Source organism: Bacillus sp. VA13 (genome assembly GCF_055710085.1).
In genome coordinates, this window is sequence record NZ_JBVQPP010000002.1 from 634,017 (window position 1) to 749,359 (window position 115,343).

Consider the following 115,343-nt stretch of genomic DNA (forward strand, 5'->3'; position numbering starts at 1 on the left):
CGCTTTACAAGTGGCTGACGCCAAATGGGAATTGGATTCATAAGAAAGGAATTGAGCCGACCATTGCAATTAAGCAGCCTGACTATTTTTCCGCCGGGCCCTTGCAGCTGAAAGAGCCGCTTAAAGTGGACATGAACAATGAAGACGTCAAGCATGCACAGGTATTATTAAAAGGCCTGAGCTTTGATCCCGGACGTGACGATGGCTATTTCAGCAAAGACATGAAAAAAGCGGTTATGGCCTTTCAGGATCAAAACAAGCTGGATAAAACGGGTGTAATCGACACTCGCACTGCAGAGGCATTAAATCAGCTGGTAGAAAAGAAAAAATCCGATGAAAAAAATGACTTGCAGCTTCAAACAGCGCTTAAATCATTATTTGTCAATTAAAGGAGATGGTGTCCCATCTCCTATTTCTTTATACTTAACGATAAAATGAACCATAAGTCACATAAAAATTGAGTTTTTGACAAGAAATTAAAAAAATTTTCACAAATAAACATTTATAAAGGACTGTGATTACCCGATATCAATATATGAGAGAGACTTTCTAACGAGATAATATGCATTTAAAATGAAACTTTTGCAAGTTGCCTAGTCTTTGTTTACTTCATACAATATAAGAAGGTTCTAAAAAGAACAGTAATCAGGTTTATGGCAGCTGAACGACAGGTATTAAAGAGTAACGTTAGCGAGAATGCTTGTTAGCACTCCAGTACTGCTGCTTATACTGGCCCGTGCTTATCTGTATAAAGAAAATGGGGGTTCACAATTGAAGAGGGCAAGTATTGTGCGTGAAAAAAAATATTATGAATTAGTTGAACAATTAAAAGACAGAACACAAGATGTAACATTTTCGGCTACAAAAGCACTAAGTCTTCTTATGCTATTCAGCAGGTATTTGGTCAATTACACCAATGTCGAATCAGTAAATGACATCAATGAAGAATGTGCCAAACATTATTTTAATTACTTAATGAAAAACCATAAGCGACTAGGAATCAATCTGACAGATATAAAAAGGTCGATGCATCTGATCAGCGGGTTATTGGATGTGGATGTAAACCATTATTTAAAGGATTTTTCACTATCGAATGTCACGCTGTGGATGACGCAAGAGAGATAAACCCTCCTGAGGATATCCAAGCCACTTAATATTTGATAGAATATGGGTAACATGTTTGGCTTGAGGCGGTGAAAGATAGTGTCTGTTCAATGGGGAATTGAACTGTTAAAAAGTGCGGGCCTGTTCTTCTTACACCCGCTTTTCTGGTTTTTTATCATCATAAGCCTGGCTTTCGGCTATGTTAGAATCAAACGGGAACGTAAAACCTTTCATACAAGAATAGCAGATATTTATGATGATCTGAAATTTACTTATACAAAGGGACTGATCCCTGGTCTCCTTTTGTCAGTTGTTTTAGGCGTACTCGGAATCTCGATTCCTCTCGGTTTACTTGCGATTATTGCCGTTATCACTGCAGTGGCAGCGCTCACTCTTCGCGCAAACTGGATGTCTGCTGCATATATCGTCAGTGTGAGTATGCTGATAGGTTTTGGACTGCAAATGTATCAGGCGGAGCCTTTTCTAGAGAGATTTCCGCAAGGATTTGCAGTCGTTTGGCCGGCTATGGGTGTGTTTTTAGGCTTGCTGATTATCATTGAAGGAGCGGTTGCTTATCGTTCTGCACATGTGAGAACATCACCGGCACTTGTCGTAAGCAGCCGCGGTTTGCCGATTGGACAGCAGCTGGCAAACCGGATATGGCTTTTGCCGCTGTTCCTTCTCGTACCCGGTAACGGATTAGAATCGCACCTCAGTTGGTGGCCTGTGTTTACTGTTCCCGGTGGGTCATTCCATTTTCTATGGATTCCTTACTTTGTCGGATTCGGGCAAAGGGTGCAGGGGTCGCTGCCTGAAACGAGCATAAGGATCACAGCGAAACGCGTTTGTATTCTCGGCCTTGCCGTCACAGTTCTCGGTGCAGCGAGCTTACTGTGGACGCCGCTTGCGGGTGCAGCCGTCTGTGTGGCTGTTTTAGGACGTATTTTTCTGTCCATTAAGCAAAGGGTGAATGATAACGCGGCTCCGTTTTATTTCTCGAAACGTGATCAGGGCTTGATGGTGCTTGGGATTATACCAAACACACCTGCTGAGGATCTGGAATTGAAAATCGGGGAAATCATTACGAAAGTTAATGGCATACCGGTTAAGAATGTTTCTGATTTTTATGAAGCGCTCCAGCATAACCGTGCATATGTGAAGCTTGAAATTATCGGTTTGAATGGAGAAATTCGTTTTGATCAGCGAGCTTCTTATGAGGGAGAACATCATGAATTGGGTATCCTTTTCGTAAAGGATGACCGTGAAGACGAAGCAGCCGCTTTGTCCGGATCATAAAAGACAGCCCGGCACCGCGAGAAGATGTGGTGCCGGGCTGTTTTGTGTTATGCTGAGTTTTTTTCCATCCGTGCCGTTTCATCAGATTTGATGCCTAATGAAACAAAAACGCCAATAATGGATACAGCAAAGAGAATCATAAATAAGGTGTGATATCCCGAAATCAGGCCGATTAAGGCTGATGAAATGATGCTTCCGAAATAACGGAAGGTCGAGAAAATACCAGACGCCACTCCTGACATGCCGGGGTCTACTGTGGCAAGGGAAGACACCTGCATGCTGGTCAGGCCGACTCCGGACGCGAGCCCGCCCAGGATAAGAGAGAGCATGAGGAACAAGACGGAATGTGAGCTGCTTAACAGCAAAAATAATAGATTCGCTCCAGCCATCATGGCAAATGAAAGAAAAATGATTTTTTTTGCTCCCCATTTGTGATGGAGCTGGGCGCCGACCCAGTTGCTGGCCGACATGAATATCGAAAATACAGAGAGCGCCATGCCGCTGTTAGACGTATTAAGCCCAAATTGGCTCGTCATGAATAACGGCATGATCAATAAGACGGCATACATCATCAGATTGCTTAATAAGACTGATAGATTGGCATTTGTAAAGGTTGAGCTTTTAAACAGAGTAAAATCAATAATTGGGTGCTGTGTGCGTTTTTCTCTTCTGAAAAAAAGCGGGACAAAAAGAAGTATCAATGCACTGTATACCGCATAGCCCCATGAAGCCTCGTTTTTCGTCAGCAGGATAATCGAAACGATGCTGCCTGCAAGCAAGACAGAGCCGATAATATCCAGTGGCGCGTCAGATTTATTTTCTTTATATTGAGGGAACATGGTTAATGCCGTAAATAAAGCAATGGCGAGAAATGGGATGTTGACCCAAAAAATCGAATGCCAGCTGAAGCTGTCAATCAGTATAGAGCCAATAAAAGGCCCGAGTGCTGCCCCAAGTCCTGCGCCAAGTCCAAAAAATCCAAACACCTTCGGAAGGCGTTTTTCAGAAACAACGTGACGGATAATGGCAATGCTGTTTGGCGTAAGCAGTGCACCGCCGACAGCCTGCAATGCCCGAAAGACAATCAACAGCAGCAGGCTCGGTGAGAGTGCGCAGCCTAAGGACGCGATTAGAAAAAGGCCGACGCCCCATAAGTACATGGTTTTATTGCCGTACATGTCACCAAGTTTTCCGGCAATCGGCTGTGTGACTGCCATCACGATTAAATAAACGGTAACCACCCAAGTGATGCTGGCGATGGACTCGTTATACGTATGGGATATAGATGAGAGCGCGACCGCGATCATCGTGGAGTTAATGGGAACCAGGATGGCCCCTAATAATAGCGAGACGATCAGCGCCCATTCTTTTCTTGAACTCATTGGGATCCTCCTTTTTGTTATGCCAAGGAGTTCATCACGAAATTCCTTTGACAAATAGAGCTGTGCTATGCTCCAGCATTTTTTCCTGGGGCATTGAAATCACCCGGTCTCCTAAATGGAGACGGTGAATAAAATAACCGAAAATAATCGACATAAACACGTCGGCATGCTCCGCTTCATTTCCTGTCTGAATAACCCCTTTTTCACCCATTGTTTTGAGATAATCAACCAATAGCTGTTTCATAGATTGGGGATATTCTGTTACGTGGTTGATGACATCTTGAAACATGGCCGGTTCACGAAAGCTGATTTTAATGATATCTTTTCTATGTTCCAGCTCCTCTAAGAGACAGGTTCCGATATGAAGCAGGTCTTTGTACAAATCGCCTTCAGTTTGTTCCAGAATGCTGCTTCTGTTTGGAGAATGCTGAGAAAGCAAAGCCTCGACTAGTCCCTGTTTGTTTTTAAAATTCCTGAAAATCGTCGCTTCACTTACATTTGCTTTTTCTGCAATTTCTTTTGTAGTCGTTGCGCGATATCCTTTTTTGACAAGCAGCTGCATGGCAGCGTCAAGGATTCTCTTGTTTGTCGGTCTCAATACGTTTCACCTCACGAATATACTGGCAGGACAAGTATACACCTGCCCCGCTTGTATAAGAAAGAGGGAGGACGCATCAGGCCCGGCTGACAACTGTGATTTTACCGTTGCTTCCATCAACAGTGATGATGTCTCCGTCCCGAAGTCTTTCCGTTGCTGTACGTGTGCCGAGAACGGCGGGAATGCCGTATTCGCGAGCAATGATTGCAGCGTGAGACAAAATGCCGCCTGTATCTGTAATAATTGCTTTTGCGTCTTGGAACAGGCTGGTCCATAGCGGTGTGGTCATTTTGCAAACGAGGACATCCCCAGGCTCGAATTGAGAAAATTCACTGGCGTCCCGAATGATTTTGACCGGACCTGTTGCAATGCCGCTTGATGCAGCAATGCCAAAAATATGATTCTCCGTGTTTTTTTCATCCTCTATCACAGCGCCGACAATTTCTTCTGCAGCTTTGAGCTGTTCTTTTGTCGGAGTGCCGAGATAGGCAGGGGCTTGAGCAAGCTCATACTCGTGAAAGGTCTGTCTGCGTTTTTCAGCCTCTTCTTGCAGGGATACAGGGTGAAGAAGCGCGTTTTCCACTTCATCATCATATAAGAACCAAAGGTCTTCACGATTTTGAATGACACCGTTTTCCGCCAGCAATTCACCTACCTTAAGCAAAAAGACTCTTGCCTTGGCATCCAGCATGGCGTCAATATAAAAGTGATGATCATCCTTTATATTTGCAGAGTTCAACGTCCACTGATAATAACGGTCAAATTCTTTCCGCAAATCGGGATCATTTATGTTTTCCAAGAATTCATTGTATAATTTCTCTCGTTTTTCTTTCGTTTTCTGAAATTCAATGTCAAAATGATAGCCATTGCGGACATAATTTTGAATATTGGCAAGGGCATAATACGGATTTTCTGCCCAGGTCTCTTGAATCAGATCATGGCTCTTTACAGATCGCCATCCGTATTCCTGTAAAAATTCATGGAGGTTCTTCAGGAAGTGTCTGCCCTCATCTGTTTGTTCCATTTTTTCCTGCAGCTGTTCCGGCTTGGTGTTTTCAAAAATGGACAGCAGATTCGGGTTTTCCTGAACCTCAACAGAAAATAGCCACAGGCGGCGGTCTGTTTCCAGTGATTTGTTCATTTTGCCTGTCAGCATCTCGTAAAAATGAGCGTTTTGGGATTCTCCTTGAATATGTTGGTACATCGCTTGCAATTTGTTTGTTAGAAGAACTTGCGGAAAAACGATATTGAAGTGCTCCTCATAAGCCGTGAGATAAAAAGCCTTTAATTTTTGAAAAGCATCTAGTGCACTTTCTGCAGTATGCTCAGTTTGTGCGAGCTGGTCAAGCGTTCTATAAAATGGGAGGTATGTGTGATTGATGATGTCATACATACGCTCCGATAATATTGGAAAAAGCTCTTTGCCGCAGTCTTTAGAAGGCTGCGGCTGTCCGCCCTGATTCTTGGAATAAATATGTCCGCGATAAAGTTTTACTTCATCAACAACTACACCAATCGGGTACTTTTGCATGCTCTTCTTCAAGCCATACTCCAATGCCGGTACGATCAAGGATGAAAATAACGGGCTCACCGGACCTTCAATATTTGACTCCATGTTGAGCCAGAAATCATTCATATCAGCGTCTGTAATCATGAAACTGCGTTCTTCTTCTGCTTCCTTTTTGTCCTGATCAATGGTTGTAATCGGGCGGGCCTGCAGAAGGTATACTTGATGATCAGCGATTCCGAATTCTATATCGACTGGATATCCGTACAGGTCTTCGGTTTTTTTCGTGATTTCAGTCAGTTCAATTACTTGTTCATCTGCAAGGCAAAAACGGCTGCGCATATCTTCGCTCGTTTCTTTTTCTGTGATTCCTTCTGCTGCAGACTCCATATAGATTTCCTTTGCACCTATTTCTTTCTGAATCTCAAACGAAGATTTATTGACTATAAATGTGTCTGGGGTGACACTTCCCGAAACGACAGCTTCCCCCAAACCATAGCTGGCGCTGATTAATAGCTCTCTATCATCATGGGTAACAGGATTACGGCTGAAAATAACACCTGATACCTCTGAATCGATCAGGCCCTGAACGACAACTCCCATTAACGGCTCTGCGATTTGGTTATTCATTTTTTTCTTATAGCTGCTGACTCGGCCAGAGAAAAATGAGGCCCAGCATTCTTTCACTTTAGTGAGAAACTCTTCCTCTGTTTTAATATTTAAGTAGGTTTCATATTGACCAGCGAATGAAGCGCCTTCTAAATCTTCTGAGGCAGATGAAGAACGCACGGCAACGGATTGGTATGATTCTCTCAGCTTGTAGAAGGAACTTGTCAGCTCATGTTTCAGTTCTTCAGAAAACGTTCCGGCGATGATCCCGCTTTCGATGTTTTCGCTAGTTTCACGAAGCTGGTTTTCCTCCATAAAACGGGCGAGCGCATTCGTCTGAATAATAAACCCGTCCGGAACAGGAAGACCGTGTTTGGTCAATTTAATCAAGTTCATGCCTTTTGCTCCAGCAAGCTGGCTGGACTCTTCTGCTTGGCGAAATATTACAGAATACATATTTGAAACCCCTCTTTCCTTCATTTTGTTTTTCTCTCTAGTCTTTTTATGACGGAGCCTGTGTTTAAAAAATGATAGTAAACACTATCATTCAATTGTAGGTTTTTAGGAAAATGCTGTCAAACGCAGAAAGCCCTAAATAAAATGAATAGTTAAGTTAGTTAGATTATCATGAAAAATGGGGCCAGGCTGGTGCTGTATGCCTATTTTTCTTATATTCTCGGAATCTGGCGGCGGGCATGCTTTAATAAAAAAAGTGCCGCTGATTGGAACAGCGGCACTCATGTAAATTCATATATGTTCTTACTTTATGGAATAAGTGAAATCATAGTTGCTTATTGTGCTGTAGTCGCCATCATGGGATTTCAGCCTCATATACACACGTTCTCCGGACTTCTTAATCGAGAGTAAGTTCCTCCTTGGCCATGATCTTCAGTTTGGATAACAATTGTCCAAAGGAACCATTCTTCATCGGCAGCCGTCTGGAGCTTCCATCTATAATGATTATCGGGAAGAACTTCGAGGGCTGAACTTTTATCATCAGCTAGATTTGTGATTGCAAAAGCGGGTTGTGATGCCATAAGGAGACCGGGGGAGTCAGCTGCTGTTGAAACATATGTAACGAACTTGAACTTCATATTTGTCCACTCCTGTCCATTTTTGTATTGAACTGCCCAGATCTACAACCATACTATATAACTCTGCTTGTTTATCTTGTGAATCATTCCATTCTATTATTTATCATTGTTTGATCTATTGATGTTTCTATTGACCGGGACCAAAGCGCAAATATAGTGATTGATTTTGGCTGAAAAAGGGTATGGTGTAGAAAGAGGGAACGATTGCACGATTGTCCGATTCTTCATTTTTTACTATAATCAGATCAGATGAAGAATCCCTGAGGAGGGTTTTTGTTGATTACAAAAGCCGTTTTTGCATTGTTTTTCCCTTTTATGCTCGTTGTTCTTTTTACAAGAGTCACCTTTAATCATTATGTGGCGATCGCTCTAACAGCTGCATTGCTGTTTGCCTCTTATTTAAAAGGCTATACAGAAACGTATTTTATTGTAGGATTGGATGTTGTGTCTCTTGTGGCTGGCGGACTGTATATGGCCAAAAAAGCTGCTGAGAAAAAAGAAGAATAAATCGGACATAATGAATATAAAGACTGAATTCCTGCTTTTACGTTTTAAAAGCAGGTTTTTTATACACGAAAACAGCTGGAAATAAAAAACCACCGAACTTTAGTTCGTATTTTTAGTGATTTTGCATTCCATTGTGTTACTATATCTATAGGAAGATTTCGTTAAAGAAACGGAGGCTTATTTTGTGAAAGATCGCTTTGAGTTAGTCTCGAAATATCAGCCCCAGGGAGATCAGCCGAAAGCCATTGAAAAACTTGTAAAAGGAATTCAGGAGGGCAAGAAGCATCAGACTCTGCTGGGGGCGACAGGAACGGGCAAAACATTTACGGTGTCCAATTTGATTAAAGAAGTCAATAAGCCGACGCTTGTCATTGCCCATAACAAAACCCTCGCCGGACAGCTTTACAGTGAGTTCAAGGAATTTTTTCCGAACAACGCTGTCGAGTATTTTGTCAGCTACTATGATTATTATCAGCCGGAGGCGTATGTGCCTCAAACGGATACGTTTATAGAGAAAGACGCAAGTATTAATGATGAAATAGATAAATTAAGACACTCCGCAACATCGTCTCTGTTTGAGCGGAGAGATGTCATTATTATTGCGAGTGTGTCTTGTATATATGGTCTCGGTTCGCCTGAAGAATACCGGGAAATGGTCGTGTCACTGCGGTCTGAAATGGAAATTGAGCGCAACGAGCTGCTCAGAAAGCTTGTAGACATCCAATATGCCCGCAACGATATCGACTTTCAGCGCGGTACATTTCGGGTGCGCGGAGATGTAGTGGAAATCTTCCCGGCATCCCGTGATGAACACTGTATCAGAGTCGAGTTTTTCGGAGATGAAATCGAGCGGATCCGAGAAGTGGATGCCCTGACAGGAGAAATTCTCGGCGACCGTGATCATGTCGCGATTTTCCCGGCATCCCACTTCGTAACGCGGGCCGAGAAAATGGAGAAAGCGATTCAAAATATCGAGAAAGAGCTTGAGGAGCAGCTGAAGGTCATGCATGAAAACGGCAAGCTGCTGGAAGCGCAGCGTTTAGAGCAGCGGACAAGATATGATCTTGAAATGATGCGGGAAATGGGTTTCTGCTCCGGCATTGAAAACTATTCAAGACATTTGACGCTTCGGCCTCCGGGTTCAACACCGTATACGCTTCTTGATTATTTTCCTGACGATTTTATGATCGTGGTGGATGAGTCGCATGTGACAATTCCTCAGGTGCGCGGCATGTTTAACGGAGACCAGGCGCGGAAACAGGTACTCGTGGATCACGGTTTCCGGCTTCCGTCAGCGCTTGATAACCGTCCGCTCCGTTTTGAAGAGTTTGAAAAGCATATGCACAATATCGTGTATGTATCAGCAACGCCAGGGCCGTATGAGATTGAGCACACGGATGAAATGGTCGAGCAGATCATCCGTCCGACAGGGCTTCTTGACCCGCTGATTGATGTGCGTCCGATTGAAGGCCAGATTGATGATTTGATCGGTGAAATTCAAGCAAGGATTGAGCGGAATGAACGGGTGCTCGTGACAACCCTGACGAAAAAAATGTCAGAAGACCTGACCGATTATTTAAAGGAAATCGGCATTAAAGTAAACTATCTGCATTCAGAGATTAAGACGCTTGAACGGATTGAAATTATCCGTGATCTGCGTCTCGGCAAGCATGATGTGCTTATCGGCATCAACCTGCTGAGGGAAGGGCTCGACATTCCTGAAGTATCTCTCGTTGCGATTTTGGATGCGGATAAGGAAGGCTTCCTTCGTTCTGAGCGTTCGCTGATCCAGACCATCGGACGGGCAGCAAGAAACTCAGAAGGCCGCGTCATTATGTACGCAGATAAAATGACGAAGTCTATGGAAATTGCGATTAATGAAACAAAACGCCGCCGCGAGCAGCAGGAGCGGTTTAACGAAGAGCACGGCATTACGCCGAAAACGATAAATAAAGAAATTCGCGATGTCATTCGTGCCACAGTAGCAGCTGAGGATAAAGCGGAATACAAAACAAAAGCCGCGCCGAAGCTGTCGAAAATGACGAAGAAAGAACGCCAGAAAGTCGTTGAACAGATGGAGCACGAAATGAAGGAAGCAGCCAAGGCGCTTGACTTTGAAAGAGCCGCGGAGCTTCGCGATTTACTTTTAGAGCTAAAAGCGGAAGGATGATGAACAAATGGCTATGGATCGGATAGAGGTGAAGGGAGCCCGGGCGCATAACCTGAAAAATATCGATGTAACGATTCCAAGAGATCAGCTTGTCGTTGTTACGGGTTTGTCCGGATCAGGGAAATCCTCCCTTGCCTTTGATACCATATATGCAGAAGGGCAGAGACGGTATGTCGAGTCATTGTCTGCCTATGCCCGCCAGTTTTTAGGACAGATGGATAAGCCGGATGTCGATGCGATTGAGGGGCTGTCTCCCGCCATCAGCATCGATCAGAAAACCACGAGCCGCAATCCGAGGTCTACTGTCGGTACGGTAACTGAAATTTATGATTATCTGCGTCTTTTGTATGCGAGAGTAGGGAAGCCTCATTGTCCGGAGCACGGAATTGAGATTACATCGCAGACCATCGAGCAAATGGTCGACAGAATTCTGGAATACCCGGAACGGACGAAGCTTCAGGTGCTGGCCCCGATCGTATCGGGCCGTAAAGGCGCCCATGTCAAAGTCCTTGACCAGATCAGAAAACAAGGTTATGTCAGAGTCAGAATTGACGGCGAAATGGCTGAGCTTTCTGATGATATTGAATTAGAAAAGAATAAAAAGCATTCGATTGAGGTTGTCATTGACCGGATTGTGGTGAAAGAAGGTGTGGCGGCCCGTCTGTCAGATTCATTGGAAACGGCGCTTCGTTTAGGTGAAGGGCGGGTCATGATTGATGTCATCGGTGAGGAAGAGCTGATGTTTAGTGAGCATCATGCCTGCCCGCACTGCGGTTTTTCAATCGGTGAGCTTGAGCCGCGGCTGTTTTCGTTCAATAGCCCGTTCGGAGCGTGTCCGACATGTGACGGTCTCGGAATGAAGCTTGAAGTGGATGCGGATCTCGTCATCCCCAATCAAGATTTGTCATTAAAGGAGAATGCGGTCGCCCCTTGGACACCGATCAGTTCACAGTATTATCCGCAGCTTCTTGAGGCGGTCTGCACCCATTATGGGATTGATATGGACGTGCCAGTAAAAGATCTGCCGCAGCATCAGCTGGATAAAGTGCTGTACGGCAGCGGAGACGACCTGATTTATTTCCGTTACGAAAATGATTTTGGGCAAATCCGTGAAGGCGAAATTCAATTTGAAGGCGTATTGCGCAATATTGAAAGACGGTATAAGGAGACAGGCTCTGATTTCATCCGTGAGCAAATGGAGCAGTATATGTCTCAGAAGTCTTGTCCGACATGCAAAGGCTATCGGTTAAAGAAAGAGGCGCTTGCCGTACTGATTGACGGCCGCCACATCGGAAAAATTACCGAGCAGTCTGTAGCCGACGCACTTGCTTTCTTCAAAGGCCTTACCCTTTCTGAGAAGGATATGCAGATTGCCAATTTGATCTTGCGTGAAATTGTGGAGCGTTTAAGCTTTCTGGACAAAGTCGGCCTTGATTACCTGACATTGAGCAGGGCAGCGGGAACATTGTCCGGGGGAGAGGCGCAGCGCATCAGGCTGGCAACGCAAATCGGCTCGCGCTTATCCGGTGTGCTTTATATTTTAGATGAACCGTCTATCGGCCTGCATCAGCGTGATAACGACCGCTTGATCAGCGCTCTGAAAAATATGAGAGACCTTGGGAACACGCTGATTGTTGTCGAACACGATGAGGACACGATGATGGCAGCCGATTATTTAATAGATATTGGACCTGGTGCCGGCATTCACGGCGGTCAGGTGATGGCTGCGGGTACGCCGGAAGAAGTGATGGAAGATCCAAATTCATTAACGGGCAGCTATTTATCAGGGAAAAAGTTCATCCCATTGCCTCCTGAAAGAAGAAAGCCGGACGGCCGTTACATTGAAATTAAAGGCGCTGCAGAAAACAACCTGAAAAAAGTGAATGCCAAGTTCCCGCTTGGAACGTTCACAGCGGTTACAGGGGTTTCCGGCTCAGGAAAGAGTACTCTCGTCAATGAAATTTTGCATAAGGCGCTGGCGCAAAAGCTTCATAAAGCGAAGGCGAAGCCCGGTAGCCATAAAGAGATTAAAGGTTTGGATCATTTAGACAAAGTCATTGATATTGATCAGGCGCCAATTGGAAGAACGCCGAGATCCAACCCTGCGACATACACCGGTGTGTTTGATGACATTCGAGATGTATTCGCGCAGACAAATGAAGCGAAGGTCCGCGGTTATAAAAAAGGCCGCTTCAGCTTTAACGTGAAGGGCGGGCGCTGTGAAGCCTGCCGCGGAGACGGGATTATTAAAATTGAAATGCACTTCCTTCCTGACGTGTATGTTCCGTGCGAGGTGTGCCACGGCAAACGCTATAACCGTGAAACGCTTGAAGTGACGTACAAAGGAAAAAGCATCTCTGATGTGCTTGATATGACGGTTGAAGATGCTCTTTCTTTCTTTGAAAATATCCCGAAAATCAAGCGTAAGCTCCAAACTCTTTTTGATGTTGGCTTAGGTTATATTACGCTCGGTCAGCCAGCTACAACCTTGTCGGGCGGAGAAGCGCAGCGTGTGAAGCTTGCATCAGAGCTGCACAAACGCTCAACTGGACGTACGCTCTACATTTTAGACGAGCCGACGACAGGTTTGCACGTCGACGACATCGCCAGACTCCTTGTCGTGCTTCAGCGTTTGGTTGACAATGGAGATACAGTACTCGTCATTGAGCACAATCTTGATATCATTAAGACGGCGGATTACATTGTCGATCTGGGGCCAGAAGGCGGAGCCGGAGGCGGAACCATTGTCGCGTCAGGAACGCCTGAGGAAATCACTGAAGTGGAAGAATCGTATACAGGCCGTTATTTGAAGCCTGTTATGGAGCGTGACAAAAAACGCATGACATCGCTCTTGGAAGCGAAAGAAACGGCAACATCTTAAAACCCTCTTTTCAGAGGGTTTTGTCTTTTCTTTGCAGTATATATTACAAAGTCTTCTTATACAGCTGCTTACTTACACTCATTAAATCTTGAACGATATGCGTGTTGCTGCTGTCAAGCAGTACTTTTATGTATTGAATATCGTGAGAGATCGGAAGAGGTCCGTGGATCTGTTCAAGCTCAGCGATCATTTCACGATTCATTCTTTTTTGTTCACGAATCAGCTTTAACACCGATTCCTGTGTTACTGTATAGTCACTGGGGTCTTTCTCCATTGCTTGTCCAGCCTCCTTGATTGCCGTAAGCTTTTTACATATTGTAATCGGTACAGCCGGAAGATTCTACTTCTAAAACTTTTTAAAATCCAATTTCCGTAAATCGGAGCATGTCTAAAGAATGAATTTGAAACCTGCTGACGTTTTAAACGTATATATAAGTAAAACGTCCCTGATCTTTTGTCATGGGTAAAATTCACAATAGGAGTGTGGAATGAATTGAACCGTAATCAAGCTATTATTGCATCACTTTGCTATTTCAGTGTGTTCATTGCGCCAATCATTGTGCCGATTGTCGCTTATTTTGTTGTAGATGAGAAAGAAACAAAACGCCATGCGATACGTTCTCTTATTTCTCACATTGTTCCTTTTGCCGGCTGGCTGGTCCTTTTTATCGCTTTTCTGGGCGGAGCCATTGCCATTGATGGAGACAGCCTGCTGCCTGTATTTGTGATCATTGGGGGAGCAGTTATTTATTTCTTAGTTGTTATTGGCATTATGATTTGGAATGTGATTCAGGGCATTAAGGTGCTGCGTGCAGCATAAGTAGACAATGGGGAGGAGATCGTCATGAAGCAAGAAAAGGAACGAATCCTTAAGCTTGTTGAGGAAGGAAAGCTTACAGCACAAGAGGCTTTGACACTGATTGAAAAACTTGACAGCGACTACAAGGAAAAAGAAGAAAAAATCACAGCGCTCTCAGTTCATGTACATGACGAGGAAGAGCCGTTTACAGCAGAAAAAAAAGAAAGCAGCAAGCCGTCTTTAGGAGCCAAGCTGTTTGATTGGATTGATTCCGCTGTGAAAAAGGTCAAGGAAGTTGACCTTGATTTGAACTTTGGCCATGCGTATGATGTTCAGCACATTTTTCAATTTAAAGATACTGACTTCTCCAGTGTTGAGCTTCAAATTGCCAACGGCAGCGTGAATATCGTCCCTTGGGAAGACGAGGATATCAGAGCGGAATGCCAGGCGAAGGTATATCGCGCTGACAGTCAGGATGCGGCGAGACATGCATTTCTTCAGCATATTGAATGTGAAATCAAAGGAAATAAGTTTTTTATCCGTACTGAGAAGAAAACAATGAAAACCAATGTGACTTTATATATTCCTCAGAAGGAGTATGATAAGATTCGGGTGAAGCTGTTTAATGGTCCGGTCAGAGGGGAACATTTACATGTAAAAGAGTTCTCGGCGAAAACGACAAACGGCGTGCTGTCGTTCTCGCATTTAACAGCCGAAAAAGCCACAGCCGAAACGGCCAACGGGCAAATTAAGCTTGCCAGCCACAGCTGTGGCACGATAGAAGCGGAAACCATTAACGGATTGATCGATCTCCGTGGGAGAAGCGAATCCATTGACGTTCAAAGCTTTAACGGAAATATTGCGATTCACGTAACAGACTCTGACTGCCGCTCCATTTATACCAAAACGACAACTGGAAATGTGGAGCTTTCGATTCCGGACGATCTTGCAGTGAAGGCAGAGCTAAAAAGCAATCTTGGTTCGTTGTCCCATGAATTAATGGATGTTGAGATGCTGAAAGAAAAAAATGATACCATTCAAAAAGAAATGTTGTTCACTTCAAATCAGGCACATGATCAAAACATCACCGTCTTCTCAGAATCATTAACAGGCGCCATCAAACTAAAGTACTCACAGAGGTGATCAAATGAATAGGCTTTATCGTTCAGAAAAAAACAAGAAAATGGCCGGTGTCATCGGAGGTCTCGCGGAATATTTCAATTGGGATGCATCACTCCTCAGAGTCATAACTGTCATCCTAGCTATTATGACAAGTGTTTTCCCTGTTTTGCTCATTTATATCTTGGATTTTTATCGTCCCGTCAGAAAGGGATATGAAATGACATGGTAAAATGGGCAGTCAGCATTTTGGTAAATGCATTGTTATTAATCGTCATTGATGGATACATTGACTCCATTCATGTTAGCAGCATTGGGGCAGCGATTATCGCCAGTCTCATTTTATCGATCTTAAACGTGCTGATTAAACCGCTTTTGATTATCTTTACACTGCCGGTCACGATGGTGACGCTTGGTCTCTTCTTGTTTGTGATTAACGCCATCACCCTGATGATGACCGCGTCCATTATGGGTGACAGTTTTCAAATTGACGGCTTCGGCACAGCGATATGGGCATCTGTTATCCTGTCGGTGTTCCACTTGCTGATTCAAAAAGGCATTTTAGAGCCGCTGCGAAAGAAATAAAAAAAGCTGCCATACAGAAGGCAGCTTTTTTTACATGTGGTGTTTTTTTTGTTTTACGCGCTTCTGCGGCGGATACATTTGCGGCAGAAGGCAAAAGCTCAATGCGGCAAATATAAGGCCTAAGAGTCCAAAGGACATGGCAGACGGCATCAGTGTGAGCAGATAGGCGGATATCATCGGACCTGCCGCCATGCCTGTATATCTGATAAAGTTAAAAACTCCGATTGCACTCCCTCTATTGTGTTCAAATTCATTGGTGATCATTGTGGAGTACAAGGGAGGGATGACCCCCATCGAGATGCCAAACAGTGCCAGTGTGAGAGCCATGAGAGTGAGAGAAACGGAATGTGTAACGGCGAACAACATGATACTGCAGGCTGCGATTACATTGCTGCCGATAAACAAGGTGCTCAGCGCGATTTTTGCCTGTATTTTTTTAAACAGAAACGTACCGGCAATCGTGCTTAGCGCCAGTGGCAAATATAACAATCCTGCTATGCTCACATCAATATGATAGTGCTCCGTCAGCAATATCGGGAGGTAGACGATCACCGCAAAATAAATGAAAAAGAGGACAAAACTTAAGGTCAAAATGACGTTTCCTGTTCGATTTGTAAATATTGATTTGTAATGAGCGAACACATTGCCTTGGGCTTGCTGCTTAGATCCAGCGGGAGAGTCCTTAGGAAAGATGATGCTGTTTGTCACCAGCATAACGACAGAGATGGCCGTAAGCATCCAAAAGATCCCTTCGTACCCGGCTGCTCCGCCTATGAATCCCCCGAGAACGGGTGCGATAGCCGGCGCGGCGGACAGGAGCATTTGATATGTTCCCATTGCACTCCCGCGGTCACTGCCTGTAAACAGCTGTCCGATCGTTGTGGCAGCAATAAGAGGCAGTGCTGCAGATCCCGCAGCCTGTATCATTCTGAATATCAGAAACAAAGTAAAGTCAGTGGTTACCGCACAGCCGATGCTGGCAGCTGCCGTTGCCATAATTCCGGCAATCAAGACAAACCGCGCGCCTTTAAAATCGATGATGGTCCCTAATATAATTTGCATAATCGCTGTCACAATCATAAAAACTGAGACTGACAGGTTTACCATTGCTGCGGAAACATGGAATGATTCTTTAATAATCGGGATAATAGGTGAATAAATGTTTTGGCTTAAAGATGCAAAAAATGCGCTGAAGCAAACAATGTATAAGATCAATACCGCCTTTGATTTTGTTTGAGTCATAAGTGTACACCGCCTTTTTGTTTACTTTACAGGTTTGTCCGGAGTCTCATCGTTTTGTTCTGCTTCAAGTGTAGATGTCAGCTGCTCTAGAAATTTCAATACAGCATTTTGTTCGTCTTGTGAAAATGAATCGAGGAATTGGTAAAAAGCCAGCTCCTTTTTTTTATGCAATTTCTCATGCAAGTCGAAAATCCGTCTGCCTTTACGAGTTAATTTGAAATACACTTCTTTTTTGTTATCTGTCAGCTGATAGCTGTTAATGAATTCTTCCTTGATCAGTTTTGTGCTGATTTTCGTTACATTCGCTTTCGATAAGTTCATTTTTCTGGCGATTCCCGCATTGTTAATGGGTTCATGCTGGCCGATACAGTCAATGACATGAATGCTTGTCATGTTTTTAGGGATATCGATCACATCCTCCTCTGCGGCCTCCTTAAAAAATTGCTGAAGTGAAGTATTCGCTTTTTGTTCATTAAGGTGCAGCAGTCTCACATATATGTCGTATATCATCTGCTTCGTCAAATCAGACATAGGCTACCTTCTTTCTTAGGAATAATAGTTTACGATGAAACAATAAACAATATTGTTTACCGGTGAACAATATTATTTTATCTTTTCTTGTTTTCGTTGTCAATTGCTGGTGTTTAAGCTTTATTTGGTGTTGTGTCATGCTGAATATGAGTGTAAAAAGTGTGTGAAAAATGTGACATTTACATTTATTTTCAAATATTTGGGTACAGATTATATTGACGGGTAGAGGAATAAGGGATAAAATGACTAATGTTTACTAGTAAACATTAATTATGATATGCACCTTGAAAAATGAACATAGAAGTTTGAATCTTAACATAATTCGCTTGGTAACTTTAAGTGCTGCCTGCCATTCGTCTTGTTCAGTTGTGCCAGTTGTTCCAACTCTTTATGAGGGTGATGACTTAAAGCGGGATAAGTTTTTTAGGGGTGAATGAGATGACCGAAATGGCGACGGAAAGAAAGCCTATAGATTTTACTGCTGAGCCACTGACACAAAATTGCAGAGAAATATTTGAACGGCGCCAGCATGTTTTGGTGGGGATCAGCCCATTTAACAGCAGGTTTTCTGAAGATTATATTTACAGATTGATTGGATGGGCGACAGCTGAATTTAAAAGCGTTTCCGTTTTGCTTGCGGGGCATGAGGCGGCTAACCTTCTTGAAGCGCTCGGAACTCCCAGAGGCAAGGCTGAACGAAAGGTAAGGAAAGAGGTATCGCGAAACAGGAGATTTGCAGAAAGGGCTCTTGCGGCTCATGGCGGGGACACGAAGGCGATTCATACATTTTCTGATTTCACGGAAAACAAAGCCTATCAGCTGATGAGACAAGAAGTTGAACATGCGTTTTTTGAGCAGCCACATTTTCGGCATGCTTGTTTGGACATGTCTCGTGAAGCGATTATCGGGCGTGCACGCGGAATCAGTTTGATGATGGAAGAAGTCAGTGAGGATATGCTGAATTTGGCTGTGGAATATGTCATTGCTGAGCTGCCGTTTTTTATCGGAGCTCCGGATATTCTTGAGGTGGAAGAGACGCTCCTTGCTTATCATCGTCCGTGGAAGCTGGGTGAGAAGATCAGTAACCATGAATTTTCTATTCGTATGCGGCCGAATCAAGGGTATCTCATTGTACAAGAAATGGCGCAGATGCTTTCTGAAACACGGATCACATCTGAAGGATGATAGGGGGAGTTAACATGAATCAATCCATTAAATTGTCTAGCGTGCTTTCTGATCAATTTCAAGAAAATCCATATGCTTATTTTTCACAGCTGCGGGAGGAAGATCCTGTTCATTATGAAGAGTCGATAGACAGCTATTTTATCAGCCGCTATCACGATGTCCGCTATATCCTTCAGCATCCTGATATTTTCACGACAAAATCACTTGTTCAGCGTGCTGAACCGGTCATGCGCGGCCCTGTGCTGGCCCAAATGCATGGGAAAGAACACTCCGCTAAAAGAAGAATTGTAGTGAGAAGCTTTGTAGGGGACGCATTGGATCATCTGTCTCCATTGATTAAACAAAATGCAGAAAACTTGTTAGCACCTTATCTTGAAAGAGGAAGAATCGATCTCGTCAATGATTTTGGAAAGACGTTTGCAGTGTGTGTCACGATGGACATGCTCGGGCTGGATAAAAGAGATCATGAAAAAATCGCTGAGTGGCACAGCGGGGTTGCCGATTTTATTACGAGTATCTCTCAGACTCCAGAAGCGCGGGCGCATTCTTTATGGTGCAGCGAACAGCTTTCTCAATACTTGATGCCGGTCATCGAAGAACGCCGCGTCAATCCGGAATCTGATTTAATTTCCATCCTATGTACTTCTGAATATGAAGGCATGGCGATGTCGGACAAGGATATACTGGCACTGATTCTCAATGTGCTGTTAGCCGCAACGGAACCGGCAGATAAGACGCTGGCACTGATGATTTATCATTTGCTCAACAATCCCGAGCAGATGAATGATGTTTTGGCTGACCGTTCGTTAGTGCCGAGAGCCATTGCGGAGACGTTGCGTTATAAACCGCCGGTTCAGCTGATTCCGCGGCAGCTGTCCCAAGATACGGTGGTCGGCGGTATGGAAATCAAAAAAGATACGATTGTTTTTTGTATGATCGGAGCGGCTAACCGGGACCCTGAAGCGTTTGAACGTCCTGACGTGTTTCATATTCATCGGGAAGATCTCGGCATCAAAAGCGCTTTTAGCGGCGCCGCCCGGCATCTCGCTTTCGGATCAGGCATCCATAACTGTGTAGGAGCAGCTTTTGCCAAAACCGAAATCGAGATTGTAGCCAATATTGTGCTGGATAAGATGCGGAATATTAGATTAGAGGAAGGTTTTCGTTATGCTGAGTCCGGTCTGTATACACGCGGACCTGTTTCACTTCACGTTGCGTTTGACAGGGCGTAATAAGATTTCAAAGGTCTCTCCCATGTGGGGGAGGCTTTTTTTACATATGTTTTACCCACAAGTTGAAAAACGCAGTCACTGTTTTTAAATCATCAATTGAAAATTCATTGAAGAGCTGTTTATATTGCTCCTTTGCTTTCTCATGAAGCTGTTCATGTAATGCCGCCAGTTCTCTGCCGCTTTCAGTTAGCGTATAAAAAATTTCTTTTTTGTTGCCGGGCTTTTTTGTCACTGTGATGATATTGTGTTTCAACAAAGCTTGAACTGCTTTTGAAACAGCGGCTTTTGAAATATGTAAGCGGGATGCTAAGAAGCTGTTGTTCACATTTTGACTGGTATGTATACAGGAAACAATGTGAAGCTGGGTCAATGTCCATTCTTTTCTGAGGTGTTCGAGATGTTCTGAGGACATGTCGCGGGATGGTATCTGTACCTTTTGCATGACACGTTTATCCCTTTTTAAAGCGAATTGTTGTATAGCTTGAATTAATTCATCATGAATACTGTTGTCCATCAATTTGCCTCTCTGATTTAATTGTTAACTGGTTAACTATCCTTAGTTTACTGGGTAATAGTGGAATCTTCAAGAGGCAGACGCTTTTTTGTTCTTTATGCACAAAAATGAACTCATAAGCTTCCCTGTTCAGACGCAAAATACATGAAAAGGGAGGTGTTTTGATGAGGAAATACACTGTTATTACTTCTTTATTCTTGTCTTTTCTTTCAGTTTTGTCTGGCGGCCATCATGAACCGAAAGCTTTTCCTGTTATAAATCAGGAACCATTCCAAACGCCTCATTACATACCCTTGCTTGAAAATCCTCCTCAAATCGATGTGAAAGCTGAAATGAAAAGCAATCTGATGATTGAGGCTCAAGTGCGTGACAATGAGTATCAAGCATTTTCTGCCTTTCTGTTTTATAAACAAAGTAATGAGCTGGGCTACAAAATGGTGCCGATGGATCCGACACCTGGAGCGGTCCGCAAGTTTTTCGCGCAAATTCCGAAACGATTGATTTGGAACAGCGAGCTTGATTATTACATTGTGGTTTCCAATGGGAAGCAGCGGGTCGAGTCGGAGATGAAGAAACTGAAGCTCGAAGGATATCAGGCTGATCTTGCCCATATTCCGGAGCTTCTGATCACAGAACTAGCGGTTGATACAAAGAACATTGGACGTGCAGACGGTTATGAATTTATTGAGATTTATAATACGACTGACAGAACGATTGATTTTAAAGACTATCACATCCGTTACCGCTATCCGAAAGAAGGGCCTGACTCCGATCTGATTTGGAGACCGGAAAAAAAGATCACGATTCCATCCGGTGAAACGTTTGTGTTTTGGCTGAAGCCTGCCGGACATCCAGAATTGACGGCGGAGGATTTCAATCGATATTATCAGACACAATTAACGGAAGGGAAAAATCTTGCGGTGATAGAAGAGACAGAGGGCATGGCCAATACCAGACCGCGTGCAGCCGTGATATCAACGAATACAGGAAAAGATATTTCGGTTGCACATTATCGGAAACATGCGCTGCGCCGGCTGTCGTCTGTGCTTTACAAGTATCCGATGGACGGTACCGCAGAACTTCTCAATATTTCAATCGGAGAAAAGAATCCGTCCCCCGGAACTGTATTACAGGCGCAGGTGCCTGAGCAGAAACGAAAAATCAAGCTTGATAAAGAAAAACCAGTCATTGAGGATTTGACTGACCGCAAGCCTGTCCGTCCTGCTGAAAGCATTGAGCTGCGTGCTGACATACGGGATCGCAGTCTTGTGAAAACGGCGGCTTTCTACTATCGGACAGATGAAAACAAACCGTTTAAGCGCATTTTCGCTGAAAAAGACCGCAACGACAATCTCTATCATTATATTGTGTATTCGCCTGAACTGATCGGGAAGGATCAGCTTGAGTATTACGTGACTGCAGGGGACGGGATCAATGAAGCAAGAACCCCGGTCAAAATGATTGATATTAAACAAACAAGCAAGTCGCACGGTTTGCGGATGAATATTGAAAACAGAGATACGCTATCGGGAACTCAGTTTCTAAAAGCGACGACAGACGGGCGCACTGACAGCATTAGGCTGTGGATTGACGGAAAAAAACAAGTGACAGAGCCCGCTATGGAAAAAGAAGTGTATTTTGCGTTCGATACGAGAAAAACGAATCTTTACTTTAAAAACGCGGTAACGATGGAAGGCAAAGTATTAAAGGTGTTCGATGATACGACAAATAAATACCGCACCTATTCTGTTCCATTGCCGGAGACGCTGCTTCGCAAAGGGAAGCAGCTGCAGCATATTACGATACGATCAGGTTCAAAGGTATCGCCGTTTGATACGGCTGAAAACCGTGATGATTTCTTAGTCAAAAACGCCCGACTGGTGTTATCGGATGGTACGGTGATCAGGGATCAGAGGGTTTCTCCTGAGAAGGAACTCTTTATTGGAGATAATCAGCGCTCGAATAAAAGCTGGCAATTTCAATTCAATCTGCCTGACGGACTGTTTACGTCACAGCTGCTGGAGTGGGATACATCAAAGCTTTCTGAAGGGGTTCACTATATTCAAGCGAGCGACGGCAAGGAAAATGTAAGCTTGGTTGTGCGGGTAGATAATTCAGGGCCTCACATTGAGCCGAATATCACCGAGGGACAAACGTACAAAGGAAACCTCATCCTGCAGGCGGATATGTATGATAAATGGAGCAAAATTGAGGAAGTGAAGGCGTCTTTAGATGGTGAAAGCATTACACTCCCATACCATACGTCATCTTCTGAACTTTTGCCGGGAAAACATTCGCTAAAAGTGACAGCAACGGATCTCGCGGGCAATAAAACAGTTATTGAGCGGACGTTTAAAACAGAACGAGAGCATCCAGATCAGCCGGAGGTCATAGACAGCGAAGCCGACACGCATAGGGCTAAGCTTTCTGTGCGGGTGAAGGATCCGACGAATGACGCCATGGATGTCGCTTTTTATAGAGGATTTCAATATACAGCGCGAAACAATGTGAAAATATTCAAGCATGCGTCACTGACTGAACCGCCGAAAAGCTTTGTGCCGGAAAGCGAGACCCCATTTACGAATAAAGAGTTGGAGAGAGTATCTGCTGCTGACGGAAAAACAGTATCGACAGAAAAGAAGGAACTTTTCCCTTATCATCGCTTTGAAGTGACGGTTGATCCGTCAGTTGATGAGAATGACTTGGCGGAAGCAGTCTGGAAGGGAAGTTCTTTGCCGGGAAGAAAGGTGACGATGTATGTTTGGAATTATCGGACAAACGAGTGGCAGCCGGTTGACAGCTTTGTTGCAAAGAATGACAAACCGTTTATGCTGAAGGCGTCTGTGATCGCCTCCGATTTTGTACGGAAGTCGAAGATGAATGTGATCGTACAGGATGAAATTCCTCCTGCGAAAGATATGTACACATTTGTCTGGACGTCCGATACACAGTATTACGCCGAAAGCTATCCGCATATTTTTGATAAACAAACTGCATGGATAAAAGATAATCAAAAGCAACTCAATATCAAATATGTGTTTCACACGGGTGATATTGTAGATGATTCAGCTGATATCAGACAGTGGAAAAACGCGAATCGGTCAATGTCCGTTCTGGATAAAAGCGGGATTCCTTACGGCGTGCTGGCCGGTAACCACGATGTCGGGCATAAGGACGGCTCCTACAGGGCGTTTGGCAAATACTTTGGCAGTGATCGTTTTGATAAAAAATTGCATTATGGCGGTTCCTATAAAAATAACCGAGGGCATTACGACCTGATTTCAAGCAACGGCAATGATTACATCATGCTATACATGGGGTGGGGCATTACCAATGAAGACATCGCGTGGATGAATCAGGTACTGAAGAAGCACCCTGACCGGATGGCTGTTTTAGCTTTTCATGAGTATTTGCTGGTCAGCGGAAACAGAAGCCCGATCGGAGAGAAAATATTTAAAAAAGTCGTGAAGCCGAATCCGAATGTCGTGATGGTGTTAAGCGGACATTATCATAGTGCGATGAGAAAAACTGATGAGCTTGATGATGATGGTGATGGAAAACCGGATCGCCTCGTGCATCAAATGCTGGCCGATTATCAGGGCGGGCCAGAAGGCGGGCAAGGGTATTTGCGTTTGCTGCAATTTGACCAGGCGAATGATATGGTGCATGTGTCGACGTACTCTCCGCATTTACAAGATAAAAACTACTATGATGCGGATACCCACGGTGACAAGGATGAGTTTTCTCTTTCGCTTGATTTGAAGCCGAGGATCAAAAAGGTGGAAACCGATTATTTTGAGTGTAATGTATATACCAATGAAGAGCTCGGAAAACGGGAGCAAGTGAAGAGCGGGGATACTGCTGAATTCCGCTGGGATCATCTCGAGCCGCATTCTGTTTATTATTGGTACATCATTGTAGAAGACAGTTTTAACGGCAAAACGAAATCACCGATCTGGAAGTTCAAGACGAAAAAAGAGACATATCGTCCGGCGCCAGACCAGTTAGATTTTCGCCATGTCTCCAATCCTTAAAAAGGATTGGAGATTTTTTTATGAAAGACGATCCATATAGTGGACAAATGTATAACGGTCGCCTCTGTATACAGATTTGGCATGTTCAAAAGCAATTCCGTTCTGTAAATATGTTGTTCGTTTGATTAACAGGACAGGCGCCCCCTTTTGAATGCCGAGTATGCTTGCTTCTTCAGATGTTGCAGCGCTTGGTTCAAGCTCCTGTTTTGCATTGGAAATCGGTATGCTGTTGTACCTTTCAATATGCTCGTAAATCGAAGACTGAAAATGCGATTCATTTAATTCACCCGCAAGCTCAAACGGAATATGCGAGGATTCGATCGCCATCGGAATATCATTTGCCAGTCGCACCCGAGTGATTTTATGGATAGGGGAGGGGTGCCCGCAACCTAATATAGCGGCAAGCCCCTCCGTTGAATCAATAAGCTGATAGTCAATGAGCCTGCTGCCCGGTGTCATCCCGCGGCTTTTCATATCCTCGGTAAAGCTTGTCAGCCCTTGGAGTGCTTGTTCCATTTTTGGCTTGCTGACAAAGGTTCCCCGCCCTTTAAGGCGATAGAGAAAGCCTTCATTGACTAAATTAGAAAGAGCCTGGCGAACCGTCATCCGGCTGATCCCAAATTGTTCGGCATATTCACGCTCAGAGGGAAGAGGCATATCCGGCAGCAGCTCTCCGCTCTTTATTTGCGCTTTTAATTGTTCCATAATCTGATAATAAATCGGAATAGGCGATTGTTTATCGATCTTCATAAGTCAGCATGTTCCTTTCAAGGTCTTAATGCCGCTGCTTCACGATCAATCAAAACCGTTACATCGGAATGCAGGTGCAAAGCAGATGCAGGGAAATCTTCACTTATGTCTCCTTCTAACAGCTTTTTCACTGCTTCTGCCTTGCTTTTGCCGGAAATAAGCAGCAGAATGCGCTTGCTTGTGAGAATCGTCTGGATTCCCATTGTGAGCGCTTTTTTTGGCACACTGTCTACTGAAGGAAAATATCTGGCATTCGCCTGGCGGGTTTGTTCATTTAAGGTCACAACGTGTGTCCGCGACTTGAAAGGCGTTCCCGGTTCGTTAAAGCCGATATGTCCGTTTCGGCCGATGCCGAGAAGCTGAATGTCAGTGCCGCCGAGGGATTCGACTACTTGTTCGTACCGTCTGCATTCGGCTTCCAGGTCGTCTGCATTTCCATTCGGGATAAAATGCCGGTTTGGAAGGCTATCGATATGCTGAAAAAAACGATGATTCATATAGAAGTGATAGCTGTTCGGGTCATCGCTTGAAAGTCCGGCGTATTCATCCAAATTAACCGTGGTGACGTTTTGAAATGAGAGATTCTCAGTTTGGTGCAGGCGGATCAGCTCGCGATACGTGCCTTCCGGTGTGCCGCCTGTCGCTAAACCGAGAACGGCGTCAGGTTTTTCCTTGATTGTGTCTGCCGCTATTTTGGCTGCTTTTTGGCTTAGCTCTTCATATGTTTGACATTCTATTACTTTCATATCTGGTCAGCCTCCTTGGATATAAATGCAATGTTTCCGCGGCAAATGGTGAGAATCACCTCGCAATCACTGCTGACAATGACAAGATCCGCATCTTTTCCCTCTGTCACACTGCCTTTTCGGTCAAAGATGCCCAGCTGTTTGGCCGCGTTTGCAGAAGTTATATTAGCTATATCCGTCCAAGAACAATTTGTAAACTCACGCATATGCCGTGCGCCTTCGTTCATTTTGAGGATCGAACCGGCAAGTGTTCCGTCTGAAAGAAGAGCTGTTTTTCCTCTTACCGTCACACTTTGGCCGCCGAACTCATATACGCCGTCTTTCAGGCCTTTTGCCCGCATTGAATCGGTAATTAAAATGAGCTTGGTGCTGCCTTTTGCCAAGAAAGCAAGCTTTGCCGCTAAAGGATGGGAGTGGATGCCGTCGGCAATAAGCTCTGCCATAAACCCATCATGGGCAAGTGCCGTTCCGATCACTCCGGGCTCTCGGTGATGAAACGGGCTCATCGCGTTGTAAAGATGGGTCATATGGCTCGCGCCTGCTTTCGCGGCCTCCGACAGTAATGCGGAGTCGGCATCTGTGTGCCCCATCGATGCGATAATCGATTCGTCTTTCAAATAGCGGATCAGTTCAAAATGCCGGTCCTCTTCCGGCGCGAGTGTGACAATTTTGATCAGACCGCCCGCCTCCTGCTGCCACTTTTTGAAAAGCGCAACATCCGAAGGCCTGATCCATTCCTTTGGCTGCGCTCCGGCTCTTTTAGGTGAAACAAAGGGGCCCTCTAAATGAATGCCGAGCAGTTCCGCACCTAATAAAGAGGATTCCTCAGCTGCTTTCCAATCTCTTGCATTTACCAAAGCTTGAGAAATGTGCCCATGTTCCTGAGTAATCGTTGTTGCCAAAAAGCTCGTCGTGCCTTCTTCGGGCAGCCTTGACGACATGGTGTCGAGGGCTGAAAAGCTTGAATCCATTGTATCTGCGCCATAGCCGCCGTGAATATGAATGTCAATCATCCCGGGAAGCAAAACGGAATCTGCCGGTGCTTGAATCTCTTTTGAATAAGACTCTTTAGGCCGTTCTGTTGAGATTGTGCTGATTTTTCCTTCATTGATTCCGACATAGCCATTTTTGATTACTTCGTTTTCTGTCACGATCTCGATGCCTTTGATAAGAAGACTTTCTGCCATAGGTGATCCGCCTTTCTGGAATATGAATACATTTATTTTACCCCTTTTCAGACTAGTGATCTAGACCAGCTAAGGCGTTTTCCTGTCTTTTATAAAATCTGTTTTAGGTTCAAGCCCGAAAGTGATAAAATGAAATTATTGTGAGCAAGCTCGGGGCAGCCCGGAACAGGAGGAACATATCGTGGCAAAGGTTCGCACAAAAGACGTAATGGAACAGTTCAATTTGGAATTAATCAGCGGAGAAGAAGGAGTTAACCGCCCGATTACAATGAGTGACTTATCAAGACCAGGCATTGAAATTGCCGGATATTTTACATATTACCCGAGAGAGCGCGTGCAGCTTCTCGGAAAAACGGAGCTTTCTTTCTTTGAACAGCTGCCGGAAGAGGATAAAAAGCAGCGAATGGATTCTCTGTGCACGGATGTAACACCAGCTATTATTCTTTCTAGAGATATGCCTATCCCGCAGGAGCTGATTGACGCTTCTGAGAAAAACGGCGTGCCTGTCCTCAGATCGCCGCTGAAAACGACAAGGCTGTCAAGCCGGTTGACCAACTTCCTTGAGAGCAGACTTGCGCCAACCACAGCCATTCACGGTGTGCTTGTGGATATATACGGTGTCGGCGTACTGATCACAGGAAAGAGCGGCGTCGGGAAAAGTGAAACCGCGCTGGAGCTTGTGAAAAGGGGGCACCGCCTTGTCGCCGATGATTGCGTTGAAATTCGGCAGGAGGATCAGGATACCCTTGTCGGAAACGCTCCTGAATTAATTGAGCATCTCCTTGAAATCAGAGGGCTTGGCATTATCAACGTGATGACGCTGTTTGGTGCCGGTGCGGTCAGAAGCAATAAACGGATTACGATTGTCATGAATCTTGAACTTTGGGAGCAGGGTAAGCAATACGACCGTCTCGGGCTTGAGGAAGAAACCATGAAAATCATTGATACAGAAATTACAAAACTGACGATTCCTGTCCGTCCGGGCCGAAATCTCGCAGTCATCATCGAAGTGGCAGCAATGAACTTCAGATTGAAGCGGATGGGGCTGAACGCCGCTGAGCAATTTACCAATAAGCTGGCGGATGTCATTGAAGACAGTGAACAAGACGAATAGGAGTTGGCGTTAAATGAATGAAGCGATAGAACCACTTAATCCGATAGCGTTTCAGCTAGGGCCGTTGGCCGTCCATTGGTACGGAATCATTATCGGTCTCGGCGCTTTGCTTGGGCTTTGGATTGCGATGAGGGAAAGTGAGAAACGGGGGCTGCAGAAAGATACGTTTATCGATCTGGTCCTGTTTGCCATTCCGATTGCGATTATTTGCGCACGAATTTATTACGTTGCATTTGAATGGGATTATTATGCGGCACATCCCGGAGAAATCATTAAGATTTGGAAAGGCGGCATTGCCATTCACGGCGGATTGATCGGCGCCATTTTAACAGGTTATGTGTTTTCGAGAGTGAAAAACCTTTCGTTCTGGAAGCTTGCGGATATTGCCGCGCCAAGCATTTTACTCGGCCAGGCGATCGGCCGCTGGGGAAACTTCATGAATCAGGAAGCGCACGGTGAGGCAGTCAGCAGAGCCTTTTTAGAAAGCCTGCACCTGCCTGAATTTATTATCAATCAAATGTACATTGATGGACAATATTATCACCCTACTTTTTTATATGAATCACTATGGAGCTTTGTCGGCGTCATCATTTTGCTGTTCTTGCGCAAAGCAAATTTGCGTAGAGGCGAGATGTTCTTGATCTATATCATTTGGTATTCAATCGGACGATACTTTATTGAAGGAATGCGGACTGACAGCTTAATGCTGACTGAGGCACTTCGCATCGCTCAGGTGATTTCAATCGTATTGATTGTTTTGGCTGTGGCAGCCATCATCTTCAGACGCGTCAAGGGATACTCGAAGGAGCGGTACGCAGAGTAGACGTCAACAAAGGGGGATGAGGGATGAAGAAGATCTTTCTGGCCGGTCTAACGGCGGGGCTTCAAACAACATGGACACTCGGTAAAGTCATTTTCCCGGTAACACTTTTGGTCACTTTGCTTCAGCATACACCTGTCATGGATTGGCTTGTACAGCTGATCACACCGGTTATGGGCCTGTTCGGGCTTTCGGGTGAAGCGGCCATTCCGCTTGTACTGGGAAATATGCTGAATCTGTATGCAGGAATTGCCGGAATTTTGACATTGGATTTATCTGTGAAGGAAGTCTTTATTTTAGCTGTAATGCTTTCATTCTGTCATAACTTGATTATCGAATCGACAGTTGCCGCAAAGGTCGGCATCAGAATTGGCGTTATTTTGGCGGTGCGTATCGGTTTGGCCGCTGTGTCAGCGATCGTCATCAACCTCATCTGGCATGGCGGACAGGAAACGGCGCAGTACGGTTTTATCACCGCGAAGAGTGCGGCCCCTGACGGCTGGCTGGCAATGCTGGCCGAAGCTTTAACGAAAGCTGGACTTGGTGTTTTGCAGCTGGCGGCAATAGTGATCCCGCTGATGATCATCATTCAGTTTTTAAGAGATTTAGGCTGGCTGCATCGGTTTTCGAGGTGGCTGTCTCCGTTTACGCAGCTGCTTGGCATGAATAAAAATACGTCCATGACAATGGTGGCGGGACTGACGATCGGTCTGGCCTACGGAGCGGGTGTTATGATCAAAGCTGTCGAGGACGACGGCGTGAGCAGAAGGGATATGACATTGGCATTTATTTTTCTCGTTGCCTGCCACGCGGTGGTGGAAGATACACTTGTCTTTATTCCGCTCGGCATACCGGTCTGGCCTCTTCTTCTGATTCGTGTCACCACCGCAGTGCTGCTGACAATGGCTATTGCGCACACATGGAAAAAATGGAAACCCTCAGCGGTTGGAAAGGAAGCAATATGAGTGACAAACGAGTAACGACGATTCTGTTTGATTTAGACGGAACTCTTATTAATACGAATGAATTAATTATCGCGTCCTTTTTGCATACACTGGAGCATTATTACCCGAGCAAGTATAAACGAGAAGACGTTCTCGCGTTTATCGGGCCGTCTCTTTTTGACACATTCTCCTCGATGGACGCTGATAAATGCGATGATATGATCGCCATGTACAGAGCGTACAATCATGACATGCATGATACACTCGTGACTGAATATGAAACGGTGTATGAAACCCTGGATGCATTAAAAAAAGCCGGCTTTAAATTAGGGATTGTGACAACGAAATTAAGAGATACTGTCAATATGGGCCTCAAGCTGACGGGAATCGGCGAATTCTTTGAAACGGTCGTTACCCTTAATGATGTGACGATGGCAAAGCCTGATCCCGAGCCTGTGCTTTTAGCGCTGAAACAGCTGGGAAGCGAGCCGGCGGAAGCCATTATGGTAGGAGATAATTACCATGATGTGCTGTCAGGGAAAAACGCCGGGACAAAAACGGCTGGAGTCGCATGGACGATTAAAGGGCCGGAAACACTGGCGAAGCATGAGCCTGATTATATGCTTGAGAAAATGAGTGATCTATTACAAATCGTTGGAGTGAAGTAATCTGTGAGAAAAACAGATCGTCATCCGGTCTCGGGGGCTAACTCACTATGGCATGTCTATCAAACGGTGCCTTTTGTAAAGGTTGTCAAAAATTTTATTGTCATTCAAATTGCGAGATATACACCGTTTATAGGGATGAAAAACTGGCTGTACCGTACATTTCTGCGGATGAAGGTTGGAAAGCAGACTTCCTTTGCCCTCATGGTGATGCCGGATATTATGTTTCCGGAAAAGATCTCAGTCGGAACAAATACAATCATCGGGTACAATACGACCATTTTGGCCCATGAGTATTTGATTCAAGAATACCGGATCGGCAAAGTCCTGATCGGAGACGAAGTGATGATCGGTGCCAACACGACTATTCTGCCCGGTGTGGAAATAGGGGATGGCGCAGTTGTGTCCGCCGGAACACTTGTCCATAAAGATGTGCCTGCCGGGGCTTTTGTCGGCGGAAATCCGATGAGGATCATCTATACGAAGGAAGAAATGCAAGCAAGATTGAAAAGTCCCGCTGAATAAACATCAGCGGGATTTTTTATTTTAAAATTGAGTATTGTTGTTTTCGTAAATATGCTGAACGCCAATCCATTTTTGGCCGACATTGGAGTAGCGTGTATTTGTCATTCTAACCGTGCTTGTTTTGCTGTCTGTCCGGAATATCGCTTCTTTCATGTTCGTGATGGTGCACTTGTCAATGATCACATCAACGTGGAAGATTGAACCGCCAAGCTGTCTAATGAACTTTCCGCCATTGTCTGCAGTGAAGTTTTTCACTGTGAATGTGCTGGCTTTATTGATTTGGAAAATCTTATCTGACGCTTTTTGGGCAGAGCCGCCGTCGATGGTCACTTTTCCTTCCTTCTTCACCGTTAACGCATCCTCGCCAACATCTTCCCACTTCACATTCTGAATGTTAACGTTTCCATAAGTGTGCACGCCATCAGCAGCAGGTGTGCCGAGCACCACATTTTTCAGAGTTGCTCCATCCTCCACACGAAAAACTGGTTCCTGGTTTTCGGCCTGGCTTCCGTCACCTAATTCTTTCCCTGCTACAAACCGCTGTCCTTTCCCGTCATATGTTGTGTTTTTTGGTACGATAATTGTTTCGTGCACCACTTTGTCAGCTGCAAAAGCAGTTGATGACTGAATCTGGCTGAAACCCATAACCAAACTGAACATAAATAGGATAGACACGATTTTTTTCAATGATAAAATCCTCCCCGGATCGCTTTAATTTTTGTAAGAGAAGCTTCAGCGTCTTGCGCCGGCTTCTCTCACATAGATCGGGGCAAGGCTGAATCTGCTTTAATCATAAAAACAGATAGCCGGAAAGTAAAGATAATGTTGGATGGTAACTGGAAAATGAATCGATATTACCGATTGAAATAAAAAGCGTGAATATTGTCGTATTTGCTCAGGATAGAGCATACTATTGTGAAAACGAACGGTTGTCAGCTGTTTACTTTTGAATCACAACGGCCTGGCTGCCCATCTGTTCCCACGCTTTTTCAAAGCTGGCTCTGTCGGTTTTTCTGTTTTTATAGCCATACGGATCATTGAGATAGACATATTTTTCATCATATCCCGTGACGGCGACGCTGTGTTCACTGTACGTAATGTCAATCGTTCCGTTTGGTGTTTTCCATGTCTGCATGTTGTCAACTGGCGTAAAGTTGGAGGTTGTGATGACCCAAACAGGATTGCCTTTCTCAAGCTGTTCGTAAACAGCAGAAATGCTTTTTCCAGTCAGGTCAGACACTTTGTCTCCGGCATAGGTTTTCGCCAACTGATAGATCGGTCCATGATAGACACCGAGACCCGGTCCATTCGCCATATCCCCGACAAATCCGTCATTCGGATCACCTTTTAATCCGCTGCTGTATGTCAAAGGCACTATGGCTATCTGGTTAGCCAGTGTGTTTTTTGTCACGTCGTATCCCGCGTAATTCAGCACCATCGCAAGGCTTGTTACTTCACAGCCGTTATAGAGCCGAGGCGCGTCCATTTGATTGTAAAGGATGACATCAAGCGGTTCGGCGCTTCCCTTCAGCTTCTTTTTGCTGTTCGCGGCTGTGCCCGTATTGCTATCAGAAACCACTTTTTTAAGGCTGTTCAAAAAAGGAATATCTATATCTTTTGCATCTATTTTAAGTCCGAAAAAAATAACGCCTGAAAGAATGATCAGTACACATAGAGTTCGCAGTGTTTTCATCTTTATCTCCTTGTTCTCTATTTGATATGTATTATAGCATGCCAAACATAAAGAATTTGAGATATTACGTACCTTTAATCATTTATTCATGATTTTTTCATAATTGGGAGGAGGATATCTGAACTAAAAATATCTTGACTGAAGTTAAGCATTGATTTTCATTCTTTCATCTGCTAACATATTATCATATTAGCGAACTAAAGGATTCGGAATTTTCCTTCAAACAATGCAACGGAGGTGCTCGGGTTGATGTTTATGTTTGAGAAACCGCACGGCATGAGAGATACACTGCCGGGTTTATACGAAACGAAAAAAAAGGTGAGACAATCGTTAACCGATTTAATAGATAAATGGGGATATCAATTTATGGAAACGCCGACACTGGAGTTTTACGATACCGTTGGCGTACAGTCAGCGATTGAAGAGCAGCAGCTGTTTAAGCTTCTTGATCAGGACGGCAAGACATTGGTGCTTCGCCCGGATATGACAGGACCGATTGCAAGGGTGGCGGCATCAAAGCTTCTGAAACACGATCATCCGCTCAGAGTCGGCTATGCGGCAAATGTATTCAGGGCTCAGGAACGCGAAGGCGGCCGTCCCGCCGAATTCGAGCAGGTCGGAGTGGAATTAATCGGTGACGGCACGACAAGCGCTGATGCGGAGGTCATTGCATTAGTAATCGGTGCGTTAAAAAGCGCCGGGCTTGCTTCCTTTAAAATTGCCATCGGCCACGCCGGTATTGCGGATGCCCTGTTTGTTGAGGTGCTCGGAAACGTTGAACGCGCTGATGTGCTGCGGAGGTTTTTATACGAGAAGAACTACGTCGGCTACAGAGAACATGTCAAGTCTCTCCCGCTTTCCTCCATTGATAAAAGCAGGCTGCTTGAGCTTCTTGAACTGCGGGGCGGTATAGAAGTTTGCGGACGTGCTGAGGAAATCGTCGATTCTGCACAAGGAAAAAGCGTGGTTGATGAGCTGAAGGCGCTGTGGGACATTCTTGAGGATTACGGATGTACGGAAAATGTCCGCCTTGATCTGAATATGGTTAGCCACATGAGCTATTACACAGGGATTTTATTTGAAGTGTACGCCGAAAATGTCGGCTTTGTCATTGGAAGCGGCGGCCGTTATAACAAGCTTCTGGGTCATTTTGATTCACCCGCGCCTGCAACTGGCTTCGGGCTTCGGATCGACCGGCTGATTGAAGCGCTTCATATGAAAGACGAACCTTGTGACATTGACGCTGTTATTTTCAGCAAAGAGCAGCGGGCGCAAGCCATCGCTTATGCGAATGAAGAACGTATGAAAGGGAACAAAGTGGTTCTTCAAGATTTATCGGGAATTGAAAATATCGATCAGATGACAAAATCTTTTGCAAACGTCACCTATTTTATCGGTGCCAGAAAGGAAGAGCAAAATGGGTAAGTTACTCACAATGGCGATGCCAAAGGGCCGGATATTTGAAGAAGCGGCAGGGCTGCTGCGGCAGGCTGGCTACAAGCTCCCTGAGGAGTTTGACGACTCGAGAAAACTGATCATCGATGTGCCGGAGGAAAATCTCCGCTTTATATTAGCTAAGCCGATGGACGTGACCACATATGTGGAGCATGGCGTGGCAGACGTCGGAATTGCAGGCAAGGATGTCATGCTGGAGGAGGAACGCGATGTGTATGAGGTGCTGGATTTGAACATCAGCAAATGCCACTTGGCAGTCGCCGGACTTCCGAATACAGACTGGAGCGGCGTAGCGCCAAGGATCGCGACAAAGTATCCGAATGTGGCTTCCAGTTATTTCAGAGAGCAGGGAGAACAAGTCGAAATCATTAAGCTCAACGGTTCAATTGAGCTGGCACCGCTTATTGGGCTTGCGGACCGAATTGTGGACATCGTTTCCACGGGACAGACGCTGAGAGAAAACGGGCTTGTTGAAACAGAGCACATTTGCGACATTACTTCTCGATTTATCGTCAACCCGGTAAGCTATCGCATGAAAGACGATGTGATTGACGAAATGGCATCCCGCTTATCTCTCGTAGTGGAAGGAGAAACGGCAAAATGAAGATCAAAACCATCAGCGGCGCTGAACGGCTTTCTCTGAAGCGGTCCATAGATGCCGGAACGGAAGAGCAAAGAAAAGCGGTTCGATCTATTATTGAAGATGTCAAAGCAAACGGTGATCAGGCGGTCCGCAGCTATACGGCGAGATTTGACGGCATCGAAATAGACAGCCCGCTGGTCACAAAAGAAGAAATTGAGGAAGCATACACCTTACTGGATTCACAGCTGCTTCAGGTGATTAGGCAGGCAATCGAAAATATTAGGGAATATCATGAAAGACAGCTGCAATCCTCATGGTTTTATCACAGAAAGGACGGCACAATGCTGGGGCAGAAAGTGACGGCGCTTGATTCCGCCGGCGTATATGTGCCAGGGGGAACGGCTGCATATCCTTCATCTGTTTTGATGAATGTCATTCCGGCGCTGACAGCCGGTGTGGATAGAATCGTTCTTGTGACGCCTCCGGGAAGAGACGGACAGCTATCTCCAGGGGTTTTAGTCGCTGCTGCTGAGCTGGGCATAAAAGATATTTACAAAATGGGCGGCGCTCAGGCGGTTGCGGCGCTGGCGTACGGAACCGAAACCATTGAGCCGGTAGACAAAATCACAGGTCCGGGAAACATTTATGTCGCGCTGGCCAAACGAGAGGTATTCGGCGATGTCGATATTGATATGATTGCCGGACCGAGTGAAATCGTTGTGCTGGCTGATGAAACAGCGATTCCGAGCGAAATTGCAGCCGACCTGCTGTCACAGGCGGAACACGATAAGCTCAGTTCGTGTGTGTTTGTCACAGATTCCATGGAGCTGGCCGAGGCGGTTTCAGCAGAGGTGAAGGAGCGGCTGAAAACCTTGCCGCGAAGAGAAATAGCGGACGCTTCAGTGAGTGATTACGGTTGTATCTATGTGGCGGAAACAATGGATGAAGCGATTGACACTGTCAATACGCTTGCACCGGAGCATTTAGAAATCATCACACAGTCTCCCGAAGCTTTGCTTGGCAGAATCAAACATGCGGGTGCAATTTTCCTAGGCAGATATAGCCCTGAGCCTGTCGGAGATTATTTTGCCGGACCGAATCACGTGCTTCCGACAAATGGGACAGCGAGATTTTCAAGTCCATTAAACGTAACGGATTTTCAAAAGAAATCGAGCATTATTTCTTACAGCCAATCAGCCTTTGAAGAACATGCCGAAAGCATCGCGGCTTTTGCCAGACTTGAAGGATTAGAAGCCCATGCCAGATCAATCGAAGCAAGAGAACGGAGGAATTCAAAATGAGAAAAGCGGAACGCGCAAGAAAAACAAACGAAACAGATATTGAGCTGGCATTCGCAATAGACGGTGAGGGACAAGTTGATATCAAAACAGACGTACCGTTTATGACGCATATGCTGGATTTATTCACGAAACACGGGCAATTCGATCTTTCGATTAACGCAAAAGGCGATGTTGATATAGATGATCACCACACGACCGAAGATATCGGCATCTGCTTAGGGCAGGCGCTGCTCGAAGCTTTGGGCGATAAAAAAGGAATCAAACGCTATGGATCGGCGTTTGTGCCGATGGATGAGGCGCTTGCTCAAGTCGTCATAGATTTAAGCAATCGGCCGCACTTGGAAATGCGCGCAGACTTCCCAGCATCTAAAGTCGGCACATTCGATACGGAGCTTGTACATGAATTTTTGTGGAAGCTGGCGCTTGAAGCACGGATGAACCTGCACGTCATCGTTCATTATGGCATAAACACCCACCATATGATTGAAGCTGTTTTTAAAGCGCTTGGACGTGCGCTTGATGAAGCGACTACGATCGATCCGCGTGTTAAAGGGATACCATCAACGAAAGGGATGCTGTAAATGATCGGCGTGATAGATTACGGAATGGGCAATTTATACAGTGTCTCAAAGGCGCTTGAGCGTGTCGGCGTGCCGTATTTTGTTTCTGAAAAGCCGGAGGAGCTGAAAGAAGCTGATGCCTTCATTTTGCCGGGAGTCGGTTCATTTGGAGACGCGATGGACAATTTGCGCAACGCGAAGCTCGATCAATTGATTCGCGATATGGTCTCAGAAGGAAGACTGCTTATCGGGATCTGCCTCGGCATGCAGCTTTTATTTGATCAAAGCGAAGAAAACGGGACCGCGTCAGGCCTTGGGCTGTTAAAAGGAAAAGCAGTCAGACTGAAAGCAGAAGACGAGGAAGGAAACAAGCTGAAGGTTCCGCATATGGGCTGGAATCGCCTTTCCTTTCATAACGAATCTCCGCTGCTGGCTGAAACAGAAGAAGGCTACGCTTATTTCGTGCATTCGTATTATATTGACGGGATGGAGGAGAACGCACTTCTGGCAAGCGCTGATTATGGTGTGCGTGTGCCTGCTGTAGTCGGAAAAGGGAACGTCTTCGGCGCCCAATTTCACCCGGAAAAAAGCAGCACGGTCGGAATGTCCATCCTAACCCAATTCACGAAAATGGCAGCAGAACAGAAGGTGAAAAAATGAGTGCTTTTACATTATATCCGGCAATTGATATGAGAAACGGCAAATGTGTCCGCCTTGTTCAAGGAGATTATAGTAAGGAAACGATATACGGCGATTCACCATACGACATGGCCTCGTTATTTGCGAGTGAGGGTGCCGAATGGATCCATCTCGTTGATCTTGACGGCGCAAAAGAAGGAAAAAGAGTAAATGACCGTCATGTGATCGAAATTTCGCAAAAGCTGGATCTGAAAGTGGAAATCGGCGGCGGGATCCGTTCCGAAAGTGACGTCTATGAATACTTATCAGCAGGAGTCGATCGAGTAATCCTGGGAAGTTCAGCTGTTTCTAACCCTCCGTTTGTAAAAAAAATGCTGAAACAATATGGCGAGAAAATTGCAATCGGACTGGACGCGAGAAACGGCTTTGTTTCAACTGAGGGATGGCTGGAAACATCAACCCTTAAGGCAGCTGAACTAGGCAAAGAGCTTGCCAATGAAGGAGCGGAAGTTTTTATTTTTACTGACATTGCGACAGACGGAATGCTGTCAGGCCCCAATATTGAAAGCACGGTCGAGCTTGCTAAGGAAACGGGGAAATCTGTGATTGCTTCCGGCGGAGTCAGTTCCGTCGCGGATCTTGAAGCCCTCGACCGCTGTCAGGCGGACGGCGTTTCTGGAGCGATCATCGGAAAAGCGCTGTATACCAATCAGTTTACGCTGAACGAGGCGCTTGAAAGGGTGAAACGCAAATGATCACAAAACGGATTATTCCATGTCTTGATGTCAAAGAAGGACGCGTTGTCAAAGGAATTCAATTTCTCGAATTAAAAGATGCCGGTGACCCTGTTGAATTGGCGAAAGTGTATGACCAGGAAGGCGCGGATGAACTGGTTTTTCTCGATATTTCCGCCTCGCATGAAGGACGAAAAACGATGGTTGATGTGGTGGAGCAGGTTGCCGCGAAGCTTGCGATTCCGTTTACAGTCGGCGGGGGCATCAATCAGCTCAGCGATATGAAAACGATTCTGCGTGCCGGCGCAGATAAAGTTTCTGTGAACACGGCAGCTGTTCTCCGGCCTGAGCTGATTACGGAAGGAGCCGAGTTTTTCGGTTCGCAATGCATCGTACTTGCCATCGATGCCAAGTATGACCAGGAATCTGGCACATATAAAGTCTACACGCACGGCGGCAGAAAGAAAACAGATTGGGAAGTCACAGCATGGGCAAAAGAAGGCGTCAAACGCGGCGCAGGAGAAATATTGCTGACAAGCATGGACTCTGACGGTGAGAAAAAAGGCTTTGATCACAGGCTGACAAAGCTTGTTTCTGAAACTGTCCCCGTACCTGTTATCGCCTCGGGAGGAGCGGGAAACGCGCAGCATATGCTTGAGGCTTTTACAAAAGGAGAAGCCGACGCCGCGCTGGCCGCCTCTATTTTTCATTATAAAGAAACATCAATGAAAGAAGTGAAATCATACTTGAAAGAGCACGGGGTGAATGTGAGATGAAACAGGCAGATGAACTGCGTTTTAATGAGGATGGATTAATTCCTGCCATCGTGCAGGATGCGGTAAGCAAAGAAGTGCTGACACTTGCCTATATGAACAAGGAATCGTACGAAAAAACGCTGGAAACGAAAGAAACATGGTTTTACAGCCGCTCGCGTCAAGAGTTATGGCATAAAGGAGAAACCTCAGGGAACACGCAAGCCGTTACGGGTATTCGGTATGACTGCGACCAAGACGCGCTGATCGTGCTCGTAGAACCGTCCGGACCGGCATGCCACACTGGCAGCTACAGCTGTTTTACAAAGGAACAAACAGAAGAACAGGCTGCGGGCCGATTCGACATCATTAACGAGCTGGAGCGCGTCATCGCGGAACGCCAAGCGGAAATGCCTGAAGGAGCTTACACCACTTACCTTTTCCGAGAAGGCGTCGATAAGATTTTGAAAAAAGTTGGTGAAGAAGCATCCGAAGTCATCATCGCCGCGAAAAACCGAGACCACGAGGAACTCAAATGGGAAGCGGCAGACCTGCTGTATCACCTGCTTGTCCTGCTCAGAGAACAAGCACTGACGCTGGATGATGTGCTTGACGTATTGAAGAAACGACATTCTGAAAAATAAGAGTAAAGAGCCGTTATCATACGGCTCTTTTTGTTTTATGAAAAAAGTAATAGGTATTTAGGTGCGCATGAGGTGTTTTGCATGATTAGTTAATAAAAGGAGAGTAAAACCAAGTCGGATTTCCTATTTATCCAAATTCCGCCATGTTGTAACATGGAAAAGGATAAATTAATCACTTATTAACCAGGTCAATAGAATTATTTTTAGAGTAAAAATAGAATGCTATTCTCACAAAACCCGTGGAGGTTCGTAATGAAAAAGATCATCTTTATTTGCTTCAGCTTATTACTTGCCCTGACAGGAGGATGCAGTATGAACGACAATGATAAAAACACCAAAAATGACAATACAGAAGCCGTAAAACCAAAAGATATGGATCCAAAAGACCTGCCGAAAGTTCCTGCGTTTCAGGACGAGAAAACGAGAGAGTACATGGTGTCAACAAAAGAAGAGGAGCCCGGGTATTATTTGCTTGAGTCTAAGTCGAAAGGATTTAGGATGTTGTTTCCGGAGGATGGGGAGTATTCAAGCTATTTGTCTAGTCGTGATGAAAATGAAGAAATCATCGCATTTGATAGCTATGAAAAAACAAAAAATAAAATGCTAAATGCACAAATAGAGTATTATCAAGGAGTAACTTTTATTAACAATCCTGAGACAATGCTAGACCAAATAAGTAGTGAAAATGGCTATAATGGTAATTTTGAAAAACTAGAGAACGAAGGTAAAGATATTTATATTGCTCACAAGAAAAATAATTTTGAAAATGATAAAAATAAATATAATTTTTCATACAGATACTTCGGTTATATTAAATCTACTGAGAAAGACCAAATAGGTATTGTGTTTTCGTTTATGTTTAGATGCCCAAATAATGATAAGCCTTGTACGTTAGATAAAGATAACTTAGGAGATCAGGTTAAAAAGTTCGTAAAATCCATCACCTTTTTAAATAAGGAGGGGTAAGATGGCTAACAATAATATATTTTCAAATGAAAATGTAAAACTGCGGTTAATAAATTTAGAGTATGATTATAAAAAAAAGTTTGCATCAAACAATCCTAAAGAAATAAAGGAAGCGAAAGCAGAATTTGAAACGGAAGTCCGCCGGATCTATAAAGAAGAAACTAATCAAAATCTTCCTGAGGATATTGAGATTTATACATCTAAAGAACTGATTAAGAAAAATAACCAAAAAGATAAGTCAATAAAAGAATCGGGTTATGATGGTACGGCAATATATATAAAAGATAGTGAAAACCAAATAGACCAACTTCATATTATTTCAGAAGGTAGTGCTGATAACGAGGATTGGTCTTATAATTTTTTTGGCCTCTTCTTAGGGATCGACAGTAGCCAATACAGAGCAACGAGAGAATTTACTAAGGAAGCAAAGAAAAGAGCTGGAAATTCTGATGAGTTACATACTTATGCTCTTGGGCATTCACTTGCAAATAACAACCAGGTAATGGTTCAGTTAATAGATGGAGAGTTTGATGAAGTATATGGGGTAAACGGTGCTCAGGTTAGTGTAAATCATTTGTTACAGGCTGATAAAGATTTACTTGATGCTATGATCAATAAATTTAATGTTCTGAACACTGAAGACCTCGAAAATGTCCCTAAAGAAGACCTTAAAAAAGCAATCACCAAATACTACAATGACAAAGGCGTAACAGCAAACATCACCCAACGCATCTCCAAAGATGACCCGCTTTATGGCGTTAGCGGAAAGGCTGATTTTATTACATTTGGCAATGTAAAGCTGAAAGATACAAACACGGATGTCAAAGGAATCAGAAGCATTATAGATAAGATTCCTGATGAGGAAGTCCGCTCTATCCAAACCTTTTTGCGAAAGTATTCGGAGGACTATAAAAAAGGTGGGCTAAACGGATTTGTCATGGCTTCAACTGGGATAGATGCAGAGCTTGTCGGCAGTATATTTAGTGCTGATGGAAATGTGGCGAAAGGGAAAATAGTGAAAGACCGGTTTGGTGATATACAGGTAATGGTTAAAAATATCGGGGAAAAAATGCCGGCCTTTATTAAATTCTTTCATACTATCTTGAATAATAGCGGGACATTTGTGGATCAGCTTAAAGAGAATGGGTATATTGATGAGACACAAAAGAAGAGTATCAAAAAACAGTTGAAAATTGTTAATAATAAGATAAGCGATATAGAAATTCAATATCAACAGTTAAAATACGCACTTTCTACTAATAATGTAGTTGCAATTGTTTATTATGTCTGTGAGTTAGTAGGCAGTGTTAAAGAATTAAAGGCGGCATTAGAAACACTCGACACAGAAACAAAAGACGCATTAAAACTCATCGTCGACGGCCACAGCATCGTTCAAATGCTGAACGCATTATCAAAGGAAAAAGGATTCAGCTATAAAGGCTCCGATATTTACTTTACAGGAAAGAGCGGCTCGGGAGAAACGATTAAGGTTAATCTCTCATCCGCTGTCAGAATCTATCAAAACGGTATGAAGCTCGTTGAAGATATGGAAGATGCGATTTCTCAGTACCAGAAGGTTTACAGTCAGGAAATCGATGAAGACTTCATAGATAAAAAACAGGCGATCATCACGGCTATTCATCATATGGAAGAAAATCCTTCGCATTATGCCTTCGATCTTCAATTCCGGCTTGCAGCCGGTTTCAGCCACACATTCGATAAATTGGAGAAAATCTCAGTTCATGAATCGTTCCACACAGGTGCGCTCCCTGCTAATGATGGAATTGTTGCTGAATTAAAAAAACAGGCAACAGAAAAAAGAGATTTCATCAAAAATATCCGCGAGAGTATTGAAAAGTTGTTTGAAAAAGAAGAAATGATTTCTCAGTTATTTGATTTTCAGCCCTAGGAGGAATATGAAGAGTGACTTCCTTATTTTCAGAAAGTGAAACAGAAATTGTATCAACCACCTATATGTTTCTTACCCAAGACGAAATGAAGGGGAAAGCAGGCAACCTCAATAAACCAATCAACGACATTCTAAGCCTGACAAAGAAATTTGAGTCTTCGCTAAAAGAGGAAATTAAAGGACAAAAAGGGTTGATTGTAAAAAAAATAAAAGAAGAGCTTGAATCAAAAAGCGAAAAACGAAAAGCTGCACTTCAAATGATAAAAGAAGAACATACTGCAAAAGTTGACCGGTACAAAATGATGATTGAAGACCTGCGAAAGCAGGATGTGACATTGACTTACAGAAAAAAGAAGCCTGTTAAAGGTGTCTAATATAAAAAATCTCCTATTCAAACAATGAGTGGGAGATTTTTATTTTCATCACGGCAAAAATATACTGAAAAAGTCTCTCTCCATTGATATGATTGAGAAAGAGTAAAAATCATCCTTTTGCTATGCCATTTCACCTTTCTGAACGCTGAAACAGGAGGAAACATATATGCCAACCAAGCAACAAAAATCTAAAAGTAAATTGAAACCCTTTTTTGCATTAGTAAAGAAGACCAATCCTTCTTATGGAAAGCTTGCTTTTGCGCTGGCCCTCAGTATTGTGACCACGCTGGTCAGCCTGCTGATTCCATTATTAACGAAGCAGCTTGTCGACGGATTTTCCATGTCAAATCTGTCAGGCACGCAAATCGGGCTGATCGCGCTAGTTTTTTTCGTTCAGGCCGGTTTAAGCGCTTATGCCACCTATGCGCTTAACTATAATGGGCAAAAAATCATCTCAGGACTGCGGGATTTATTATGGAAGAAATTAATTAAGCTTCCTGTCTCTTATTTCGATACAAACGCTTCCGGAGAAACAGTCAGCCGTGTAACGAATGATACGATGGTGGTCAAAGAACTGATTACAACCCATATCAGCGGATTTATTACAGGGATCATTTCTGTTATTGGATCACTGACAATCTTGTTTATTATGAATTGGAAGCTGACACTGCTTGTGTTAGTTGTCGTTCCGCTGGCAGCTCTTATTTTAATACCGATTGGCCGGAAGATGTTCTCCATTTCCCGAGAAACGCAAGATGAAACAGCCCGTTTTACAGGCTTGCTGAATCAAATTCTTCCGGAAATCAGACTCGTCAAGGCTTCAAATGCGGAGGATGTCGAATATGGGCGCGGGAAGATGGGGATTTCTTCATTATTTAAACTTGGAGTGCGTGAAGCAAAGGTTCAGTCGCTTGTCGGCCCGCTCATCTCACTCGTGTTAATGGCGGCGCTTGTGGCAGTTATCGGATACGGCGGCATGCAGGTGTCATCAGGTGAGCTCACCGCCGGAGCGCTCGTGGCTTTTATTTTATATTTGTTTCAAATTATTATGCCGATGGGCCAGATTACCACGTTCTTCACACAGCTCCAAAAATCAATTGGCGCAACAGAACGAATGATTGAGATTTTAGCAGAGGAAGAGGAAGATACAGTCACAGGAAAACAAATCGAAAACGCGCATTTGCCTATTCAGCTTGATCGTGTGTCTTTTGGATATAAGCCTGATCAGCTGATCTTGAAAGAGATCAGCGCTGTCATTGAAGCAGGAAAAGTAACAGCGATTGTCGGCCCGAGCGGCGGCGGGAAAACGACGCTGTTTAAGCTGCTTGAACGTTTCTATACTCCGACTGCAGGGGCCATCCGGCTGGGGGACGATCCAGTTGATACTTACTCGCTTGAATCGTGGCGGGAGCACATCGGGTATGTATCACAGGAAAGCCCATTAATGTCAGGAACAATCAGAGAAAATATTTGCTACGGGTTAGAACGTGATGTTACAGATGCCGAGATCGAAAAAGCCGCGGAGATGGCATATGCGCTCAATTTTATAAAGGAGCTGCCGAATCAGCTTGATACAGAGGTGGGCGAACGCGGCATTATGCTGTCAGGCGGACAAAGACAGAGAATTGCGATTGCGAGAGCGCTTCTTCGTGATCCGAGCATTCTTATGCTCGATGAAGCCACCTCAAGCCTCGACAGCCAATCTGAAAAATCAGTTCAGCAGGCACTGGAGGTGCTGATGGAGGGCCGCACAACGATTGTCATCGCCCACCGCTTATCTACTGTTGTAGACGCGGACCAGCTTTTGTTTGTTGAAAAAGGAGAAATTACCGGGCGTGGAACACATCATGAATTAATGGCTTCCCATGATCTTTATAGGGATTTTGCTGAACAACAGCTGAAAATGAACGCAGATTTAGAAAACAAAGCCGGGTAAATTTTGGTCGAATCAGCCAGTAAAAAGCGGAGGGATTTTCCCAATCCTTCCTTTTGAACTATTGAGGGGCTTATGATTTATGGTATACTACTGACGGTAATATTGTATAAAACGGAGGGTAGTTGTGGGAAAACACACTTCTGAACATAAAAATCACGCACAAATTGTCCAGCTGCTTCAAGATGGACAATATTTTTTTCATAAAGGCTTGAAAGCGTATAAAGAGCGCAATCTGAAACGGGCAAGCAAACTGATTCAGCGCGCTGTTCACTTGGAGCCGGAGGATTCAGAGATGCTATCGCAGCTTGCGGTCATTTATTCAGAAATGGGCCAGTATCAAGAGTCGAACGATCTTCTTGATTATATCATGGCAAATCTGGAGGACGAAATGCCGGAGTGCCATTACTTTAAAGCGAATAACTTCGCCCATCTGGGGCTCTTTCAAGAAGCTTATAAAGAAGCGGCCGCTTATTCAGATGCGGATCCGGACGGTGAGTTCGCCGAAGAAAACGATAGTCTGCTTGATTTGCTCGATTTAGGAGACGACGGCATTGAGGATTCGTTGTATGATCAGGATGAACTGCTGATGAAACAGGATCGGGCAAAGTCATTGCTGGAAAGCGGCCAGCTTGCTGAAGCGGTTGCGGCGCTTGAGGAAATCACAGCAGAATATCCGGAGCTTTGGTCAGCATACAACAATCTGGCGCTTGCCTATTTCTATTCAGGAAACGTTGTAAAAGCGAAGCAAACCGCTTATGAAGTGCTTTCTCATAATGAAGGAAATCTTCACGCCTTATGCAATCTTCTTGTTTTCTACTATTATGAAAGAGAAGACGAAAAAGTGGCGGAATTGAGTGATCAGCTTTCTAATGTATATCCGATGCTGTTGGAACAGCGCTATAAACTGGGGGCCACTTTGGCGCTTGTCGGCCGTTACGAGATCGGATATAAATGGCTCAAATCATTATATAAAACCGGTTTTGAAGGTGACGATACATTCTTTTACTGGCTCTCGTGCTCCGCTTATTTTACGGGCCATACCGACTTTGCCGAGACGATCTGGAGAAAAGTCGAGTCGCAATATCCCGGAGAAGACCGCCCGGCTCCCTGGATTGAGCGGAGGGAAGCTCTTCCTTCATCTGTGGAACAGCGTCTCGCAGCCTATTATATCAGCAGCACAAAGGGAGAAACGGAGCATCTTGAAGCGGTGATACGCTCAAAGAGAATTACCGCTTCTTTCGAAAATCATTTTGTTAAGCTGCTGTTGAATGGAGATTCCGCGGCTGCTGACGTAACAGAGGATGCACTTTTTGCTTATCAAACCGTCAAATTATTAGAGCAAGCTGAAAAAGAAGAGATGAAAACAGAAGTCATGAGCTGCTGGGTATTCCATGTCATCCAGCAAATCCGTGCAGCCGCTCCGTTGAAAAATGAGAGGGGCTGGGCAGCGGCGATCTGTTATATTTGGAAAGAAGCCCACGGCAAGCATGACACGAAAAAAGACACAGCGGCCCGATTCGGCATCTCTCCGGCAACTTTGACGAAATATATGAAATATATTGATGATATTCTAGAATAAAATATTTTGAAGAGTCGATTTGTAGAATCGACTCTTTTTTCGTTTGATAGATTATATTAAGAAAATAATATCGACAGTTTTTTTACTCGTTTAAGAAAAATGACAGATGATGCGCGACTTGACATCTGTTTGAAACACAAATGTAATAAAATTTATCGCTAATTTGTCGAAACTTAATGGTATAATGATTCTCGTACATAAGGAATTAGTGTTTTTTACATATGATGTGAAATAAACGCTATACAACCAGAATAAGAGATGCACAGAATAATTAACCATAAACGACCATCATTCCTCGTAGAGTATGAGGAACGAAACTTGATGTTCAAAATACAATTCCAAATGAGAACAGGTTCACAGTAAAAGGGAGGATATAAAAAGTGAGAAAGAGTTTATTGACACTTGGTTTGGCTTCCGTCATCGGGACAAGCAGTTTTTTGATCCCATTTACAAGTAAAACTGCATCGGCGGAAACATTAGATGAAAAGAAACAAAAAATCGAAAGCAAGCAATCTGAGGTTGCTTCCAGCATTGAAGCAATGGAAAAAGAATTAACTGAGCTTCAGGAGAACCAAACAAAGATTGAAAAAGAACTGAAAGACATTAACGCTAAGGCGCTTGATACAAGCAACAAGATCGAAGATAAAAAAGAAGAAAACGATAAAACAAAAGAAGAAATCAAAAAACTGAAAAAAGAGATTAAAGAGACAGAAGCCCGCATTGAAAAACGCAATGAAATCCTGAAAAAACGCGTTCGTTCTTTACAGGAAAGCGGCGGATCTCAAGGGTACATAGATGTCCTTTTAGGATCAACAAGCTTTGGTGATTTTATCTCTCGCGCCACTGCGGTTTCATCTATTGTGGATGCAGACAAAGATTTAATCAAGCAGCAAGAGCAGGATAAAGCGAAGCTTGAAGATTCTGAAGCGGATTTGAATAATAAGCTGAAAGAAGTTCAAGCTGCATTGGCTAAATTAGAAACAATGCAAAAAGACCTTGATAAACAGCTTGATGAAAAAGACAAGCTTTTCGACGAAGCAAAAGCAAGCCAGAAGAAAACGGCTGCCGCGATTTCTGAATTAAAATCAGAAGCGTCTAAACTTGCAAATCAAAAAGCAGATACTGAAGCTGAACAAGCACGCATCAAAAAAGAACAAGAAGCAGCGGCTGCTTTGATCAAAAAGCAGGAAGAAGCACAAAAAGCATCTGATGAAACACAAACAGATGACAGCCAAACGGCTACAACTGAATCAGCAAAAGCAAGCTCATCTGATAATGATTCTTCAGATAACTCTTCTAAGGGTTCGTCAAATAGTTCGTCTAACGGATCATCTTCTAAGAAGAGCAGCAGCTCAAACAGCAATTCAGGCGGCACTGTTATCAGCAACTCCGGCGGAATTGAAGGCGCGATCAGCGTTGGTTCAAGCATTGTAGGACAATCCCCGTACAAATTTGGCGGCGGACGCACTCAGTCTGATATCAACAACCGTATTTTTGACTGCTCATCATTCGTACGCTGGGCATACGCTTCTGCAGGTGTGAACCTTGGACCTGTCGGCGGAACAACAACTGATACGTTAGTTGGCAGAGGACAAGCTGTCAGCGCGTCCGAAATGAAACGTGGAGACCTTGTGTTCTTTGACACTTACAAAACAAACGGACACGTAGGAATCTACTTAGGAAACGGTACTTTCCTAAACGACAATACATCTCACGGTGTATCTATTGACTCTATGAGCAACGTTTACTGGAAAAAAGCATTTAAAGGCGTTGTAAGACGTGTTGTTCAATAATAAATAAGACAAGGGCCTTCTTTGAACAGAAGGCTCTTTCTTTATTAACATGTATACCCGTTTACAATACATTTAATCGTGATGAGAAAAAAAGTGAGCAAAAAAATAGCGTATCACCATGAGATTTTATAGGATATGGGTAAGGAATACGCTTGATGGGGATTCTTATCATATAAGAAAGAGCCCAAACTTGAAAAGATGGTTTAAGGAGTGAATAGTGTGTCAGAAGAAAAAATTTATGACGTGATTATAATCGGCGCGGGCCCTGCTGGGATGACGGCCGCTGTATACACATCAAGAGCAAATTTATCGACATTAATGATTGAAAGAGGAATTCCAGGCGGGCAAATGGCCAATACGGAAGATGTAGAAAACTATCCTGGATTCGAAAGTATCCTTGGGCCTGAGCTTTCTAACAAAATGTTCGAACACGCGAAAAAATTCGGTGCTGAATACGCTTATGGTGATATTAAAGAAGTCGTTGACGGCAAAGAATACAAAGTGGTCAAAGCCGGTTCAAAAGAATATAAAGCACGTGCTGTCATCATAGCCGCAGGTGCGGAGTATAAAAAAATCGGCGTGCCTGGCGAGAAAGAATTGGGCGGCCGCGGTGTATCTTATTGTGCAGTATGTGATGGCGCTTTCTTTAAAGGCAAAGAGCTTGTTGTTGTTGGCGGGGGAGATTCCGCGGTTGAAGAGGGTGTGTATCTGACACGTTTCGCTTCAAAAGTAACGATTGTTCACAGACGTGATAAACTCCGTGCGCAAAGCATTCTTCAAGCGAGAGCATTTGATAATGAAAAAGTTGACTTCTTATGGAACAAAACCGTGAAGGAAATTCATGAGGAAAACGGCAAAGTCGGTAACGTAACGCTTGTCGATACGGTAACCGGTGAAGAAAGTGAATTCAAAACAGACGGCGTATTCATTTACATCGGCATGCTTCCTCTGTCTAAACCGTTTGAAAATCTGGGCATTACGAATGAAGAAGGCTACATCGAAACAAACGACCGCATGGAAACAAAGGTTGAAGGTATTTTCGCTGCCGGAGACATTCGCGAAAAGTCACTGCGCCAAATTGTAACGGCTACAGGAGACGGAAGTATTGCGGCACAAAGCGTACAGCATTATGTCGAAGAGCTCCAAGAAACGCTGAAAACTTTAAAATAAAAAGGGCTGTCATACGAGTTTCACATTACGTTACTGGGTTTTAATTCCGCTGTAACAGTTGTGTAATGCTTTTCGGTTATGATTAATAAAGTAATTGACCCCCTTTTTATAATGAATACACTTTTTTGGCACGGATTCTCCAGTTATCCGTGTCCTTTTTTTGTCCAAAAATAAAAGACGGATGCCTGTTACAGCAAATCACCTGAACTAAGAGATGAATATGCTGTAAAATAGAAGAAAAGATTGTCAATGTCTCTTCATTGTGGGAGGCATCTTGAAGCGGTATAATAAAGAGACGATGACAGGACGAGAAGGTTAGGTGAACGTACTTGCAAAGAGTGACAAATTGTGTGCTTCAGACGGATGACAAAGTCCTTCTGCTTCAAAAGCCGAGACGCGGCTGGTGGGTCGCGCCGGGAGGCAAGATGGAGAGCGGAGAATCAGTCAGAGACTCCGTCATCAGAGAGTACAGAGAAGAGACTGGTATCTATATCATAAATCCTCAGTTAAAAGGCGTTTTTACCTTTATTATTAAAGATGGTGACCACATTGTCTCTGAGTGGATGATGTTTACGTTTGTCGCTGATTCTTATACAGGGCAAAATGTAGCTGAATCAGAGGAAGGCAAGCTGCAGTGGCACGATGTCAATGACATTCAAAACCTGCCTATGGCGCCGGGAGACGGCCATATCCTTGATTTTATGATGAAGGGACAAGGGCTGCTGCACGGCACATTTACGTATACACCGGATTTTGAGCTGCTCAGTTATCGTTTAGACCCGCAGCATATCAAATAGAAAGACAAGTCAGGGGGGAGAAAGATGAGTGTTAGTGAATCACATGATATTCAGCTTGTCATTATAACCGGAATGTCGGGAGCGGGGAAAACTGTCGCTATTCAAAGCTTTGAAGATCTCGGCTATTTCTGCGTCGATAATCTTCCGCCTTCATTGCTTCCGAAATTTTTAGAGCTGATGAAGGAATCAAATTCAAAAATGAGCAAGGTTGCGCTTGTGATGGATTTGCGCGGCCGTGAATTTTTTGACCGGCTAATTGAAGCACTGGATGAAATGGCGGAAAATCCGTGGATTACCCCGCGAATTTTATTCTTGGACGCGAAGGATTCCATTCTTGTCACGAGATATAAAGAAACGAGACGTTCGCATCCTCTGGCAGTGACGGGCCTGCCGCTTGAAGGCATCGCGCTGGAACGTGAGCTTCTTGAGGAATTAAAAGGCCGCTCTCAAATCATTTACGATACGTCAGACATGAAGCCGCGTGATTTACGCGAAAAAATCGTAAAGCACTTTGCGTCAAACCAAGGAGAGACATTTACCGTGAATGTCATGTCATTTGGTTTTAAATACGGTATTCCGATTGACGCAGATCTCGTCTTTGATGTCAGATTTTTGCCGAATCCTTACTATATCGAAAGCATGAGGCCGCTGACTGGCAAGGATGAAGAGGTTTCCTCTTACGTCATGAAGTGGAATGAAACGCAAAAGTTCAATGAAAAATTAATCGATTTGCTGAGCTTTATGCTTCCATCTTACAAAAGAGAAGGAAAAAGCCAGGTCGTCATTGCAATCGGCTGCACAGGGGGCCAGCACCGCTCTGTGACACTTGCCGAGAATTTAGCTGGTTATTTCAAAAAGGATTACTATACTCATGTTACTCACCGGGACATTGAAAAGAGAAGCCGGAAATAAGATGGGACAAAAGCCGAAAATTGCAATCTTTGGCGGTGGTACGGGTCTTTCTGTATTGCTTCGGGGCTTAAAGCATAAACCTGTTGACATTACGGCCATTGTGACAGTTGCCGATGATGGGGGAAGCTCTGGCCGTCTGCGGGATGAACTGAAAATTCCGCCTCCCGGAGACATCAGAAATGTGCTTGCCGCTTTATCCGATGTGGAGCCGCTTGTTGAAGATCTCTTTCAGCACCGCTTCAATAAGGGGAATGACTTAACAGGCCATTCTCTCGGGAATTTGATTTTGGCAGCGATGACAAATATAACCGGTGATTTTTTTCACGCTGTCACAGAAATGAGCAAGGTGCTGAATGTAAGAGGAAAGGTTTTGCCAGCTGCCAATGCCAGTGTCGTTCTGCATGCTGAGATGGAAGACGGCCGCGTGGTTTCAGGCGAGTCCACGATCCCGGCGTCCGGACAGCGCATTAAGCGTGTTTTCCTCACGCCTGAACATATTGATCCGCTGCCGGAAACGATAGACGTGATCAGGGAAGCGGATTTGATTATTATCGGTCCGGGAAGCCTCTATACAAGCATTCTTCCCAATTTGCTCGTCCCGAAAATCGGGGAAGAAGTGGTGAAGGCGCCAGCGAAAAAAGTATACATTTGCAACGTAATGACTCAGCCCGGCGAAACACTCCATTACACCGCAGCTGATCATGTGAAAGCGCTCAATCAGCATATGGGCTGTGGTTTTATTGATACGATATTAGTGAACAGCGAAGACATTCCTGACGAAATAAAACGTAAGTACGAAATGGAATCGGCGCGTCCTGTTGATTTTGATATCGAGGAGCTGAAAACAATGGGGCTTGAAGTCATCAGAGATCAAATCGTAACGTATAAAAATGACGTAATTCGTCACGATACACATAAAGTGGCCTCTCTTCTTGTCGATTTACTAAAAGAATGAAGCCAGAAATGAGGTGGCTATATGTCATTTGCATCAGAAACAAAAAAAGAATTAACGAATCTGGAAGTGAAAGACTGCTGCATTAACGCAGAGCTGTCGGCGCTTATCCGGATGAACGGAGCATTATCATTTACAAACCGCCATCTCGTACTTGATGTTCAAACCGAAAATGCGGCGATTGCCCGCCGCATCTATACATTGCTGAAAAAACAATATGATGTGTCGGTCGAGCTGCTGGTCAGAAAGAAAATGCGGCTGAAAAAGAATAACGTCTATATTGTGCGTTTTTCAGAAAATGCAAAAGCAATCTTAGAGGATTTAAAAATACTTGGGGAGAATTTTGTGTTTGAACGAAGTATTTCGAAAGAGCTGGTCAAAAAGAGATGCTGCAAGCGTTCTTATATGAGAGGGGCATTTTTGGCAGGAGGTTCGGTCAATAACCCGGAAACCTCCTCGTATCATTTAGAAATCTTCTCTCTTTATAAGGAGCATAACGATTCATTATGCGACCTGTTAAATGAGTTTCAGTTAAACAGTAAAACGCTCGAACGGAAAAAAGGCTATATCACCTATCTAAAAGAGGCGGAAAAGATTACTGAGTTTCTGAACGTGATCGGCGCCCACAATTCGCTTCTGCGGTTTGAGGATGTCAGAATCGTCAGGGATATGAGAAATTCGGTCAACCGCCTCGTCAATTGTGAAACAGCCAACTTAAACAAAACGATCGGTGCTTCGCTCAGACAGGTGGAGAATATTAAATACATCGATGAAAGAATCGGCCTGGATGCGCTTCCTGAAAAACTTCGGGAAATCGCGCAGCTGCGAATTGATTATCAGGAAGTGACGCTGAAAGAGCTGGGGGAAATGGTAGCAAGCGGGAAAATCAGCAAATCAGGGATCAATCACAGGCTGAGAAAACTTGACGAAATCGCAGAACAGCTGCGGACAGGGCAAACCGTCACTTTAAAATAACCGTAAAGAAAAGGGGAGATCTTATGGTTCAACAGAAAGTGGAAGTTCGATTAAAGACAGGACTGCAGGCGCGTCCTGCTGCTTTGTTTGTACAAGAGGCAAACCGGTTTACGTCAGATGTGTTTCTTGAGAAGGATGGGAAAAAAGTAAACGCAAAAAGCATCATGGGGCTGATGAGTCTTGCGGTAAGCACAGGCACTGAGGTTACCTTGATTGCCCAGGGAGAAGACGAACAAGAAGCGCTTGAAAAGCTGGCTGCTTACGTTCAAGAAGAAGTTTAGGTGATAAAAGATGAATGACTTTCTAAAAGAATGCTTTCAGAAAATCGGCTGGGAGAAAGACCATGTCAGCTTCGGCGATCTCCCCCTTTTTCTTAAAGCAATGGCATACCGTTTTCCATTTGAAAACCGCGCCGTACTCGCAAAAGAGAATTATAAGGTAACAAAAGAAGAGCTGTGGCGCCGCCTGGTCAAAGAACACCACGGCGGCCTTTGCTACGATTTAAATGGTTTCCTTTATTTTGTCTTGCGTGAGGCCGGGTTTCAGGTGAAGCTCATTCGGGGAACGGTTTATGCCGGAAAACAAGAAGAGTGGGCGTTAGACAGAACGCATGCTGCTGTATTGCTGTCTGCGGAAAAAGGCGAGTATATCGTTGATATCGGCTTCGGCATCAACCTGGCGCTCCAGCCGATACCGCTTTCTGGAGAAACGGTACAATCATCTGTTGGTTCATTCCGAATCAAAGAAGAAGAGACAGAAAAGGGCAGCCATGTTCTGTTGATGGACAAAGGGGAAGGCTGGCAAATCGGTTACGCCTTTACCCTTGAAGAGAGCAATGCCGGTGATTTAGATGACATGAAGGACATGATTCATTCTCATGAAAAATCTCCTTTTAACAAATCACTGCTTGCCTCAAAGCTGACACCGAACGGACGGATGGTCATGTCAGGCCGCCATTTCACCATTCATGAAAACGGCGGTGAAGGCCAAAAAAGTGACATCGGCCCTTCAGAGTTTGAAGAGAAATTAAATACTCATTTTTTGTAACGTGAAAAGCTTGCAGCATGTCTGCAAGCTTTTTCTTATGAGCAAGTGTAGATTGCTGCATCAAATGCATCTTCTGGGATATACAGTTTTCCCTTTTCGTATTTATAAGGAATTTCATTCTCTTTAAAGCACTCTTTGGTATAGTCAGTTAGCGTATCCCCAATTTCTATGTATTTCCCGGTATAGTTGGGCTGACATGCTGAAAGAATTGACGTAATTGCCGGAAGCAACATGGTTTTCTTCATCACGACACCTGCCTATTATGAAAATTTTACCTTTATCATTCTATCATAACAAAAAGAAAAAGACCGGTTTACTATTCCGCACATGCTATAATAATTTTGGAATCTTCTAGAAAAATCATCGTGATGTACATATAAGGGGGATCAACGTGTATCGAATTTTGCTTGTGGAAGATGATGAGCGGATTGCTGCTTTGTTGGGCGGTCATCTTCAAAAATACGGATATGAAGCGAAAATTGCTGAACAGCTGAATGATATAAAATTGGAGTTTGCGGAAATGAAGCCGGATCTGGTGCTGCTTGATATCAATCTGCCTTTTTTTGACGGGTTTTATTGGTGCAGGCAAATCCGTACCATTTCTAATGCGCCGATTATCTTTATATCAGCGCGGACCGATGAGCTGAATCAGGTAATGGCGATTGAAAATGGCGGCGATGATTATATCACCAAGCCGTTCCATTTAGAGGTAGTGATGGCCAAAATCAAAAGCGTCCTGCGCCGCACATATGGTGAATACTCGCCTTCTTTGTCACAGGAATCAAGAATAGTTGAGCTTGGCGGGCTGACGATTTATCCTGATCAGAATGAGGCCGAGTGGAACAGCACCCGCATCTTGTTTTCACAAAAAGAATTTCAGCTTCTATCGATTTTCGTGAGGGAGCATAAAAAAATCGTCTCCCGTGATGAATTATTGGAGGCGTTATGGGATGACGTTGATTTTGTCGATGATAATACGCTAACGGTCAATGTCAATCGGCTGCGGAAAAAACTGGAGAATGCCGGACTGAAAGATTGCATTTCAACGATAAGAGGACAAGGCTATCAATTTCAAGTCAATCGGAAGGATGAACCGGAGTGTTAAAGACTTATCTCATCGACCGCTTCGCTATTATTCTATTTGCATTATTAGGGATAGGAGCTGCCACGCTGATTGCGTATTTAAGCATCATAGAGAGCGGCGCAGAACCTCCTGCAGAAAATATGATATACATGTGGGTCTTGCCTGGTGTTCTTTTAGCTGCCGGTTTTGCTGCTGATTACGTACGGCAATTTTCCTTTCTGGCTTATGTCAAAAAGCTTGCAGAACAAGCGCCTTCTTCGAATGACATCGGCCAGTCTTTGAAAGCCCGAAAGCCAAGAACACGAGAGCAGGCGCTTTGGACGAAAATGATCAACGCACTCGGGCAGCAATACGAAGGCAGGCTCTTACAATATAACAATCAGCAAAAACAGCATTATACCTTCACCAATCAATGGGTCCACCATATGAAAACACCAGTATCTGTCATTTCCTTAATGATTCAAGAAGGAAAAAATGGAACCTCTTCTTCTTTTCCGACGTTTTTAGAGGAGCTGGAGGATGAAAATGAGAGGTTTCGCCATGGTCTTGATATGATGCTGCAAACGGCCCGGCTGGAGGAATTTGCGTTTGATGTAAGGCCGCAAACCTTTGATGTAACCGAGCTTGTCCGTTCACTTATTAATCAGGAAAAACGGCAGTTTATCAAACGGCGCCTTTTCCCAAAATTACATGTGCCGCCAAACACCGTTCAGATTTCAAGTGATCAAAAATGGCTTTCCTTTGTTGTCGAGCAAATCCTTTTCAATGCCTTAAAATACTCAAAGCAAGGTGAGGGAGACCATATTACAATCCGGATTGAAACAGAGGGACATGAAACGCGCTTATCGATTGCTGATGAAGGCATCGGCATACCGCCGCAGGATCTGCCGCGGATTTTTGATGCGTTTTTTACCGGGGAAAACGGACGAAGCATGTCAGAGGCAACGGGAATGGGCCTTTATTTAGCAAAACAGGTGTGCACCCGGCTTGGCCATCAGCTGTATGCGGAATCAAAAGAAGGGGCTGGCACTGTGATGACCATCGTGTTTTCAAGTGACACCTTAGTGAATGTGACAGCATTGTAAGGTTGGGGAGCGGAATTGAAAGAAAGTTCGATGGGAGGCTGCTGACTTCCTTTTTATAATAAAGAAAAAGGAGGAGCAGAACATGAACGTGTTACAAACAACGAACCTGTCAAAAACGTACTATTCAAATAAAGGAACGATATCATACCAAGCGCTCAGCGACTTTGATCTCAATGTGACGAAAGGAGAATTTGTCGGGATTATGGGGCCGTCGGGAAGCGGAAAAACCACGCTCCTGAATTTGCTGGCCACCATTGATAAACCGACCCAGGGCGAGATGATGATTAACGGCATTCAGCCGAAAACGTTAAAGGATCAAGACCTGGCTCTGTTTCGCAGAAGAGAACTCGGCTTCGTCTTTCAGGATTTTAATCTGCTTGATACGCTGACGATTCAGGAAAATATTCTCTTGCCGCTCGCATTGGACAAGGTAAAGCTGAGAGAAATGGAAGCCCGCTTGGGAGAACTGGCGGATACGCTGCAAATCAAGCATATTCTTGACCACCGGACATATGAGGTATCGGGCGGGCAGCAGCAGCGCGCGGCCTGTGCCAGAGCGATTATTCATAATCCGGCGCTCATTCTTGCCGATGAACCGACGGGAAACCTTGATTCAAAATCGGCTAAGCAAGTGATGAACACGCTGGCTCAGCTGAATGAAGAAAAGGAAGCGACAATTTTATTGGTAACGCATGATGCCACAGCGGCAAGCTTCTGTAAACGGATTGTGTTTATTAAAGACGGACGTTTCTTTTCAGAGATTCACAGAGGGTCAAACCAGCAGGTGTTTTATCAAAGTATACTGGATACCTTGAGTGTGTTGGGAGGCGATTTTCATGAATTTGAGAACCATCGCCCGTAAAAACATTCTTGGGAATCTGCAACGATATGTCGCCTACTTTCTTAGCTGTGTATTTGCCGTTTCGGTGTTTTTTGTCTTCACATCTTTTATTTTTCATCCAGATGTCAATGAAGACAATGTATATGGCGGAAGCCTTGTCAAAACGTGCTTGAGCGCAGCCCTTGTCGTCATCATTGTATTTTGTATATTTTTTATTTCATATTCAAATTCAGCATTTTTGCAGGCGAGAAAGAAAGAGTTTGGGCTGCTTACGCTGTTCGGAACATCAAAGCAGCAGCTCCGCAAGATGATTTATTATGAGCAGTCACTCATTTCTCTAGCGGCGATTGCTGCCGGCATTGGAGCAGGGCTGTTATTTTCAAAACTGTTTTTTATGATCATGACTTGGATGCTCAGCGTGAAGGTGCCGATCTCGTTTGTCATTGTGCCGAAAGCGTTTGTGATGACAGCTGTGGGCTTTCTCATCCTGTTTCAGACACTGCTCATTTTATCACTGGCACGGATTCGCAAGCTGGAAATCATTGAGCTGATTAAATCGGCTCAAAAGCCGAAAAGCTTGCCGGCCTATTCGAAATGGCTCACTGTGCTGTCTTTGCTGTGTCTGGCTGGCGGTTATTATCTGTCTGCCACAGCGAATGCAATTGATATGGTATTTCGTGTCTTTCCGATTTTGATTTTAGTGTTAATCGGGACGTATTTCTTTTTTACACAAAGCAGTGTGGCGTTTTTCCGCATGCTGTACAGAAAGAAACACAGCTTTTATAAAGGAACGAATATCATTGTCCGTTCCAACATGATATTCAGGTTGAAGGATCATGCACGCATGCTGTTTTTAACTTCTATCATTACAGCGGTCATTTTAACCGCTACAGGTGTTATCTATATGTTTTATGCTGATTTAGAAAGACAGGAGGAGCAAAGCATTCCTCAATCTGTCGCCTGGGTAGAAAAAGACGCTTCCAGCTTTCAGGTTATGAAGCCTGAGACGGCTGAGAATACATTGAAAAAAGCTGATGCTAATATCAAGTATAAGGTGGATACCACAGGGATTCCTGTCACTTTTCAATCAGACTTGCCGTATGGAAACAGGAAAGCGGAAGCGGAGGCTTTGCTGATTTCAGAGAAAATTTATAATCAAGTCGCAAAGGAAAAAGGTTTCCCTGTTATTCATTTACAAGAAAATGAAGCGTTTATTAATGTTCCGTTTCAAATGATGGTAAAAGATACATTTGGTGAAGGGGAAAAAGCAGCATTTCATATGAAGTCAGGGAAAACACTTTCCTACGTCATGAAAAAGCAGCAAAACAAAGGGATATTGATGTCAGTTGAAGGAGTCAGCCGTTTATTAGTCGTCAGCGAAAACAGCTTTGACAGCCTTACTCAGGAAGTGCCGCTGAAGGAACAGATGAGAGTGGTAGGTTATGAGCTTGAGCATTGGCAGGAGACGGTAGATATCTCTGAAAAGCTTGGAAATATGGTGCCGAAGGAACATACATCTGATTTTCAAACGCGTGCTCCTAATTTTCAAATTGTGAAGCAGGGAGTCGCATTAATGCTGTTTATCGGTCTGTTTGTCAGCGTGCTGTTTTTTATCGTGCAAGGAAGCATGCTGTACTTGCGGATGTTTACGGAAATAGAAGATACGAGAGTCCAAGTTTTAGCATTAAAGAGAATGGGGATTACGGACAAAGAAATTCACTCCATCCTCGGAAAGCAAATTGGATTTTTGTTCTTCATCCCATTTATCGCGGGCACAATTCACGCCGGTTTTGCGTATGCAGCGTTAAGCAACATGCTGAATTCCAACTTATTTCTTGAGGCTGTGATTGTCATCTTCATTTATTTTGTGTTCCAGGCTGTTTATTATATCGTCACCCGCCATATTTATAAGCGTGCTGTTCTTCAGCATATGTAATATAAAATCCGGTCTGGATCAGACCGGATTTTTGTTTATTGGAATTCTCTTGTGAGATTTTTCGGTGTTTGCCCTTGAATGGCTGCGATCATGTTTTCGGCAGCCTGTTTACACATATTAAAGCGCACTTTCGCTGTTGCTGAGCCGATATGCGGCAGTAAAGTAACATTATCTAGCTGCAAGAGCGGATTGTCTTTTGCGACAGGTTCTTCTTCATACACGTCTAAGCCGGCGCCACGAATCCATCCTTCTTGAAGGGCATGGATGAGGGCCTTTTCATCAACCGTCTTTCCCCGGGAAATATTGACGAAAATTGCTGAATCCTTCATCTTCTTAAATTCGCGTTCCCCTATCATGTGATACGTTTCATCAGTCAGCGGCGTAATGAGAAGAATAAAATCAGATTGTTCGAGCAATGTATCAAGCTCAGCGTACTTGACGCCGATGCTGTCTTCCGTTTCTTGTTTCCGATGGCGGTTATGATAAAGCACTTCCATATCGAAGCCGAATTTGGCGCGTCTCGCTGCTTGTTCGCCGATTCTGCCCATGCCGATTATGCCTAACGTCTGATGATGAACGTCAATGCCGAAAAGCGCTTCCTCTTCAACTGTTCCCCATTTTCCGGCTCTGACGAAACGGTCCAGTTCGGCAACACGTCTGGCGGAAGATAGAATCAGAGAAAAGGCCAGATCCGCGACCGTGTCATCCAGTGTATAAGGTGTATGAGTGCCAAGGACACCTCTTTCTTTCATGGCTTCTATATCGAAGTTATCATAGCCTACGGATTGATTGCTGACCACTTTGAGCTTAGGCGCATGCTCCAGCAATTCACGATTGATTGACGGTCCGGACGTTCCTGAAGTTAAAAGCCCTTCTGCCTCTTTTAATTTCTCAAATAGCACGTCATTCGGAAGCGTATCCTCCTGCCATATTTCATAACGGCAATGTTCACCGATGAATGCTTCAATCTCTTCAGGAATCGGTTTTGTGATCAATACAAATGGTTTCATCAAGGCTCCCCCTTTATGGCTGTTGTCTATTTAATTATATCGGAAATAAATAGATGTTAAAAATATAGCTGTGTCTTTTTAAATTTCTGGTTCTTTTGAACTTAAAATGGATATTGAAATTGATTGAACAGCTAAATCTGCTTAAAAAAGTTTTTTAATTATCTGAATTCACCTATATTTTTTGTCAGACAAATCTCAATATGCGAGCTGTAGCCGGATTATAGGATTCAATAAATATAAATTTTATTATCTTTGAAAGATATAAATTTTTATGCTTTTATTCTACAGTCCAATTATAGTGTCTTTTTTTGAAAGCCTTTTCACGGCGTGTTCCTATGCTATAATTCCTTACTGTAAGCTGGGTAAGAAGGCTTGCAAAATCATATGGATGGGAGATGAATCAAATGGTTTCTTTAACATCAATTTTGGAACACAATCAGCGGTTTGTCAGAGAGAAGAAGTATGAACCGTACAAAACGACAAAATTTCCTTCAAAAAAGCTCGTCATTGTCACCTGTATGGATACACGGCTCACAGAACTTCTTCCGCAAGCAATGGGGCTTAAAAACGGTGATGCTAAAATTGTAAAAAACGCGGGAGCCATCGTTTCTCACCCATTTGGAAGCGTGATGCGAAGCATACTGGTTGCGATTTATGAATTGCAGGCTGAAGAGGTGTGCATTGTCGGTCACCATGAGTGCGGGATGTCAGGATTAAATGCAACATCGATTCTCGAGAAAGCAAAGGAACGCGGAGTGGAAGAAAGCTGCCTGAATTTGCTGTCGAGCGCTGGACTCGATTTGAAATCATGGCTGACCGGCTTTCACAGCGTAGAAGAAAGCGTTTCCCACAGTGTGAATATGATCAAGAATCATCCGCTGCTGCCGAAAAAGGTGCCGGTGCACGGGCTTGTCATTCACCCTGAAACAGGAAAACTTGATGTCGTCATTAACGGTTATGAAACTGAGCTCATAAACACAAATTCATAAGGGAGGTTATAACAAAATATGCGATTCTCAGGGAGATTCAAGGGATACAATTTGCAGAAATTTCAGAAAGACCTGATTGCAGGTATCGTAGTAGGTGTCGTGGCAATTCCTTTAGGGATGGCGTTTGCCATTGCCTCGGGAGTCGAGCCTGAATACGGGCTGTACACTGTTGTTGTGGCAGGGATTTGTATTTCTTTGTTTGGGGGATCCAAATATCAAATTGGCGGTCCGACAGGCGCCTTTGTCCCGATTCTATTTGGCATTGTGATACAGTACGGCTTGGAGAACCTGCTGATTGCAGGGTTTATGGCAGGGGTGATGCTGGTGCTGTTCGGGCTGTTTAAGCTCGGAAAAATAATGAAATTCGTGCCAAAACCTGTTATCGTCGGTTTTACAGCCGGAATTGCCGTGCTGATCTTTACTGAGCAAATCGCTAATTTTCTCGGTTTAAGAAATGTTGAAAAACATGAGAACTTTCATCACAACATGTTTGAAATCGCACAGAAGCTCGGCACCTTTAACGTGTATGCCATTCTGACAGCAGTGATCGGGCTTGTCATTTTGCTTGTATCTGCCAAAGTGATGCCTAAAGTACCGGGCGCTTTATTGGCGCTTCTGATTTCCACACTGGTCGCGGTTGTGTTTTTCCCTGACCGCATGGCAACGATCGGGTCAACTTATGGAGAAATTCCTCGCCATTTGCCGGAATTTCAGTTTCCTGAGCTTACATTGGATAAAATGGTTATGCTGTTTCCGGCAGCGCTTGTCATCGCGCTTCTTGGCGGCCTTGAGTCCATTTTGTCCGCAATGGTCGCTGATAACATGAAGGGCTCAAAGCATGACAGCAACAAGGAGCTTGTCGGCCAGGGGATTGCGAATATGGCTGCGCCGCTGTTCGGCGGAATCCCGGCAACAGGAGCGATCGCCAGAACGGCAACCAATATTAAAAACGGAGCGGTTTCTCCTGTTTCCGGCGTCGTTCACGGTGTAGTCGTTCTTCTTGTCTTGCTCGTATTCGCGCCTTATGCATCTCATGTGCCGCTTGCCAGTATGGCGCCGATTCTCATGGTTGTCGCATGGAATATGAGTGAGCGCAAGGAAGTCGCAAACATGCTGAGACTGAAAAACGCTGATTCCTTTATTTTGGCAGCGACCTTTGCGCTAACGGTTCTGTTTGACTTAATCGTCGGTGTGGCAACCGGCTTGCTGCTTGCATTTGTGTTCTTTATCAGAAGAATGAGCGAAGCGACCCGCATCCACAATCAGGAATCGCATCCTGTTCTGGCGAAGAGAGAAGATCCATCTGTCAGCATGTATGCCATAGAAGGGCCGCTGTTTTTCGGATCAATTGATTCCCTTGAATCTTCACTGCTGGAGCATGTACAGAAAAAGCCGAAGACCCTTATCCTGCTCATGAATAAGGTGCACTACATGGATACGTCGGCTGAAGCAGTGCTTGGGAACGTGATGAACAGAATTAAACGCCACAATGGAAAGCTGATGATTGTAGGACTGCAATCGCAGCCGAAGGAGCTGCTGCATAAAACAGGCCTATTTCACAAAATAGGGAAGCAGCATTTCTTTGATCACCATGATGAAATCACAGGTTAAAAAAAGCGGCCATTGCGGCCGCTTTTTTATGCATGCTCAAATCGTTTTGTCAGTTTTTCTTGGTGTGCCTTCATCACGTCTTCTAAGGAGACACCGTACATATCAGCAAGAATGGCGATATTTCCGATGACATCTCCCATTTCTTCAATCAATTCTTGTTTTTGCTCAGCTCGTGTCGATTCCTTCTCATCCGGCCGGTCTCTGCCGATCTCATATGCCCTGACAGCCCGGGCCAGTTCTCCGGCTTCCTCCATTAAAAAGCCGACTCGAATAAACGGTCCGTATTCTGTCCAGCCTCTTTTTTCGTAAAACTCTTTCATCCATTTTTCTGCATCAGCCAGCTGCACCATCATCACTCCTGCATTCTTTATGTATTTCATATTGATATTATCACATGAAGATGGGACAATATATAGTGTATTTTTGAATGTTTGATACGATATATAGATACGGAGATGACAAAGATGAAAACCATTTGTGTATTTGCGGGCTCAAACCCGGGGGGGAATGAAGCGTATAAACGAAAAGCGGCAGAGCTTGGAGCGTATATGGCTGAGCAGGGAATCGGCCTTGTCTATGGGGGCTCCCGCGTAGGCTTGATGGGCGCCATTGCTGATGCGATTATGGAAAACGGCGGAACTGCAATCGGGGTCATGCCGAGCGGCTTGTTCAGCGGGGAGGTTGTCCATCAGAACCTGACTGAGCTGATTGAAGTAAACGGGATGCATGAACGAAAAGCCAAAATGAGCGAGCTGGCGGACGGCTTTATCGCCATGCCGGGCGGCTTCGGTACATATGAAGAATTATTTGAAGTGCTTTGTTGGGCGCAGATCGGCATCCACCAAAAGCCAATCGGACTGTACAATGTCAACGGATATTTTGAACCAATGATGAAAATGGTCAAATACAGCATTCAAGAAGGATTTTCTAACGATTCTCATCTAAAACTGATCCACAGTTCGTCGCGGCCGGATGAGTTAATTGAGCAAATGCAGAACTACTCTTATCCGATTTTAGAGAAAAAGTGGACAGAAATTTAAAAAGAGACTTTCACGTGGAAGTGGAGAGAATGAGTCCGTCACCTAGCGTATTTGGTCTATTGCCGGGCAGAGAATTCATTAAAAATCGAGTTTTTTTAACAAAGTGAGATTTCCTTAAGGGAAATCTCTTTTTTACTTCTCTTTTGCGTGCATCGTATTTAGCAGTAATAAAGGACTTTTTCACTAGTTTGGATAATAAGCACAGGTAAGGAGGGGGATGAAAATGGCAACATTGTCAGATGTGGCAAAAAAAGCAAATGTTTCGAAAATGACGGTATCACGAGTGATCAATCATCCTGAGACGGTGACAGATGAATTGAAAAAGCTTGTTCATTCTGCGATGAAAGAGCTGAATTACATCCCTAATTATGCGGCGAGAGCGCTTGTGCAAAACAGAACACAGGTTGTCAAACTGTTGATTCTTGAGGAAATGGATACGACTGAACCATATTACATGAACCTGCTGACCGGAATCAGCCGGGAGCTGGATCGCAATCATTATGCTCTGCAGCTTGTGACAAGAAACTCTCTCAATATTGGCCAATGCGACGGCATTATTGCCACCGGGTTGAGAAAGACCGATTTTGAAGGGGTGATCAAAGCTTTTGAAAAACCGCTGGTCGTATTTGGGCAAAATGAAATGGGCTATGACTTTATCGATGTAAATAACGAGAAAGGCACTTTTATGGCAACCCGCCATGTTATGGGACTGGGGGAGCGGGAAGTTGTCTTTTTTGGCATCGATTTAGATGAGCCTTTTGAACGTTCAAGAGAACAGGGCTATATTCGGGCGATGAATGAAAGCTTTAGAAAAACGAATCTGTATCGGATCGACAATAGTTCTAAGAAAAGTGAATGCCTTGCAAGAGAAGTGCTGAAATCCCTGGATAACCAGGCCGCATTTGTCTGCGCGTCCGATCGAATCGCACTCGGCGTCATTCGTGCAGCGCAATCGCTTGGAAAACGAATTCCGGAAGACGTTGCGGTGACCGGGAATGACGGTGTTTTTCTTGATCGCATTTCCTCGCCCCGGTTGACTACGGTCAGACAGCCTGTTGTAGAAATGGGGGAAGCCTGTGCGAGAATGCTATTGAAAAAAATGAATGAAGACGGTGCTGCTCAAGGAAATCTATTTTTTGAGCCGGAGTTAATTGTACGTGAATCAACTTTGTAAGAGCTTTATTCTGTTATCGGTAACAAGGTAAAAAGGATTGTTCCTGCTATTTCATCATGATACTTTCACTAAGAGCTGGCCTAAATAAAACGGAATTCAAAGGAGGAGACATGATGGAATATGCAGCGATTCATCATCAGCCGTTCAGTTCTGATGCTTATTCTTATGACGGGCGGACAGTGCATATCAAGATTCGGACAAAAAAAGGTGATGCAGATCACATTCGATTCATTTGGGGTGATCCTTATGAATACAACGTCGGCAGGTGGTCGGCAAACGAGCAGCCGATGAGGAAAATGGCCGCAACAGACTTGCATGATTATTGGTTTGCTGAAGTGGTGCCGCCATATAGGCGTTTGCAATATGCGTTTGTTATATCAGACCATCAAGAAGACATCTTTTTCGGAAGTTCAGGTGTATGCCCTCATAACGAAAAAACGCTGGAGACGACACATTATTATTTTAAACTTCCATTTGTTCACGAGGCTGATACATTCCAAGCGCCTGAGTGGGCCAAATCAACGGTTTGGTATCAAATTTTTCCAGAGCGTTTTGCGAATGGAAGAGAAGACTTGTCACCGGAGAATGCATTACCTTGGGGGAGCAAAGATCCGGATGTCAATGATTTTTTTGGAGGCGATTTGCAAGGGATGATTGACAAGCTTGATTATTTAGAGGATTTAGGCGTAAACGGAGTTTATTTGACTCCAATTTTTTCCGCGCCTTCTAATCATAAATACGACACGCTGGATTACTATTCCATTGACCCGCATTTTGGAGATCCGAAGCTTTTTCGTACATTGGTCAGCCAGCTTCATCAGCGGGGGATGAGAATTATGCTTGATGCTGTTTTTAATCATATAGGCAGCGCTTCTCCGCAATGGCAGGATGTCGTGAAAAACGGAGCTCAATCCCGTTATAAAAACTGGTTTCATATTCACTCTTTTCCTGTCAAAGAAGACAATTATGATAGGTTTGCGTTTACACCTGATATGCCGAAGCTAAATACGGCTAATCCTGAAGTACAGATATATTTGCTTGATATTGCTTTGTACTGGATTCGTGAATTTGACATTGACGGCTGGCGTTTGGATGTGGCAAATGAAGTGGATCACGTTTTTTGGAAGACATTCAGGCAAGCCGTCTCAGCAGAAAAGCCTGACGTTTATATTTTAGGGGAGATCTGGCATTCTGCCGAACCTTGGCTTAGAGGAGATGAATTTCATGCGGTGATGAACTATCCTTTTACAGAGCCTATGATTGAATATTTTGCTGACGGGACGATTCCAGCCTCGCGTATGGCCCACCGTGTAAATGCGCATTTAATGAATGGGATGAAGCAGGTCAATGAGGTGATGTTTAATTTACTGGATAGCCATGATACAAAACGCCTTTTGACCAGATGCCGACATGACGAGAAAAAAGCACGGGCTTTGCTGGCCTTTATGTTTGCCCAGACAGGTTCACCATGCATCTATTACGGAACGGAAATCGGGCTGGACGGCGAAAATGATCCATTATGCCGGAAATGTATGGTTTGGGAAAAAGAGAAGCAAAACCGAGACATGCTGCGATTTATGAAACGATTGATTGCTTTACGCAAACAGGAAAACACTTTATTGACTGAGGGAAGTCTTGAGTGGAATCTGCTGGATGACCAAAACAATTTTATTAGCTTTTCACGGAATCTTGATGAAAAAACACTGATTTATTTCTTTAATCAGGGGGACGCGACCCGACATGTCAGTTTGCGAGATTTGAATATTGAAAGGAATAAAAAAATCTACGATGTATGGACAGAGCAGCCGCTTCATCATCACGATGTAATTGCCGTTCAGCCGGGAGAATTTTTTATTTTGGGTGCTGCCGTCCCTGTTTAAATTCTGTTATCGGTAACAAATCAAAAGTTGTTGTAACCGCTTTCTATAGAACAATACAATTGTTTTAGATTCATAAATAGAAGGGGGAAACAAGATGATACTTTTTAAAAAGGGGTTCGCCTTATTGGCGGCATCAGTTCTGACATTTGGCCTTGCCGCCTGTTCTAATTCAAAAGATCCGGCAAGTTCTGATGGCAAAAAGGTCCTGACTGTGTCTGTCGAAGAGACCTATAAAGAATACATTGAAAGCATGAAAGCAACATTCGAAAAAGAGAATGATGTCACAATAAAAGTCGTTGAAAAGCAAATGTTCGAGCAGTTGGAAGCGCTTCCTCTTGATGGCCCGGCGGGTAATGCACCTGATGTGATGCTTGCCGCCTACGACCGGATCGGCGGTTTGGGCCAGCAAGGACAGTTGCTTGATATTAAGCCATCTAATACAAAAAGTTTCGGAGATAAAGAGATGCAGCAGGTGACGGTTGACGGCAAGGTGTATGGAATGCCGCTAGTCATTGAAACACTAGTTTTGTATTACAACAAAGATCTCTTACAAACAGCACCAAAAACATTTAAAGATCTGGAAACATTAACGGGGGATTCCCGGTTTGCGTTTGCTTCAGAAAAAGGAAAATCAACCGGCTTTTTAGCGAAATGGACTGACTTTTATATGTCGTACGGGTTGTTGGCCGGTTACGGCGGATACGTATTTGGAAAAAACGGCACAGATTCCGGGGACATCGGCCTGAACAATAAAGGGGCTGTAGAAGCAGTGAAATATGCGGAGAAATGGTTTAAAACCTATTGGCCAAAAGGCATGCAAGACAATTCAAGCGCTGACGATTTTATTCAGCAGATGTTTTTAGATGGAAAAGCGGCTGCGATCATCGGCGGACCTTGGTCAGCTGCCAACTATAAAGAGGCCAAATTGAACTACGGAGCGGCTCCCATTCCGACATTGCCAAATGGAGAAGAATATGCCCCTTTTGCCGGCGGGAAGGGCTGGGTTGCATCAAAATATACAAAAGAACCCGAACTGGCTGAAAAATGGCTTGAATATGCTACAAATGATGCCAATGCTTACGCTTTTTATGAGGATACAAACGAAGTTCCGGCTAATACAGCTGCAAGGAAGAAAGCGGATGAGCAAAAAAATGAGCTGACGTCAGCTGTGATTAAACAATATGAAACAGCGACACCGACTCCGAATATTCCGGAAATGGCTGAGGTATGGACGGGAGCGGAAAGTTTGATTTTTGACGCAGTGTCAGGAAAAAAAGCGGCGCAAACATCAGCGAATGATGCTGTAAACGTCATAAAGGAAAACATCAAAGAAAAGTATGTGAAATAAAACGGCGGGGTAGCGTCCGGAAGAATAGAGGGCGAAAAAATGAATACACACCACACACTTGCAAAGCAAAAACGAAAGGCAGGGCTTTTATCAATCATTCCAGGACTTGGGCAGATTGCGAATCAGCAGTTTTCAAAGGGAATCTTGTTTCTTGCCATCACAGGTTTGTTTGCTTTTGAATTATGCGTTTTCGGCATTCAGGCGCTCACTGGATTGATTACATTGGGAAGTGTTCCCGGTGAAGACCATTCACTGTTTATGCTGATTGAAGGCACGCTGCAATTGATCGTGACGCTGATTTTCCTCATGTTCTATATCTTTAATATTCATGATTCGCGTAAGACCGCCGCTATGAAAGCGGCGGGGTTGGAGGTCAATACAACGGCCAAGGATATGATCTGTCATGCGGGTGATAAAGGGTTTCCATATTTATTTACACTGCCGGCATATATCATGATGGTGTTTGTAATTATTTTTCCAGTTTTAGTGACTCTGTTTGTTGCATGTACAAACTATGATTTTTATCATATTCCTCCTAACAGTCTGATTGACTGGGTCGGTTTTAAAAATTTCTTGAATATTTTTTTCCTCGGCTCCTATCGTGAAACATTTGTGAATGTTCTCGGCTGGACGATCATCTGGACAATCTGTGCAACAACGCTGCAAATCATTTTGGGTATCGTGACGGCACTTTTCGTCAATCAGGATTTTATAAAAGGCAAGCGGATTTTCCGAATGATTTTCTTATTTCCATGGGCTGTTCCGGCTTTTATTACAATCATGAGTTTTTCCAACATGTTTAACGACAGCATAGGGGCGGTGAATGCGCAGGTGATTCCATTATTAAATCACCTGCCGTTTGTAGAGCTGCCGGCGATTGCGTGGAAGACTGATCCTTTCTGGACAAAGACAGCCCTCATTATGATTCAGACCTGGCTCGGCTTTCCCTATATTTATGTCATGGTAACGGGAGTGCTTCAGGCGATTCCAGGTGAATTGTATGAAGCGGCAAAGATTGACGGGGCTACTTTTATTCAGCGCTTTCGGCATATTACATTCCCGATGATTTTATTTGCGACAGCACCCGTGATGATTACCCAGTATACGTTTAATTTCAATAATTTCTCGATCATCTACTTATTTAATGAGGGAGGACCGGGCAGCGCGGGAGCCGGGGCCGGGTCGACCGATATCTTAATTTCTTGGATTTATAAACTGACAACAGGCACATCACCGCAATATTCCGTAGCGGCGGCTGTTACACTGTTAATTTCTTTCATTGTCATTGGAATTTCTCTGATTGCTTTCAAAAAATCGAATGCTTTTGGCAATGAGGAGGTTATGTAGGTGAACGCGAGAACTGCCAGAATGCTTAATAGAATCTGTACCTATTTATTTTTGACGCTTTTAAGTATTGTCATTATTTATCCGTTGCTGATTACGGCATCATCCGCTTTCCGTGTGGGAAATGCGGCAGCTTTTCAACTCGATTTTTCGGGTTCTTGGACTTTGGATCATTTTAAGCGGCTGTTTGACGAGACGCTTTATCTTCATTGGTACAGCAATACACTTGTCATCGCGTTATCGGTCATGGTATTGCAGGTTACGATTGTGACGCTTGCCGGGTATACGTACAGCCGTTATCGGTTTGCAGGCCGAAAAAAGAGCCTGGTATTCTTTTTAATCATTCAAATGGTGCCGACGATGGCAGCGCTGACTGCTTTTTACGTTCTGGCGATGCTGATAGGCGCACTCGATCAATACTGGTTTTTGACAGCGATTTATATCGGCGGCGGAATTCCGATGAACACGTGGCTGATGAAAGGTTATTTTGATACTGTGCCGAGAGAAATTGATGAAGCCGCGCGAATTGATGGAGCGGGACATCTGAGGATTTTCGCTTCAATTGTGCTGCCGCTTGTTAAGCCAATGCTCGCGGTGCAAGCGCTTTGGGCGTTTATGGCACCGTTCGGCGACTATTTGCTGGCAAAGTTTTTGCTTCGCTCACCAGAAAGGCTGACCATCGCTGTAGGATTGCAGTCCTTCATTTCAAATCCGCAGCAGCAAAAAGTCGCCCTGTTTGCGGCCGGAGCTATATTGGCTGCACTGCCGATATGCGTCTTGTTCTTTTTTCTCCAAAAGAACTTTGTGTCCGGGCTGACAGCCGGCGGAACAAAGGGGTAATTCGATGAAAAATGAAAGCTATATTATCCGCTGTTTGAAAGCGGCTGCATCTCCGTCAGGTGTTTGCCGTTACGGGAACACATTTAGCTGGCTGCAGCTCTCTTTTCTTTTTATGTTTTTAACGGCCTGCTTGATGGCGCCGTTTACGGTTTCGTTTATAAAAATAGATCGCTTCAGTGTTACATCTTTCATGCCGTCAGCGATTCAAAAGGTTAATGATCAATTTGCTGATCAATTACAAGGTTTTCAAATCAGAAACGGAAAACTGACAGGCGGGAAGAGCTCTGGGCAGATTGAAGATGGACAGAATTTGCTGGCGTTAGATATAAAGCATGAATATCAGACAAGCGGTGAAAATGGGCGATTGAAAGTAACTGGATATGATAACGCCATCGTATTTCAATCTGATCAACTGGTGATCACCGATCAAAACGGAACGGGATTTTCTGTTGGCTATGCAAAAATGGACGCTAAGCTCAAGGAACCGAACGTTCATGATGTAGAGGCTTTAATCGATACATTGTGGTTGGCACAGTATAAGCCGATGATCATGATGCTGGCATATGCGGTGATTTTTATGATTCAGCTTTTTTTAATGGCTGTTCTTGCGGGGGGCATCTGGATCACAAAAATATCAAACATGATCTCTATTGCGTCATTCAAGGAAGCGGCATCTATGGCGATCTGTGCATCAGCACTGCCGGCATTTGTGGCAGCTGCTGTCGGTATGATTCATTTTGACTTGATCACTGTATTGATGATCCATTCGTGTGGCGTCACTTTGATGATCTCTTTTGCATTTAGATATTTGGCCAAAACCCGCCGTTATAATGGAAACTTACATTCGGGAGGAAATTATGATAAATCAGCGGTTATTCGAGATTGATGAATGGAAAATCAAAACACATACATTTCAGAAGGAGCACACACGGCTGCAGGAAAGCCTGACGTCTCTTGCTAACGGCTATATGGGAGTTAGAGGGAATTTTGAAGAAGGCTATTCAGGCGACAGCCACCAAGGCACATATATTGCAGGGGTGTGGTTCCCTGACAAAACGCGAGTGGGCTGGTGGAAAAACGGGTATCCAGAATATTTCGGAAAAGTGATCAATGCGATGAACTTTATTGGCATAGGCCTATATGTAGACGGTGAAAAAGTCGATCTCTATCAAAACCAAATCGAATCATTTGAGTTAGAACTCAATATGAAAGAGGGGATTCTGCGGCGAAGCGCTGTTGTCCGCATTCAGGATAAAATCGTCAGAATCAGATCCGAGCGATTTCTTAGCCTTGCCGTAAAAGAACTTTGTGCGATTCATTATGAAGCGGAGTGTCTGACAGAAGATGCTGTTATTACGCTTGTTCCTTACCTGGATGGAAATGTTACAAATGAAGATTCTAACTACCAAGAACAGTTTTGGCAGGAAAAAGCGAAAGAGGCTGATCCTCACCGAGGCCATTTAGTCACAAAAACGATCGAAAATCGATTTGGAACACCGCGTTTTACTGTTTCAGCGACAATGGCAAACGTGACAGAGGGTTTTGTCAATGAAAGCTCTCACACAGCTGGGATGTATGTCGAGAATCGCTACAGTTACCAAACGAAGGCTTCTTTGAAAAAATTTATTATTGTCACGACTTCTCGTGATTTACGGGAGGCAGAGCTTTTACCGAAAGCCAAGGAGCTTTTGGCGGGTGTTCTTGAAAACGGCTATGAAGAAGCAAAACGGAGGCACACTGCTCAATGGAAGGAAAGATGGGCGAAAGCGGACATAGAGATTAAAGGGGATGAGGAACTTCAGCAAGGAATCCGCTACAATATCTTTCAGTTATTTTCGACATATTACGGGGGCGATGCCCGTTTGAATATCGGACCGAAAGGATTTACTGGCGAAAAATACGGAGGTGCAGCATATTGGGATACTGAGGCATATGCCGTGCCGATGTATTTGGCGACAGCCGAGCCGGAGGTGACGAAAAACCTGCTTTTGTACCGCTATCATCATTTGGAGGCAGCTAAACGGAATGCCGCCAAACTGGGGATGAAGGGGGCACTTTACCCGATGGTGACGTTCACTGGTGATGAATGCCACAACGAATGGGAGATCACCTTTGAAGAAATTCACCGCAATGGCGCGATTTGCTATGCGATCTGCAATTATGTCCAATATACAGGCGACCATGACTATATGAAAGAATACGGAATAGAAGTTCTCGTGGAAGTCAGCAGGTTTTGGGCTGACCGCGTTCACTTCTCGAAACGAAAAAACAAGTATATGATTCACGGCGTCACAGGGCCAAATGAATACGAAAACAATGTCAACAACAATTGGTATACAAATGTAATTGCGGCTTGGACGTTGGAGTATACATTAGAAAATCTCGAAAGTATCTCAACGGAAAAACGCCGCCTGCTTGATGTGCAGGAAGAAGAGTTGAAGGCCTGGAGAAATATCATCCAGCACATGTATTATCCGTATAGTGAAGAACTGCAAATTTTTATTCAGCATGACACATTCTTGGACAAAGACCTGCAATCAGCGGACGAATTAGATCCAGCTGAGCGGCCTCTTTATCAGAATTGGTCCTGGGACAAGATTCTCCGCTCCAATTTTATTAAGCAGGCAGATGTGCTTCAAGGCATTTACCTTTTTCATGACCGTTTTACAATGGAAGAAAAAAGGCGAAACTTTGAATTTTATGAACCAATGACTGTTCATGAATCAAGCCTGTCGCCCTCTGTCCATGCGGTTCTCGCCGCTGAACTCAAGATGGAAAAGAAAGCGCTTGAGTTATGTAAGCGTACAGCAAGGCTTGATCTCGACAATTACAATCATGACACGGAAGAAGGCCTGCATATTACATCAATGACGGGAAGCTGGCTCGCGATCGTTCAGGGCTTTGCGGGCATGCGCGTCAGGAATGAGACGCTTTCATTTGCTCCGTTTTTGCCGAAAGAATGGGACGGATATTCGTTCAAAATCAATTATCAAAACCGATTAATCAATGTTACGGTTGACGAAATGAACGCCATCTTTGAGCTTTTAAGAGGCGAGCCGCTGCACATGATAGTTTATGAGGAACCGCTTGTCCTAAATGGACGATGTGAAAGGAGAACGCCTGATGAGTAAATGGTGGAAAGAAGCTGTCGTTTATCAAATTTACCCGCGCAGTTTTTATGATTCCAATGGAGATGGATTCGGGGATTTGCAAGGCGTGATTCAAAAGCTGGATTATATCAAAAATCTCGGGGCGGATGTGATCTGGCTCTCCCCGGTGTTTGATTCCCCGCAGGATGACAACGGCTATGACATCAGCGACTACAGAAACATGTACGAAAAATTTGGGACAAATGAAGATATGTTTCAGTTAATTGATGAAGTGCACCAACGAGGTATGAAAATCATCATGGATTTGGTCGTGAACCACACGTCAGATGAGCATGCCTGGTTTGCTAAAAGCCGTAAGTCAAAGGACAATCCTTACCGTGATTATTATTTTTGGAAAGATCCGAAACCGGACGGCTCAGAGCCGAATAATTGGGGATCGATCTTCTCAGGCCCGGCGTGGACGTTCGATGAAGGGACAGGGCAGTATTATTTGCACTACTTTTCGAAAAAACAGCCTGATTTAAATTGGGAAAATGAAGCGGTACGCCGGGAAGTTTATGATTTGATGAGATTTTGGATGGATAAAGGCGTTGACGGCTGGCGGATGGATGTGATCGGCTCCATTTCCAAGTACACCGATTTTCCGGACTACGAAACAGATAGCAGCCGCAGCTATATCGTCGGACGTTATCATTCGAATGGCCCCCGCCTTCATGAATTTATTCAAGAGATGAACAGGGAAGTGCTTTCTCATTACGACTGCATGACGGTCGGAGAGGCAAACGGCTCTGATATTGAAGAGGCGAAAAAGTACACAGATGCAAACAGGCAAGAGTTGAATATGATCTTTACATTTGAACATATGGATATTGATACAGAACAAAACTCGCCAAATGGGAAATGGCAGATCAAGCCGTTTGATGTGATTGCTTTAAAAAAGACGATGACAAGATGGCAGACCGGGTTAATGAATGTCGGCTGGAATACCTTGTATTTTGAAAACCATGATCAGCCGAGGGTTATTTCCCGCTGGGGCAATGACGGCAAGCTGCGAAAACAGTGTGCAAAAGCATTTGCAACGGTTCTCCACGGGATGAAAGGAACACCGTTTATTTACCAGGGAGAAGAAATCGGTATGGTCAACAGTGATATGCCGCTGGAGATGTATGACGATCTTGAAATAAAAAATGCATATCGTGAACTAGTCATCGAAAACAAAACGATGTCAGAAAAAGAGTTTCTAAAAGCCGTGACGAAAAAAGGACGGGATCATGCGAGAACACCAATGCAATGGGATGCCGGAAAACATGCGGGATTCACAGCCGGAGCCCCTTGGATAGCAGTAAATTCCAGCTATCAAGATATCAATGTGAAAGAGTCCCTGGAAGATCAAGATTCGATTTTCTATTACTATCAGAAGCTTATTCAATTACGAAAGCAATATAAGGTCATGGTATATGGAGATTATCAGCTGCTGCAGGAGAATGATCCGCAAATCTTTTCTTACCTCCGTGAATATCGAGGGGAAAAGCTTCTCGTCGTTGTGAATTTGTCGGAAGACAAGGCTCTCTTCGAGGCGCCTGCGGAACTGATTCATGAGCGTTGGAAAGTGCTGATTTCCAACTATTCGCAGGAGTCGGCTGACTTAAAGAGCATTTGCCTCGAACCTTATGAAGCTGTGATGGGCATTAGCATATGAAAGCAGTCATTTTTGATTTAGATGGAGTGATAACAGATACTGCTGAATATCATTTTCTCGCTTGGAGGCACATCGCGGAACAAATCGATATTCCCTTTGACAGAAGTGTGAATGAAAGCCTAAAAGGAATCAGCAGAAAAGAGTCACTTGAAAGCATACTTACCTTTGGCAGTGCGAAAACAAAGTATACAAATGTAGAGAAACAAAAACTTATGCACCTAAAAAATCAATATTATCAAATGTTGATCAGCAAATTGACGCCGGAAAATCTTTTGCCGGGAATCGGCAGGCTTCTTTGTGAATTAAAAGGTGAAAATATAAAAATCGGGTTAGCGTCTTCAAGTCGCAATGCCCCCGAGATTATAACACGTTTGGGGATTATGGATGATTTTCATGCCATTGTTGACCCGACAGCTCTCGCGAACGGAAAACCGGATCCCGAAATCTTTTTAACAGCTGCAGAGCTGCTCGGCGTTTCCCCAGCTGATTGTGCAGCAATAGAAGACGCTGAAGCAGGCATTTCCGCAATCAAATCTGCTGGGATGTTTGCGGTTGGAGTAGGTCATGAACAGTCAATGATTGGCGCTGATCTGGTTGTGAGGCAAACTCGTGACTTGACGCTTGAGCTGTTGAATGAGGAATGGGAGCAGTATAGAATCAAACATTTTTAAGAAGCGTTAGAGGATGAATGCCTTCAAAGAAAAAAACCTGCAAGAGACATTGCTCTTGCAGGTTACAGTATTACTTTTGCTCTTCTGTATTGCGAGTCAGAATTTTATCAATCAGGCCGTATTCAAGCGCTTCTTCAGCAGACTTGAAGTTATCGCGGTCTGTATCGCGTTCGATCACTTCAAGCGGCTGGCCAGTACGCTCAGCAAGAACTTTGTTTAATTTGTCGCGAAGCAAGAGAATGCGTTTCGCGGCAATTTCAATTTCTGTTGCCTGACCTTGCGCGCCGCCAAGAGGCTGGTGAATCATGACTTCACTATTTGGAAGCGCATAGCGTTTGCCTTTTTCGCCGGCAGCAAGCAGGAACGCGCCCATTGATGCAGCCATACCGATACAAATTGTAGATACCTTTGGCTTAATAAACTGCATGGTATCATAGATCGCCATACCGGCTGTGATAGAGCCGCCCGGGCTGTTGATGTAAATAGAAATATCTTTTTCAGGGTCTTCTGCTTCTAAGAATAAAAGCTGTGACACGATGGAGTTCGCAACGTTGTCATCAATCGCAGATCCAAGCATGATGATACGATCCTTTAATAGACGAGAATAAATGTCATACGCTCTTTCCCCGCGGTTCGTTTGTTCAATGACTGTAGGTATTAAATTCATAATGCTCCTCCTTCACCTTTTAGGTAAGTATGTAGTTACATGATACATTTTTGGTCAATAAAGGTCAAACAAAAAGCTGGCTAGATATGCAAAGTCGTCTCTTTTTCCCATTTTCCCCAAAAATACAGGTGTTCAAACCATCGTATGTTAGATTGCCAAATAAGATGATGTGTCTGATTCTAAAAAACGGCCTCTTGAAATAGAGGGTTGTTATTTCAATGGAATTATCGTATAATTAGTTGTGCTGACGTTCTCATAACGCAGTCATATGCGCTCGTAGCTCAGTTGGATAGAGCGGTGGTTTCCGGTACCACGTCTGTCGGGGGTTCGAATCCCTCCGAGCGCGTCCAATAGAACAACAGGAAAGACAAGGGTTTGGCATTTCGCCGCTCTTGTCTTTTTTGTTTTGTTTCAAAAATCTTTCTCAACGTAACATAAATTTTCCTCCTCTCGGGCACGTTATGGGATGTGTGATATTGAATTTGCGAGGAGGATGAACATGGGTATTTTAAGCGGAAATCCGCAGGATGAACCGATGCATTACGGTGAGGTATTCAGCTTGTGGAGTTATGTGATGGCGGGCAATAAAATGGTCGGCAATTACCAGATGTTATTGCATCATGTCGGTGATGACGACTTGAAGAAGCTGCTTCGTGAATCCATTGAGAAGTGCCAAGATGAAGTGAAACAGATCAGTGCGATCCTGAAAGAAAACGGGGTGGCGCTCCCGCCGGCTTCTCCTGAACCGCCTGCTGCAGATCTTAAAGATATTCCGCCGGGTGCGCGGTTTCTTGATCCGGATGTGGCAGCCTCTGCGGCAGCGCAAAATGCTGCAGGCCTTGTGACATGCAGCAAAATTATGGGACAGTCAATTCGTGAGGATATTGCCATGATGTTTGGGCAATTCCATGTATCGAAAGCGGCAACCGGCGCAAAATACTTAAGATTGCTAAAAAACAAAGGCTGGCTCATCCCGCCGCCGCTTCATCTTCAAAAGCACCAAGACGATTAATGGCAAGGGCATATACAGCTGTATATGCCCTTATCTTATGATTAAGCCGTAAGACGCAGGCCGATGACGCCGGTGAGGATTAGGCAAAGAGAAATCACCTGTGAAAGCTGAAAACGCTCCTTAAACCAGATGAACCCGACCGCCGAAACGCCAATACTGCCAATGCCAGTCCAGACGGCATAAGCGACTCCGGCAGGCAGGATCAGCATCGCTTGTGAAAGGCAGTAAAAGGATAAGCCAAATCCAATCGTCATCACAATGATCGGCCATTTTTTTCTTGTACCGTCGATATATTTCATGGCCACAGCAGCTATTATTTCTTCTATGCCGGCAACCACTAATAAAAACCATGCCATTATTTTTCACCTCCCGGCTGTGATTTGCTTTCTTTTGTAAAGAGCTTCATTCCTAAAATACCGGCCAGCAATAAAGCTAAAAAGAACATTTGCGCTGCTGAAAAGGATTCGCCCAAAACAATACCGGTGATGTATGTTCCGACGGTTCCGATTCCGACAAATACAGTGTATGCCGCGGCCATCGGAATTTTTTGATAAGAGCGGATCAACAGGATAAAGCTGATTGCGATTAAGATAAAAATGATGACCCAATCCAAAAGCGAATCGGCATGTTTGAGGGAAGACGCCCAGACAACTTCTAAAAGTCCTGCAATAAAAACAAGCACCCAATTCATATGAAGCACCTCTCTAGTTTATGAATGAACGTCAGTCATTTTTTAACCATTAAAAAATGAGCGGTGTTACCCAGTCATTTTTTAAGCAGTACCTAAGCTTCGTTTTAAGAAAGTAAAGATTTCTTTTTTATACACTTCGACATTTTCATCTTGTTCAAACCCGATATAGAATCGTTCTGCAGTGTTCTCAACCAAGTTGATAATCGTTCTTGCTGTCCATTTTGCATTGATTCCTTTCATTACCTCAAGGTTTTCAATGGCCTTATTGATGACTTTTTCAAGCCAAGAATAATAAGGCTGATAGATCGTCTCCCATTTTTCCATGGAGTGGTCGATCGCAAGCCCAGAGTAACAGAGGACGATAATATCCTTATGGCGTTCGGTAATGAGAAATGTCTCATCAATTAATATATCTAAAACGGTCCAAAAATCCTCGTCTCCATGCAGCCTTCCTTTGATTTGGTCCAGCGTATCGGTGAGAAGATTTTCTGCAATTGCCGGAATAAGGGCATTTTTAGATGAGAAATACAAGTAGAACGTTCCTTGGGCAGTGCCGGCCTTTTTGACAATATCAGAAATAGAGGCCTTATCGAGACCTTTTTCAGAAATAACTTCAATGGCAGCCTGCAGAATTTTTTCATATTTGCCCGATGTTTGTTTTGGCATGAGGAACACCTCCTGTAATGACTGACTATCATTCATTTTATCGCGGGTATGTGTGTTTGTAAAGAATAAAGAAGCAAGAAAAATTCTTGCTTCTTTATTTATCATAATCAATAGCGGCTTTCGGGAGCCCGGTATACTTTGCCCAGTAGAAAATCGCAAGTGAACCGATGGCGACTAAAATGAGGTCGACAGGATTGCTGATGATGCCTAAACCGTGTCCGAAAGAGCCGATGTAGGAAAAGATCAGCATCATGATATAAAATCCGACAAGCCACCACGCTGATTTCAGCTGCTGGGCAAGGCTGACATCCTCTTGAGGCGCATATTTTCTAAAGCAGAGATAGATTAAAAACATCACGAGCTGTGAACCGAGCAGCCAGGAAACGGTTGTCCATCCTGACCAATACACGATAAACGCCGTGAAAATAAAGGAAAGCGGTCCGATGATGCCCATTCCTTTTAAATAAAACGGCCTGTTTAAGTCCTTCGCATTGACCCTCAGCGCTGCTGAACAAATTGGTGCAATTGCATAAGAAAGGATGAGCGCAACAGAACAGACATTGACAAGCGCGTTCCACGAAGGGAAGGGGAGCGTCCAGAAAATTGACATGGCAAACGAAAGCCAGAGTGAAGCACGGGGTGTTCCCGTTTCTTTATTCACTTTTGAAAATATGCTAAATAATGTGCCGTTACGCGCCCAGGCGTAAACGAGGCGAGACGTCGTATTCATAAAAATATTCCCGTTTCCCCCGGGAGACAGAATGGCGTCTAAAATGACAAGCGTTGCAAGCCAGCCTAAACCGAGCATGATCGCAATATCTTTAAACGGCAATGAGAACTCCCGCGCGATTGCCGGCCAGCCATTTTTCAGTGTTTCTGTCGGGATAGCACCAATAAATGTGATCTGCAAAACAGTGTAAATGATGGTTGAAACGATAATGCAAATGATTAAAGCGATTGGGATGTTGCGTTTTGGATTTTGCACTTCACCTGCAACAGCCACAATCGGGTGGAGGCCGAGATACGCAAACATCACGCCGCCTGTCGAAATCGCAGCCTGAATACCTGTAAAACCAAACGGTGCAAATCCTTCAACAGACAAATTCTCAGCCTGAAAATGAAAGATCAGCACGATAATGATGGTAATCGGGACAATATATTTAAAAAGCGATATGATGAAATTCGCCTTAGCGAAAGTTTTGACGCTCCAATAATTCAGCAGGAAAAACAAGCATAGCAAGGCAAACTGCAAAATCCAGCCTGCAATGGTCGGCGAATCAGATCCTTTTATGGTCAGGCCGGGAAACCAATAGGCCACATACTGACGCACAGCCGTCACTTCAATTGAAATAAGGCTTGTGTAAGCGACAATTGTGACAAATGAAATTAAATAGCCGACAAGGTGGCCATGTGAATAAACGGGGTATCGAATGATGCCTCCGGTACGAGGCAGAGCGGCTCCAAGCTCCGCGTACACGAGCCCGATTAACAAAATGATGGCTCCGCCGATGATCCAGGAAAAAGCGCCTGAGGGTCCTGCTTTTGAAGCGACATTACTGACGGCAAACAGCCAAGCAGACCCAAAGATGGCCCCCATCCCAATCAAAATCAGATCAAACAACGACATTGATTTTTGAAAATTTCCTTGTTTAGACATCCGCTTCCTCCTTAGAAACCAGCCTTATATTCCTTACAATGCCCAATATGTAACAGAGAATACCGCTCTAATAAAAAAACAGATGCAGCAAGCGCTGCACCTGTTTCTTATTCATGAACCGTATCCAAATGTTTCACCGTTATATTTTTGAATGAGGCTGTGCCGCCTTCAGAATAAAGAGTAATGCCTTTATCTTCAGGCTTTGGGAACACTTCATTTGAAAAAACGGTTTTCCCATCGTCGACAAATACTTCTATCGTTGTTTTATCCACGAGAATTTTCAAATGCACATTCTGTTTGCTTACATCGTATGGAGCCTGGCTTTCGACATAGGTCTTGCTTTTGTCAGGCTGATTTGTGGCCGCTCTGTTGACATATGCATAGCCGCCTTCGGCAAAAATGCCGACATCAATATGGCGTTTTTGATCTTCTGACTCTCTCAGTCTGACGCCAGCATTCTTCAGCTCTGACCAAGAAAGATCCATATCAAGCTGGTACGTATCACTTGTGATGGACAGTGTTTTTGATCCGTTCACATCTTGATCCTCTTCTTTGTCAGTTGAAACGGTCAGCTGATCCAAAGCTTCGGTCGGCTGTGAGATGAGGCTGTATGTGCCATCCTCCTCTTGCAGCCGGAGTTCGCGTATGACAGAATCTGTGCCGTTAAAGCCGTTCTTCAGTGTCGGTGTGTTGTTGGCGTAATCCCAATTGTTCATCCAGGCAAGCGCATACCGCTTTTCTAATGGATCTGTGCTTTTGCCGTCTTCGAACGTCACGCCGCCGTACCAGTCAAAGCCGTAGTCAAGCCATTGGGCTTCGGTCTGATCCGCTGTAAATTCTTTTCCGTCGAAGCCTCCGGTCCAGTAGGCGTACGTATTTGGTTTGCCCCATGGTTTGCCGTTCGCGCTCGCGCCGAGAACCCATTTATTCGTTCCGTCGCTTGCCCGCATCATGTAGAGGTCAGGACATTCGACCATTCCCGCCTGCTCTGGGAAGAATCCGCTTGTGTAATGCCAGTCCTTAAGATTATCGGATTCATAAAAGCCGATTTTTGATCCTTCAGCCATGACCATGACCCATTTGTTATCCTGGCCATCCCATATCACTTTCGGATCTCTAAAATCGTCTGTGCCCGGATTAGGCATAACGGGATTGCCACTGTAGAATTTAAATGATTTTCCTTTGTCTGTGCTGTACCACAAATATTGCTCCTGCTTTTTGTCTTTGGCTGAAGGCTGTGTCACAATCGCGACAAGCGCGTTTTTCCCGAAGCCGGCTGTGTTCTCTTTATCCACCACGACGGAACCGGTCCAAATATCACCGTCCGGGTTTGTATATTTCGGAATCGCCACGCCTTCATCAGTCCAATGCACCAAATCCTCTGATACTGCATGGCGCCATTCTGTGCCGTTGCCTTTTGGGTAATCCCGGTTATATAGATAGAAATAATGATACTTGCCATCAAAATAGATCGGTTTTTGGGGATCATTTTTCCATTTATCCGGCGTCGTAAAATGATATGCCGCCCGGTAGTCCGGCTTCTGTGTTGATTTTGTTTTTTTGACAGGTTCTTCGTTTGACAATAAGTCGATAAACAGCAATATTCCTAAAAAGGTTAGGAATACAGTTAGCCATTTGCCTGCTTTTTTATAGTTCATATGGGATTCACCTTTATGATGTTGATAAGAAATAAAAGAAAATGCCAATAGGATATCGGCATTTTCTTTTGCGTTTTTATTTGTTAACTGTTAATTGTCCTTGTTCAAGGATGCTGTCTTTGACAACAGATGTTTTCTTGCCTTTGATGTTCAACAGGAAGCTTGGCGCAAACGTTGATTGTTTGTCTGCGTAGAATCCTCTGTTTGTCATGTAGCTTGTAATCACGACATTGTTTCCTTTCGCTTGAGGTACAGCGAAGTGTGAGTAAGTAAAGGTCACATCGTTAGGATCAAGGTCCATTTTTAACACAAGGCCTGTTTTGTTCAGCGGCTTGTATGGGCCAGTTAAAGAATTAGAAACATAACCAAGCATGTAAATGTCGTTAGATGTGATGCCGTCAATTGTCATTTTTGATCCGCGGGAGTCAGTGAACAGGTACCATTTTCCGTTCATTTTAAAGACGTTCGCGCGTTCAATTTCATCTGTGACTGTGTTAGATGCAATCAGCGGTTTCATGACTTTTTTCAGTGTGTAGTCATCGTTTAGCTCAATAATGCCGAGTGCGCCATTTGCTAATTCAGCCGTGCGTTTTTTATCGCTTTGCAGAAGCTTTTTACTCTCTTGACGGAAGAATGATGTGCTTTTGCCATAGTATGCTTTGTTAAATAATGATTCTTCGCCTTGGTAGCCGTCTTCAGTTCCAGTGTTTGCTTCAAATACTAAGTATTTGTGGCCTTTATCTTCTACATAGTGAGGATCTCTCAGCGTATGGTTATCGCCTGAGCTGTAGTTGCCTTCATCGATGAACTGCTGTACATTTTGATACGTTTTGCCGTCACCGTCAAAGATTGATTTATAATCCTCTACACCGTTGATGTTCAAAGAGCTGTCTGATGCTGATACGTTAACTTGTGCAGTTGTTAGTGTTTGTTTACCGTAATGTTTACCGGAGAAATCAGTATAGAATAAACGGATTTTTCCGTCAGATGTAAATGTAGCTGAACCAGACCATTCTTGTGTTTGTTCTTTTAGGATAGAATCATTCGCATCGAATTTGTCGCTGTCTTTAAAGACGCGGCCAGCGTTTTTCCAGCTGTCAATAGAAGTTTCGCCGACTTTTTGATAGAACATGTAAATGGATGTGTCATCCGCATTTTTAGGGTCTCCGGCTAATGCAAAGACGATGTGGTAGCCGTGATAGTTTGCGACTGTGCCGTCAGCGTTTTGCAATGGCCAGCTGTCCCAAACGTCCAGGCCTTTTGCAGAAGAGATATTTTTAATTGTGGATGGATCGAATTCGGGCACCTGATATTTTTCGTTTTTTTGCTGTTCAGGGATTTGCAGCATATCATGGCGGGTAATATGGGTAATGCCGTAAGTTTCCTTATACGGTTTTTGATTTGTTTCTTTCGCAAACGCTTGAGTCGCGCCTCCTGCCAGCAGTGCAGTAGTAAAGGTTAATACTGTTGCTTGTTTTGCAAACTTTTTGATGTTCATCGTTCATGTCTCCTTTTTTATGTACTGTGTTAGCGGTCTGCTTCGTCCAGCCCTCCTGTTTGAAGATGGCAAGTCAGTTACGCACAATAAAAAAAGACCTAAAATATGTAAGGGGTGACGCCAAAGAATACACTTTGCCCTTTACACATTTTAGGTCTTGCCTGCTTTATCAGTAACAAACCTGCGTGATTTACTTTTCGACATCATTCTATTAGACTCTCGTTTGGATTGCAACTGGTCTATTTTCCTCTTTTGTTTGATAGAAAATCATAAAAGGATGTAAAGGTTACGGGTCTAAAGAACTAACTTGTTTATCTATTTCTTTTTATTCTCTGTATTTTTTATAACGCCTGATGTATGGGCATAAAGTTACCTTTTGAGTAATGGTTCAGAAAATGATCATCCTTGGTGAACCATGCCTTGAAATTAATCTTGGATCATAAGCAGTAATTCGTTTTGGGAACTTACTGCTGTCATTTCTATTTTTGAGCACAGTCGGGCAGATACCGTTTCAATGTCAGTAACGACCAATATAATAATGTATTGCTAGCCAACAAATGATAGAAGCGAAAGAATTTTTTTAGGAGGAAAAAGTCATGCCGCCACGGCCATCAAAATGGATTAAGAGGAACGATCGACCGGAACCTCTTTTATCACCAAGTGTCATGCAAGGCAGAAATGGAAACACCCCAACATCTCAACAAAACCAGCCCTTCGCACCAATTACTAACCAGCCTATTTCTGCTTTCAGAGCCACGAGCAATATGAATTTGTCAGTGGCTGCAAATGCAGCAAGCGGAGTCTTATTTCAAAATGAGCAATTTGATTTGGCGAATGAATATAACCCCGACACATCTGCATTTTCACCGAGAACAGCAGGCGTATATTCTCTTAACGCATCAGTTGAGTTTCAAGCGAATGCGAATGTTGACTTCAACTTAGAAGTCGTATTTCTCGTGAATCAAGATGTGGTAGGCGGAAATAACGAAACTCAAGCAGGGAATCTCCCGGCAGTCGTAGCCATTACGGAAATACTTCAGTTAAACGCTGGAGATACGGTGACAGTTGCCATGAGAAGTACTGCCGCCGGAACAATTCAAGCGACTACGAGAACTCGTTTTGCAGCCGCTAGAGTTCCTTCTCTGACTTCGTAAAAAAGGGATATTTGATTCAGGCAGATCAAAGCCGCTCTATATTAAAGTTGATTTTTCCTGTTTTGGATTGATCAGCTTTTTTATTATTTTCAAAATAATTGAAACGTTAATAGTTTAGTAACGTACAGAGAAAAGGGAGGTGGAGGAATGAAGCAGTATAAAAGGAAGCATCTTAAGACGTTATTTGAGACATTAGGCGAAAAATATCAATTCAACGGGACGATTCTGGCTGCGGAGGATGGCGATATCTTATATCATCACTCTTTCGGTTATGCAGAATTGACGGAAAAGCGCCCCTTGCAAACCAACTCTTTGTTTGAGTTAGCGTCTTTGTCAAAGCCTTTTACAGCTTTGGGAATCATATTGCTGGAGGAGAAAGGAATTCTTGGATATGAAGACAAAGTGGAGCGGTGGCTGCCGGGTTTTCCGTATCAGGGTATAACGATTCGGCATTTATTGAACCATACGTCAGGGCTTCCTGAATATATGGGATGGTTTTATAGCAATTGGGATCAACACAAGATTGCGCTGAATCAGGATATTGTCGATATGCTGATGAATGAGGGGCTTCCTAATTATTTTGAGCCGAATGAAGGCTGGCTGTACAGCAATACGGGGTATGTGCTGCTGGCGGTTATTATTGAAAAAGCATCTGGCATGAGCTATGCGGATTTTATGAATACAAGTATTTTTTCACCGGTCGGCATGAATAAAACGAGAGTGTATAACAGGAGGCTTCGGCCTGAGCGGATTGATCATTATGCATATGGATATGTGTATGATGTACATTCCGAAACGTACGTCCTTCCTGATGATCTGGAGGAAACAAGCTATGTCGTTTACCTCGATGGCATACAAGGAGACGGAACGGTGAACTCTGTCACAAGCGATTTGTTTCGATTTGATCAGGCTTTATATCAGGACGATTTCATCAGTAATGCTTCTAAGGAAGCCGCGTTTTCACCGGTACGCCTGAATAATGGGGGAACGTTTGATTACGGCTTTGGCTGGGTGCTGCAAAACAGTCCTGAAAAAGGGCAGATTGTCAGCCATAGCGGAGGGTGGCCCGGCTATTCGACGACGATGATCCGATATATCGATCATCGTAAAACGCTGATCTATTTGAGTAATAAGGAAGAGGATGCTGAATATGAACAAGCGATTCTGAAGGCTGCGGAAAATATTCTATTTGGCCAGCCATATGAGATTCCAAAACGTCCGGCTGATAAGAAGAAAAAAGCAATTGATACGGCGATATACTGCCGCTATGTTGGCAGCTACTCGTTTCAGGATGGGACGGCTGCACGGGTGACAGCCGAGAATGAACGTCTTTATTTGGAGATCACTGGGCAGCTGAGACTGGAATTGTTTCCTTCCTCGGAAACCCGTTTCTTTCTGCGATCATTGTCTGTTGAATTAGAATTTATGTTAGGTGATGATGTTGTGAAAAGCTTTATCATTTATGAGGATGGAACAGAAGAAGAAGCGGTCCGTACGAATTAGAAAGGGATGAGCGTAATGATCGGAATATTAGCCGGAATGGGGCCGAAATCGACCTCGCCGTTTATTGATAAGGTGATTGATTACTGTCAGAAGCTGTATGGGGCTTCAAACGATGCTGACTATCCGCACATGATGATCTATTCATGTCCGACACCCTTCTATGCAGATCGTCCGATTGACCATGGTGAGATGAAAAGAGCAATTATCGACGGAGCGGTAAAGCTCGAGAAAACAGGCGTTGATTTCATTGCGCTGCCTTGTAATACGGCACATGTCTACTATGAAGAGATTCAGCAGGCATTGTCGGTTCCTTTGTTGCATATCATTGAGGAAACGATAAAAGAGATTCCGCATCCTGCAAAAAAAGCGGTGGTTTTAGGAACAGATTCAACCATCCAATCCGCCATCTACCAAAAAGGGCTGAAGGCAAATGGACAAGAAGCTGTTCACAAGGACCATTGGCAGCAGGCTGTGAATCAGCTCATCGCCGCAATCAAACAGCCAAATCATATGCAGCACACACAAGCATTGTGGCAGACGCTATATGAAGAAATCAGTCAGCATGCAGACATCATCATTTCAGCTTGCACGGATTTAAATGCGGTGTTAGATCATATTCAAAGTGAGATTCCGATTATAGATTCCTCTGACTGTCTTGCAAAAAGCACTGTCAGCACATATCTTGCCTATCAAAGCTAGTATCAAACAAGGGCTGTTTTCACAGCCCTTGTTTTTTTATATTCCTATTGTTTGACAGTTAACTATAATGATGTTAAAGTAAACATGTAAATAGTTACATGATTTTTTCTGAAGGTGAGGTGGTGCTCATGAAGAAGCCGGTTTTAAAACCATTCGCCTCTTTAGAAATCAAGGTTGATCCGCCTATCACCATTGGTGAGACAGGCCTGGGACTGAGACGATTCATTCCGATTCGTTCGGGAACAATAACCGGGGAAATAAAGGGGCGTATTTTGCCGGGCGGTGCAGATTCACAAATCATTCGCGCTGACGGCAGAACAGATTTATCTGCCAGGTATGTGATCGAAACAGCAGATCATGAACTGATTTACATTGAAAACAATGGAATACGGCAAGTCAGCGAGCCGTTTTCGAAAACAAGCCGCGGCCGGGGAAATCATTGATCCGGAGCATGTTTATTTCCGTACGATGCCGACATTTGAAACAGGCAGTGAAGTCTATCAATGGCTGCATGACCGCTTGTTTATCGGTTCCGCAGAAAGAACCCCTGATTACGTTCGACTAGACATTTATGAAGTTCAGTAAAGACTAAGGAGAGTGTGAAAGATGGAAAACTTTATCGGAAGCCACATGATTTATACTTATGAAAACGGTTGGGAATACGAGATTTATATTAAAAACGACCATACAATTGATTATAGAATTCATAGCGGAATGGTTGCCGGACGCTGGGTTCGGGATCAGGAAGTCAATATTGTCAAACTGACAGAAGGCGTATATAAAGTGTCTTGGACAGAGCCGACAGGCACAGATGTTTCATTAAACTTTATGCCGAATGAAAAACGCATGCACGGCATTATTTTCTTCCCGAAATGGGTGCATGAACATCCTGAAATTACGGTCTGCTACCAAAATGACCACATTGATCTGATGAAAGAATCCCGCGAAAAATATGAAACGTATCCAAAATACGTTGTACCTGAATTTGCGGAGATTACATTTCTGAAAAATGAGGGAGCCGACAATGAAGAAGTGATTTCGAAAGCTCCTTATGAAGGAATGACAGACGATATTCGCGCGGGAAAATTGTAAAAAACATAAAAACCCGGGAAAGAGAATTACTTCTCTTTCCCGGGTTTTCTTTTTGCTTTATATTCGGGAACCATCACAATTCCCGCGAAAAACAGTATGATTCCAGTCCAGCGGATGGGCTGGTAATAGGCTGTGTCACGTAAAAACACCACTGCTGAAAAAATGATGATACAAGCTGCCACAACGATGACAGCACCAATGTATCCTGTTTTCCCCATGTTTATTCTCCTTGTGAAGGGAATAGTTTCTGCCTTTTTTCAGATTCAGGATCGTTTTCGATCGTAATCTTTGAATCTAATATCAGCGTCTGTCTTGTTTCTTCATGATACGCCGGCCATTTTACATCTTCAGTGCTTGGGTTTCCTGTTTTGGCGAACGTGAACCATGCTGATTGTATGGTGTGAGAAAGCTGTTTCACCTCATCCGTAACATCTGCTTTTGCCATCTGTTCTAACCCGTCGAGATTTCCGAAAACAAAAGGAAGCTCTAATGCGTGAAACGCTTTATTGTACGGCGGTTTACCAGAGTGCCAATCGAATCGGTACATCCATACAGGCGCGTAATGAGACTGGGCGGAGGCATAGGCGACGGCCGGGCGCCAAAATAACAAATCAGTCATCATATGAATTTGGCTTTCCAGCGAACGCGGATATAGATCGGAAACTTTCTCGGCTAGCGACTGCCCTAATAAATACTCAAGCGCGGCATCAAGCGTTTCCTGAGAATGAACGTCTGAGTCCGGGGTGAAAAATAAATATCCTTCATCGCGGTTTGTTCCGATTAACAGCGGAATGCCGGCAGCAGCACCTTCTGCGATTGCTTTTTCTGGTTCAGCAGGCAGCGTTTTCGGATCAAGGGCGGGCTGGAAGAACAGCTGAAAGATATTTTCATTTTCTGCTTTCCGAAGCTGATCGGCCGCTTGAAGCAAATCTTCCGCAGATACAGTGTGCAATCTGTCCAATTGGCTCTCGTTAATCCCCAGGACCTTTAAAAAGGCTGCTGCGGTGCTAGCCGCTTTTTCTTTTGTCATTGTTCTAGAAGCGCCGCTTTCCATGATCGCTTTCTGGAACAGGCCTTTTGCCGCAGGCATAGCGAGCAGCGCGGCAATGCTCATACCGCCTGCAGATTCTCCAAATACCGTTACGTTATCCGGATCACCGCCAAATGCTGAGATATTGTCTCGCACCCATTTCAGTGCGGCGGCTTGGTCCAAAAGCCCAAGGTTATCGGAATACGCCTCATCAAACGAAGACAAATGTAAAAATCCAAACGGCCCTAGACGATAATTCAGTGTAACGACAATGACTTCTCCCTGCGCCGCAAGTCTTGACCCATCGTATAATGGCTCACTGCCTGCTCCAAGATAAAAAGCCCCGCCGTGAATCCACACCATGACAGGCAGGTTTTGACTTGGAGTGTCAGGCGCAAATACATTGACATACAGGCAAGCCTCAGACTGTCGGGGAAGCTCAGCGTATGAAAGTGACAGCAAATCAGACGGCTGCGGGCAAATAGGGCCGTACGCTGTTGCGTCCAGTTCGTTCTCCCACGCTTCCGGAGGTTCCGGTGCTTTAAAACGCAATGGTCCGACAGGCGGTTTGGCATAGGGGATGCCTTTCCATTTATGTACGCCATTTTCTGTTGTGCCTTTTACTTTGCCGTATTGAGTTGTTACTGTTTTATGAGTCATCGCATTCTCTCCCTTTTTCCCCCATTATAAACAGATTTGCCCTGCGGATGCGAACGTCAGCCCTTAGCCGATATTCATCTTCCCATTGTTTTGAAGAAGGATTTGACTTCCTGAACGGTTAAGCCGATTTCTCTTGCTTCCGCCATCAGCGCTTTCCATTCTTCTATATTGGATTCTGTCAGTTTACGATTGCGATAGGAAGCGGTTTCAGGCTGTTCTTTCTTTAGTATGTTCGTAAAAGTGAACAGTTCTTCCTTTTCCATTCCGGCTTGGACGGCTTGCACAAGATGCACGCGCCATTCTTCTTCACTGCCGCTGATTTTTTCATACATCATTGTTTCTGCGTCGAATAATTCTGTTAATTCAACCTCCAGTGTGGCGGAAATTTTCTTTAAAAATTGAACGGACGGATTTGTATGAACGCCTCTTTCAATCTTGCTTAAATAGGATTTAGATACACCTGACTCCACAGCCAGCTGATTAATAGAATAGCCTTTTCTTTTACGGTACAAACGGATAATTCTTCCAATCATGATATGAAATTCTCCTCTATTCCTGTCGTTATTTTGTTCATTATAAGGAATTATCCGTTCTTTATAAAATTTAAAATAATAAGGGAAGTGCAGTAAATAAGAGGAAAATCATGATTTTGTTCTCTAAAGAGAACCTATTGGCTTATTTTGCAATTTTTAAATAATAAAGTTTTCTTTTATAATCCAATCATTAACAGAAAGGGGCGCGGGAAGCCAGCCGCGGGAAGGCTGAAGGCTATGAATACATGAATGAGAATATGAGTTTTAAAGAATTATATGCGATTGTCAGACACAGATTCGTGCTGATTCTGCTCATCACAATCGGCGTCACCGTTATTACGGGCTTTGTGCAATTTAAGGTCATTTCACCGACCTATCAAGCATCGACGCAAGTGCTGGTTCATGAATCAGACGGTGAAGAAAACTCGAATCTCAGTGACATCCAGCGAAATCTTCAGTACAGCAGCACGTTCCAATCGATTATGAAAAGCACTGCCTTGATGGAAGAGGTCAAGGCGGAATTGCATCTTTCTGAATCGGCTTCCTCGCTGAAAGGAAAAGTGATTACCAGCAGTGAAAATGAATCAGAAATTATCACCGTTGCCGTTCAGGACCACGATCCGGCGAAAGCGGCTGAGATTGCGAACACATTAGTGAACAAGTTTGAAAAAGAAGTAGATGAAAGAATGAACGTACAAGGCGTGCATATTTTATCAGAGGCGAAGGCTTCTGAAAGCCCAATGATCAAGCCGGCCCGGCTGCGAAATATGGTTATGGCTTTTGGCGCTGCTGTCATGGGCGGCATTACACTGGCATTTTTTCTGCATTTTCTCGATGATACGTGCAAAAGCGCACGGCAGCTCAGCGAGAGAACCGGATTGCCATGCTTAGGCTCCGTCCCTGATGTTCAAAAAGGGCGGAATCGCGGGATAAAACATTTCGGGGAGTGAAGCGAGTGGTCTTTAGAAAAAAGAAAGCAAGACGAGGTTTGGCTCAAATATCCGTTTTACACAATAAATCAATTGTTGCGGAACAATATCGCACCATTCGGACAAACATTGAGTTTTCATCCGTTCAGACCAACTTGCGGTCTATCCTCGTCACCTCCTCAGTGCCTGGTGAAGGTAAATCGTTCAGTGCAGCGAATCTTGCGGCTGTCTTTGCGCAGCAGCAGGAAAAGAAAGTGCTGCTGGTGGATGCCGATTTAAGAAAGCCCACCATCAATCAGACATTTCAGGTTGAGAATGTAACCGGGCTGACAAATGTGCTGGTCGGGAATGCTTCACTCAGTGAGACGGTGCAAAAGACGCCGATCGATAACTTGTATGTGCTGACAAGCGGACCGACCCCGCCGAATCCGGCTGAACTGCTGTCTTCAAAAGCGATGGGAGATTTAATATCTGACATCTATGAACAATTCAGCCTCGTCATCTTTGATTCCCCTCCGCTTTTGGCTGTTGCGGATGCTCAGATTCTAGCAAATCAGACAGATGGCAGCGTGCTCGTTGTTTTAAGCGGAAAAACAAAAACCGATACCGTCCTGAAAGCAAAGGATGCACTGGAACAATCCAATGCGAAGCTGTTAGGCGCTCTTTTAAACAAAAAGAAAATGAAAAAATCGGAACACTATTCCTACTAAATAGATGGTAAAGGTGATGTCTCCTGACCTGTATCAATGGAGGCACTCGGCTCTGCTGTGGGCAGCTGAAGTTGTTGCCTTAGATGCTGGTCGTCGCTGGCGGGGCGTGAGGACGGGTTAAATGCCCACTTATCTGATATATACATAGGATGTATTGTCGGTTTAGCTGCTGCCGATGTTTTGGTGGACGAAAACCGCCGCAGCTAAACCGATAAAAGAATTAGGGGGGAAAAGGTTGAGTTACCGGAGAAGACTGTCAATGATTATTGCGCTGGATACTTATCTCGTTTTAAATTCAGTTATTGCAGGATATCAATTTTTAAAAGATTCCTATCAATTTTATGACTCCGGAGCATTATTGCTTACCGCTGTCAGCTTGCTCCTCAGCTATCATGTATGTGCTTTCCTGTTCCGTCAGTATAAACAGGTGTGGACATACACCGGTCTCGGCGAGCTGATCGTCCTGCTTAAGGGCATTACGCTTTCAGCCGCTGTGACAGGCGTAATTCAGTATGCTGTGTATCATACGATGTTCTTCCGTCTGTTAACCGCATGCTGGGTGCTTCAGCTTTTGTCTATTGGAGGAACCCGTGTTTTATCCAGAGTGTTAAAAGAAAGCATCAGAAAAAAACGCAGCGCATCATCCCGCGCGCTGATTATCGGGGCGGGCTCAGGAGGGACTCTGATGGTCAGGCAGCTGCTTTCAAAAGATGATCCTGACATCATACCTGTCGCTTTTATTGATGACGACCAAACGAAGCATAAATTAGAAATTATGGGGCTGCCCGTAATCGGCGGAAAAGATAGTATCATGCCTGCGGTGCAAAAGCTCAAAATTAACTATATTATTATTGCCATTCCTTCACTCCGCACCCATGAGCTTCAGGTGTTATATAAAGAATGTGTGCGAACTGGAGTAAACATTAAAATTATGCCTCATTTTGATGAAATGCTGCTCGGCACACGAACTGCCGGACAAATCAGAGATGTAAAAGCTGAGGATTTGCTCGGCAGAAAGCCGGTAACCCTCGACACAAGCGAAATTTCGAACCGCATCAAAGGAAAAACAGTTCTTGTCACGGGAGCGGGCGGATCAATCGGCTCAGAAATCTGCCGGCAGATCAGCCCGTTTCAGCCTAATGAAATCATTCTGCTCGGCCATGGGGAAAACAGCATTCATTCGATTTATACAGAGCTGAACGGACGATTCGGCAAACACATTGTGTTCCATACGGAAATTGCGGATGTGCAGGACCGCGATAAAATGTTTACCTTGATGAAAAAGTACGAGCCGCACGTGGTCTACCATGCAGCTGCCCATAAGCATGTGCCTTTAATGGAACATAATCCTGAAGAGGCTGTCAAAAACAATATCATCGGAACAAAAAATGTCGCGGAAGCAGCCGATATGTCGGGGACAGAGACGTTTGTGCTGATTTCATCAGACAAAGCGGTGAACCCGGCTAATGTAATGGGGGCGACAAAACGATTCGCCGAGATGATTATTATGAATCTTGGAAAAATCAGCAGAACCAAGTTTGTCGCTGTCCGCTTCGGCAATGTACTTGGGAGCCGCGGCAGCGTCATTCCGATTTTCAAAAAACAGATTGAAAAAGGCGGCCCGGTGACGGTAACACATCCGGCCATGACCCGCTATTTCATGACGATACCCGAGGCCTCAAGACTTGTCATCCAGGCCGGGGCACTGGCGAAAGGGCGTCAGATTTTCGTTCTCGATATGGGAGAGCCTGTAAAGATTGTGGATCTTGCCAAAAACCTCATTCATTTGTCCGGCTACACGACTGAGCAGATTCCAATCGAATTCACAGGCATTCGTCCCGGCGAAAAAATGTATGAGGAATTGCTGAATAAAAATGAAGTACACGCTGAACAAATCTTTCCGAAAATTCATATCGGCAAAGCAGTTGACGGCGATTGGCCGGTGCTGATGCGCTTTATTGAGGATTTTAATGATCTGCCGGAAGCCGACTTGAGAGCGAGGCTGTTTGCGGCAATCAATACATCAGACGAAATGACGGCTGCCAGTGCTCATTAGGGGGAGTGAAGATGACGAAAAAGATATTGTTTTGCGCGACTGTCGATTATCATTTTAAAGCCTTTCACCTCCCTTACTTTAAATGGTTTAAACGAATGGGCTGGGAGGTTCATGTCGCTGCGAGCGGACAAACCAAGCTGCCGTATGTGGATGAGAAGTTCTCCATCCCAATTCGCAGGTCACCCTTTCATCCTCAGAATCTGGCCGTTTACAGACAGCTGAAGGAAGTGATCAACACCAATCAATACGATATTGTCCATTGCCATACGCCGGTCGGCGGCGTGCTTGCCAGACTAGCGGCGAGGCAGGCCAGGCGGCATGGAACAAAGGTGCTGTACACAGCGCACGGATTTCACTTTTGCAGCGGAGCGCCGATGAAAAATTGGCTGCTTTACTATCCGATTGAGAAATGGCTTTCGGCATATACAGACTGCCTGATTACGATCAACGAAGAGGATTACACACGGGCGAAGAGACTTCAAAGGCGGAGCGGAAAGACGCAGAAAATTCATGGCATCGGCGTCAATACCGAGCGGTTCCGGCCTGTCAGCCTGGAAGAGCAGCAAAGACTTAGAGAAAAACACGGTTTCCGTGAAGATGATTTTATATTGGTTTATCCCGCTGAGCTCAATCTGAACAAAAACCAGAAGTTGTTAATCGAAGCCGCAGCCTTGCTGAAAGAACACATTCCGTCGCTCCGCCTTGTTTTTGCCGGAGAAGGAGCGATGGAACAAGCGTATCGAACGTTGGCTGAAAAGCTTGGTGCTTCCGGCAATGTCCGCTTTTACGGCTTTTGCCGCGACATTCATGAGCTGATTCAGCTTGCAGATGTATCTGTCGCATCCAGCATTAGGGAGGGCCTCGGCATGAATGTGCTTGAGGGGATGGCAGCGGAAAAACCGGCGATTGCCACGGATAACCGCGGGCATCGGGAAATCATCCGGGATGGAGAAAACGGTTTTCTGATCAACATCGGTGACAGTGCCGCTTTTGCCCGCCGGATTGAACAGCTTTACCATAAGCCGGAACTCTGCAGAAAGCTGGGACAGGAAGGCCGAAAAACAGCCTTGCGCTTTTCGGAGTCGCGAACGGTAGAAGAAATGGCAGATATTTATTCCGCGTACATGGATATGGATACAAAGGAGAAAAGCGTATGAACTCAGGACCGAAAGTTTCTGTCATTATGGGCATTTATAATTGTGAATGCACTTTGGCGGAATGCATTGAATCCATACTCAGCCAATCCTATAAAAATTGGGAGCTGATTATGTGCGATGATGCGTCAACAGACGGCACGCTCCGCATCGCGAAGCAGTATGCCGCTCATTACAGCGATCGCATCAAGCTGATTCAAAACAAAACAAACAAGCGGCTTGCCGCTTCATTAAATCATTGTCTTTCGCATGCGACAGGCGAGTATATCGCACGTCAGGATGGAGACGACCTTTCATTCCCGCGCCGTCTGGAAAAGCAGGTCGCGTTTTTAGAAAAGCACCACCACTATCAGGTGGTTGGCACCGGCATGCTTGTATTTGATGAATGTGGCGTAAGGGGCACACGCATCCTGCCTTCTGTTCCGGAGCCGGGCATCATGGCAAAAGGAACCCCGTTTTGCCACGGAACAATTATGATGAGAGCCAGCGCCTACCGAACGCTGAAAGGCTACCGTTCGGTGCGGCGGACGAGACGGATGGAGGATATTGATTTGTGGCTTCGCTTTTTTGAAGAGGGCTTCAGAGGCTACAATCTCCAAGAAGCGTTGTATAAAGTAAGGGAAGACAGCGATGCATTCAAACGGAGGTCATTTACGTATTCCATCGACAATGCCATCCTTGTCTATCAGGCATGCAGACGCTTGAAGCTTCCTCTATCTGATTACATATATATTGCAAAACCGTTAATTCGCGCATTTATGCCTCCAGCCGTGATGAATCGCTACCACAAAAAAAGAGTGATGAACCAAAAGGAAGGGCTTGTCAAGCATGAGTAGCAGCCAAAAACGCGTGCTTCAAGTTCTCAGCGGCATGAACAGGGGCGGCGCGGAAACCATGGTGATGAATTTATATCGGAAAATGGACAGAAGCAAAGTACAATTTGATTTTTTAACGTATCGAAATGATCCGTGCGCTTATGATGAAGAGATTTTATCTTTAGGCGGGCGGCTTTTCTATGTCCCGAGCATCGGGCAAAGCAATCCCCTTACATTTGTGAGGAATGTAAGAAACACGATAAAAGAAAACGGGCCGTTCAGCGCCGTTCATGCGCACACGGATTTTCAAACGGGTTTTATCGCCCTTGCGGCAAGGCTTGCCGGAGTGCCGGTCAGGGTATGTCATTCCCACAATACGTCGTGGAAGACCGGCTTCAATTGGAAGGATCGCCTGCAGCTGATGGTGTTTAGGCGGCTTATTTTGGCGAATGCGACAGCACTGTGTGCCTGCGGAGAGGATGCGGGCAGGTTTTTATTCGGCCAGTCCAACATGGAGCGGGAGCGTGTTCATCTCCTTCCGAACGGGATTGATCTTGATTTGTTCGCCCCAAATGGGCAGAGAGCTGATGAAGAAAAAACAGCACGCGGCATTGCTGCTGACCGTCTCATCATTGGCCATGTGGCCCGGTTTCATGAAGTGAAAAACCACGCGTTTTTGCTGAAGCTTGCCGCACATCTCAAAGAACGAGGGGTTCGCTTTCAGCTCGTTCTCGCAGGAGACGGGCCGCTGCGCGAGAAAATGGAAGAGGAGGCGCGGCAGCAGAATCTGCTTTCAGAAGTCCTCTTTTTAGGCACTGAAGAACGCATTCATGAGCTGATGCGCACATTTGATGTGTTTGTCATGCCGTCTCTATACGAAGGCTTGCCGGTGGTATTAGTGGAAGCGCAGGCATCGGGGCTTCCATGCATTATTTCAGACAACATTACAGATAAAGTTGACGCTGGGCTTGGGCTTGTGACGAGATTGAGTCTTTCTGAGCCGATCGGCATCTGGGCTGAAACCATTGCAAGAGCGGCCGCCGCAGGCAGGCCGAAGCAGGAGCTCATCCAAGGTACACTCGCAAAACTTGGCTACGATGCACAGCAAAACGTAGGAGCGCTGCTGAATGTATACAACATTACTAGCGGAAAAGGACAATAAACGATGATTGTATATGCCGTCAATATGGGAATTGTATATATTTGGTCTTGGTTTGCCAAAATGTGCGGCGGCCGTGACGATTCGCTCGCCACGGGGTATCGGCCGAATAAACTTTTGATTTGGATTCCGCTTGCTTCACTTGTGCTCGTGTCGGGTCTGCGTTACAGAGTCGGCACGGATTTTCAGACATACACACTGCTGTACGAATTGGCGGGCGATTATCAAAATGTGTGGCAGATATTCGGTTTCGGCACAGCAAAAACGGCGACAGATCCGGGCTTTACCGCACTCCTTTGGCTGATGAATTTTATCACGGAAGATCCGCAAATCATGTATATAACGGTTGCGGCCGTGACCTACAGTTTGGTTATGAAGACACTCGCTGATTACGGAAGGCCGTTTGAGCTGAGTGTCTTTTTATTTTTAGGAACCTTTCATTATTACGCGTCTTTTAACGGCATCAGGCAATACATGGTGGCAGCCGCATTGTTTTGGGCGATCCGTTATATCATCAGCGGGAACTGGAAGCGATATTTTCTAATCGTGCTGATCAGCTCGCTCTTTCATTCTTCGGCACTGATTATGATTCCGGTGTACTTTATTGTCAGAAGAAAAGCCTGGTCACCGGCGATATTCGGTTTATCCGCTCTATTTCTAGGCATGACGTTTTTATATCAAAAATTTGTTTCTGTGTTTGTCGTTGTGCTTGAAAACAGCTCATACAGCCATTATGAAAAATGGCTCATGACAAACACAAATGGAATGAATGTGATCAAAATCGCTGTCTTGGTTCTGCCGCTGTTTCTCGCCTTTTGCTACAGAGCGCGTCTGCGAAAGCTGTGGCCGCAAATCGACATCGTCGTCAATTTGTGCCTGCTCGGTTTTTTGTTCGGGCTTTTGGCCACAAAGGATGTGATCTTTGCCAGATTCAATATTTATTTCGGCCTGTATCAAATGATCTTAGTCCCTTATTTCGTCAGGATATTTGATGAAAAATCGAATGCCCTTATCTATATCGCTATCATTGTTTGTTATTTTCTTTACAGTTATTTGCTTATGCCGGTTGATTCGTCCGTTCTGCCTTACAGAACGATTTTTTCCCGGTAATTTATGCAAGAGGAGCCGGTCATTATGGAAACACCTGCGGTTAGTCTGTTAGTCGCTGTTTATAACACAGAAACATATATCAGAACGTGTCTCGAATCACTGCGGAACCAGACGCTGAATAATATTGAAATCATCATTGTCAATGACGGTTCAGCAGATGACAGCCCGGAAATCGCGGAGGAATACGCCAAAAACGATCACAGATTCAGGGTGTTTCATCAGGAGAACCAGGGTCTCGGCGCGGTTCGGAATAAAGGCATCGACGCGGCACGCGGCGAGTTTATCGCGTTTATAGATTCAGACGATTGGATCGAACCTGATTATTGCGAGCGAATGCTCCAGGCAGCAGACGATAAAACGGATCTGGTCATTTGCAATTACGCCGCGGAGTTTGAGGACACTGGAAAAACCATGATCTCTGATATTACAGAAACCTATCAGAATCAGCCGAAGGAGCAGTATATCAAGGCGTTATTTGAAGGAAAGGTCAGAGGGTTTTCATGGAACAAACTGTACAGAAGAAGCATGGTTGAAGCGCATCGGCTGTCGTTTCCGCTCCGCGGCGAGCTAGAGCATGTGGAGGATCAGTTTTTCAGCTTTCGGGCTCATTTTTTCGCCCGCTCGGTATCCTATGTGAAAGCGCCGCTCTATCATTACCGGATTCACCTTTCCTCCATTGTGCAAAGCTATCAGAAAAAACTGTTTGAATCAGGGCTTGCGCTGTATGAGGCAAATGCAGCGTTTTTACAGGAGAACAACAAACTGGAGGCGTACCAAAAGGAGCTTGATACTTTTATGGTGCTTCACAGCAGCATCTGTATGCTGAACGAATGGAAAACAAGCGGAAGCCGCCGGCTGCTCGAAAAGCTTAGAAATGTCGGCGTGATTTGCGCGGATCCAGTGTTTCGGGAGAGCCTCTCAAAAACGGGTACTGCGCCCTTTGACGCAAAACGATCATGCCTGCTTCTGATGGCGAAATACAGAATGATTCCGTTCGTCGCTATGGCCTCGGCCGTGTATCAGCGGGCGATCGAGTACAAAATGAGAAACAGAGGGTGAGGACATGTCGTTACAATCATTGAAAATCAATCTTGCAGAATGGCTGCTGCTTAAGGTCAAATACCCGTCTCAATATTGGCTGGGTACGGCCGATCAGCCGGTAAAGACCGAAGCACATCAGAAAAAAATCATACTGACCCTGCTGCCGTCCCATGACAATTTGGGAGATCATGCGATTGCTTATGCCAGCAAAGCATTTCTTGACCAGGAATACCCCGATTTTGACATCGTCGAGGTCGATATGAAGGACATTTACAAATCAGCAAAAGCGCTGCTCCGCTCGCGCCATCCGGAGGATATGGTCTTTATCATCGGCGGAGGAAACATGGGTGATTTATACCGTTATGAGGAGTGGACGCGCCGCTTCATCATTAAAACATTTCACGACTATCGAGTTGTCCAGCTGCCGGCAACGGCTCATTTTTCTGACACGAAAAAAGGGCGCAAAGAGCTGAAACGGGCGCAGAAAATTTATAACGCGCACCCTGGCCTATTGCTGATGGCCCGGGATGAAACAACGTATCAGTTTATGAAACGGCATTTTCAAGAAAAAACGATTTTGAAGCAGCCGGACATGGTGCTGTATTTAGATAGAAGCAAGACCCCCGCAGAGCGCGAAGGGGTTTATATGTGTTTGCGTGAGGATCAGGAAAGCGTGCTTCAGGAGGATGAGAGAAACCGGGTAAAGGCTGCGCTATTTGAAGAATTCGGCGACATCAAAGCCTTTACGACAACGATCGGGCGCCGGATCAGCCGCGATTCACGGGAGCGGGAGCTTGAAGCGCTGTGGTCTAAGCTGCAAAGCGCAGAAGCCGTTGTCACTGACAGGCTTCATGGCATGATTTTTTGCGCGCTGACAGGAACGCCGTGTGTCGTCATCCGCTCCTTTGACCACAAGGTGATGGAAGGCTATCACTGGCTCAGAGACATCCCATCCATGAAGCTGATTGAACATCCGGACCCGGAGCGTGTAACAGCCGCAGTAAAAGAACTGTTAACAAAAGAAACACCCCGTGCCGGCTTTCCGAGAGATATGTATTTTAAAGGACTGCGGGACAAAATCAGCGGTGAAGCGCTATGACCCCGCTCGTCAGCATTATTGTCCCGATGTATAACGTTGAACCATTTATAGAAGAGTGCATTGACTCTCTGCTTCGTCAAACGTTTTCTGATATTGAAATTATTCTCGTGAATGACGGAACACCGGATCGTTCAGGCGAGATTGCAGAGGACTATGCAAAACGGGATGCGAGAATCCGGGTCATTCATCAGGCAAACGGCGGGCTGAGCTCAGCACGAAATGCGGGAATAAAGGCCGCGCGGGGTACTTATATCGGCTTTGTTGACGGAGACGATTATGTATCTTCCGCCATGTTCCAGAGGCTGATTGAAGAAGCAGAACAAAATCGGCTCGACATCGCTGGGTGCGGTTTTTATAAGCAGTCAGCGGACAGGCGCGTGTATGTGCCGCCGCAGCTTGACATAAACCGCGTGCTGACAAAACCGGAAATGGCTGAACGGCTCAAACATGCTCACGAAACGAGATTTATCTGGTATGTATGGCGTTATGTTTATCGCCGTGAGCTTTTGGAGAGAGCCAATCTGATGTTCGATGAAGACATCCGTTTTGCTGAAGATTCTCCCTTCAATTTGTCCGCTTTTTGCGAAGCCGAGCGGGTGAAAATGCTGGATGAAGGCTTGTACATCTATCGTGAAAATCCGAACAGCCTGACAGAAATTCCTTATAAGCCGGCGATGGATGAATATATCCAAAAGCAATATCAGGCGAAAATCGCATTCTATAATCATTACGGTTTAGCAGGTGCATGCAAAGAAGATTTGAATGTGTACATTTGCAAGCACCAGCTTCCGATGCTTCTCGCAAACGCCTGTGCTTCTCCGAAACCGCCGAAAGACATCAAAAAACAGATTAGACACATTTTATCCTATGACATGGTGCGGCAGGCTGTCAGAAATACACCGGTCCAGCATGAGAAATTATTAAGAGGCGAGCGTTTGGTATTAGGACTGTGCAAATTACGGCTCATATTTCTCATCAAGCTGTTTTTTGAGCAGCGGGGAACGATGAAAGGCAGTGCAAAGCAGGCATGAAATTCACGATAAACTTCAGCGCAAATCTCACGGCTTTTCTCTTGTCCGTTTTCCTGTCGGTCTGGATGACGCCTTTTATTGTCAAAACGCTCGGTGTGGAAGCGTTCGGCTTTGTTCATTTGACACAAAATGTGATTAATTACTTTTCGATTATCACCGTGGCGCTCAGTTCGGTTGTTGTGCGGTTCTTTTCTGTCGCCGCCCACAGGGGAGAGCGCGATAAAGCAAATGCGTATATCAGTAATTATTTAGCGGCGTCTGTTCTGATTTCAATGCTACTTTTGCTGCCTCTTGCGGGTTCGGCTTTCTTTATTGACCGCGTCATGAACGTGCCGCCAGCGCTTTTGGCTGATGTGCGTCTGTCAATTTTGATCGGCAGTCTGCTGTTCATTTTAACGTTTCTGATGGCGGGTTTCGGCGCTGCACCATTTTATGCAAACCGCCTTTACATCACCAGTTCAATTCAGGCGGTGCAAATGCTGATACGCGTGCTGTCTGTGCTGCTCTTGTTTGCATGTTTTGCGCCGAAAATCTGGCAGATCCAGCTTGCCGCTTTAGCTGGTGCTGTCATCGCGTCTGTGCTGTCTTTCTATTTCTTCAAAAAACTGATTCCGTGGTTTTCGTTTCGGATGAAGGATCTTTCATTCCGCATAAGCAGGGAGCTGTTTCAGGCGGGCGCATGGAGCTCCGTCAATCAAATCGGCGTCCTGCTTTTTTTGCAGATTGATCTATTAACTGCCAATTTGGTGCTGGGGGCGTCTGCATCCGGGAAATACGCGGCGATTATCCAGTTTCCGCTGCTGCTGCGCAGCTTGGCTGGCACGGTCGCATCCCTGTTTGCGCCTCTTATTACTTCATATTATTCAAAAGGCGATATGGACGGATTAGTGAATTACGCCAACAAGGCAGTGAGGCTGAACGGTCTTTTGCTTGCGCTTCCTGCTGCCTTATTGGGCGGATTGGCGGGGCCTTTTCTGACGATCTGGCTTGGACCATCCTTTTCGTCTATAGCACCGCTTTTATATATTCATGCCGGATACTTAGTGGTCAGCCTCGCCTTTATGCCGCTGTTTTATATATGGACCGCCTTTAATAAACAAAAAACACCGGCGATCGTTACCCTGCTGTTAGGCGCAGTGAATGTGGTGCTGGCTGTCACGCTGAGCGGGCCGGCCCATCTCGGACTGTACGGCATTACATTGGCCGGGGCGGTATCCCTTATTTTGAAAAATGCCATCTTTACGCCGCTTTACGTATCCCGCATTACCGGCTACAAAAAGCACGTGTTCTTTAAAGGGATAATCGGGCCTCTTTCAGCGGCTGTGTTTGCGTGGGCGGTCTGTGAGGCAATCCAGTTCGTTGTGAAGATTGACGGCTGGGCATCACTGATAGCGGCGGGAATGACAGTCAGCTGCTGCTACGCGGTTTTCGCTTTTATGCTCGTTTGTACGAAAGAGGAAAGACAGCTGGTACTAAAGCGGTTTCGAAAAACGAAAGGAGCTGTGAATCTTTGATCCTGAAACGACTTTTTGATCTGACGGCCGCCATTTTTTTATTGTGCTGTACGAGTGTCATCATTTTATTCACCATAGCCGTTGTCAGGCTGAAAATAGGATCACCTGTCTTCTTTAAGCAAGTAAGGCCGGGCCTGCACGGCAATCCGTTCACCCTTTATAAATTCCGAACGATGACGGATGAACGGGACAGTGAAGGAAATCTGCTGCCTGATGAAGTCCGGCTGACGAAAACGGGCAGGCTGATCAGAAAGCTGAGCATTGATGAGCTTCCGCAGCTGGTGAATGTCCTAAAAGGTGATCTCAGCCTTGTCGGTCCGCGGCCGCTTTTGATGGACTATCTGCCGCTTTATACAGAAAAGCAGGCACGGCGCCATGAGGTGAAGCCGGGTATCACAGGCTGGGCACAAATCAACGGCAGAAACGCGATTTCCTGGGAAAAGAAATTTGAATTAGATGTTTGGTACGTTGACAACCGATCATTTTTTCTCGATATGAAAATTTTATGTTTGACGGTGCGAAAAGTACTTGTTTCAGAAGGGATTCAGCAAACCAATCACGTGACAGCGGAACGGTTTACGGGAAGCGGAGATGTGTCCTCATGAGAAGAAACGTGGCCATTGTGGGTGACGGCGGACACGGAAAGGTGATCAGAGAGCTGATAAACGCTCGGTCAGACATGCGATTAGCCGCGGTGCTTGATGATAAATTCCGAACATTTGAAGCGGGATCAGAGTGGTACACAGGCCCGCCGGAAGCCGTTGCTGAATTGCGAAGGCTCATTCCCGATGTATTGTTTCTGGTCGCCATCGGAAACAACAGTGTCAGAAAACAGCTGGCGGAGCGACTGGGACTTAAGAAAGAAGATTTCATTACATTGATTCACCCGTCAGCCATCGTCAGCAAGTCGGCTGTCATCGGGGAAGGGACCGTGATTATGGCGGGCGCAATCATTCAGGCGGATGCGCGTATCGGCGCCCACTGCATCATCAATACGGGCGCAGTGGCAGAGCATGATAATCAAATCAGCGATTACGTTCATCTTTCTCCGCGTGTCACGCTATCAGGAGCGGTCGCCGTTCAGGAAGGCGCTCACGTCGGAACCGGCGCGGCCGTCATACCGCAGCTCACAATCGGATCTTGGAGCATTGTCGGCGCCGGCTCCGCAGTGATCCGTTCCATACCGGACAGGGTAACGGCTGCCGGTGCCCCGGCGCGCATTATTTCTTCCATTCAGACATAAAACAAAGGATGATTATATGTATAAAAGAATCTACTTATCTCCCCCTCATATGAGCGGCAGGGAGCAGCACTATATTTCAGAAGCCTTTCGCTCAAATTGGATCGCGCCGCTTGGGCCTCTCGTGAATTCATTTGAAGAACAGCTGGCAGAACGCGTCGGTGTAAAAGCAGCAGCTGCGGTCAGCTCTGGAACGGCGGCGATTCATCTGGCGCTGCGTTTGCTTGAAGTAAAAGAAGGAGACACTGTGTTTTGCCAGTCCTTCACATTTGTAGCAACCGCCAACCCGATTTTGTATGAAAAAGCGGTGCCCGTCTTTATTGATTCTGAGCCTGATACGTGGAATATGTCGCCGAAAGCCCTCGAAAGAGCGCTGGAGGATGCGAAAAGAAGCGGAACTCTGCCAAAAGCGGTTATTGCCGTCAATCTATATGGGCAGAGCGCGAAAATGGATGACATCGTAAGCCTGTGTGATGCATATGGAGTTCCTGTCATTGAGGACGCAGCCGAATCTCTCGGCACAGTTTATAAAGGGAAGCAAAGCGGGACATTCGGGCGCTTCGGCGTTTTTTCATTTAACGGGAACAAAATCATCACCACATCAGGCGGCGGGATGCTCGTTTCAGACGATGAAGCCGCCATTGAAAAAGCACGATTTCTCGCTTCGCAGGCACGAGAACCGGCTGTTCATTATCAGCACAGCGAAGTCGGGCATAATTACAGGCTGAGCAATATCCTCGCCGGCGTGGGCATTGCCCAGCTTGAGGTGCTGGATGAGCGGGTGGAGAAAAGAAGGGCCATTTTTACAAGATACAAAAACGCGCTCGGTCATATTAACGGTGTCCGTTTTATGCCGGAGCATGAAGCAGGTGTATCCAATCGCTGGCTGACCACGCTCACACTTGATAACGGGCTGAGCCCATATGACGCGGTTCAACGACTTGCGGAAGAAAACATTGAAGCACGTCCGCTTTGGAAGCCGCTCCATACCCAGCCGCTGTTTGAGCCGTCTTTATTCTATTCTCATGAAGATACAGGAAGCATATGCGAAGGTCTTTTCAAGCGAGGGATCTGTCTCCCATCAGGGTCAAATCTGACGGAAGAAGAGCAAGACCGGGTCATTGATGTGCTAACACACTTATTCCAAACTGGCGAGGTGAAGAAATGGACAGCAAGCATTCGATGATCAGCCTGAAACAGAAACTGTCCGGGCTGCTCGACGTCATTCCGAAGCAATCCGAGATCATATATGCCGACTATCCTCTATACGGAAATGTAGGGGATTTATTTATTATGAAGGGAACAGAAGCCTTCTTTAAAGAACACGGGATCCGGGTCAGAAAACGCTGGAATCCCGACAATTTTCCACTTGGGCGAAAGCTCGATCCGAATCTCATCATCGTCTGCCAGGGAGGCGGCAACTTCGGGGATTTGTATCCGTATTATCAAGGCTTTAGAGAGAAAATCGTCCAAACCTATCCGAATCACAAAATCGTGATCCTGCCGCAATCGATTTATTTCCAAAACGAAGACAATCTGAAACGGACGGCGGAGATATTTTCTAAGCATGCGAATCTCCATATCATCACAAGGGAAAAAGCCTCCTATGCAACGGCGCAGGCTTATTTTACAAGCAATCAGATTAAGCTTCTGCCTGATATGGCTCATCAGCTGTTTCCGGTCGCTCCAACGCAGCAGCCATTCAACCAAAGGCTGAGATTTATCAGAACAGATCATGAAGCAAACAAGGAGCTTCAGGAACACGCAAAAGCGGAAAGCTACGACTGGCGCACGGTGCTGTCAGCTTCAGACCGCCGGACGATCGCTTTTCTGCAAACGCTGAACGTCCTGAATAAAAAAGCGGGCAATCCTCTGCCCATCGCGTATATATGGGAAAAATACTCGGATTATATCGTCAAAAAAGCGATTCGGTTTTTCAGCCGTTACGAATCGGTGGAAACATCGAGGCTGCACGGCCACATCCTGTCCTCTCTTCTTCAAAAAGAAAACACGGTCATTGATAATTCCTACGGGAAAAACGCCAATTACTATCATACCTGGATGGAAGGAGTGCCAAGCACCCGACTCATCCAGAACGCCTCAAAGAAGGAAAACCTTCCTGCTCACATATGAGCGGAAGGTTTATTTTGATTCTCCCCGTTTGACTTTGTTGTACGCTTCATCTAAATGCTGAATCCGTTTCAAGACGACTGCGTTTTTCGTCAGCTGGTCCTGCACAAGCGTTGAGACGACGGAACGGTAGTAGCTGTTCATCGCGTGGATTTTATCCTCAGACTGATTCATTTCAATATGCTGTTTTAAATTCTCAATAAAATAAGGGACGGAAAAAAGTTCAGACATTTCTTTGGCAGCTCCTTTTTCATAAATGTATACGGTGTGATCTCAATCATGTACAATGAAGAAAGGGGAGTGAGCAAGATGGATATGAAACTTCAGCAAGTACAAGTATTAAAGCCTCAACTGACACAGGAGCTCAGGCAGGCCATCACGCTTCTTGGCTATCATTCGGCAGAACTCGCCGAATACATTGATGAGCTCTCACTGGAAAACCCTCTTATTGAACGAAAGGAAACAGACACACCGCCACTATCTTACCATAAAACAAACAAAAACAGGATGAATGCACAGGAAGCAGGCCTTCAATTAAGTGATCCGCAAAAAACACTGCAGGATGTGTTAAAGCAGCAGTCACTCGATATGAATCTGACAAACACTGAAAAAAAGATTTTCAATTATCTGATTCATTCGCTTGATTCAAACGGGTACTTGGAAGAAGATATGGAGGAAGCAGCACGGCGACTATCTGTTTCGACTAAGGAAGCGGAAACGGTTTTGGCAAAGCTTCAGTCGTTAGAGCCGGCTGGAATTGGCGCAAGATCTCTGCAGGAATGTATCCTTCTCCAATTACAGCGGCTGCCGAATAGAAATGAACAAGCGGAAATGCTTGTTTCAGCTCATTTTGATGCTTTTGCGCAAAAAAGATGGAAAGCGCTTTCAAGAGAAACAGGAATTCCGCTTCATGCGATTCAAGATATCTCTGATGACATCGCAGCTCTTCATCCAAGACCGGGCCTTCTGTTTGCCCAGCCAGAGCAAGATGTGTATATCGAGCCTGACATTTTTATCACCGTGAAAAACGGGCACATCGCAGCAGAGCTGAATACCCGCTCGTTTCCAGAGATAGACCTGCATCCGCAGTACAGAACGCTTTTATCGTCCGGCTCCTGTCAGGATACCGCCTCTTATTTATCTGTGAAATACCAGGAATGGCGCTGGCTGAGCCGCGCGCTGCGACAGCGAAAACAGACGATCACGAGAATTGTCAATGAGCTGATCACACGGCAAAAGGATTTCTTTCTGAAAGGGCGAGGTGCAATGAAGCCGCTGACTCTTAGGGAGATAGCAGACTGCCTGAGCCTTCATGAATCAACTGTAAGCCGGGCAATCAAAGGGAAAACGATACAAACGCCGTACGGACTGTTTGAGATGAAACTCTTTTTCTCAGCAAAAGCCGAGGCTTCAGGAGATGGAGATGCGTCTAACTATGCAGTCAAAACCCATCTAGAAGACCTGGTCAATCAAGAGGACAAAACAAAACCGCTCTCAGACCAAAAGCTTGCCGACTTGCTGTACGAACGGCACGGCATCCAAATCTCCAGACGCACGGTCGCAAAATACCGCGATCAAATGAACATTCCGTCATCGGCAGCGAGAAAACGGTATAAATAAAATCCTCCCATGTTGGGAGGATTTTTTTAAGGAATCATCCAGCTGAACACATGATGCTGCAAAAAGGTGATGATACAAACGAGCAGCAGCAAAAACAGGCTGTGTTTAATGGTAAAGCGGAAAAGATCTGATTCCTTCCCGGCGAGTCCTACCGCGGCGCACGCCACCGCAATCGACTGTGGCGAAATCATTTTTCCTGTGACACCGCCTGAAGAGTTGGCGGCGACAGAGAGAACTGGGTCCATGCCGACCGATAACGCGGTGACTTTCTGCAGGTTGCCGAACAGCAGGTTGGCAGAAGTATCCGAGCCGGTAATGAAGACGCCGAGCCAGCCGAGAACAGGCGAAAAGAAGGTAAACATCGAACCTGTCAGTGCGAGTGTCATCCCGAGTGTCGTGCTCATTCCTGAGGAGTTTGTGACATAGGCAAAACCAACGACAGATGCGATGGTCAAAATCGGAAACTTCAACTCTTGGATCGTTTCTTTAAAAACAGCTCCCCAGTCTTTCCACGAAATCGCCGTGATGAACTTTGACAGCACAGCAGCAATCAATATCGCGGTGCCGGCTGAACCAAGCACCTCAAGCTTGTAAACCGCTTCAATCGGCGCGCCGTCAGCATTGATAATTTGATTGTTCAACAAAGGCACACCAGGGGCAAAAGTCAGTTTTTCGCCAACTGCGTTCAGCCACTTCAAGAAAACCGCAGCGCCTTCATAATGCCCGGTCAGCGCGGATTTGACAGATGGAATGCCCCATACAGAAATCATCACCGTCAGCAGCAGAAATGGCGACCAGGCCTTGAAAATCTGTCCGCCGCTGTACGCAGGCGCGGCCGGATTCGTTTTCGCCATTTCAATCGCGGCGGCAGATTCTTGTTCACCGGCAAACCGGAATGTTGTTTTCGGCTTCCACCATTTCAAAAACACAGCAAGCGCAGCCATCGAAACAAGCGCCGACAAAACATCCGGCAGCTCAGGCCCTAAGAAATTGGAACTGAGATATTGAACAACAGCAAAGGAAACACCGGAAACGAGAATCGCCGGCCAGACCTCAAAGGCTTTCCTGAACCCGCTCATGATGATGATTAAATAAAGAGGAATAAATACGGATAAAAACGGCAGCTGCCGCCCGACCATTTGCGAAATCTCCATCGCCGGAATCCCAGTCGGCCCTTCTACGGCTGTAATCGGAATCCCAATCGCGCCAAAGGCGACTGGCGCCGTATTGGCGATCAAACAGATTCCCGCTGCATAAAGAGGATTAAAGCCGAGGCCGACCAGCAGCGCGGCAGAAATGGCGACCGGCGCTCCGAAGCCGGCAGCTCCTTCTAAAAAAGCCCCGAATGAGAAAGCGATCAGGAGCGCCTGAAGCCGGCGGTCATCCGTAATCGAGAGAACAGAACTGCGAATGATATCAAACTGTCCCGTTTTCACAGTGATTTTATACAAAAAAACAGACGTCACAATGATCCAGCCGATCGGCAAAATCCCGTATACGGCTCCTTGTGTCGCGGACATCAGCGCTTTTTCTGCCGGCATCCGATAAACCAATACAGCAATGATAAGTGCGATTCCCAATGTGGACAAGCACGCTGTATACCCCTTCATCCGTTTGATCGCGAGTGCCCAAAAAAAGAAAATAATCGGTACAAGTGCGGCAAGCGCTGATAAAAGCAAATTTCCCCCTATAGGCGTAAATGCCTGTGTCCATTGCATCCCAAACCCCTCCTTGAAACATAAACTGGCGTTATGTGTAAGCGGTTTCTATAGATGATATGATCATCTGATGACTGGGTAATAAGACCAGTTACCTAGCATTATATTTTGAAAAAAATCAAAGTACAAGACTTTTTGACAAAATTGTCAAAATCTTTTGGCGTCCCCCAAAACAGAGTATAATAGATCGTAAACAGCCAGACCTACAAGTTACGGGGTGAATTGCATTGAAATACAAACAGATTAAAACAAAGAAAATATATGAAGAAGTGGCGGATGCACTATTAGATATGATCAAAAACGGCGAATTGAAGCCAGGAGATAAATTAGACTCCGTTCAGGCGCTTTCCGAAAGCTTTCAAGTCAGCCGCTCAGCAGTTCGTGAAGCACTTTCCGCGCTAAAAGCGATGGGACTTGTCGAAATGAAACAGGGAGAAGGCACATACCTGAAGGAATTTGAGCTCAATCAAATTTCTCAGCCGCTCTCAGCCGCCCTTCTCATGAATAAAGAGGACGTCAAGCAGCTGCTTGAGGTCAGAAAACTGCTTGAAATCGGCGTGGCGTCATTAGCTGCTGAAAAAAGGACAGAAGCTGATCTCGAAAGAATTCATGCTGCGTTAAAGGAAATGGGCAGCATTGAAACGGACGGGGAGCTGGGCGAGAAAGCAGACTTCGCATTTCATCTGGCGTTAGCTGACGCTTCCCAAAATGAACTTCTTAAACACTTGATGAACCATGTGTCATCATTGCTGCTGGAAACGATGAGAGAAACACGGAAAATCTGGCTGTTTTCCAAGAAGACCTCAGTTCAGCGGCTGTATGAGGAGCATGAACGGATTTACAAGGCCGTGGCATCACAGGATGGAGTACAGGCAGAAGCCGCCATGCTGGCGCATTTAACGAATGTGGAAGATGTTCTTTCGGGATATTTCGAGGAAAATGTGCAATAACCAACTCATTTCCCGGGCAATTCCGCACCGCATGTACGGACAACCGAGACTGAGCCGCAAATGGTTCAGTCTTTTTACATGATGCAGGAAGAGCTTGTTGACATTTGCGGAAAAGGGAGTAAAATATTTTACTAAAATGAACAACGAGCTGAATAATGGAGGCAGATACAATGGCGACAATTAAGGATATCGCGCAGGAAGCGGGATTTTCAATTTCAACCGTTTCCCGCGTTTTAAATAACGATGAAAGCCTGTCTGTTCCTGATGAGACACGGGAGAAAATCTATGAAGCGGCTGAAAAGCTCAATTACCGCAAGAAAACAGTGAGGCCGCTGGTGAAACATATTGCGTTTTTATATTGGCTGACCGATAAAGAAGAATTAGAAGATGTCTATTTTAAAACAATGAGATTAGAAGTAGAGAAATTGGCGAAAACCTTCAATGTCGACATGACAACTTATAAAATATCGGATGGCATCGAAAGCATCCCTGAACATACGGAAGGGTTTATAGCTGTCGGGACATTTTCTGATGAAGAGCTGGCTTTCCTCAGAAATCTCACTGAAAACGGCGTCTTTATCGATTCAACTCCTGATCCCGATCATTTTGACTCGGTAAGGCCTGATTTAGCTCAAATGACAAAGAAGACGGTAAACATCCTGAGCGAGAAAGGGCATAAAAGAATTGGTTTTATCGGCGGCACATACAAAAATCCGAACACCAATCAGGATGAAATGGACATCCGTGAACAAACCTTCAGATCCTATATGAGGGAAAAAGGCATGCTGGACGAGCGTTATATTTTCTGTCATCGCGGGTTTTCTGTAGAAAACGGCTACCGCCTGATGACAACAGCGATCGATACATTAGGCGATCAGCTTCCGACTGCTTTCTTGATCGCAGCGGACCCGATTGCAGTAGGCTGTCTGCAAGCCCTGAACGAAAAAGGAATTCCCATACCGAACAGGGTAAGCGTAGTAAGCATCAACAACATCAGCTTCGCAAAGTATGTCTCGCCCCCTCTGACGACGTTTCATATTGATATACATGAATTATGTAAAAATGCCGTTGAAATGCTGCTTGAACAAGTGCAGGACAAGAGAAGAACGGTAAAAACATTATATGTGGGTGCGGAATTAATCGTCAGAAAGAGTATGAATTAAGAATGGCTTAGGAGACTAAGTCATTTTTTATTTAGGTAAAAAAATTTACCGATGGGAGTAAATAGTTTGTTTACACATTTTCTCAGTCGTGCTATATTGTTTTTAAAGCGCTTTCACTCATAACGAAAGGGTGACAATTAATGAAAATGGCAAAAAAGTATTTCGCACTCATGCTCTGCGCGGCTGTCAGTTTATCCTTGGCGGCTTGCGGCCCAAAGGAAAGCAGCAGCGCCAAATCAAGTTCAAAAGGGTCGGAGCTTGTAGTGTGGGAGGATAAGGAAAAGAGCATCGGCATTAAAGACGCCGTGGCTGCGTTTGAAAAAGAGCATGATGTGAAGGTCAAAGTTGTTGAAAAACCATATGCCAAGCAGATTGAAGATTTGCGGATGGACGGACCGGCCGGCACGGGTCCTGACGTGTTAACAATGCCAGGTGACCAAATCGGAACGGCTGTCACAGAAGGATTACTCAAGGAATTACATGTCGAAAAGAACGTTCAATCGCTTTATACTGACGCTTCCATTCAATCTCAAATGGTAGATCAAAAGCTTTATGGGCTGCCTAAAGCGGTCGAAACGACAGTGCTTTTTTACAACAAAGATCTCATTTCAGAAAAGGAATTGCCACAAACGCTGGAAGAGTGGTACGACTATTCTAAAAAGACTGCTGATGGAAGCAAGTTTGGCTTTTTAGCCCTGTTCGATCAAATTTATTATGCGGAAAGTGTGATGAGCGGGTACGGCGGATACATTTTCGGAAAGGACAAAGACGGCAGCTATAACCCGTCAGATATCGGGATCAATAATGAAGGCGCTGTCAAAGGTGCTGCGCTAATTCAGAAGTTTTACAAAGATGGCTTATTCCCGGCCGGCATTATTGGAGAACAAGGGATTAATGTGTTGGAATCGCTGTTCACAGAAGGAAAAGCCGCCGCGATTATCTCAGGTCCGTGGAATGTAGAAGCCTTTTCGAAAGCAGGAATCAATTATGGCATAACGAAACTGCCGGAGCTGGAAAATGGCAAAAACATGAGTGCCTTTATCGGTGTCAAAAGCTACAACGTCAGTGCATTTTCAAAGAATGCGGAGCTGGCGCAAGAATTGGCTGTTTTCCTGGCAAACGAAAAAAATTCTAAAACACGATATGAACAAACGAAAGAAGTCCCAGCTGTGAAATCCTTAGCCGATGACCCAGCTATTATGAAAAGCGAGGCGGCACGGGCTGTTACTGAGCAATCCCTCTTCTCAGAGCTGACGCCAAATATTCCGGAAATGAATGAAATATGGACGCCGGCTGATTCGGCATTGCAGACGGTTGCAACAGGAAAAGCGGATCCGAAACAAGCATTGGATCAAGCTGCTGAAACGGCCAAAGGACAAATCAAGGCAAAGCACAGCGGAAAATAAAGAGAAAGCTAGATTTGTATTGTAAGAGAGGTGAAAACGGTGCAGCATCGTCAAATCGCTTTGTTGCTGTCAATCATCCCGGGGCTCGGGCAATTTTATAACAAGCAATGGATAAAAGGTTTTGTCTTTCTTTTCTTAGGCGCATCGTTTTTTGCAGTCTTTGGAGATCTGCTCAATATGGGGTTTTGGGGGATTTTTACATTGGGAACAGAAGTGCCTCGGGATAATTCCGTGTTTTTGCTGGCGGAAGGGATTATCGCTGTAATCGTAACCTGCTTTGGCCTTGCGGTGTATTATGTGAATCTTCGCGATGCGTTTCAAAGCGGTAAACAGCGCGATGAAAACAAGCCATTGAGCTCCCTCAAGGAACAATACCAACATATTATTTCTCATGGCTATCCTTATGTCGTCAGCGGCCCATCTTTGTTTATATTAATTTTCGCCGTAATCTTCCCCATCTTATTCAGCTTTGCATTAGCGTTTACAAACTATGATTTGTATCATTCTCCTCCTGCTAAATTAATTGATTGGGTCGGTTTTCAAACCTTCTCAAACATTTTCACAGTTGATATTTGGAGGTCGACTTTTTTTGATGTGCTGGCTTGGACGGTGGTTTGGACACTTGCCGCATCCACACTGCAAGTCAGTTTAGGGATTTTTCTCGCGATTATTGTCAATCAGAAAGACATTCGTTTTAAACGCTTTTTCAGGACGATTCTCATTTTGCCATGGGCCGTTCCCGGATTCGTTACGATTTTAATTTTTGCAGGGCTGTTTAATGATAGCTTCGGTGCGATGAATCACGATATCTTGGCTTTCTTCGGCATAGAGCCTCTTCCATGGATGACAGATGCCAATTGGTCGAGACTTGCGCTGATTCTTATGCAGGGCTGGCTCGGGTTTCCGTACATCTTTCTCGTCTCAACAGGCGTCTTGCAGTCCATCCCGGACGATCTGTATGAAGCAGCCACGATTGATGGCGCTTCAGTCTTCGCAAAGCTGAGATACATTACGCTTCCAATGGTGTTCATTGCCATGGCTCCGATTATCATTACTCAGTTCACATTTAATTTTAATAACTTTAATATTATCTATCTATTCAATGGAGGCGGTCCGGCTGTAACCGGATCAACTGCCGGCGGGACAGATATCCTTGTTTCGTGGATTTATAAATTGACAATGCAGTCAAGCCAATATTCACTCGCCGCAGCTTTAACCATTTTATTATCTGTGTTTGTCATCTCCATCGCTTTGTGGCAGTTCAGGCAGACGAAGTCTTTTAAAGAGGAGGCATGAGGCATGCTGGCAGATATGAAGGTCAGAAAATATATCCGTCTCCTTCTCTCTTACTTGTTGTTAGCCTGTATGGCGGTCATCATTGTTTATCCTCTCCTTTGGACGGCAGGCGCAAGTTTTAATCCCGGCAATAGCTTGATCAGTACATCCATCATTCCGAAGCATCCGACATTCGACCATTACAAGGAATTATTTGCGGGCAAAGAAAGCCTTCAATATGTGCAGTGGTATATCAACTCAATGAAGATCAGCCTGTTTACGATGGCGGGGTCTTTAATCTGTGTGACGTTTACGGCCTATGCATTTTCACGCTTTCGATTTAAAGGGAGAAAATACGCTTTAACCCTCTTTTTATTGCTGCAAATGATTCCTCAGTTTTCGGCTTTAATTGCCTTGTTTGTATTGGCGCAAATCTTAGGAATGATCAATAGCCACTGGCTGTTAATCTTGCTTTATATCGGAGGGCTGATCCCGATGAATACGTATTTGATGAAAGGGTACATGGATTCCATTCCGATGGATTTAGACGAAAGCGCCAAGATTGACGGGGCCAGCAGCACAAGAATCTTCTTCCAGATCATTTTGCCATTATCAAAACCGATGGCGGCAGTAGTCGCCATGAACGGCTTTACCGGCCCGCTCGGAGATTTTGTGCTGTCCTCAACGATATTGAGAACGCCTGAATCATATACATTGCCCGTAGGTCTATTCAATTTAGTGAATGATGTTATGGGGGCCAGCTATACGACATTTGCAGCTGGAGCCCTGCTTATCAGCATACCGGTTGCCGTCATCTTTATCATGCTGCAAAAGAATTTTGTGTCCGGGTTAACCGCGGGGGGAACAAAAGGTTAAGAGATTAAGGAGGAGAATATGATGTCAAAGCTTGAAAAAACGCACGTAACAGGGGCAAAATTTATGCTTCACGGAGGAGACTACAATCCTGATCAATGGCTGGATCGCCCTGATATTTTAGCCGATGATATCAAGCTGATGAAGCTTTCTCATACGAATACGTTTTCTGTCGGCATTTTTGCATGGAGCGCGCTTGAGCCAGAGGAGGGCGTATACCAATTTGAATGGTTGGACGATATTTTTGAACGGATTCA

Annotated in this window: 107 protein-coding genes, 1 tRNA gene and 3 pseudogenes (2 of these 111 cut by a window edge); 84 read left to right on the plus strand and 27 right to left on the minus strand. The window is 44.8% G+C overall.

The window, feature by feature from the left end:
* The 3 genes from ctpB to minJ all read left to right on the plus strand — a co-directional run.
* A protein-coding gene (gene ctpB / locus AC0C66_RS11365) for a carboxy-terminal processing protease CtpB (RefSeq protein ID WP_472973582.1) crosses the window boundary here: on the plus strand, positions 1 to 389 show its 3' portion. 1,054 nt of this gene lie to the left of the window's left edge; only the last 389 of its 1,443 coding nucleotides appear in the window; its start codon lies beyond the left edge, outside the window; it ends in the stop codon at positions 387 to 389.
* 382 nt (positions 390 to 771) lie between these two features.
* Positions 772 to 1,125, plus strand: coding sequence for a swarming motility protein SwrAA (gene swrA / locus AC0C66_RS11370; RefSeq protein WP_015251121.1), 354 nt, complete (start codon positions 772 to 774; stop codon positions 1,123 to 1,125).
* Positions 1,126 to 1,203: 78 nt separating this feature from the next.
* Positions 1,204 to 2,400 carry a cell division topological determinant MinJ gene (minJ, locus tag AC0C66_RS11375; protein ID WP_014115326.1) on the plus strand — a complete coding sequence of 399 codons (1,197 nt, stop codon included), beginning with the start codon at positions 1,204 to 1,206 and terminating at the stop codon, positions 2,398 to 2,400.
* A 47-nt stretch (positions 2,401 to 2,447) separates the two neighbouring features.
* Here the strand turns inward: minJ and AC0C66_RS11380 are convergent, their stop codons facing one another.
* From AC0C66_RS11380 to AC0C66_RS11390, 3 genes are all read right to left on the minus strand, one after another.
* Complete coding sequence (locus AC0C66_RS11380) at positions 2,448 to 3,782, minus strand: MFS transporter (protein WP_072182554.1); 1,335 nt, start codon at positions 3,780 to 3,782, stop codon at positions 2,448 to 2,450.
* 34 nt (positions 3,783 to 3,816) lie between these two features.
* The gene (locus AC0C66_RS11385; protein ID WP_014115324.1) at positions 3,817 to 4,380 is read right to left on the minus strand and encodes a TetR/AcrR family transcriptional regulator; all 564 of its coding nucleotides are present in this window, start codon (positions 4,378 to 4,380) and stop codon (positions 3,817 to 3,819) included.
* A gap of 76 nt (positions 4,381 to 4,456) precedes the next feature.
* Positions 4,457 to 6,952, minus strand: coding sequence for a PEP/pyruvate-binding domain-containing protein (locus AC0C66_RS11390; protein ID WP_461845763.1), 2,496 nt, complete (start codon positions 6,950 to 6,952; stop codon positions 4,457 to 4,459).
* Between the two features lie 914 nt (positions 6,953 to 7,866).
* Between AC0C66_RS11390 and AC0C66_RS11395 the strand changes: the two genes are divergently transcribed.
* The 3 genes from AC0C66_RS11395 (at position 7,867) to uvrA (ending at position 13,148) form a co-directional block, all read left to right on the plus strand.
* Positions 7,867 to 8,097, plus strand: coding sequence for a CsbA family protein (locus AC0C66_RS11395; RefSeq protein ID WP_003228053.1), 231 nt, complete (start codon positions 7,867 to 7,869; stop codon positions 8,095 to 8,097).
* A 184-nt stretch (positions 8,098 to 8,281) separates the two neighbouring features.
* Entirely contained in the window at positions 8,282 to 10,267 is a 1,986-nt protein-coding gene (uvrB, locus tag AC0C66_RS11400) for an excinuclease ABC subunit UvrB (RefSeq protein WP_014115321.1), read from the plus strand.
* Positions 10,268 to 10,274: 7 nt separating this feature from the next.
* On the plus strand, positions 10,275 to 13,148 hold the full coding sequence (gene uvrA / locus AC0C66_RS11405; protein WP_014115320.1) for an excinuclease ABC subunit UvrA: 2,874 nt from the start codon (positions 10,275 to 10,277) through the stop codon (positions 13,146 to 13,148).
* Between the two features lie 43 nt (positions 13,149 to 13,191).
* Here the strand turns inward: uvrA and AC0C66_RS11410 are convergent, their stop codons facing one another.
* The gene (locus AC0C66_RS11410) at positions 13,192 to 13,422 is read right to left on the minus strand and encodes a hypothetical protein (RefSeq protein WP_003219764.1); all 231 of its coding nucleotides are present in this window, start codon (positions 13,420 to 13,422) and stop codon (positions 13,192 to 13,194) included.
* Positions 13,423 to 13,641: 219 nt separating this feature from the next.
* On the opposite strand from AC0C66_RS11410, the gene yvlA reads away from it, so the two are divergent.
* The 4 genes and pseudogenes from yvlA to AC0C66_RS11430 all read left to right on the plus strand — a co-directional run bounded on the left by yvlA (position 13,642) and on the right by AC0C66_RS11430 (position 15,651).
* Positions 13,642 to 13,968: a protein YvlA gene (gene yvlA, locus AC0C66_RS11415; protein ID WP_003219765.1), complete on the plus strand. Its 327-nt coding sequence runs from the start codon at positions 13,642 to 13,644 to the stop codon at positions 13,966 to 13,968.
* A gap of 24 nt (positions 13,969 to 13,992) precedes the next feature.
* On the plus strand, positions 13,993 to 15,090 hold the full coding sequence (locus AC0C66_RS11420) for a DUF4097 family beta strand repeat-containing protein (RefSeq protein WP_061187838.1): 1,098 nt from the start codon (positions 13,993 to 13,995) through the stop codon (positions 15,088 to 15,090).
* Positions 15,091 to 15,094: 4 nt separating this feature from the next.
* Positions 15,095 to 15,290 (plus strand): annotated as a pseudogene (locus AC0C66_RS11425) (PspC domain-containing protein).
* A 1-nt stretch (position 15,291) separates the two neighbouring features.
* The gene (locus AC0C66_RS11430; protein WP_003219771.1) at positions 15,292 to 15,651 is read left to right on the plus strand and encodes a phage holin family protein; all 360 of its coding nucleotides are present in this window, start codon (positions 15,292 to 15,294) and stop codon (positions 15,649 to 15,651) included.
* Between the two features lie 30 nt (positions 15,652 to 15,681).
* Here AC0C66_RS11430 and AC0C66_RS11435 read toward each other — a convergent pair whose 3' ends face one another.
* Both AC0C66_RS11435 and pchR read right to left on the minus strand, forming a co-directional pair.
* Complete coding sequence (locus tag AC0C66_RS11435; RefSeq protein WP_072182557.1) at positions 15,682 to 16,893, minus strand: MFS transporter; 1,212 nt, start codon at positions 16,891 to 16,893, stop codon at positions 15,682 to 15,684.
* 21 nt (positions 16,894 to 16,914) lie between these two features.
* Positions 16,915 to 17,424 carry a pulcherriminic acid biosynthesis transcriptional regulator PchR gene (pchR, locus tag AC0C66_RS11440; RefSeq protein WP_014115315.1) on the minus strand — a complete coding sequence of 170 codons (510 nt, stop codon included), beginning with the start codon at positions 17,422 to 17,424 and terminating at the stop codon, positions 16,915 to 16,917.
* 438 nt (positions 17,425 to 17,862) lie between these two features.
* Here pchR and pchC point away from each other — a divergent pair, with 438 nt between their 5' ends.
* Both pchC and cypX read left to right on the plus strand, forming a co-directional pair.
* Positions 17,863 to 18,609: a cyclo(L-leucyl-L-leucyl) synthase gene (gene pchC / locus AC0C66_RS11445; RefSeq protein WP_072182558.1), complete on the plus strand. Its 747-nt coding sequence runs from the start codon at positions 17,863 to 17,865 to the stop codon at positions 18,607 to 18,609.
* Positions 18,610 to 18,623: 14 nt separating this feature from the next.
* Entirely contained in the window at positions 18,624 to 19,841 is a 1,218-nt protein-coding gene (gene cypX / locus AC0C66_RS11450; RefSeq protein ID WP_072182559.1) for a pulcherriminic acid synthase, read from the plus strand.
* 40 nt (positions 19,842 to 19,881) lie between these two features.
* On the opposite strand, the gene AC0C66_RS11455 is transcribed toward cypX, so the two are convergent.
* Positions 19,882 to 20,355: a MarR family transcriptional regulator gene (locus AC0C66_RS11455; protein WP_014115311.1), complete on the minus strand. Its 474-nt coding sequence runs from the start codon at positions 20,353 to 20,355 to the stop codon at positions 19,882 to 19,884.
* Positions 20,356 to 20,519: 164 nt separating this feature from the next.
* On the opposite strand from AC0C66_RS11455, the gene AC0C66_RS11460 reads away from it, so the two are divergent.
* On the plus strand, positions 20,520 to 24,389 hold the full coding sequence (locus tag AC0C66_RS11460; RefSeq protein WP_461845761.1) for a metallophosphoesterase: 3,870 nt from the start codon (positions 20,520 to 20,522) through the stop codon (positions 24,387 to 24,389).
* An 18-nt stretch (positions 24,390 to 24,407) separates the two neighbouring features.
* Here AC0C66_RS11460 and nagR read toward each other — a convergent pair whose 3' ends face one another.
* From nagR to nagA, 3 genes are read right to left on the minus strand one after another with little or no spacing between them, the layout of a single operon-like run.
* Entirely contained in the window at positions 24,408 to 25,139 is a 732-nt protein-coding gene (gene nagR / locus AC0C66_RS11465; protein WP_461845760.1) for an N-acetylglucosamine utilization transcriptional regulator NagR, read from the minus strand.
* 17 nt (positions 25,140 to 25,156) lie between these two features.
* Positions 25,157 to 25,885 (minus strand): glucosamine-6-phosphate deaminase, encoded by a 729-nt coding sequence (gene nagB / locus AC0C66_RS11470; protein WP_461845759.1) that lies wholly within the window; start codon positions 25,883 to 25,885, stop codon positions 25,157 to 25,159.
* The gene (nagA, locus tag AC0C66_RS11475; protein WP_461845758.1) at positions 25,882 to 27,072 is read right to left on the minus strand and encodes an N-acetylglucosamine-6-phosphate deacetylase; all 1,191 of its coding nucleotides are present in this window, start codon (positions 27,070 to 27,072) and stop codon (positions 25,882 to 25,884) included. Before nagA ends, nagB begins: the two co-directional genes overlap by 4 nt.
* Positions 27,073 to 27,253: 181 nt before the next feature.
* Here nagA and hprK point away from each other — a divergent pair, with 181 nt between their 5' ends.
* Genes hprK through hprF form a run of 5 tightly spaced genes read left to right on the plus strand, consistent with a single transcriptional unit; the run spans position 27,254 to position 31,140 of the window.
* A complete protein-coding gene (hprK, locus tag AC0C66_RS11480; protein WP_014115306.1) occupies positions 27,254 to 28,186 on the plus strand; it encodes an HPr(Ser) kinase/phosphatase in 933 nt (310 codons plus the stop codon).
* A gap of 13 nt (positions 28,187 to 28,199) precedes the next feature.
* The gene (gene lgt, locus AC0C66_RS11485; RefSeq protein ID WP_072182563.1) at positions 28,200 to 29,009 is read left to right on the plus strand and encodes a prolipoprotein diacylglyceryl transferase; all 810 of its coding nucleotides are present in this window, start codon (positions 28,200 to 28,202) and stop codon (positions 29,007 to 29,009) included.
* 23 nt (positions 29,010 to 29,032) lie between these two features.
* Entirely contained in the window at positions 29,033 to 29,971 is a 939-nt protein-coding gene (locus tag AC0C66_RS11490) for a nucleoside recognition domain-containing protein (RefSeq protein ID WP_072182564.1), read from the plus strand.
* Complete coding sequence (gene ppaX / locus AC0C66_RS11495) at positions 29,968 to 30,618, plus strand: pyrophosphatase PpaX (RefSeq protein WP_088679706.1); 651 nt, start codon at positions 29,968 to 29,970, stop codon at positions 30,616 to 30,618. The genes AC0C66_RS11490 and ppaX overlap by 4 nt, the downstream gene beginning before the upstream one ends.
* A 3-nt stretch (positions 30,619 to 30,621) precedes the next feature.
* On the plus strand, positions 30,622 to 31,140 hold the full coding sequence (gene hprF, locus AC0C66_RS11500) for a heptaprenylglyceryl phosphate O-acetyltransferase (protein WP_088679707.1): 519 nt from the start codon (positions 30,622 to 30,624) through the stop codon (positions 31,138 to 31,140).
* Between the two features lie 21 nt (positions 31,141 to 31,161).
* Here the strand turns inward: hprF and pelC are convergent, their stop codons facing one another.
* Together pelC and AC0C66_RS11510 are read right to left on the minus strand one after the other, a co-directional pair.
* Positions 31,162 to 31,827 (minus strand): pectate/pectin lyase PelC, encoded by a 666-nt coding sequence (gene pelC, locus AC0C66_RS11505; protein ID WP_472973583.1) that lies wholly within the window; start codon positions 31,825 to 31,827, stop codon positions 31,162 to 31,164.
* Positions 31,828 to 32,080: 253 nt separating this feature from the next.
* On the minus strand, positions 32,081 to 32,833 hold the full coding sequence (locus AC0C66_RS11510) for a C39 family peptidase (protein WP_072182567.1): 753 nt from the start codon (positions 32,831 to 32,833) through the stop codon (positions 32,081 to 32,083).
* Between the two features lie 249 nt (positions 32,834 to 33,082).
* Between AC0C66_RS11510 and AC0C66_RS11515 the strand changes: the two genes are divergently transcribed.
* The 21 genes from AC0C66_RS11515 (at position 33,083) to AC0C66_RS11615 (ending at position 53,911) form a co-directional block, all read left to right on the plus strand.
* A complete protein-coding gene (locus AC0C66_RS11515; RefSeq protein WP_061187850.1) occupies positions 33,083 to 34,258 on the plus strand; it encodes an ATP phosphoribosyltransferase regulatory subunit in 1,176 nt (391 codons plus the stop codon).
* On the plus strand, positions 34,251 to 34,892 hold the full coding sequence (gene hisG / locus AC0C66_RS11520) for an ATP phosphoribosyltransferase (RefSeq protein ID WP_041521078.1): 642 nt from the start codon (positions 34,251 to 34,253) through the stop codon (positions 34,890 to 34,892). Before AC0C66_RS11515 ends, hisG begins: the two co-directional genes overlap by 8 nt.
* Positions 34,889 to 36,172, plus strand: coding sequence for a histidinol dehydrogenase (hisD, locus tag AC0C66_RS11525; protein WP_014115297.1), 1,284 nt, complete (start codon positions 34,889 to 34,891; stop codon positions 36,170 to 36,172). The genes hisG and hisD overlap by 4 nt, the downstream gene beginning before the upstream one ends.
* Positions 36,169 to 36,753 (plus strand): imidazoleglycerol-phosphate dehydratase HisB, encoded by a 585-nt coding sequence (gene hisB, locus AC0C66_RS11530; RefSeq protein ID WP_461845757.1) that lies wholly within the window; start codon positions 36,169 to 36,171, stop codon positions 36,751 to 36,753. The genes hisD and hisB overlap by 4 nt, the downstream gene beginning before the upstream one ends.
* Positions 36,754 to 37,392: an imidazole glycerol phosphate synthase subunit HisH gene (hisH, locus tag AC0C66_RS11535; RefSeq protein ID WP_072182569.1), complete on the plus strand. Its 639-nt coding sequence runs from the start codon at positions 36,754 to 36,756 to the stop codon at positions 37,390 to 37,392.
* Positions 37,389 to 38,126, plus strand: coding sequence for a 1-(5-phosphoribosyl)-5-[(5-phosphoribosylamino)methylideneamino]imidazole-4-carboxamide isomerase (gene hisA, locus AC0C66_RS11540; protein ID WP_472973584.1), 738 nt, complete (start codon positions 37,389 to 37,391; stop codon positions 38,124 to 38,126). The genes hisH and hisA overlap by 4 nt, the downstream gene beginning before the upstream one ends.
* Complete coding sequence (gene hisF / locus AC0C66_RS11545; RefSeq protein WP_268391713.1) at positions 38,123 to 38,881, plus strand: imidazole glycerol phosphate synthase subunit HisF; 759 nt, start codon at positions 38,123 to 38,125, stop codon at positions 38,879 to 38,881. Before hisA ends, hisF begins: the two co-directional genes overlap by 4 nt.
* Positions 38,878 to 39,501, plus strand: a complete 624-nt coding sequence (gene hisIE / locus AC0C66_RS11550; protein ID WP_242734197.1) for a bifunctional phosphoribosyl-AMP cyclohydrolase/phosphoribosyl-ATP diphosphatase HisIE — start codon at positions 38,878 to 38,880, stop codon at positions 39,499 to 39,501. The genes hisF and hisIE overlap by 4 nt, the downstream gene beginning before the upstream one ends.
* A gap of 252 nt (positions 39,502 to 39,753) precedes the next feature.
* Positions 39,754 to 40,467: a lipoprotein YvcA gene (locus AC0C66_RS11555; protein WP_472973585.1), complete on the plus strand. Its 714-nt coding sequence runs from the start codon at positions 39,754 to 39,756 to the stop codon at positions 40,465 to 40,467.
* Position 40,468: 1 nt separating this feature from the next.
* Positions 40,469 to 42,376 carry a DUF6792 domain-containing protein gene (locus AC0C66_RS11560; RefSeq protein WP_461845756.1) on the plus strand — a complete coding sequence of 636 codons (1,908 nt, stop codon included), beginning with the start codon at positions 40,469 to 40,471 and terminating at the stop codon, positions 42,374 to 42,376.
* A gap of 14 nt (positions 42,377 to 42,390) precedes the next feature.
* Positions 42,391 to 42,750: a hypothetical protein gene (locus AC0C66_RS11565; RefSeq protein ID WP_014115289.1), complete on the plus strand. Its 360-nt coding sequence runs from the start codon at positions 42,391 to 42,393 to the stop codon at positions 42,748 to 42,750.
* A 166-nt stretch (positions 42,751 to 42,916) separates the two neighbouring features.
* Complete coding sequence (gene bmrA / locus AC0C66_RS11570) at positions 42,917 to 44,686, plus strand: multidrug resistance ABC transporter ATP-binding protein/permease BmrA (protein ID WP_072182990.1); 1,770 nt, start codon at positions 42,917 to 42,919, stop codon at positions 44,684 to 44,686.
* A 124-nt stretch (positions 44,687 to 44,810) separates the two neighbouring features.
* Positions 44,811 to 46,265 carry a tetratricopeptide repeat protein gene (locus AC0C66_RS11575; protein ID WP_472973586.1) on the plus strand — a complete coding sequence of 485 codons (1,455 nt, stop codon included), beginning with the start codon at positions 44,811 to 44,813 and terminating at the stop codon, positions 46,263 to 46,265.
* 380 nt (positions 46,266 to 46,645) lie between these two features.
* Entirely contained in the window at positions 46,646 to 48,058 is a 1,413-nt protein-coding gene (gene cwlO / locus AC0C66_RS11580; RefSeq protein ID WP_472973587.1) for a peptidoglycan DL-endopeptidase CwlO, read from the plus strand.
* Between the two features lie 219 nt (positions 48,059 to 48,277).
* Positions 48,278 to 49,228 carry a thioredoxin-disulfide reductase gene (gene trxB, locus AC0C66_RS11585; protein WP_003228139.1) on the plus strand — a complete coding sequence of 317 codons (951 nt, stop codon included), beginning with the start codon at positions 48,278 to 48,280 and terminating at the stop codon, positions 49,226 to 49,228.
* 329 nt (positions 49,229 to 49,557) lie between these two features.
* Positions 49,558 to 50,025, plus strand: a complete 468-nt coding sequence (locus tag AC0C66_RS11590) for an 8-oxo-dGTP diphosphatase (RefSeq protein WP_014115283.1) — start codon at positions 49,558 to 49,560, stop codon at positions 50,023 to 50,025.
* Between the two features lie 24 nt (positions 50,026 to 50,049).
* On the plus strand, positions 50,050 to 50,937 hold the full coding sequence (gene rapZ / locus AC0C66_RS11595; RefSeq protein WP_014115282.1) for an RNase adapter RapZ: 888 nt from the start codon (positions 50,050 to 50,052) through the stop codon (positions 50,935 to 50,937).
* 1 nt (position 50,938) lies between these two features.
* Positions 50,939 to 51,892: a gluconeogenesis morphogenetic factor gene (mgfK, locus tag AC0C66_RS11600; protein ID WP_061188072.1), complete on the plus strand. Its 954-nt coding sequence runs from the start codon at positions 50,939 to 50,941 to the stop codon at positions 51,890 to 51,892.
* A gap of 21 nt (positions 51,893 to 51,913) precedes the next feature.
* A complete protein-coding gene (gene whiA / locus AC0C66_RS11605) occupies positions 51,914 to 52,864 on the plus strand; it encodes a DNA-binding protein WhiA (RefSeq protein ID WP_003219831.1) in 951 nt (316 codons plus the stop codon).
* 23 nt (positions 52,865 to 52,887) lie between these two features.
* A complete protein-coding gene (locus AC0C66_RS11610) occupies positions 52,888 to 53,145 on the plus strand; it encodes an HPr family phosphocarrier protein (RefSeq protein ID WP_003219835.1) in 258 nt (85 codons plus the stop codon).
* A gap of 10 nt (positions 53,146 to 53,155) precedes the next feature.
* Entirely contained in the window at positions 53,156 to 53,911 is a 756-nt protein-coding gene (locus AC0C66_RS11615; RefSeq protein WP_088679711.1) for an arylamine N-acetyltransferase family protein, read from the plus strand.
* Positions 53,912 to 53,946: 35 nt separating this feature from the next.
* Here the strand turns inward: AC0C66_RS11615 and AC0C66_RS11620 are convergent, their stop codons facing one another.
* Positions 53,947 to 54,156, minus strand: a complete 210-nt coding sequence (locus AC0C66_RS11620; RefSeq protein WP_088679712.1) for a hypothetical protein — start codon at positions 54,154 to 54,156, stop codon at positions 53,947 to 53,949.
* A gap of 146 nt (positions 54,157 to 54,302) precedes the next feature.
* Between AC0C66_RS11620 and psdR the strand changes: the two genes are divergently transcribed.
* The 4 genes from psdR to AC0C66_RS11640 all read left to right on the plus strand — a co-directional run bounded on the left by psdR (position 54,303) and on the right by AC0C66_RS11640 (position 58,857).
* Positions 54,303 to 55,016, plus strand: coding sequence for a two-component system response regulator PsdR (gene psdR, locus AC0C66_RS11625; RefSeq protein ID WP_072183373.1), 714 nt, complete (start codon positions 54,303 to 54,305; stop codon positions 55,014 to 55,016).
* Positions 55,010 to 56,080, plus strand: a complete 1,071-nt coding sequence (locus AC0C66_RS11630) for a HAMP domain-containing histidine kinase (RefSeq protein WP_061187864.1) — start codon at positions 55,010 to 55,012, stop codon at positions 56,078 to 56,080. Before psdR ends, AC0C66_RS11630 begins: the two co-directional genes overlap by 7 nt.
* 82 nt (positions 56,081 to 56,162) lie before the next feature.
* Positions 56,163 to 56,942 (plus strand): lantibiotic ABC transporter ATP-binding protein PsdA, encoded by a 780-nt coding sequence (gene psdA / locus AC0C66_RS11635; RefSeq protein ID WP_072183372.1) that lies wholly within the window; start codon positions 56,163 to 56,165, stop codon positions 56,940 to 56,942.
* Positions 56,917 to 58,857: an ABC transporter permease gene (locus AC0C66_RS11640; protein WP_472973588.1), complete on the plus strand. Its 1,941-nt coding sequence runs from the start codon at positions 56,917 to 56,919 to the stop codon at positions 58,855 to 58,857. Before psdA ends, AC0C66_RS11640 begins: the two co-directional genes overlap by 26 nt.
* Before the next feature lie 35 nt (positions 58,858 to 58,892).
* On the opposite strand, the gene AC0C66_RS11645 is transcribed toward AC0C66_RS11640, so the two are convergent.
* The gene (locus tag AC0C66_RS11645) at positions 58,893 to 59,870 is read right to left on the minus strand and encodes a 2-hydroxyacid dehydrogenase (RefSeq protein WP_080010106.1); all 978 of its coding nucleotides are present in this window, start codon (positions 59,868 to 59,870) and stop codon (positions 58,893 to 58,895) included.
* A 392-nt stretch (positions 59,871 to 60,262) separates the two neighbouring features.
* Here AC0C66_RS11645 and AC0C66_RS11650 point away from each other — a divergent pair, with 392 nt between their 5' ends.
* The gene (locus tag AC0C66_RS11650) at positions 60,263 to 60,856 is read left to right on the plus strand and encodes a beta-class carbonic anhydrase (protein WP_072182636.1); all 594 of its coding nucleotides are present in this window, start codon (positions 60,263 to 60,265) and stop codon (positions 60,854 to 60,856) included.
* Between the two features lie 18 nt (positions 60,857 to 60,874).
* Complete coding sequence (locus AC0C66_RS11655; RefSeq protein ID WP_014115272.1) at positions 60,875 to 62,467, plus strand: SulP family inorganic anion transporter; 1,593 nt, start codon at positions 60,875 to 60,877, stop codon at positions 62,465 to 62,467.
* Positions 62,468 to 62,493: 26 nt separating this feature from the next.
* Here the strand turns inward: AC0C66_RS11655 and AC0C66_RS11660 are convergent, their stop codons facing one another.
* Positions 62,494 to 62,814, minus strand: coding sequence for a MazG nucleotide pyrophosphohydrolase domain-containing protein (locus AC0C66_RS11660; RefSeq protein WP_003219846.1), 321 nt, complete (start codon positions 62,812 to 62,814; stop codon positions 62,494 to 62,496).
* Between the two features lie 117 nt (positions 62,815 to 62,931).
* Between AC0C66_RS11660 and AC0C66_RS11665 the strand changes: the two genes are divergently transcribed.
* The 10 genes from AC0C66_RS11665 to pgmB all read left to right on the plus strand — a co-directional run bounded on the left by AC0C66_RS11665 (position 62,932) and on the right by pgmB (position 75,573).
* Entirely contained in the window at positions 62,932 to 63,507 is a 576-nt protein-coding gene (locus AC0C66_RS11665; RefSeq protein ID WP_014115270.1) for an LOG family protein, read from the plus strand.
* A gap of 223 nt (positions 63,508 to 63,730) precedes the next feature.
* Positions 63,731 to 64,681, plus strand: a complete 951-nt coding sequence (locus AC0C66_RS11670; protein WP_014115269.1) for a LacI family DNA-binding transcriptional regulator — start codon at positions 63,731 to 63,733, stop codon at positions 64,679 to 64,681.
* 110 nt (positions 64,682 to 64,791) lie between these two features.
* Entirely contained in the window at positions 64,792 to 66,561 is a 1,770-nt protein-coding gene (locus tag AC0C66_RS11675) for a glycoside hydrolase family 13 protein (RefSeq protein WP_461845754.1), read from the plus strand.
* Between the two features lie 94 nt (positions 66,562 to 66,655).
* Complete coding sequence (mdxE, locus tag AC0C66_RS11680) at positions 66,656 to 67,909, plus strand: maltodextrin ABC transporter substrate-binding protein MdxE (RefSeq protein ID WP_461845753.1); 1,254 nt, start codon at positions 66,656 to 66,658, stop codon at positions 67,907 to 67,909.
* 39 nt (positions 67,910 to 67,948) lie between these two features.
* Entirely contained in the window at positions 67,949 to 69,256 is a 1,308-nt protein-coding gene (gene mdxF, locus AC0C66_RS11685; RefSeq protein WP_014115266.1) for a maltodextrin ABC transporter permease MdxF, read from the plus strand.
* Complete coding sequence (gene mdxG / locus AC0C66_RS11690; RefSeq protein ID WP_072182632.1) at positions 69,257 to 70,093, plus strand: maltodextrin ABC transporter permease MdxG; 837 nt, start codon at positions 69,257 to 69,259, stop codon at positions 70,091 to 70,093. It begins immediately after the preceding gene.
* Positions 70,094 to 70,097: 4 nt separating this feature from the next.
* Positions 70,098 to 70,979: a DUF1189 domain-containing protein gene (locus AC0C66_RS11695; protein ID WP_461845752.1), complete on the plus strand. Its 882-nt coding sequence runs from the start codon at positions 70,098 to 70,100 to the stop codon at positions 70,977 to 70,979.
* A complete protein-coding gene (locus AC0C66_RS11700; protein ID WP_461845751.1) occupies positions 70,951 to 73,224 on the plus strand; it encodes a glycoside hydrolase family 65 protein in 2,274 nt (757 codons plus the stop codon). Before AC0C66_RS11695 ends, AC0C66_RS11700 begins: the two co-directional genes overlap by 29 nt.
* A complete protein-coding gene (locus AC0C66_RS11705) occupies positions 73,217 to 74,902 on the plus strand; it encodes a glycoside hydrolase family 13 protein (protein ID WP_072182629.1) in 1,686 nt (561 codons plus the stop codon). Before AC0C66_RS11700 ends, AC0C66_RS11705 begins: the two co-directional genes overlap by 8 nt.
* Positions 74,899 to 75,573, plus strand: coding sequence for a beta-phosphoglucomutase (gene pgmB / locus AC0C66_RS11710; protein WP_072182628.1), 675 nt, complete (start codon positions 74,899 to 74,901; stop codon positions 75,571 to 75,573). Before AC0C66_RS11705 ends, pgmB begins: the two co-directional genes overlap by 4 nt.
* A 70-nt stretch (positions 75,574 to 75,643) precedes the next feature.
* On the opposite strand, the gene clpP is transcribed toward pgmB, so the two are convergent.
* Entirely contained in the window at positions 75,644 to 76,240 is a 597-nt protein-coding gene (gene clpP, locus AC0C66_RS11715; protein ID WP_003219849.1) for an ATP-dependent Clp endopeptidase proteolytic subunit ClpP, read from the minus strand.
* 270 nt (positions 76,241 to 76,510) lie between these two features.
* On the opposite strand from clpP, the gene AC0C66_RS11720 reads away from it, so the two are divergent.
* A tRNA-Arg gene (locus AC0C66_RS11720) sits at positions 76,511 to 76,586 on the plus strand.
* Positions 76,587 to 76,739: 153 nt separating this feature from the next.
* Positions 76,740 to 77,252, plus strand: coding sequence for a DUF3231 family protein (locus AC0C66_RS11725; RefSeq protein WP_014115259.1), 513 nt, complete (start codon positions 76,740 to 76,742; stop codon positions 77,250 to 77,252).
* Between the two features lie 41 nt (positions 77,253 to 77,293).
* On the opposite strand, the gene AC0C66_RS11730 is transcribed toward AC0C66_RS11725, so the two are convergent.
* The 6 genes from AC0C66_RS11730 to sacB all read right to left on the minus strand — a co-directional run bounded on the left by AC0C66_RS11730 (position 77,294) and on the right by sacB (position 83,422).
* The gene (locus AC0C66_RS11730) at positions 77,294 to 77,608 is read right to left on the minus strand and encodes a DMT family transporter (protein WP_014115258.1); all 315 of its coding nucleotides are present in this window, start codon (positions 77,606 to 77,608) and stop codon (positions 77,294 to 77,296) included.
* Positions 77,608 to 77,943, minus strand: a complete 336-nt coding sequence (locus AC0C66_RS11735) for a DMT family transporter (protein ID WP_014115257.1) — start codon at positions 77,941 to 77,943, stop codon at positions 77,608 to 77,610. Before AC0C66_RS11735 ends, AC0C66_RS11730 begins: the two co-directional genes overlap by 1 nt.
* Before the next feature lie 81 nt (positions 77,944 to 78,024).
* Positions 78,025 to 78,609 carry a TetR/AcrR family transcriptional regulator gene (locus tag AC0C66_RS11740; RefSeq protein ID WP_072182627.1) on the minus strand — a complete coding sequence of 195 codons (585 nt, stop codon included), beginning with the start codon at positions 78,607 to 78,609 and terminating at the stop codon, positions 78,025 to 78,027.
* 94 nt (positions 78,610 to 78,703) lie between these two features.
* Positions 78,704 to 80,266 carry an aspartate/proton symporter AspP gene (gene aspP / locus AC0C66_RS11745; RefSeq protein WP_014115255.1) on the minus strand — a complete coding sequence of 521 codons (1,563 nt, stop codon included), beginning with the start codon at positions 80,264 to 80,266 and terminating at the stop codon, positions 78,704 to 78,706.
* A gap of 107 nt (positions 80,267 to 80,373) precedes the next feature.
* A complete protein-coding gene (locus AC0C66_RS11750; protein WP_072182626.1) occupies positions 80,374 to 81,924 on the minus strand; it encodes a glycoside hydrolase family 32 protein in 1,551 nt (516 codons plus the stop codon).
* Between the two features lie 76 nt (positions 81,925 to 82,000).
* Positions 82,001 to 83,422 (minus strand): levansucrase, encoded by a 1,422-nt coding sequence (gene sacB / locus AC0C66_RS11755; RefSeq protein ID WP_072182625.1) that lies wholly within the window; start codon positions 83,420 to 83,422, stop codon positions 82,001 to 82,003.
* 596 nt (positions 83,423 to 84,018) lie between these two features.
* Here sacB and AC0C66_RS11760 point away from each other — a divergent pair.
* The 5 genes and pseudogenes from AC0C66_RS11760 (at position 84,019) to padC (ending at position 87,870) form a co-directional block, all read left to right on the plus strand.
* Positions 84,019 to 84,576: a C1q-like domain-containing protein gene (locus AC0C66_RS11760; RefSeq protein WP_072182624.1), complete on the plus strand. Its 558-nt coding sequence runs from the start codon at positions 84,019 to 84,021 to the stop codon at positions 84,574 to 84,576.
* A gap of 147 nt (positions 84,577 to 84,723) precedes the next feature.
* A complete protein-coding gene (locus AC0C66_RS11765; RefSeq protein WP_072182623.1) occupies positions 84,724 to 86,079 on the plus strand; it encodes a serine hydrolase in 1,356 nt (451 codons plus the stop codon).
* A gap of 15 nt (positions 86,080 to 86,094) precedes the next feature.
* Positions 86,095 to 86,778 carry a broad specificity amino-acid racemase RacX gene (gene racX / locus AC0C66_RS11770; RefSeq protein WP_072182622.1) on the plus strand — a complete coding sequence of 228 codons (684 nt, stop codon included), beginning with the start codon at positions 86,095 to 86,097 and terminating at the stop codon, positions 86,776 to 86,778.
* 128 nt (positions 86,779 to 86,906) lie between these two features.
* Positions 86,907 to 87,363: pseudogene (locus tag AC0C66_RS11775) on the plus strand (DUF3237 domain-containing protein).
* 21 nt (positions 87,364 to 87,384) lie between these two features.
* The gene (gene padC, locus AC0C66_RS11780) at positions 87,385 to 87,870 is read left to right on the plus strand and encodes a phenolic acid decarboxylase (RefSeq protein WP_003235304.1); all 486 of its coding nucleotides are present in this window, start codon (positions 87,385 to 87,387) and stop codon (positions 87,868 to 87,870) included.
* A 26-nt stretch (positions 87,871 to 87,896) separates the two neighbouring features.
* Here padC and AC0C66_RS11785 read toward each other — a convergent pair whose 3' ends face one another.
* The 3 genes from AC0C66_RS11785 to slrR form a co-directional block, all read right to left on the minus strand.
* A complete protein-coding gene (locus AC0C66_RS11785; RefSeq protein WP_072182621.1) occupies positions 87,897 to 88,088 on the minus strand; it encodes a hypothetical protein in 192 nt (63 codons plus the stop codon).
* A gap of 2 nt (positions 88,089 to 88,090) precedes the next feature.
* The gene (gene pnbA, locus AC0C66_RS11790) at positions 88,091 to 89,560 is read right to left on the minus strand and encodes a para-nitrobenzyl esterase (RefSeq protein WP_461845749.1); all 1,470 of its coding nucleotides are present in this window, start codon (positions 89,558 to 89,560) and stop codon (positions 88,091 to 88,093) included.
* A gap of 74 nt (positions 89,561 to 89,634) precedes the next feature.
* Positions 89,635 to 90,093 (minus strand): HTH-type transcriptional regulator SlrR, encoded by a 459-nt coding sequence (gene slrR / locus AC0C66_RS11795; protein ID WP_061187877.1) that lies wholly within the window; start codon positions 90,091 to 90,093, stop codon positions 89,635 to 89,637.
* Positions 90,094 to 90,338: 245 nt separating this feature from the next.
* Here slrR and AC0C66_RS11800 point away from each other — a divergent pair, with 245 nt between their 5' ends.
* The 15 genes and pseudogenes from AC0C66_RS11800 (at position 90,339) to AC0C66_RS11870 (ending at position 106,084) form a co-directional block, all read left to right on the plus strand.
* Positions 90,339 to 91,043: a YveK family protein gene (locus AC0C66_RS11800; RefSeq protein ID WP_061187878.1), complete on the plus strand. Its 705-nt coding sequence runs from the start codon at positions 90,339 to 90,341 to the stop codon at positions 91,041 to 91,043.
* A 5-nt stretch (positions 91,044 to 91,048) separates the two neighbouring features.
* On the plus strand, positions 91,049 to 91,732 hold the full coding sequence (gene epsB / locus AC0C66_RS11805) for a protein tyrosine kinase EpsB (protein WP_014115245.1): 684 nt from the start codon (positions 91,049 to 91,051) through the stop codon (positions 91,730 to 91,732).
* A 235-nt stretch (positions 91,733 to 91,967) separates the two neighbouring features.
* Positions 91,968 to 93,788, plus strand: coding sequence for a polysaccharide biosynthesis protein (locus AC0C66_RS11810; RefSeq protein ID WP_327816529.1), 1,821 nt, complete (start codon positions 91,968 to 91,970; stop codon positions 93,786 to 93,788).
* Positions 93,789 to 93,799: 11 nt separating this feature from the next.
* Positions 93,800 to 94,945 carry a glycosyltransferase family 4 protein gene (locus AC0C66_RS11815; RefSeq protein ID WP_014115243.1) on the plus strand — a complete coding sequence of 382 codons (1,146 nt, stop codon included), beginning with the start codon at positions 93,800 to 93,802 and terminating at the stop codon, positions 94,943 to 94,945.
* Positions 94,942 to 95,778 carry a glycosyltransferase EpsE gene (gene epsE / locus AC0C66_RS11820; RefSeq protein ID WP_327816530.1) on the plus strand — a complete coding sequence of 279 codons (837 nt, stop codon included), beginning with the start codon at positions 94,942 to 94,944 and terminating at the stop codon, positions 95,776 to 95,778. The genes AC0C66_RS11815 and epsE overlap by 4 nt, the downstream gene beginning before the upstream one ends.
* Positions 95,771 to 96,926, plus strand: a pseudogene (locus AC0C66_RS11825) (glycosyltransferase family 1 protein). The gene epsE and the pseudogene AC0C66_RS11825 overlap by 8 nt, the downstream one beginning before the upstream one ends.
* Entirely contained in the window at positions 96,923 to 98,026 is a 1,104-nt protein-coding gene (epsG, locus tag AC0C66_RS11830; RefSeq protein ID WP_014115240.1) for a biofilm exopolysaccharide biosynthesis protein EpsG, read from the plus strand. Before AC0C66_RS11825 ends, epsG begins: the two are co-directional and overlap by 4 nt.
* 24 nt (positions 98,027 to 98,050) lie before the next feature.
* Positions 98,051 to 99,085 (plus strand): glycosyltransferase family 2 protein, encoded by a 1,035-nt coding sequence (locus AC0C66_RS11835; protein WP_461845748.1) that lies wholly within the window; start codon positions 98,051 to 98,053, stop codon positions 99,083 to 99,085.
* Positions 99,086 to 99,089: 4 nt separating this feature from the next.
* A complete protein-coding gene (locus tag AC0C66_RS11840; RefSeq protein WP_461845747.1) occupies positions 99,090 to 100,166 on the plus strand; it encodes a polysaccharide pyruvyl transferase family protein in 1,077 nt (358 codons plus the stop codon).
* Positions 100,163 to 101,197 carry a glycosyltransferase gene (locus AC0C66_RS11845; protein ID WP_461845746.1) on the plus strand — a complete coding sequence of 345 codons (1,035 nt, stop codon included), beginning with the start codon at positions 100,163 to 100,165 and terminating at the stop codon, positions 101,195 to 101,197. The genes AC0C66_RS11840 and AC0C66_RS11845 overlap by 4 nt, the downstream gene beginning before the upstream one ends.
* Positions 101,194 to 102,711, plus strand: a complete 1,518-nt coding sequence (locus AC0C66_RS11850) for an MATE family efflux transporter (protein WP_461845745.1) — start codon at positions 101,194 to 101,196, stop codon at positions 102,709 to 102,711. Before AC0C66_RS11845 ends, AC0C66_RS11850 begins: the two co-directional genes overlap by 4 nt.
* Entirely contained in the window at positions 102,708 to 103,316 is a 609-nt protein-coding gene (locus tag AC0C66_RS11855; RefSeq protein ID WP_072182611.1) for a sugar transferase, read from the plus strand. Before AC0C66_RS11850 ends, AC0C66_RS11855 begins: the two co-directional genes overlap by 4 nt.
* Entirely contained in the window at positions 103,313 to 103,954 is a 642-nt protein-coding gene (locus AC0C66_RS11860; RefSeq protein ID WP_014115235.1) for an acetyltransferase, read from the plus strand. The genes AC0C66_RS11855 and AC0C66_RS11860 overlap by 4 nt, the downstream gene beginning before the upstream one ends.
* 16 nt (positions 103,955 to 103,970) lie before the next feature.
* The gene (locus AC0C66_RS11865) at positions 103,971 to 105,137 is read left to right on the plus strand and encodes a DegT/DnrJ/EryC1/StrS family aminotransferase (protein WP_072565288.1); all 1,167 of its coding nucleotides are present in this window, start codon (positions 103,971 to 103,973) and stop codon (positions 105,135 to 105,137) included.
* Complete coding sequence (locus tag AC0C66_RS11870) at positions 105,116 to 106,084, plus strand: polysaccharide pyruvyl transferase family protein (RefSeq protein ID WP_072182609.1); 969 nt, start codon at positions 105,116 to 105,118, stop codon at positions 106,082 to 106,084. The genes AC0C66_RS11865 and AC0C66_RS11870 overlap by 22 nt, the downstream gene beginning before the upstream one ends.
* A gap of 9 nt (positions 106,085 to 106,093) precedes the next feature.
* On the opposite strand, the gene yvfG is transcribed toward AC0C66_RS11870, so the two are convergent.
* Positions 106,094 to 106,312: a protein YvfG gene (gene yvfG, locus AC0C66_RS11875; RefSeq protein ID WP_003219905.1), complete on the minus strand. Its 219-nt coding sequence runs from the start codon at positions 106,310 to 106,312 to the stop codon at positions 106,094 to 106,096.
* 78 nt (positions 106,313 to 106,390) lie between these two features.
* On the opposite strand from yvfG, the gene rpoN reads away from it, so the two are divergent.
* Complete coding sequence (rpoN, locus tag AC0C66_RS11880) at positions 106,391 to 107,701, plus strand: RNA polymerase factor sigma-54 (protein ID WP_072182608.1); 1,311 nt, start codon at positions 106,391 to 106,393, stop codon at positions 107,699 to 107,701.
* A gap of 26 nt (positions 107,702 to 107,727) precedes the next feature.
* Here rpoN and lutP read toward each other — a convergent pair whose 3' ends face one another.
* Positions 107,728 to 109,419 carry an L-lactate permease LutP gene (gene lutP, locus AC0C66_RS11885; RefSeq protein WP_472973589.1) on the minus strand — a complete coding sequence of 564 codons (1,692 nt, stop codon included), beginning with the start codon at positions 109,417 to 109,419 and terminating at the stop codon, positions 107,728 to 107,730.
* 227 nt (positions 109,420 to 109,646) lie between these two features.
* On the opposite strand from lutP, the gene lutR reads away from it, so the two are divergent.
* The 6 genes from lutR to ganA form a co-directional block, all read left to right on the plus strand.
* Positions 109,647 to 110,369, plus strand: coding sequence for an L-lactate utilization/bacilysin biosynthesis transcriptional regulator LutR (gene lutR, locus AC0C66_RS11890; RefSeq protein WP_472973590.1), 723 nt, complete (start codon positions 109,647 to 109,649; stop codon positions 110,367 to 110,369).
* Positions 110,370 to 110,539: 170 nt separating this feature from the next.
* Positions 110,540 to 111,532 (plus strand): galactan degradation operon transcriptional regulator GanR, encoded by a 993-nt coding sequence (gene ganR / locus AC0C66_RS11895; protein WP_014115229.1) that lies wholly within the window; start codon positions 110,540 to 110,542, stop codon positions 111,530 to 111,532.
* Between the two features lie 140 nt (positions 111,533 to 111,672).
* Positions 111,673 to 112,938: an arabinogalactan oligomer ABC transporter substrate-binding protein GanS gene (gene ganS, locus AC0C66_RS11900; RefSeq protein ID WP_461845744.1), complete on the plus strand. Its 1,266-nt coding sequence runs from the start codon at positions 111,673 to 111,675 to the stop codon at positions 112,936 to 112,938.
* A 39-nt stretch (positions 112,939 to 112,977) separates the two neighbouring features.
* The gene (gene ganP / locus AC0C66_RS11905; protein WP_061187895.1) at positions 112,978 to 114,234 is read left to right on the plus strand and encodes an arabinogalactan oligomer ABC transporter permease GanP; all 1,257 of its coding nucleotides are present in this window, start codon (positions 112,978 to 112,980) and stop codon (positions 114,232 to 114,234) included.
* A 3-nt stretch (positions 114,235 to 114,237) separates the two neighbouring features.
* Positions 114,238 to 115,089, plus strand: coding sequence for an arabinogalactan oligomer ABC transporter permease GanQ (gene ganQ, locus AC0C66_RS11910; protein ID WP_014115226.1), 852 nt, complete (start codon positions 114,238 to 114,240; stop codon positions 115,087 to 115,089).
* A gap of 18 nt (positions 115,090 to 115,107) precedes the next feature.
* Positions 115,108 to 115,343 carry the start of a beta-galactosidase GanA gene (gene ganA, locus AC0C66_RS11915; RefSeq protein ID WP_014115225.1) on the plus strand. It continues 1,828 nt past the right edge of the window, so the window shows 236 of its 2,064 coding nt (coding positions 1-236); the start codon lies at positions 115,108 to 115,110; the stop codon falls past the right edge of the window.

Coding starts and splice junctions, on each gene's coding strand:
- racX (WP_072182622.1), top strand. CDS start 86,095: ATGATCGGAATATTAGCCGGAATGGGGCCGAAATCGACCTCGCCGTTT.
- yvfG (WP_003219905.1), bottom strand. CDS start 106,312: ATGTCTGAACTTTTTTCCGTCCCTTATTTTATTGAGAATTTAAAACAG.
- whiA (WP_003219831.1), top strand. CDS start 51,914: ATGTCATTTGCATCAGAAACAAAAAAAGAATTAACGAATCTGGAAGTG.
- AC0C66_RS11670 (WP_014115269.1), top strand. CDS start 63,731: ATGGCAACATTGTCAGATGTGGCAAAAAAAGCAAATGTTTCGAAAATG.
- AC0C66_RS11610 (WP_003219835.1), top strand. CDS start 52,888: ATGGTTCAACAGAAAGTGGAAGTTCGATTAAAGACAGGACTGCAGGCG.
- AC0C66_RS11655 (WP_014115272.1), top strand. CDS start 60,875: ATGCGATTCTCAGGGAGATTCAAGGGATACAATTTGCAGAAATTTCAG.
- ganS (WP_461845744.1), top strand. CDS start 111,673: ATGAAAATGGCAAAAAAGTATTTCGCACTCATGCTCTGCGCGGCTGTC.
- rapZ (WP_014115282.1), top strand. CDS start 50,050: ATGAGTGTTAGTGAATCACATGATATTCAGCTTGTCATTATAACCGGA.
- AC0C66_RS11620 (WP_088679712.1), bottom strand. CDS start 54,156: ATGAAGAAAACCATGTTGCTTCCGGCAATTACGTCAATTCTTTCAGCA.
- AC0C66_RS11640 (WP_472973588.1), top strand. CDS start 56,917: ATGAATTTGAGAACCATCGCCCGTAAAAACATTCTTGGGAATCTGCAA.
- AC0C66_RS11870 (WP_072182609.1), top strand. CDS start 105,116: ATGGACAGCAAGCATTCGATGATCAGCCTGAAACAGAAACTGTCCGGG.
- padC (WP_003235304.1), top strand. CDS start 87,385: ATGGAAAACTTTATCGGAAGCCACATGATTTATACTTATGAAAACGGT.
- aspP (WP_014115255.1), bottom strand. CDS start 80,266: ATGTCTAAACAAGGAAATTTTCAAAAATCAATGTCGTTGTTTGATCTG.
- AC0C66_RS11615 (WP_088679711.1), top strand. CDS start 53,156: ATGAATGACTTTCTAAAAGAATGCTTTCAGAAAATCGGCTGGGAGAAA.
- AC0C66_RS11650 (WP_072182636.1), top strand. CDS start 60,263: ATGAATCAAATGGTTTCTTTAACATCAATTTTGGAACACAATCAGCGG.
- AC0C66_RS11700 (WP_461845751.1), top strand. CDS start 70,951: ATGATAAATCAGCGGTTATTCGAGATTGATGAATGGAAAATCAAAACA.
- AC0C66_RS11460 (WP_461845761.1), top strand. CDS start 20,520: ATGAGGAAATACACTGTTATTACTTCTTTATTCTTGTCTTTTCTTTCA.
- AC0C66_RS11865 (WP_072565288.1), top strand. CDS start 103,971: ATGTATAAAAGAATCTACTTATCTCCCCCTCATATGAGCGGCAGGGAG.
- pnbA (WP_461845749.1), bottom strand. CDS start 89,560: ATGACTCATAAAACAGTAACAACTCAATACGGCAAAGTAAAAGGCACA.
- hisIE (WP_242734197.1), top strand. CDS start 38,878: ATGAAACAGGCAGATGAACTGCGTTTTAATGAGGATGGATTAATTCCT.
- AC0C66_RS11380 (WP_072182554.1), bottom strand. CDS start 3,782: ATGAGTTCAAGAAAAGAATGGGCGCTGATCGTCTCGCTATTATTAGGG.
- AC0C66_RS11560 (WP_461845756.1), top strand. CDS start 40,469: ATGGCTAACAATAATATATTTTCAAATGAAAATGTAAAACTGCGGTTA.
- AC0C66_RS11760 (WP_072182624.1), top strand. CDS start 84,019: ATGCCGCCACGGCCATCAAAATGGATTAAGAGGAACGATCGACCGGAA.
- AC0C66_RS11850 (WP_461845745.1), top strand. CDS start 101,194: ATGAAATTCACGATAAACTTCAGCGCAAATCTCACGGCTTTTCTCTTG.
- AC0C66_RS11390 (WP_461845763.1), bottom strand. CDS start 6,952: ATGTATTCTGTAATATTTCGCCAAGCAGAAGAGTCCAGCCAGCTTGCT.
- AC0C66_RS11555 (WP_472973585.1), top strand. CDS start 39,754: ATGAAAAAGATCATCTTTATTTGCTTCAGCTTATTACTTGCCCTGACA.
- AC0C66_RS11515 (WP_061187850.1), top strand. CDS start 33,083: ATGTTTATGTTTGAGAAACCGCACGGCATGAGAGATACACTGCCGGGT.
- AC0C66_RS11765 (WP_072182623.1), top strand. CDS start 84,724: ATGAAGCAGTATAAAAGGAAGCATCTTAAGACGTTATTTGAGACATTA.
- sacB (WP_072182625.1), bottom strand. CDS start 83,422: ATGAACATCAAAAAGTTTGCAAAACAAGCAACAGTATTAACCTTTACT.
- uvrA (WP_014115320.1), top strand. CDS start 10,275: ATGGCTATGGATCGGATAGAGGTGAAGGGAGCCCGGGCGCATAACCTG.
- AC0C66_RS11750 (WP_072182626.1), bottom strand. CDS start 81,924: ATGAACTATAAAAAAGCAGGCAAATGGCTAACTGTATTCCTAACCTTT.
- hisG (WP_041521078.1), top strand. CDS start 34,251: ATGGGTAAGTTACTCACAATGGCGATGCCAAAGGGCCGGATATTTGAA.
- nagB (WP_461845759.1), bottom strand. CDS start 25,885: ATGAAAGTAATAGAATGTCAAACATATGAAGAGCTAAGCCAAAAAGCA.
- AC0C66_RS11675 (WP_461845754.1), top strand. CDS start 64,792: ATGATGGAATATGCAGCGATTCATCATCAGCCGTTCAGTTCTGATGCT.
- AC0C66_RS11510 (WP_072182567.1), bottom strand. CDS start 32,833: ATGAAAACACTGCGAACTCTATGTGTACTGATCATTCTTTCAGGCGTT.
- AC0C66_RS11705 (WP_072182629.1), top strand. CDS start 73,217: ATGAGTAAATGGTGGAAAGAAGCTGTCGTTTATCAAATTTACCCGCGC.
- AC0C66_RS11845 (WP_461845746.1), top strand. CDS start 100,163: ATGACCCCGCTCGTCAGCATTATTGTCCCGATGTATAACGTTGAACCA.
- AC0C66_RS11740 (WP_072182627.1), bottom strand. CDS start 78,609: ATGCCAAAACAAACATCGGGCAAATATGAAAAAATTCTGCAGGCTGCC.
- AC0C66_RS11410 (WP_003219764.1), bottom strand. CDS start 13,422: ATGGAGAAAGACCCCAGTGACTATACAGTAACACAGGAATCGGTGTTA.
- hisF (WP_268391713.1), top strand. CDS start 38,123: ATGATCACAAAACGGATTATTCCATGTCTTGATGTCAAAGAAGGACGC.
- ganR (WP_014115229.1), top strand. CDS start 110,540: ATGGCGACAATTAAGGATATCGCGCAGGAAGCGGGATTTTCAATTTCA.
- mgfK (WP_061188072.1), top strand. CDS start 50,939: ATGGGACAAAAGCCGAAAATTGCAATCTTTGGCGGTGGTACGGGTCTT.
- AC0C66_RS11815 (WP_014115243.1), top strand. CDS start 93,800: ATGACGAAAAAGATATTGTTTTGCGCGACTGTCGATTATCATTTTAAA.
- epsG (WP_014115240.1), top strand. CDS start 96,923: ATGATTGTATATGCCGTCAATATGGGAATTGTATATATTTGGTCTTGG.
- rpoN (WP_072182608.1), top strand. CDS start 106,391: ATGGATATGAAACTTCAGCAAGTACAAGTATTAAAGCCTCAACTGACA.
- ppaX (WP_088679706.1), top strand. CDS start 29,968: ATGAGTGACAAACGAGTAACGACGATTCTGTTTGATTTAGACGGAACT.
- mdxE (WP_461845753.1), top strand. CDS start 66,656: ATGATACTTTTTAAAAAGGGGTTCGCCTTATTGGCGGCATCAGTTCTG.
- pchC (WP_072182558.1), top strand. CDS start 17,863: ATGACCGAAATGGCGACGGAAAGAAAGCCTATAGATTTTACTGCTGAG.
- nagR (WP_461845760.1), bottom strand. CDS start 25,139: ATGAAGATCGATAAACAATCGCCTATTCCGATTTATTATCAGATTATG.
- clpP (WP_003219849.1), bottom strand. CDS start 76,240: ATGAATTTAATACCTACAGTCATTGAACAAACGAACCGCGGGGAAAGA.
- AC0C66_RS11725 (WP_014115259.1), top strand. CDS start 76,740: ATGGGTATTTTAAGCGGAAATCCGCAGGATGAACCGATGCATTACGGT.
- pchR (WP_014115315.1), bottom strand. CDS start 17,424: ATGTCTGATTTGACGAAGCAGATGATATACGACATATATGTGAGACTG.
- AC0C66_RS11665 (WP_014115270.1), top strand. CDS start 62,932: ATGAAAACCATTTGTGTATTTGCGGGCTCAAACCCGGGGGGGAATGAA.
- AC0C66_RS11430 (WP_003219771.1), top strand. CDS start 15,292: ATGGTAAAATGGGCAGTCAGCATTTTGGTAAATGCATTGTTATTAATC.
- AC0C66_RS11735 (WP_014115257.1), bottom strand. CDS start 77,943: ATGAATTGGGTGCTTGTTTTTATTGCAGGACTTTTAGAAGTTGTCTGG.
- psdA (WP_072183372.1), top strand. CDS start 56,163: ATGAACGTGTTACAAACAACGAACCTGTCAAAAACGTACTATTCAAAT.
- cypX (WP_072182559.1), top strand. CDS start 18,624: ATGAATCAATCCATTAAATTGTCTAGCGTGCTTTCTGATCAATTTCAA.
- AC0C66_RS11835 (WP_461845748.1), top strand. CDS start 98,051: ATGGAAACACCTGCGGTTAGTCTGTTAGTCGCTGTTTATAACACAGAA.
- AC0C66_RS11420 (WP_061187838.1), top strand. CDS start 13,993: ATGAAGCAAGAAAAGGAACGAATCCTTAAGCTTGTTGAGGAAGGAAAG.
- AC0C66_RS11490 (WP_072182564.1), top strand. CDS start 29,033: ATGAAGAAGATCTTTCTGGCCGGTCTAACGGCGGGGCTTCAAACAACA.
- mdxF (WP_014115266.1), top strand. CDS start 67,949: ATGAATACACACCACACACTTGCAAAGCAAAAACGAAAGGCAGGGCTT.
- ganQ (WP_014115226.1), top strand. CDS start 114,238: ATGCTGGCAGATATGAAGGTCAGAAAATATATCCGTCTCCTTCTCTCT.
- hisA (WP_472973584.1), top strand. CDS start 37,389: ATGAGTGCTTTTACATTATATCCGGCAATTGATATGAGAAACGGCAAA.
- hisD (WP_014115297.1), top strand. CDS start 34,889: ATGAAGATCAAAACCATCAGCGGCGCTGAACGGCTTTCTCTGAAGCGG.
- AC0C66_RS11840 (WP_461845747.1), top strand. CDS start 99,090: ATGTCGTTACAATCATTGAAAATCAATCTTGCAGAATGGCTGCTGCTT.
- bmrA (WP_072182990.1), top strand. CDS start 42,917: ATGCCAACCAAGCAACAAAAATCTAAAAGTAAATTGAAACCCTTTTTT.
- pgmB (WP_072182628.1), top strand. CDS start 74,899: ATGAAAGCAGTCATTTTTGATTTAGATGGAGTGATAACAGATACTGCT.
- nagA (WP_461845758.1), bottom strand. CDS start 27,072: ATGGCAGAAAGTCTTCTTATCAAAGGCATCGAGATCGTGACAGAAAAC.
- AC0C66_RS11695 (WP_461845752.1), top strand. CDS start 70,098: ATGAAAAATGAAAGCTATATTATCCGCTGTTTGAAAGCGGCTGCATCT.
- slrR (WP_061187877.1), bottom strand. CDS start 90,093: ATGATTGGAAGAATTATCCGTTTGTACCGTAAAAGAAAAGGCTATTCT.
- AC0C66_RS11800 (WP_061187878.1), top strand. CDS start 90,339: ATGAATGAGAATATGAGTTTTAAAGAATTATATGCGATTGTCAGACAC.
- epsE (WP_327816530.1), top strand. CDS start 94,942: ATGAACTCAGGACCGAAAGTTTCTGTCATTATGGGCATTTATAATTGT.
- lutP (WP_472973589.1), bottom strand. CDS start 109,419: ATGCAATGGACACAGGCATTTACGCCTATAGGGGGAAATTTGCTTTTA.
- AC0C66_RS11785 (WP_072182621.1), bottom strand. CDS start 88,088: ATGGGGAAAACAGGATACATTGGTGCTGTCATCGTTGTGGCAGCTTGT.
- AC0C66_RS11860 (WP_014115235.1), top strand. CDS start 103,313: ATGAGAAGAAACGTGGCCATTGTGGGTGACGGCGGACACGGAAAGGTG.
- hisB (WP_461845757.1), top strand. CDS start 36,169: ATGAGAAAAGCGGAACGCGCAAGAAAAACAAACGAAACAGATATTGAG.
- hisH (WP_072182569.1), top strand. CDS start 36,754: ATGATCGGCGTGATAGATTACGGAATGGGCAATTTATACAGTGTCTCA.
- lgt (WP_072182563.1), top strand. CDS start 28,200: ATGAATGAAGCGATAGAACCACTTAATCCGATAGCGTTTCAGCTAGGG.
- AC0C66_RS11455 (WP_014115311.1), bottom strand. CDS start 20,355: ATGGACAACAGTATTCATGATGAATTAATTCAAGCTATACAACAATTC.
- AC0C66_RS11435 (WP_072182557.1), bottom strand. CDS start 16,893: ATGACTCAAACAAAATCAAAGGCGGTATTGATCTTATACATTGTTTGC.
- AC0C66_RS11730 (WP_014115258.1), bottom strand. CDS start 77,608: ATGGCATGGTTTTTATTAGTGGTTGCCGGCATAGAAGAAATAATAGCT.